The organism is Thermosynechococcus sp. FA-CM-4201, from assembly GCF_054689355.1.
In genome coordinates this window covers 1,947,270-2,062,612 of sequence record NZ_CP079920.1, presented here as the reverse complement: position 1 = coordinate 2,062,612, position 115,343 = coordinate 1,947,270, and the positions used below count along the sequence as shown (strand labels likewise).

The 115,343-nt window shown below is 53.5% G+C and carries 102 protein-coding genes and 1 tRNA gene (1 of these 103 only partly in view); 54 read left to right on the top strand and 49 right to left on the bottom strand.

The genetic code is table 11. The features are described from left to right. Positions 1-14 precede the first annotated feature (14 nt). The 3 genes from tig (at position 15) to clpX (ending at position 3,598) form a co-directional block, all read left to right on the top strand. Positions 15-1,469 carry a trigger factor gene (gene tig, locus KV190_RS10030; RefSeq protein ID WP_460195267.1) on the top strand — a complete coding sequence of 485 codons (1,455 nt, stop codon included), beginning with the start codon at positions 15-17 and terminating at the stop codon, positions 1,467-1,469. Positions 1,470-1,553: 84 nt separating this feature from the next. Beyond that, positions 1,554-2,243, top strand: coding sequence for an ATP-dependent Clp endopeptidase proteolytic subunit ClpP (gene clpP, locus KV190_RS10025; RefSeq protein WP_149819305.1), 690 nt, complete (start codon positions 1,554-1,556; stop codon positions 2,241-2,243). 32 nt (positions 2,244-2,275) lie between these two features. Further along, positions 2,276-3,598, top strand: coding sequence for an ATP-dependent protease ATP-binding subunit ClpX (clpX, locus tag KV190_RS10020; RefSeq protein ID WP_149819308.1), 1,323 nt, complete (start codon positions 2,276-2,278; stop codon positions 3,596-3,598). Positions 3,599-3,622: 24 nt separating this feature from the next. Here clpX and KV190_RS10015 read toward each other — a convergent pair whose 3' ends face one another. After that, positions 3,623-4,342, bottom strand: a complete 720-nt coding sequence (locus KV190_RS10015; RefSeq protein ID WP_460193175.1) for an SDR family oxidoreductase — start codon at positions 4,340-4,342, stop codon at positions 3,623-3,625. 163 nt (positions 4,343-4,505) lie between these two features. Between KV190_RS10015 and KV190_RS10010 the strand changes: the two genes are divergently transcribed. The 5 genes from KV190_RS10010 (at position 4,506) to KV190_RS09990 (ending at position 13,534) form a co-directional block, all read left to right on the top strand. Further along, complete coding sequence (locus KV190_RS10010; protein ID WP_460193174.1) at positions 4,506-9,215, top strand: translocation/assembly module TamB domain-containing protein; 4,710 nt, start codon at positions 4,506-4,508, stop codon at positions 9,213-9,215. Positions 9,216-9,381: 166 nt separating this feature from the next. Further along, entirely contained in the window at positions 9,382-11,586 is a 2,205-nt protein-coding gene (locus KV190_RS10005) for a cache domain-containing protein (RefSeq protein ID WP_460193173.1), read from the top strand. A 9-nt stretch (positions 11,587-11,595) separates the two neighbouring features. Then, complete coding sequence (ubiE, locus tag KV190_RS10000; protein WP_460193171.1) at positions 11,596-12,273, top strand: bifunctional demethylmenaquinone methyltransferase/2-methoxy-6-polyprenyl-1,4-benzoquinol methylase UbiE; 678 nt, start codon at positions 11,596-11,598, stop codon at positions 12,271-12,273. 180 nt (positions 12,274-12,453) lie between these two features. Then, positions 12,454-12,945, top strand: a complete 492-nt coding sequence (locus tag KV190_RS09995) for a universal stress protein (protein ID WP_181494652.1) — start codon at positions 12,454-12,456, stop codon at positions 12,943-12,945. After that, positions 12,902-13,534 (top strand): MiaE family protein, encoded by a 633-nt coding sequence (locus KV190_RS09990; RefSeq protein WP_460193169.1) that lies wholly within the window; start codon positions 12,902-12,904, stop codon positions 13,532-13,534. Before KV190_RS09995 ends, KV190_RS09990 begins: the two co-directional genes overlap by 44 nt. Before the next feature lie 2 nt (positions 13,535-13,536). On the opposite strand, the gene KV190_RS09985 is transcribed toward KV190_RS09990, so the two are convergent. Further along, the gene (locus tag KV190_RS09985) at positions 13,537-14,211 is read right to left on the bottom strand and encodes a hypothetical protein (RefSeq protein ID WP_460193167.1); all 675 of its coding nucleotides are present in this window, start codon (positions 14,209-14,211) and stop codon (positions 13,537-13,539) included. A 195-nt stretch (positions 14,212-14,406) separates the two neighbouring features. Between KV190_RS09985 and rpe the strand changes: the two genes are divergently transcribed. Then, positions 14,407-15,102, top strand: coding sequence for a ribulose-phosphate 3-epimerase (rpe, locus tag KV190_RS09980; protein ID WP_460193165.1), 696 nt, complete (start codon positions 14,407-14,409; stop codon positions 15,100-15,102). On the opposite strand, the gene thiO is transcribed toward rpe, so the two are convergent. Beyond that, positions 15,099-16,205 (bottom strand): glycine oxidase ThiO, encoded by a 1,107-nt coding sequence (gene thiO / locus KV190_RS09975; RefSeq protein WP_460193164.1) that lies wholly within the window; start codon positions 16,203-16,205, stop codon positions 15,099-15,101. The genes rpe and thiO overlap by 4 nt on opposite strands. Before the next feature lie 176 nt (positions 16,206-16,381). Between thiO and KV190_RS09970 the strand changes: the two genes are divergently transcribed. From KV190_RS09970 to hmpF, 7 genes are all read left to right on the top strand, one after another. Next, on the top strand, positions 16,382-16,891 hold the full coding sequence (locus KV190_RS09970; RefSeq protein WP_149819327.1) for a TIGR02652 family protein: 510 nt from the start codon (positions 16,382-16,384) through the stop codon (positions 16,889-16,891). 2 nt (positions 16,892-16,893) lie between these two features. After that, the gene (gene thiL, locus KV190_RS09965; protein WP_460195266.1) at positions 16,894-17,880 is read left to right on the top strand and encodes a thiamine-phosphate kinase; all 987 of its coding nucleotides are present in this window, start codon (positions 16,894-16,896) and stop codon (positions 17,878-17,880) included. A 209-nt stretch (positions 17,881-18,089) separates the two neighbouring features. Further along, positions 18,090-21,509: a phycobilisome rod-core linker polypeptide gene (locus KV190_RS09960; RefSeq protein WP_460193162.1), complete on the top strand. Its 3,420-nt coding sequence runs from the start codon at positions 18,090-18,092 to the stop codon at positions 21,507-21,509. A gap of 249 nt (positions 21,510-21,758) precedes the next feature. Beyond that, positions 21,759-22,502, top strand: a complete 744-nt coding sequence (rpaB, locus tag KV190_RS09955) for a response regulator transcription factor RpaB (protein WP_149821735.1) — start codon at positions 21,759-21,761, stop codon at positions 22,500-22,502. A gap of 18 nt (positions 22,503-22,520) precedes the next feature. Next, positions 22,521-23,321 (top strand): hypothetical protein, encoded by an 801-nt coding sequence (locus KV190_RS09950; RefSeq protein ID WP_460193161.1) that lies wholly within the window; start codon positions 22,521-22,523, stop codon positions 23,319-23,321. Positions 23,322-23,326: 5 nt separating this feature from the next. Beyond that, positions 23,327-24,523 carry a homocysteine biosynthesis protein gene (locus KV190_RS09945; protein WP_460193159.1) on the top strand — a complete coding sequence of 399 codons (1,197 nt, stop codon included), beginning with the start codon at positions 23,327-23,329 and terminating at the stop codon, positions 24,521-24,523. Positions 24,524-24,819: 296 nt separating this feature from the next. After that, the gene (gene hmpF / locus KV190_RS09940) at positions 24,820-26,487 is read left to right on the top strand and encodes a pilus motility taxis protein HmpF (protein WP_460193158.1); all 1,668 of its coding nucleotides are present in this window, start codon (positions 24,820-24,822) and stop codon (positions 26,485-26,487) included. Between the two features lie 3 nt (positions 26,488-26,490). Here the strand turns inward: hmpF and KV190_RS09935 are convergent, their stop codons facing one another. After that, positions 26,491-27,537: a tetratricopeptide repeat protein gene (locus KV190_RS09935; RefSeq protein WP_460193156.1), complete on the bottom strand. Its 1,047-nt coding sequence runs from the start codon at positions 27,535-27,537 to the stop codon at positions 26,491-26,493. A gap of 181 nt (positions 27,538-27,718) precedes the next feature. Between KV190_RS09935 and KV190_RS09930 the strand changes: the two genes are divergently transcribed. Continuing rightward, complete coding sequence (locus KV190_RS09930) at positions 27,719-29,713, top strand: elongation factor G (protein ID WP_460193155.1); 1,995 nt, start codon at positions 27,719-27,721, stop codon at positions 29,711-29,713. Here the strand turns inward: KV190_RS09930 and KV190_RS09925 are convergent. Continuing rightward, positions 29,710-30,558 carry a glycosyltransferase family 2 protein gene (locus KV190_RS09925; protein WP_460193154.1) on the bottom strand — a complete coding sequence of 283 codons (849 nt, stop codon included), beginning with the start codon at positions 30,556-30,558 and terminating at the stop codon, positions 29,710-29,712. The genes KV190_RS09930 and KV190_RS09925 overlap by 4 nt on opposite strands. Positions 30,559-30,658: 100 nt before the next feature. Here KV190_RS09925 and KV190_RS09920 point away from each other — a divergent pair. Next, positions 30,659-30,731, top strand: a tRNA-Glu gene (locus tag KV190_RS09920). A 96-nt stretch (positions 30,732-30,827) separates the two neighbouring features. After that, positions 30,828-31,991 (top strand): pyridoxal phosphate-dependent aminotransferase, encoded by a 1,164-nt coding sequence (locus KV190_RS09915; protein ID WP_460193153.1) that lies wholly within the window; start codon positions 30,828-30,830, stop codon positions 31,989-31,991. Here the strand turns inward: KV190_RS09915 and KV190_RS09910 are convergent. Genes KV190_RS09910 through KV190_RS09900 form a run of 3 tightly spaced genes read right to left on the bottom strand, consistent with a single transcriptional unit; the run spans position 31,988 to position 34,894 of the window. Next, the gene (locus KV190_RS09910) at positions 31,988-32,590 is read right to left on the bottom strand and encodes a Uma2 family endonuclease (RefSeq protein WP_460193152.1); all 603 of its coding nucleotides are present in this window, start codon (positions 32,588-32,590) and stop codon (positions 31,988-31,990) included. The two genes, KV190_RS09915 and KV190_RS09910, sit on opposite strands and share 4 nt — an antisense overlap. Positions 32,591-32,633: 43 nt before the next feature. Beyond that, on the bottom strand, positions 32,634-33,479 hold the full coding sequence (locus KV190_RS09905; protein ID WP_460195264.1) for an ROK family protein: 846 nt from the start codon (positions 33,477-33,479) through the stop codon (positions 32,634-32,636). Between the two features lie 47 nt (positions 33,480-33,526). Further along, on the bottom strand, positions 33,527-34,894 hold the full coding sequence (locus tag KV190_RS09900; RefSeq protein WP_460193150.1) for an LCP family protein: 1,368 nt from the start codon (positions 34,892-34,894) through the stop codon (positions 33,527-33,529). Positions 34,895-35,093: 199 nt separating this feature from the next. Here KV190_RS09900 and cgtA point away from each other — a divergent pair, with 199 nt between their 5' ends. The 3 genes from cgtA to KV190_RS09885 are packed head-to-tail and all read left to right on the top strand — an operon-like array spanning position 35,094 to position 39,942. Further along, positions 35,094-36,104, top strand: coding sequence for an Obg family GTPase CgtA (gene cgtA, locus KV190_RS09895; RefSeq protein WP_460193148.1), 1,011 nt, complete (start codon positions 35,094-35,096; stop codon positions 36,102-36,104). A 38-nt stretch (positions 36,105-36,142) separates the two neighbouring features. Further along, entirely contained in the window at positions 36,143-38,668 is a 2,526-nt protein-coding gene (locus tag KV190_RS09890; protein ID WP_460193146.1) for a CHAT domain-containing tetratricopeptide repeat protein, read from the top strand. Positions 38,669-38,670: 2 nt separating this feature from the next. Further along, positions 38,671-39,942, top strand: a complete 1,272-nt coding sequence (locus KV190_RS09885) for a sensor histidine kinase (RefSeq protein ID WP_460195263.1) — start codon at positions 38,671-38,673, stop codon at positions 39,940-39,942. Between the two features lie 2 nt (positions 39,943-39,944). Here the strand turns inward: KV190_RS09885 and KV190_RS09880 are convergent, their stop codons facing one another. Further along, complete coding sequence (locus KV190_RS09880) at positions 39,945-41,879, bottom strand: 3'-5' exonuclease (protein WP_460193145.1); 1,935 nt, start codon at positions 41,877-41,879, stop codon at positions 39,945-39,947. A 262-nt stretch (positions 41,880-42,141) separates the two neighbouring features. On the opposite strand from KV190_RS09880, the gene murJ reads away from it, so the two are divergent. Then, positions 42,142-43,707, top strand: a complete 1,566-nt coding sequence (gene murJ, locus KV190_RS09875) for a murein biosynthesis integral membrane protein MurJ (RefSeq protein WP_460193144.1) — start codon at positions 42,142-42,144, stop codon at positions 43,705-43,707. A gap of 100 nt (positions 43,708-43,807) precedes the next feature. Then, the gene (gene dnaN / locus KV190_RS09870) at positions 43,808-44,917 is read left to right on the top strand and encodes a DNA polymerase III subunit beta (RefSeq protein WP_460193143.1); all 1,110 of its coding nucleotides are present in this window, start codon (positions 43,808-43,810) and stop codon (positions 44,915-44,917) included. Here dnaN and KV190_RS09865 read toward each other — a convergent pair. After that, positions 44,914-45,546, bottom strand: coding sequence for a CPP1-like family protein (locus KV190_RS09865; RefSeq protein ID WP_149819363.1), 633 nt, complete (start codon positions 45,544-45,546; stop codon positions 44,914-44,916). The two genes, dnaN and KV190_RS09865, sit on opposite strands and share 4 nt — an antisense overlap. A gap of 620 nt (positions 45,547-46,166) precedes the next feature. On the opposite strand from KV190_RS09865, the gene bchL reads away from it, so the two are divergent. From bchL to KV190_RS09850, 3 genes are read left to right on the top strand one after another with little or no spacing between them, the layout of a single operon-like run. Then, positions 46,167-47,012 (top strand): ferredoxin:protochlorophyllide reductase (ATP-dependent) iron-sulfur ATP-binding protein, encoded by an 846-nt coding sequence (gene bchL / locus KV190_RS09860; protein WP_297051359.1) that lies wholly within the window; start codon positions 46,167-46,169, stop codon positions 47,010-47,012. Between the two features lie 44 nt (positions 47,013-47,056). Then, positions 47,057-47,437, top strand: a complete 381-nt coding sequence (locus tag KV190_RS09855) for a DUF5331 domain-containing protein (RefSeq protein ID WP_460193141.1) — start codon at positions 47,057-47,059, stop codon at positions 47,435-47,437. 33 nt (positions 47,438-47,470) lie between these two features. Then, entirely contained in the window at positions 47,471-48,853 is a 1,383-nt protein-coding gene (locus KV190_RS09850) for a ferredoxin:protochlorophyllide reductase (ATP-dependent) subunit N (protein WP_460193140.1), read from the top strand. 42 nt (positions 48,854-48,895) lie between these two features. On the opposite strand, the gene KV190_RS09845 is transcribed toward KV190_RS09850, so the two are convergent. The 7 genes from KV190_RS09845 to KV190_RS09815 form a co-directional block, all read right to left on the bottom strand. Then, positions 48,896-51,058 (bottom strand): AMIN domain-containing protein, encoded by a 2,163-nt coding sequence (locus KV190_RS09845; protein WP_460193138.1) that lies wholly within the window; start codon positions 51,056-51,058, stop codon positions 48,896-48,898. A gap of 94 nt (positions 51,059-51,152) precedes the next feature. Further along, positions 51,153-51,890: a type IV pilus inner membrane component PilO gene (locus KV190_RS09840; protein WP_460193136.1), complete on the bottom strand. Its 738-nt coding sequence runs from the start codon at positions 51,888-51,890 to the stop codon at positions 51,153-51,155. Next, a complete protein-coding gene (locus tag KV190_RS09835) occupies positions 51,887-52,588 on the bottom strand; it encodes a PilN domain-containing protein (protein WP_460193134.1) in 702 nt (233 codons plus the stop codon). The genes KV190_RS09840 and KV190_RS09835 overlap by 4 nt, the downstream gene beginning before the upstream one ends. An 11-nt stretch (positions 52,589-52,599) precedes the next feature. Next, positions 52,600-53,679 carry a type IV pilus biogenesis protein PilM gene (gene pilM / locus KV190_RS09830; RefSeq protein WP_225901572.1) on the bottom strand — a complete coding sequence of 360 codons (1,080 nt, stop codon included), beginning with the start codon at positions 53,677-53,679 and terminating at the stop codon, positions 52,600-52,602. A gap of 262 nt (positions 53,680-53,941) precedes the next feature. After that, the gene (locus tag KV190_RS09825) at positions 53,942-54,523 is read right to left on the bottom strand and encodes a L,D-transpeptidase (RefSeq protein WP_460193132.1); all 582 of its coding nucleotides are present in this window, start codon (positions 54,521-54,523) and stop codon (positions 53,942-53,944) included. Between the two features lie 29 nt (positions 54,524-54,552). Further along, positions 54,553-54,984: a hypothetical protein gene (locus KV190_RS09820; protein ID WP_460193130.1), complete on the bottom strand. Its 432-nt coding sequence runs from the start codon at positions 54,982-54,984 to the stop codon at positions 54,553-54,555. A 168-nt stretch (positions 54,985-55,152) separates the two neighbouring features. Continuing rightward, positions 55,153-56,382: an acetate/propionate family kinase gene (locus KV190_RS09815; RefSeq protein WP_460193128.1), complete on the bottom strand. Its 1,230-nt coding sequence runs from the start codon at positions 56,380-56,382 to the stop codon at positions 55,153-55,155. A 122-nt stretch (positions 56,383-56,504) separates the two neighbouring features. On the opposite strand from KV190_RS09815, the gene KV190_RS09810 reads away from it, so the two are divergent. Beyond that, the gene (locus KV190_RS09810) at positions 56,505-58,202 is read left to right on the top strand and encodes a DUF655 domain-containing protein (protein ID WP_460193126.1); all 1,698 of its coding nucleotides are present in this window, start codon (positions 56,505-56,507) and stop codon (positions 58,200-58,202) included. A 39-nt stretch (positions 58,203-58,241) separates the two neighbouring features. Here the strand turns inward: KV190_RS09810 and KV190_RS09805 are convergent, their stop codons facing one another. Together KV190_RS09805 and KV190_RS09800 are read right to left on the bottom strand one after the other, a co-directional pair. Then, positions 58,242-58,754 carry an adenine phosphoribosyltransferase gene (locus KV190_RS09805; RefSeq protein WP_460193124.1) on the bottom strand — a complete coding sequence of 171 codons (513 nt, stop codon included), beginning with the start codon at positions 58,752-58,754 and terminating at the stop codon, positions 58,242-58,244. 49 nt (positions 58,755-58,803) lie between these two features. After that, positions 58,804-60,108 (bottom strand): NCS2 family permease, encoded by a 1,305-nt coding sequence (locus tag KV190_RS09800; protein ID WP_460193123.1) that lies wholly within the window; start codon positions 60,106-60,108, stop codon positions 58,804-58,806. Between the two features lie 373 nt (positions 60,109-60,481). On the opposite strand from KV190_RS09800, the gene KV190_RS09795 reads away from it, so the two are divergent. From KV190_RS09795 to KV190_RS09780, 4 genes are read left to right on the top strand one after another with little or no spacing between them, the layout of a single operon-like run. After that, positions 60,482-62,203, top strand: coding sequence for a pilus assembly PilX family protein (locus KV190_RS09795; RefSeq protein ID WP_460193122.1), 1,722 nt, complete (start codon positions 60,482-60,484; stop codon positions 62,201-62,203). A gap of 17 nt (positions 62,204-62,220) precedes the next feature. Continuing rightward, positions 62,221-63,012 carry a type IV pilus modification PilV family protein gene (locus KV190_RS09790; protein WP_460193120.1) on the top strand — a complete coding sequence of 264 codons (792 nt, stop codon included), beginning with the start codon at positions 62,221-62,223 and terminating at the stop codon, positions 63,010-63,012. Continuing rightward, positions 62,990-63,496 (top strand): GspH/FimT family pseudopilin, encoded by a 507-nt coding sequence (locus KV190_RS09785; RefSeq protein WP_460193119.1) that lies wholly within the window; start codon positions 62,990-62,992, stop codon positions 63,494-63,496. Before KV190_RS09790 ends, KV190_RS09785 begins: the two co-directional genes overlap by 23 nt. A gap of 11 nt (positions 63,497-63,507) precedes the next feature. Then, a complete protein-coding gene (locus tag KV190_RS09780; protein WP_460193117.1) occupies positions 63,508-64,155 on the top strand; it encodes a PulJ/GspJ family protein in 648 nt (215 codons plus the stop codon). Here the strand turns inward: KV190_RS09780 and arsB are convergent. After that, a complete protein-coding gene (gene arsB / locus KV190_RS09775) occupies positions 64,152-65,264 on the bottom strand; it encodes an ACR3 family arsenite efflux transporter (RefSeq protein ID WP_460193114.1) in 1,113 nt (370 codons plus the stop codon). The two genes, KV190_RS09780 and arsB, sit on opposite strands and share 4 nt — an antisense overlap. A gap of 156 nt (positions 65,265-65,420) precedes the next feature. Between arsB and carB the strand changes: the two genes are divergently transcribed. Next, a complete protein-coding gene (gene carB / locus KV190_RS09770) occupies positions 65,421-68,723 on the top strand; it encodes a carbamoyl-phosphate synthase large subunit (protein WP_460193113.1) in 3,303 nt (1,100 codons plus the stop codon). Then, positions 68,717-68,950: a DUF370 domain-containing protein gene (locus KV190_RS09765; protein ID WP_149819402.1), complete on the top strand. Its 234-nt coding sequence runs from the start codon at positions 68,717-68,719 to the stop codon at positions 68,948-68,950. Before carB ends, KV190_RS09765 begins: the two co-directional genes overlap by 7 nt. A 6-nt stretch (positions 68,951-68,956) precedes the next feature. Here KV190_RS09765 and KV190_RS09760 read toward each other — a convergent pair whose 3' ends face one another. The 5 genes from KV190_RS09760 to KV190_RS09740 all read right to left on the bottom strand — a co-directional run bounded on the left by KV190_RS09760 (position 68,957) and on the right by KV190_RS09740 (position 73,771). Next, a complete protein-coding gene (locus KV190_RS09760; protein ID WP_460193111.1) occupies positions 68,957-69,448 on the bottom strand; it encodes a Csu type fimbrial protein in 492 nt (163 codons plus the stop codon). Continuing rightward, positions 69,421-71,685 carry a fimbria/pilus outer membrane usher protein gene (locus tag KV190_RS09755; protein ID WP_460193109.1) on the bottom strand — a complete coding sequence of 755 codons (2,265 nt, stop codon included), beginning with the start codon at positions 71,683-71,685 and terminating at the stop codon, positions 69,421-69,423. Before KV190_RS09755 ends, KV190_RS09760 begins: the two co-directional genes overlap by 28 nt. A gap of 10 nt (positions 71,686-71,695) precedes the next feature. After that, positions 71,696-72,454, bottom strand: coding sequence for a fimbrial biogenesis chaperone (locus tag KV190_RS09750; RefSeq protein WP_460193108.1), 759 nt, complete (start codon positions 72,452-72,454; stop codon positions 71,696-71,698). A 13-nt stretch (positions 72,455-72,467) separates the two neighbouring features. Continuing rightward, positions 72,468-73,043, bottom strand: coding sequence for a Csu type fimbrial protein (locus KV190_RS09745; protein WP_460193107.1), 576 nt, complete (start codon positions 73,041-73,043; stop codon positions 72,468-72,470). Positions 73,044-73,231: 188 nt separating this feature from the next. Further along, entirely contained in the window at positions 73,232-73,771 is a 540-nt protein-coding gene (locus KV190_RS09740; RefSeq protein ID WP_460193106.1) for a Csu type fimbrial protein, read from the bottom strand. A 437-nt stretch (positions 73,772-74,208) separates the two neighbouring features. Between KV190_RS09740 and KV190_RS09735 the strand changes: the two genes are divergently transcribed. Beyond that, on the top strand, positions 74,209-74,619 hold the full coding sequence (locus KV190_RS09735) for a hypothetical protein (protein ID WP_460193104.1): 411 nt from the start codon (positions 74,209-74,211) through the stop codon (positions 74,617-74,619). A gap of 23 nt (positions 74,620-74,642) precedes the next feature. On the opposite strand, the gene ileS is transcribed toward KV190_RS09735, so the two are convergent. Beyond that, positions 74,643-77,504 (bottom strand): isoleucine--tRNA ligase, encoded by a 2,862-nt coding sequence (gene ileS, locus KV190_RS09730; RefSeq protein ID WP_460193102.1) that lies wholly within the window; start codon positions 77,502-77,504, stop codon positions 74,643-74,645. 111 nt (positions 77,505-77,615) lie between these two features. Then, positions 77,616-78,860 (bottom strand): RNA-guided endonuclease InsQ/TnpB family protein, encoded by a 1,245-nt coding sequence (locus tag KV190_RS09725; protein WP_460193101.1) that lies wholly within the window; start codon positions 78,858-78,860, stop codon positions 77,616-77,618. A 102-nt stretch (positions 78,861-78,962) separates the two neighbouring features. On the opposite strand from KV190_RS09725, the gene ruvX reads away from it, so the two are divergent. Further along, a complete protein-coding gene (ruvX, locus tag KV190_RS09720) occupies positions 78,963-79,418 on the top strand; it encodes a Holliday junction resolvase RuvX (protein WP_149819291.1) in 456 nt (151 codons plus the stop codon). A gap of 41 nt (positions 79,419-79,459) precedes the next feature. Here ruvX and KV190_RS09715 read toward each other — a convergent pair whose 3' ends face one another. Continuing rightward, entirely contained in the window at positions 79,460-80,122 is a 663-nt protein-coding gene (locus KV190_RS09715; protein WP_460193100.1) for a hypothetical protein, read from the bottom strand. A gap of 84 nt (positions 80,123-80,206) precedes the next feature. Here KV190_RS09715 and KV190_RS09710 point away from each other — a divergent pair, with 84 nt between their 5' ends. Beyond that, positions 80,207-81,382: an aminotransferase class V-fold PLP-dependent enzyme gene (locus KV190_RS09710; RefSeq protein WP_460193098.1), complete on the top strand. Its 1,176-nt coding sequence runs from the start codon at positions 80,207-80,209 to the stop codon at positions 81,380-81,382. Positions 81,383-81,416: 34 nt separating this feature from the next. Here the strand turns inward: KV190_RS09710 and KV190_RS09705 are convergent, their stop codons facing one another. The 9 genes from KV190_RS09705 to KV190_RS09665 form a co-directional block, all read right to left on the bottom strand. Continuing rightward, positions 81,417-82,016, bottom strand: coding sequence for a hypothetical protein (locus KV190_RS09705; protein ID WP_460193097.1), 600 nt, complete (start codon positions 82,014-82,016; stop codon positions 81,417-81,419). 162 nt (positions 82,017-82,178) lie between these two features. Further along, on the bottom strand, positions 82,179-82,820 hold the full coding sequence (gene purN / locus KV190_RS09700; RefSeq protein ID WP_460193096.1) for a phosphoribosylglycinamide formyltransferase: 642 nt from the start codon (positions 82,818-82,820) through the stop codon (positions 82,179-82,181). Continuing rightward, on the bottom strand, positions 82,810-84,045 hold the full coding sequence (locus tag KV190_RS09695) for a S41 family peptidase (protein WP_460193094.1): 1,236 nt from the start codon (positions 84,043-84,045) through the stop codon (positions 82,810-82,812). The genes purN and KV190_RS09695 overlap by 11 nt, the downstream gene beginning before the upstream one ends. Before the next feature lie 89 nt (positions 84,046-84,134). After that, positions 84,135-85,976 (bottom strand): iron uptake porin, encoded by a 1,842-nt coding sequence (locus tag KV190_RS09690; protein ID WP_460193093.1) that lies wholly within the window; start codon positions 85,974-85,976, stop codon positions 84,135-84,137. Positions 85,977-86,250: 274 nt separating this feature from the next. Continuing rightward, on the bottom strand, positions 86,251-87,933 hold the full coding sequence (locus KV190_RS09685) for a DUF3685 domain-containing protein (protein WP_460193092.1): 1,683 nt from the start codon (positions 87,931-87,933) through the stop codon (positions 86,251-86,253). An 11-nt stretch (positions 87,934-87,944) separates the two neighbouring features. After that, positions 87,945-88,610, bottom strand: a complete 666-nt coding sequence (locus KV190_RS09680) for a potassium channel family protein (protein ID WP_460193091.1) — start codon at positions 88,608-88,610, stop codon at positions 87,945-87,947. Positions 88,611-88,621: 11 nt separating this feature from the next. Next, on the bottom strand, positions 88,622-88,963 hold the full coding sequence (locus tag KV190_RS09675) for a Uma2 family endonuclease (RefSeq protein ID WP_460193089.1): 342 nt from the start codon (positions 88,961-88,963) through the stop codon (positions 88,622-88,624). Between the two features lie 19 nt (positions 88,964-88,982). After that, positions 88,983-90,260: an RNA-guided endonuclease InsQ/TnpB family protein gene (locus KV190_RS09670; protein WP_460193088.1), complete on the bottom strand. Its 1,278-nt coding sequence runs from the start codon at positions 90,258-90,260 to the stop codon at positions 88,983-88,985. A gap of 171 nt (positions 90,261-90,431) precedes the next feature. Beyond that, positions 90,432-91,784 (bottom strand): ABC transporter ATP-binding protein, encoded by a 1,353-nt coding sequence (locus KV190_RS09665; protein WP_149817559.1) that lies wholly within the window; start codon positions 91,782-91,784, stop codon positions 90,432-90,434. Positions 91,785-92,057: 273 nt separating this feature from the next. Here KV190_RS09665 and KV190_RS09660 point away from each other — a divergent pair, with 273 nt between their 5' ends. The 5 genes from KV190_RS09660 to msrA all read left to right on the top strand — a co-directional run bounded on the left by KV190_RS09660 (position 92,058) and on the right by msrA (position 96,372). Then, a complete protein-coding gene (locus tag KV190_RS09660) occupies positions 92,058-92,411 on the top strand; it encodes a hypothetical protein (protein WP_250682057.1) in 354 nt (117 codons plus the stop codon). A 106-nt stretch (positions 92,412-92,517) separates the two neighbouring features. Then, positions 92,518-92,994: a DUF2214 family protein gene (locus KV190_RS09655; protein WP_460193086.1), complete on the top strand. Its 477-nt coding sequence runs from the start codon at positions 92,518-92,520 to the stop codon at positions 92,992-92,994. Positions 92,995-93,054: 60 nt separating this feature from the next. Next, positions 93,055-95,025 carry an acetate--CoA ligase gene (gene acs / locus KV190_RS09650; protein WP_460193085.1) on the top strand — a complete coding sequence of 657 codons (1,971 nt, stop codon included), beginning with the start codon at positions 93,055-93,057 and terminating at the stop codon, positions 95,023-95,025. Between the two features lie 37 nt (positions 95,026-95,062). Then, positions 95,063-95,632, top strand: coding sequence for a DUF4340 domain-containing protein (locus KV190_RS09645; RefSeq protein WP_460193084.1), 570 nt, complete (start codon positions 95,063-95,065; stop codon positions 95,630-95,632). Positions 95,633-95,712: 80 nt separating this feature from the next. After that, a complete protein-coding gene (gene msrA / locus KV190_RS09640; RefSeq protein WP_460193083.1) occupies positions 95,713-96,372 on the top strand; it encodes a peptide-methionine (S)-S-oxide reductase MsrA in 660 nt (219 codons plus the stop codon). Here msrA and KV190_RS09635 read toward each other — a convergent pair. The 3 genes from KV190_RS09635 to KV190_RS09625 are packed head-to-tail and all read right to left on the bottom strand — an operon-like array spanning position 96,369 to position 98,066. Next, on the bottom strand, positions 96,369-96,917 hold the full coding sequence (locus KV190_RS09635; RefSeq protein ID WP_460193082.1) for a pentapeptide repeat-containing protein: 549 nt from the start codon (positions 96,915-96,917) through the stop codon (positions 96,369-96,371). The genes msrA and KV190_RS09635 overlap by 4 nt on opposite strands. 43 nt (positions 96,918-96,960) lie before the next feature. Then, positions 96,961-97,518, bottom strand: coding sequence for a DUF4126 domain-containing protein (locus KV190_RS09630; RefSeq protein ID WP_460193080.1), 558 nt, complete (start codon positions 97,516-97,518; stop codon positions 96,961-96,963). Beyond that, entirely contained in the window at positions 97,512-98,066 is a 555-nt protein-coding gene (locus tag KV190_RS09625) for a shikimate kinase (protein ID WP_460193079.1), read from the bottom strand. The genes KV190_RS09630 and KV190_RS09625 overlap by 7 nt, the downstream gene beginning before the upstream one ends. 69 nt (positions 98,067-98,135) lie before the next feature. On the opposite strand from KV190_RS09625, the gene KV190_RS09620 reads away from it, so the two are divergent. From KV190_RS09620 to KV190_RS09610, 3 genes are read left to right on the top strand one after another with little or no spacing between them, the layout of a single operon-like run. Beyond that, a complete protein-coding gene (locus KV190_RS09620) occupies positions 98,136-98,780 on the top strand; it encodes a J domain-containing protein (RefSeq protein ID WP_460193077.1) in 645 nt (214 codons plus the stop codon). A 49-nt stretch (positions 98,781-98,829) separates the two neighbouring features. After that, complete coding sequence (ilvN, locus tag KV190_RS09615; RefSeq protein ID WP_149817577.1) at positions 98,830-99,348, top strand: acetolactate synthase small subunit; 519 nt, start codon at positions 98,830-98,832, stop codon at positions 99,346-99,348. Then, the gene (locus KV190_RS09610) at positions 99,349-100,554 is read left to right on the top strand and encodes an ABC transporter substrate-binding protein (RefSeq protein WP_460193075.1); all 1,206 of its coding nucleotides are present in this window, start codon (positions 99,349-99,351) and stop codon (positions 100,552-100,554) included. On the opposite strand, the gene der is transcribed toward KV190_RS09610, so the two are convergent. Together der and petG are read right to left on the bottom strand one after the other, a co-directional pair. Beyond that, positions 100,551-101,900 carry a ribosome biogenesis GTPase Der gene (der, locus tag KV190_RS09605; protein ID WP_460193074.1) on the bottom strand — a complete coding sequence of 450 codons (1,350 nt, stop codon included), beginning with the start codon at positions 101,898-101,900 and terminating at the stop codon, positions 100,551-100,553. The genes KV190_RS09610 and der overlap by 4 nt on opposite strands. Positions 101,901-101,939: 39 nt before the next feature. Then, entirely contained in the window at positions 101,940-102,053 is a 114-nt protein-coding gene (gene petG / locus KV190_RS09600) for a cytochrome b6-f complex subunit V (RefSeq protein WP_181496367.1), read from the bottom strand. A gap of 114 nt (positions 102,054-102,167) precedes the next feature. Between petG and KV190_RS09595 the strand changes: the two genes are divergently transcribed. From KV190_RS09595 to grxD, 3 genes are all read left to right on the top strand, one after another. Next, a complete protein-coding gene (locus tag KV190_RS09595) occupies positions 102,168-105,290 on the top strand; it encodes a PAS domain-containing hybrid sensor histidine kinase/response regulator (RefSeq protein WP_460193072.1) in 3,123 nt (1,040 codons plus the stop codon). 69 nt (positions 105,291-105,359) lie between these two features. Then, the gene (locus KV190_RS09590; RefSeq protein WP_460193071.1) at positions 105,360-105,611 is read left to right on the top strand and encodes a BolA family protein; all 252 of its coding nucleotides are present in this window, start codon (positions 105,360-105,362) and stop codon (positions 105,609-105,611) included. Positions 105,612-105,670: 59 nt separating this feature from the next. Further along, positions 105,671-105,994 carry a Grx4 family monothiol glutaredoxin gene (grxD, locus tag KV190_RS09585; RefSeq protein ID WP_181496364.1) on the top strand — a complete coding sequence of 108 codons (324 nt, stop codon included), beginning with the start codon at positions 105,671-105,673 and terminating at the stop codon, positions 105,992-105,994. 100 nt (positions 105,995-106,094) lie between these two features. Here the strand turns inward: grxD and KV190_RS09580 are convergent, their stop codons facing one another. Further along, positions 106,095-106,532, bottom strand: a complete 438-nt coding sequence (locus tag KV190_RS09580) for an Hsp20/alpha crystallin family protein (protein ID WP_460193070.1) — start codon at positions 106,530-106,532, stop codon at positions 106,095-106,097. A 231-nt stretch (positions 106,533-106,763) separates the two neighbouring features. Continuing rightward, on the bottom strand, positions 106,764-107,438 hold the full coding sequence (locus KV190_RS09575) for an MBL fold metallo-hydrolase (RefSeq protein WP_460193069.1): 675 nt from the start codon (positions 107,436-107,438) through the stop codon (positions 106,764-106,766). Here KV190_RS09575 and KV190_RS09570 point away from each other — a divergent pair. Next, a complete protein-coding gene (locus KV190_RS09570) occupies positions 107,437-108,894 on the top strand; it encodes a site-2 protease family protein (protein WP_460193068.1) in 1,458 nt (485 codons plus the stop codon). The two genes, KV190_RS09575 and KV190_RS09570, sit on opposite strands and share 2 nt — an antisense overlap. Here the strand turns inward: KV190_RS09570 and KV190_RS09565 are convergent. Beyond that, positions 108,868-109,272, bottom strand: coding sequence for a hypothetical protein (locus tag KV190_RS09565; protein ID WP_460193066.1), 405 nt, complete (start codon positions 109,270-109,272; stop codon positions 108,868-108,870). The two genes, KV190_RS09570 and KV190_RS09565, sit on opposite strands and share 27 nt — an antisense overlap. A 142-nt stretch (positions 109,273-109,414) precedes the next feature. Between KV190_RS09565 and KV190_RS09560 the strand changes: the two genes are divergently transcribed. Genes KV190_RS09560 through KV190_RS09540 form a run of 5 tightly spaced genes read left to right on the top strand, consistent with a single transcriptional unit; the run spans position 109,415 to position 112,988 of the window. Then, positions 109,415-110,377 (top strand): Npun_F2552 family protein, encoded by a 963-nt coding sequence (locus tag KV190_RS09560; RefSeq protein ID WP_460193065.1) that lies wholly within the window; start codon positions 109,415-109,417, stop codon positions 110,375-110,377. Between the two features lie 58 nt (positions 110,378-110,435). Then, entirely contained in the window at positions 110,436-111,872 is a 1,437-nt protein-coding gene (gene lpdA, locus KV190_RS09555) for a dihydrolipoyl dehydrogenase (protein ID WP_460193063.1), read from the top strand. 40 nt (positions 111,873-111,912) lie between these two features. Continuing rightward, on the top strand, positions 111,913-112,266 hold the full coding sequence (locus KV190_RS09550) for a HesB/IscA family protein (protein ID WP_206201439.1): 354 nt from the start codon (positions 111,913-111,915) through the stop codon (positions 112,264-112,266). A gap of 12 nt (positions 112,267-112,278) precedes the next feature. Next, entirely contained in the window at positions 112,279-112,716 is a 438-nt protein-coding gene (locus KV190_RS09545) for a tetratricopeptide repeat protein (protein WP_460193061.1), read from the top strand. 2 nt (positions 112,717-112,718) lie between these two features. Further along, positions 112,719-112,988, top strand: a complete 270-nt coding sequence (locus KV190_RS09540) for a hypothetical protein (protein WP_460193059.1) — start codon at positions 112,719-112,721, stop codon at positions 112,986-112,988. A 3-nt stretch (positions 112,989-112,991) separates the two neighbouring features. Here KV190_RS09540 and KV190_RS09535 read toward each other — a convergent pair whose 3' ends face one another. The 4 genes from KV190_RS09535 to aat form a co-directional block, all read right to left on the bottom strand. Continuing rightward, positions 112,992-113,252, bottom strand: coding sequence for a YkvA family protein (locus KV190_RS09535; protein WP_460193058.1), 261 nt, complete (start codon positions 113,250-113,252; stop codon positions 112,992-112,994). A 76-nt stretch (positions 113,253-113,328) separates the two neighbouring features. After that, on the bottom strand, positions 113,329-113,847 hold the full coding sequence (locus KV190_RS09530; protein WP_024125793.1) for a hypothetical protein: 519 nt from the start codon (positions 113,845-113,847) through the stop codon (positions 113,329-113,331). A 74-nt stretch (positions 113,848-113,921) separates the two neighbouring features. Beyond that, entirely contained in the window at positions 113,922-114,770 is an 849-nt protein-coding gene (locus KV190_RS09525) for a TPM domain-containing protein (RefSeq protein WP_460193057.1), read from the bottom strand. A 158-nt stretch (positions 114,771-114,928) separates the two neighbouring features. Continuing rightward, positions 114,929-115,343, bottom strand: partial view of a leucyl/phenylalanyl-tRNA--protein transferase gene (aat, locus tag KV190_RS09520; protein ID WP_460193056.1) — the 3' portion only. The gene runs 176 nt beyond the window's last position; the window shows 415 of its 591 coding nt (coding positions 177-591); the start codon falls outside the window, past its right edge — the gene reads right to left on this strand; it ends in the stop codon at positions 114,929-114,931.

The window sequence follows — 115,343 nt, the reverse complement described above, 5'->3', positions numbered from 1 at the left end:
TGACCTTGACTGACGTGACTGACATCATTTCCATGACGACTGAACCCCGTGCCAATAGCCAACTCCTCGCCACAATTGAGGTTTCGGGGGCACACTCTCAACAGGTGTATAACCAAGTGGTCAATGATCTCCTTCGCCATACACAGTTGCCCGGATTTCGCAAGGGCAAAGCCCCCCGGCAGCTTGTCTTGCAGCAAATTGGCAAAGAGCGGCTGCGCTATGTGGCCATGGAAAAACTGATTGAGGATACCGTTAAAGCCGCCGTCGAAAAGAACAACATCCCCTATCTAGGCAACCTCGAACTCCAAGGGGGCATTACAGAGCTACTGGATCAATTTCAGCCCGGCGACAACTTTTCTTTCAGCGTCACGTTTGATGTTGAACCAGAAGTGGCAGTCACAGCCTACAAAGGGCTAACCATTGAGTATAATCCTGTCACCTACAATCCCGAAACTGTCGAGAAGCTCTTGCAGCGGCACCAACGGGAGCATGCCACCCTTATTCCCGTCGAAGACCGGCCAGCTCAGTGGGGCGATGATGTCACCCTGAAACTGGTGACCAAAGATGAAAATGGGGAGGTGGTGAAGGAACTCTCAGCAGATGAACTGCCCCTGTCCCTCGATGAAGAGCAACCCTTTTTGCTCAAAGAAATTCCTGCTGCTGTTGTCGGCATGGGTGTTGGTGAAGCGAAAACGGTGACGGTGTCTGTTGCCGAGGAAGTCGAGGCAGGGAAAGCAGAAATCCCCAAACAGTTGACCGCTGAGATTGAACTTTTAGGGATTAAAGCACCGGAACTGCCCCCCCTAGACGATGCCTTTGCCGCTGAGCACAGTGAATTCAGCACGATGGCAGAATTGCGAGCCTATCTGGAGCAAAATCATCAGGAGCGAGCTGAAAATCAAGACAAGAAGGCCAAAGAAGCTGCCCTCATTGATACCCTCATTGCCCAAAATCCAGTTGAATTGCCAAAAACCCTGATCCGCAAAGAAGCGGATGTGAAGGTGCGGACGACGCTGATGCAAATTCAGTCGCAAGGCGTTGATCTCAACAAGATCATGACCGAGGAACTCTACGAAAAAATGCGTCAAGAGGCAGAGCCGGGGGCAGCGAAGGAGGTGCACTCCCGTTTATTGTTGAGGGCGATCGCTCGTCAAGAGGGCATTGAACCCAGCCCCGAAGCAGTTGAGGAACGGCTGAACCGCTACAAAGAGGTGTTGGGGAACCAAACGGCGAAGGATCTGGAACGCCTCCGCGAATTTGCCCACGATGAAGTGCAGCAGGAGGAAGCCCTCAACTGGCTCCTAGAGCAAAATACATTTCAGCCAACCAAGTCCGACCCCGCCACTGAGCAGCCCACAACGACTGCTGAAGTGCCAAAAGATACCGAGACGGCGGCTGTTGCTGAAAAACCATCTAAACCCCAAAAACGCTCTGGGAAAAAAGCAAGTTCTGCCCCATCCCAAGAATAGTTCGGCATAATGAAAGTGATGATCCCTACGGGATCAAACTGCTAGTTACAATTAATTACAAACGAACCGTCATTCTAGGCAACTATGCTGCAATCGCGTTACGACCATCCCCTCAGTGCCATTCTGCGCTCTCCAGCGCTCAACCTGCCACCTACCCATGCCAATATTGTGCCGATGGTGGTTGAGCAGTCGGGTCGGGGTGAACGAGCCTTTGACATCTACTCGCGACTCCTACGAGAGCGGATTATCTTCCTAGGTGGGGGTGCGGGCGATCGCCGCGGCATTGATGATGCGGTTGCTGACTCCATCGTGGCGCAGCTTCTATTCCTTGATGCCGAGGATCCGGAAAAAGACATTTACCTGTACATCAACTCACCGGGTGGCTCGGTGACAGCCGGCATGGCCATCTACGACACAATGAAGCACATTCGCCCTGATGTGTGTACTCTCTGCTTTGGCTTGGCGGCGAGTATGGGTGCCTTCTTACTGTCTGGCGGTACCCCCGGCAAACGGATGGCGCTGCCCCATGCTCGGATCATGATTCACCAGCCCCTTGGAGGTGCCCAAGGTCAGGCAGTGGATATTGAAATCCAAGCACGGGAAATTCTTTACCACAAGCGCAAGCTCAATGAACTCTTGTCACAGCACACGGGGCAACCCATCGAGCGCATTGAAGCTGATACGGAGCGGGATTTCTTTATGTCCGCTGAAGAGGCCAAGGCCTATGGTCTGATTGATCAGGTGGTGACGCGGCAGACCCTCCCTAGCCACTAAGTACACCCTACATGCAACCCTAGAGGTTCCCTATGGCCAAATATGATACCCACCTCAAGTGCTCCTTTTGTGGTAAGTCACAGGAACAGGTGCGTAAGCTCATCGCGGGCCCTGGGGTCTATATTTGTGATGAATGCGTAGAACTGTGTAATGAAATCCTCGATGAGGAATTGGCCACCGTTCCCAATGCGGCAGCTCCCCGTCGAGACTCCACACCGTCGCGATCGCCCCGCAGCACACCCCGTAGTCGCCCCCTCAGTCAAGTTCCCAAGCCTCGCCAAATCAAGGAATTTCTTGATAAGCACGTGGTCGGGCAGCACGAAGCGAAGAAAATCCTCTCGGTTGCGGTCTATAACCACTACAAACGCCTGAGTCTTTTGGATGGTGATCAGCGGGGCGATGACAACGTCGAACTGCAAAAGTCCAATATTCTCCTTATTGGCCCGACGGGTTCTGGCAAGACCCTCTTGGCTCAGACGTTAGCGAAGCTCCTCGATGTTCCCTTTGCGGTTGCTGATGCCACCACCCTCACCGAAGCCGGCTATGTGGGGGAAGATGTGGAAAATATCCTGCTGCGCTTGCTGCAAACCGCCAATATGGATGTGGAGGAAGCACAACGGGGGATTATCTATATTGACGAGATTGATAAGATTGCCCGCAAAAGTGAAAATCCCTCAATTACCCGTGATGTGTCCGGAGAAGGGGTACAGCAGGCGCTACTGAAGATGCTGGAGGGGACGATCGCCAATGTGCCGCCTCAGGGGGGGCGCAAGCATCCCTACCAAGACTGTATTCAAATTGACACGACAAATATCCTCTTTATCTGTGGGGGTGCCTTTGTTGGTTTAGAGAAAACCATTGAGCAGCGGGTGGGCAAAAAAGCAATGGGCTTTGTCCGCGATGGCGAACCCCTCCCCAAGGAAAAACGCTCTGCGGATATTCTCAAGCAACTGGAACCCCACGATCTGGTGAAGTACGGCATGATTCCAGAGTTCATTGGCCGTATTCCCGTGGTGGCCGTGCTAGAGCCGTTGGATGTGGCCGCCTTGGCAGAAATTCTCACCCAACCTCAAAACGCGCTCCTGAAGCAGTACCAAAAACTCATGCGGATGGACAGTGTGGAGTTACGCTTTGAACCGGCTGCCGTGGAGGCGATCGCCCAAGAAGCCTACCGTCGTAAAACTGGTGCCCGTGCCCTGCGCGCCATTGTCGAAGAGATTATGCTGGATGTGATGTACGAACTGCCCTCCCGCAAAGATCTGCGCGAATGTACTATCACCCCCGAAATGGTGGAAAAGCGCTCCACGGCTGAGCTACTCTTACATCCTTCTTCCTTGCCGACACTATCGGCATAAGGCTTGTCCAATAGCTATAAAAGGCTAGAAGAAAACGTGGCTATCGGGCATCAAGCTCAACTCAAGGGGAACCGCATGGGGATCCGTCTCTAGGGTAGCGCGAATCAGACGGGCAACGGTGGCCGGTCGCAGCAGTTTCTGGCGATCGATTTTGAGGCTGACAGCATCCCAAAAGGGGGTATCCACACCCCCAAAGTAGAACAGACTAAAGCGAATACCATAGCGCTTGAGTTCTTCGGCCATACACTTGCTGAAGCCCACAACTCCAAATTTCGCAGCACAGTAGGCTGACCCCATCGCCATTGAATGTTTACCGAGGATGCCGACAACGGTGCAGATATGTCCCTGCTGTTGCTCTTTCATGAGTTCGGCAGCCTGTTGGGTGGTGTAAAAGCAGCCCTTGAGGTTGAGATCCAACATCTGATCCAGTTCAGCCGCCGTAATTTTTTGATAGGGCTTGAGGAGGCCAGCCCCCGCCGCGTTGATCAATACATCGAGTCGTCCTTGCTCACTGCGGATCGCTTGCATTAATTCGCTCACTTGCGCCGGCTGGGTGATGTCACAGGGCTGAATTTGTACGGTTACGGAGGAGGGAAGCTGCTCTGCCAAAGCGTGCAGGCGATCGCTCGAGCGAGCCGCTAAGACCAATTTGGCGCCCGTTTCTTGGAGTTGCTCGACAACGGCTTGACCAATGCCACCCGTGGCACCCACCACTAACACCACACGATCTGCTAAGACACTCATTTTGTTACATTTCTTTACGTTCACCCTTTTATCCTAGCGTTTCTTGAATTTCCCAGAACCTACCAATCGCTTGGGCGATCAAATTTAGAAAGACGAGCCTTTGTTCTGCGTATTAGGATTGAGCCGTTAGGCTTCTCGCCTAGGTGTGACGGAGTTGGGATGAATGACGCAGCAACCACAACCCCCCTCTACCCTTTGGTTTCGTCAGTGGGGAGGGAGAATTATTGCCTTGGTGGCGTTCGGGGCGATCGCGGGTGGGACACGGGCGTGGTGGTTTGTGCGCTATGAATTGGCTCCTGAAATTGCCCAACAACTACAACAGCGTCTCAATCGGCCAGTGGAAATTGGCGGCGTCGAGCACGTCGGGCTGAATGTGGTTCGTTTTGGCTCCTCAGCGGTTCCCAGCTACACGCCAGAAGAGGGCACTCCCGAATTGGACAACGCCCTAATCAACGGCATTGAGGTCGCCTTTAATCCATGGCAGCTTCTGACGGGTCAAAAGCTCGATCTCGACGTGACTCTCCACCAACCCCAACTCACGGTGGTTCAGGATGCCCAAGGGCGGTGGTGGCGCACGGAAGTTAAGGTGCCAGAGGAGGAGCCGACCTTTTTTCAACTGAATCAAATTAGGGTGAAGGTGCGGGATGGCTCTGTGCTGGTTCAACCCTTTCAGCGTCCTGCCTATCTGCTGCGCCAAATTCATGGGGGGTTGACCCTGACGCCCGATCGCCAGAATTTTGCCCTCGAAGGTCAAGCGGAAGGACAACTGGCCGGGGGGGGTCAATGGCGATTGCAGGGGGACTGGAACCAACCCCAAGAATCAGGACAACTGGATTTGCGCTTCAGCAAGATTCCCCTTGCCCTGGGGAATGAGATTCTGCCCGAGACCATTCGTGTCCAAGGCGGCCAACTGGAGGGACAGGTGCGGGTTCGTCTGCCCTTACCAGCAACCCCCGAAGTCACGGGTCAAATTTGGTTGCGGGATGGTACTTTACGCACGGCCTTTGTGCCCCAAGACATCAAGGGATTACAAGCCCATGTGCAATTGCAGGGCAATCAGGCGAAGCTCCACTATTTGCGCGGGGCGATCGCCAATGTCCGCTGGCAGGCTCAAGGCACCGTCGGTCTCCAAAGCGGCTGGAACATTGAAGCGCAAGTGCCAAGGTTTGATCTCGCCCCCACCTTAACGGCCTTGCAGATTAGGCCACCGGTTCCCCTTCGCGGTCAAGTGGAAGTTCCCACTCTTCGTTTGCAGGGGGATCTGGAGACTCCCCAAGTCATGGGTGAACTGCGTAGCCAAACGCCGCTCCAAGTGGATCAACTACAACTGCAACAGGTACGGCTACCCTTTATGGCGTCCTTTAAGCAAGGGGTTAGGTTGATGGATGTCCGCGCCCAGTTGGTGGATGGCGGGGAGGTACAGGCAACGGTAGGGGTACAGCCCACAGGGGAGTTTCGCGGCCAAGCACAAGTGCAGCAAGTGAATCTTCAGGCGATCGCCCGCCGCTATGATGTGGCTCCGCCCGTGGCCCTAGGGGAGGGGTTTGCACAACTGGACTTTGCTGGCAATCTGCGTACCCCAGAGGCTTGGCAGGCCAATGCCGCCTTTCAACTGCCAACGGCTCAATATCCACTGCAGGGCACCGCCCGTCTGACACAAACCCAACTGTTCGTGCCTGAGTTTCAAATGCAGTTTCTAGGGGGGAGTCTGCGGGGGCAAGTGCAAGCCGCCGCCGGTCAGTGGGAGTTACAGGCTCAGGCTGAGAATATTCCCCTACGACAGTTGAATCAAGATTTACAAGGTCGCCTCAGTGGGCAGGCGATCGCCCAAGGACGGGTGGATCAACTGACGCTAGCAGCGATTCGAGCCAGTGCCAATCTTCAAGTGGATCAAACCCCCACGGCTGATCCGTTGGTTGCAGTTGTGAACTGGGATGGCCAGCAATTGCAAGTCCAAGAAGCCACCCTCGGTGCGATCCGCGCCCAAGGAACCATTGGCGTTGATTTAGCGGCTTTGCAACCCACTGACATTCAATTGGGCATCCAAGCCAGAAATCTCCCCCTGAGTCCCTTAAGCACCCTCTTGGAACCGAATCTCCCCGTTCCCCTCGCCCTTGCAGGTACCACGTCTTTTCAAGGCCAACTCACAGGCCGCCTCGATAGGCTCCAGTTTCAGGGGGCACTGCTCACCCAAGGATTGGCGGTGAATGATTTGCGTTTTGCCCCTGAACTCACGGGCACGGTCACCTTGAGCCAACAACAGGGGGCAACCCTCAATTTACAGGGGGGGGGCGATCGCTTGGCGTTTCGTTTGGATGCCGATGGCTTACCCCGCTCACTGCTGGTTCAACGGCAACAGGCGCAACTGATCGGCCAGCGCCAAGGGGAAAACTTTGATCTGCGTCTGCAGCAGTTTCCAGTGGAATCCCTGCGGTTACGGCCCCCGGAACTCCCTAAAGATGCCATTCTCGCAGGAGTCGCCTCGGGCAATCTACAGTTGCAAAATTGGACAAGGGGGCAGGGGAGTTTTACCGTAGAGCGACCGGGGTTAGGGGCATGGCGGGGCGATCGCCTGCAAGCGCAATTCCGTCTAAGTCGCGATCGCCTGACGATTCAATCCGGCCTTTTTGCAAAAGGCGAAAGTCGCTATCAATTCACTGCCGATCTCCAGCCTCAACAATTGGGGGCGCAGTTGACGATTGCCCAAGGCAATTTAGCGGATTTAACGGCACTTGCCACTGTCCTTGGGATTGGTCAACCCACTGCTCGGGGGACTGCCGCAGATTTAGGCACACCGACAGCAGGGGAAGGTCTGCAAGTCTCACTGCTAACGCAAATTCGCCGCCTTGCCGAAATTGAGATGCTGCAAGCTCAAGCGGCTTTGGTGCGGCGGCCGGAGCTGCTGCCCCCCTTGGATCAGCTTCAGGGCATGTTTAATGGCCAAATCAATCTGAGTCAAACCCCCCAGTCGGGTCTGGTGGCCAGCTTTGATCTCAAGGGCGCCAATTGGCAGTGGGGAAATTACCAAGTTGAGCAGTTTCTGAGTCGCGGTCGCTTTGCCCAAAATCAACTGGTGCTGACGACCCTCAATCTGATCGTGAACGGTGGCCAATTAAACGTCAATGGCATTCTTGGCGGTAACCAGCAAAATGCCCAACTGCGGCTTGAGCAACTCCCTGTGAGTCTTGTGGCGAGTCTTTTGCCGCCGGGGATAGATGTGGAAGGTAAGGTGAATGCCCAAGCGGTGTTGACTGGCTCATGGCAGCAGCCCATTCTCGCGGGTGAGGCTACCCTTGCGGAGGGTCGGTTAAATCAACGTCCCTTGGAGGCAGCGAATGCCACATTCCGCTATGCCCAAAATCGTCTAGCCCTGCAGGCGATCGCCCGCTTGGATACGCCAGAACCGCTCATGGTGACGGGTTCAGTTCCCTTGATCTATCCCCTTGACCCGCGACCCGTGGTGGATCCACAGTTAGCCCTAGATGTCAGCCTCAAGGATGAGGGATTGTCGTTAATCAACCTCTTGACCGATCAGGTGCAATGGCAACAAGGAAAGGGGCTTTTCCAAGCCCAACTGCGGGGCACATGGGAAGACCCCATTGTGAATGGCGTCCTCAGTGTGGATGATGCGGTTATTAAAACCCCTGCCTTTGAGGAGCCGGTGACCAATCTCAGTGCGCGCGTGCGCTTTGATCGCGATCGCCTGCGGGTGGATGGCATTCAAGGTCTCTTTAGCCAAGGGCAAATTACCATGGCAGGAGTGTTGCCAATTCACACTCCCTTGACCCCCGATGATCCCGATGCTGCCACCCCCCTCACCGCGTCCTTGCGCCGCTTGCAAGTGAATGCCGCCAATATCTATCGCGGCACAGTAGATGGCACACTCGTGATTACGGATACACTCCTGAGTCCTGATCTCGGGGGCAGTGTCCAACTCAGCCAAGGCCGGTTGGATTTAGGCGCCATCAATGGTTTTGCCAATGGCAATGGATTAGCCACGCCTGCTGACAGTCCCTTTGAACCCCTAGCTTTTGATAACTTGGCAATTCAGATCTCAGATTCCTTGCGCGTGACGCGATCGCCTGTTCTCAACCTAACGGCCACTGGCAGCTTAACCCTCAATGGCGGTCTCGATAGTCTCCAGCCTGACGGTAAAATTCGCCTCACGGGCGGGCAACTGAATCTGTTCACCACCGTCTTTTTGCTCCAGCGGCGAGCGGATAACTATGTGCTCTTTACCCCCGCCAATGGCTTGGATCCCGAGCTCAACCTCACCCTTGCTGCCACTGCCACCGAGGTTTATACTCCCGGCACCGTGACGCGACTCTCCGATGTGGGTTCCGTAACCGCCACCAGTTTAGGGACGCTGAATACCGTTCGCATTACTGCTCGCATTAATGGTCGTGCCAGTCAGTTTCAAACCAATTTGCCTGCGGTGCTTGAGTTATCCAGTACCCCTTCGCGCAGCACGACCGAACTCCTTGCCTTGATGGGCGGTGGCTCAATCGCGGATCTCAACCAAGTAGGGGGAGAAGCAGCGGTGGCCAGTCTTGCCGGATCGGCTCTTTTCAATAACCTACAGGCATTGATTGATCAGGCCACGGGTAACCGCACTTCCTTTCGGATTTTTCCAGCCGTGGTGCCCCCCGATCGCCAAGCCCAAAGCCAAGCCCCAACCCTTGCCGTGGGGGCTGAACTGGGTTTTCAAGTGAACAGTTTTACCTCAGTCTCCCTCTTGCAGTTGCTCACTGCCCCCAGTGATCCGACGCGGTTTAACCTTGGGTTTCAGGTGACAGAGCAGATTCGCCTTGGTGGACAGGTGAGCACCAGTGGTCAAGGCACAGGCTTTCTTGAATTCCGTTACCGTTTTTAATGTCGTCTAAGATCAGTGTACTGCCAGCAACGCTCAAGCTTGGAAGGTGACAATTGCGGCAGTTGCAGTAGCCTTGGTATCAACCTTAATGAAAAATTCCGCTAGAGCCTTATCTCAACGATTCTCGATCTCGTGGCAGCGGTTAAGTCTACGTTGGAAATTTACCTTGGCCTTGGCTCTTGCGGCGCTCTTTCCAGCCGTGATTATTACTGAAGCCCTGATTCAAGTCAGCCATCGCAGTTTTGAGCATCAGCTTGATCAGCAACTGCGCTCTAGTTTGGAGGATTTGCAGTGGGAAATCGACAATTTGGCCTATGAGTCTCGCATCCAAGCCCTCTTAATTGCCAGTGGGATGCATGCGCGGCATGTGGGTGAATCCCTCGTTGGTGTCTTGAAGCCTGCTGCTATCCAAGCCATTCTTGCGGAAGTGGATACCACGGAACGCCCCATGAACCTGATGCTGGTGAGCGATGCGAGGGGTAAGGTACTGGCACAGCAAACCATGGTCTTGGCCAAAACGGGAGAGGCGCTCCTTGACTTGACCCCCGAAACCCATTCCTACTATCGTCTCAGCCCGCATCAAGCCAGCAGTATTGCTCACTTACCGATGTTTCAAGTGGCTCGCGATCGCCAGCAGATGATTAGCGGTTTGGTGCTCCTCAATCGTGAACAGTTACAAGAACTGGGCTTAGCCCAGCAGGCCAAGATCACGTTGCGTCCTCAACCTATCGCAACTCTACCCCCCAAGCAGCGGCCAGCCCCTGCGGGCACCTACCCCATCGCGGATGGCAATATTGGCTTACTGGCCTTTGCCGCAAAGCCCCTCTATGAAAACAACCAATTTCAGGGGCTAATTCTGACGGGCATTTTACTCAACAATATGCCGGATCTTGTGGATGCCACCACAGAATGGTCTACGGTAGATACGGTGGCAACAATTTTTGCCCAAGATTTGCGCATTGCCACCAATGTGCCTTACACCGATGGTCAGACTCGTGCCCTTGGTACCCGCGTCGCTCGCGAAGTAGCCACTCAAGTGCTCAATCAGGGCAAAACATTTGTCGGCACAACTGACATTGTGGGTTCTCCCTATGTAACTATCTACAGTCCATTGCAGGACTTTCGCCAGCAGCTCGATCTGCCGCATCCACCGCCCATTGGTATCGCCTTTGTGGGGAAGTCCCAAGCGTGGATTGATACGATGGCCACCCAGAAACGGTTGGTGGCTTTCGCCATTACCCTTGGCGCCCTGTTTTTGGCCAGTATTTGGGCATATCTCACGGCCAATGCGATTGTCAAGCCGATTCAATCCTTGGCGACTTCAACCCGCCGCGTGCAGTCAGGAGATTTGACGACACTGGTGCAGGTGCACTCCCTTGATGAGGTGGGGGAACTGGCCAATTCCTTTAATGCTATGATGCGCCAGTTGCGCATTTCCTTTGAGGAGTTAGGCCAAAAAAACCGTTCCCTTGAGCAGATTCGTGATGAACTGATTGAGGCCAATGAACAGTTTGAGGCGGTACTCAATGCTGTACCGGGTACGATCTCGTGGATTAATGCCGAGGGCATCTATAAGGGGGTGAATCGCAAGTTGGCAGAAACCTTGAATCTGCCGCCAGAGGCCTTTATTGGGCGTCCCTTGGGTTTTCTGCGTGAGGATGAGGAGCTGGCAGCTTTTATGCAGGAGTTTGTGGATTCTCCCGATCAATTTGCCTCACGGGTGATTGCCGTTAAGCGCAATGGTCAAACGGTGTTTTACCTCGTGGCTTTGCAAAAGTATATGCAGGGTACCCATACGGTTGCGGTCGGCATTGATATTAGCGATCGCATTCGGGCCGAGGAAGCGCTGCGCATTGCGGAGGAAAACTACCGCAGTATTTTTGAGAATGCCCTTGAGGGGATTTTTCAGGCGTCAACGGACAATCGCTTTATTCGGGTCAATGCTGCCATGGCCAAGATTTTTGGCTTTGACTCTCCTGAGGAAATGGTGGAGACTGTCACCAGTATTCGCGACCAAATCTATGTGGAACCCAGCACCCGTGAGGAGATTCTGAATCATTTTGCGACTGGAGCAACAACAGGGCATTTTGAATTCAAGGCCTATCGGCGCGATCGCCAGATCATTTGGATTGAGTTGGATATGCGAGCGGTCTTGGATACCGACGGCAAGATTTCCTACTATGAAGGATTAGTGCAGGACATTACCGAGCGTAAACAGCGTGAGCAAGCAATGCAGCAGCAAATTGAAGAGCTAAGGGTGGAAATTGATCACGAAAAACGGCGGCAGCAGGTGGCCGAAATTACCGAAACGGAGTACTTTCAGCAATTGCGCCGTGAGGCGAACTATTTGCGTCAGCGTCGCCAGCGCTAAGGCTAAACCATGACCGATATCCAAGCCCTGTTTGAGCGCATTGCCCCCCTCTATGATCGCCTCAATGATCAACTCAGCTTTGGCCTTCACCATGTCTGGAAACAGATGGCGGTGGACTGGCTGGAACTGCCTACAGGGGCAACGGCTTTGGATCTTTGCTGTGGCACGGGCGATTTGAGTCGTGTGCTGGCGCGGCGGGTGGGGCGGCAGGGGCGGGTGGTGGGGTTGGACTTTGCTGCGGCACCGCTGGCGATCGCCCGTCAACGCAGTGACCATTACCCCCAAATTGAATGGCTCCAAGGAGATGCCTTAGCAGTACCCTTTGGCGATCAAACATTTCAGGGCATCACGATCGGCTACGGACTACGCAATGTGGCCGATATTCCCCAAGCCCTCAGGGAAATGTTTCGGCTGCTGGTTCCCGGTGGGCGAGCCGCCATTCTCGACTTTAGCCATCCCCAAACCCCCGCACTCCAGCAATTTCAGCAATGGTATTTGCAACAGTGGGTCGTGCCTACTGCCCGTCAGTATGGCTTGGCAGCAGAGTATGACTATTTGTGGCCAAGCATTCAGGCCTTTCCCACCCCCCCTACCCTCTGGGAACTGATTCAAGAAGCGGGCTTTGAAAGCGTGAAACACTACCCTCTGCTAGGGGGACTCATGGCGATTACGATTGCCCAAAAGTAATCTACGTTACAAATGTTAGGCTTCACTCCTTTGGCAATCCTCTAAGCTATAAGTACAGCCTTTTTCTATACGGTTGAGGAGACCTGATCCGCTTTTAGGAATGGGGGCAAGTAGCTCTCAGTTATACTCAATGGCTGTGAAAAAGACTGTAGGCGAACCGCAGGGCGTTTGGAGGGCAGTATGTATAAAAAAATTCTCGTGGCAGTTGACGACAGCGAACTGGGAGAACAAGTGTTTCAAACCGCGCTGGATTTGGCACAGCACTACCAAGCACGCATGATGCTGATTCATGTCCTCTCGCCTACCAATGAATCCTATCCTGACCCAATCTTTACCACCCCTTTGGCGTCCGGAGTCTATGTGGGACTCCACGAGGAAGTGATGCGTGCCTATGCGGAGCAGTGGGAAAACTTTGAGCAAAAAGGCTTGGATATGCTGCGCAACCTCACCCAAATTGCCACTGAAAAAGGGGTACCCACAGAATTTACCCAAGCCTTGGGGGATGCGGGTCGTGCCATTTGTGATCTGGCCAAAGATTGGGAAAGTGATTTGATTGTGCTGGGGCGGCGGGGTCTCAAGGGCTTGAGTGAATTTTTCCTCGGCAGTGTCAGCAACTATGTGCTCCACAATGCCCACTGTTCTGTGCTTACCGTCCAGCGCCGCCGTGATTGAGACGCCCGTTCGCATTAAGTTCCTTGTGCAACCTACCCGTCCTGAGTGGGTAGAGCAGGCGATCGCTCACTTGGATACGATTTTGCTCGATCACTCCCACTGTGAGCGCAAAGCGGCTGGCGTCGCCATCAATCTTATGTTTCGCTATCCTTCCCACAAGCGATTGGTGGATGCCCTCACCGATATTGCCCAAGAAGAACTCGACCACTTTCGCCAAGTCAATCAGCAACTGGAACGCCGCCACATTGCCCTTGCGCCCCTAAGTGCGCCCCCCTATGCCTCTCGCTTGAATGCCGCTGTCCGCCAGCAGGAACCCCAGCGCTTCTTGGATACCCTATTGGTTTGCGCGTTGATTGAAGCTCGCAGCCATGAGCGGTTGCAACTGCTGGCTCAGCACTGCCCGGATCGGGAGCTGGCGGAGTTCTTTGCTAGCTTAGTCACCTCTGAGGCACGCCACTATGGCACCTATTGGTACCTAGCCTATGAGTCCTTTGGTCAAGAGGTGGTGGCAGAGCGATTGCAGCAGTTGGCTGCCCTTGAAAGTGAGATTCTCAGCACACCCTACCCCTTGCCGCGGATTCACAGTTAGACCTAGATCGCTGGTGGTGTTGCCCCTTGAGCAGTAGTGGGCTGACCGACCGTGAGCCGCACCGTTTGGCCAAATTGCTCCAAAATCACTGCGGGTGTAGTGTCATAGGCATCAATCGCACGAACAAGCACAGTGCCGGCGATCGTATCCCCCACCTGCACAGTACGGGTGACATTCTCTTTGGGTGAGCGAATAATTGCTTGGAGACGACCATTCACCGCAGCCACACCAAAAACTTTCACAGCTTGGGCATCAACGGGTGGGGGCGGTGGCGGGGGGGGTGTCGGTCGGCTAGCAGTACCACCTGTACCTGCACCATTGCCCGCTGTTCCGGGAGTGCCATCAGCACCATTTCCCATGCCGCCAGTACCTCCAATTCCGCCGTTGATACCACCCATATTGGTATTTGGTAAGCGAACAGGCTCAAAAGGATTCGGGCGGCCAATATTCGAGAGTCCCTCAATGTAGGTTTTGGGGTTAGTGGGTGGGGTTAAGGCGGCAACCGCAGATCCAGCGGCACCGGGTTCAGTGGGTTCAGGGGTGGTGGGAGCGGCTGCGGGGGGAGCAACGGGTTGATCCGTAATTTCTGTTTCAGTGACCATGAAGCCACAGCTACTCATTGCTGAGGCCAGCAACCCGGCTGCAATGGTAATGATCTTGGTGCGCTGTTTGAACATTTGGTGTCTCACCCTTGGATGATGGTCTGGTGGTGCAGACGTGCTCTTTGTTGCCTACTATAAAATGTACCGTTGGCTCGGGGTGGCTATGCATAGGCAGTTGCCAAAGTGGTCTTTGCAGTGCAGAGTTGCTGTGGGGGCGATCGCTCGGTACACTGAGAACAACTGTAACGTTATTTACGGAATCAATCGGTCATGAGTGCTAAGCCCGTCGTGATTGCTCCCTCCATTCTCTCTGCGGACTTCAGTCGTTTGGGTGAAGAGATCCAAGCGGTGGATCGGGCGGGAGCCGACTGGATTCATGTGGACGTGATGGATGGTCGTTTTGTTCCCAATATCACGATTGGGCCATTGATTGTTGAGGCGATTCGCCCCTTGACCCAAAAGCTCCTCGATGTGCACTTAATGATCGTCGAGCCAGAAAAATACGTGGCCGATTTTGCCAAAGCGGGGGCGGATATTATCTCTGTCCATGCTGAACACAATGCCTCGCCTCACCTGCATCGCACCCTCTGTCAAATCCGCGAACTGGGCAAACAGGCGGGGGTGGTGCTCAATCCCTCTAGCCCGCTTGAACTCATTGAGTATGTCCTGGATGTCTGTGACCTTGTTTTGATTATGAGTGTCAACCCCGGCTTTGGTGGCCAGAAGTTTATTCCAGCAGTGCTACCAAAAATTCGGCGGTTACGGCAACTGTGCGAAGAGCGTGGCCTAGACCCATGGATTGAGGTGGATGGCGGTCTCAAGGTGGACAATACTTGGCAAGTTCTTGAAGCGGGCGCTAATGCCATTGTGGCGGGTTCAGCCGTCTTTAATGCCCCCGACTACGCGGCCGCGATCGCTGGTATCCGCAACAGCAAACGCCCTAGCCCTGAGTTGGTCACTGCCTAGGCACTGGTTGCTGAGGGAGCTTGAAATCGCTGCCACGAAAAGGCTTTCAGGTGGCGATCGCCCGTCTGGTGCAGGATCAAATTGGCCATCAGCTTGGCTGTAATCGGGGCAAGCAAAATGCCATTGCGGTAATGCCCGGTTGCGAGGTAAAGATTGGCCGCTGGCCCTTCTCCCAAAATCGGTAAATCATCGGGGGTGGCTGGACGATAGCCCCACCACGTATCAATCACCTCGTAGCTGGCCAATTCTGGAATAACGGCGGTGGCACGATTCAGCAGTGCTTGCAAGCCAGCAACCGTCGTTCCCTCTTGGAAACCGACATCTTCACTGGTGGCACCCACCACCACTTTGCCAGAGCGACGCGGCACGAGATAGAGCTGATCGCCAAAGATGACATGGTTTAGTAGGGGTTGCCCCGGCGGTTTTAGGGCGAGCATTTGCCCCTTGCGGGGGGTGACGGGTAGGGGAAGTAGGCTTTGTGCCCATGCCCCTGTGGCCAGAATGTAGATCCCCGCAGACCAACGTCCGCGATCGCTCTCTAACGCTGTAATCTCCCCTTGGGGCGTTTGCTGAAACCGCTGGACAGTAATGCCCTCAATCACTTCGATTCCTAGAATGCGAGCCGCACTCACCAAGACCTTGGCCAAGTTGCGGGTATTTACCTGCCCATCTTGGGGAAACCACCAAGCCCCTAGCACACTCTCCGCAAAACCCCGTTGATAGTTCACCAGTTCAGACGCATCGAGCCAGCGGCTGTCGGGTTCCATGGGGTGGGCGCGATCGCGCTGCCGCTCATCGGTCACGGGTGCCAAAATACCACAGGGCCAGTAGCCCGCATCCATGCCCGTCAGTTGCTCAAGCTTGTCAATCCAACTGGGATAGAGATTGCGGCTCGCTGTACACAAATTCCACATGGCGCCTGCTGGCAGGCCTTCTGCTTGGGGGGCTAACATTCCCGCTGCTGCATGGAGTGCTGCTTCCCGAAACTGGCGGCTGAGAACCGTGGGTCGTGCCCCCCGCAATGCCAATTCGATGGCGATCGCCAGCCCCATAGTGCCGCCACCAATAATCAAAATGTCCCGCTGTTCATCCCCAAGGATCATTCTTGACGCTTCAATCCCAATTTACACATTTCTTTATCTTGGCATCTGCCACCCCTTAAGGGTAGCCCAAACCACCCACTTGAGGGGGAACGGCGCCTTGTTTTCCCCTCCTGAAGTCAACTCGTTATAATAAGGGCGATCGCGGTGGATTTGCTGCCGCTGTGTGGTAACTGTCCATGATCTCATCCGGCTCTCACTACCCGATCTTTGGTCCTGAAATTCGTTGTCCCCACTGTCGGCAAGTCATTCCCGCCCTGACCCTCACCGATACGTACCTGTGCCCGCGCCACGGTCCTTTTGAAGCGGATGCCAAAACCGGAGAATTAATGCACCTGCAATCCGGCCGCATTTGGCGCCTCTGGGACGGCGAATGGTATCGCCAGCACACCCACCCCGACGGGATTCGCTTTGAAATTCACGATGCCCTCGATCGCCTCTACACCCAAGGCTACCGTGCCACCAAAGTCATTATTGCCGAACGCTATCGGGATCTCTTTTGTGCCTACCTCGAACGCAGTACCCCTTGGCGAGGCCCCACAGATCCCCAAATGCTACGCCTCTTTGGTTTGCCTGTTGAGTTTAGCCCCCCCGCTAGCCAAGAGGAGCGCTGGGATGTGATTAACTTTGATCTCGAAAAAGAACCCGGCGCCCCCATTCGCCCCCCCTATTTTCGGATGTTTGACTAGTGATGCTCACCCTCGCCGACTGTGGCGAACTGGAATTGATTGCCCGCCTGCGCCCCTATTGCCACAAGGAATTGATTGGCGATGATGCAGCGGTTCTGTCGCTACCGCCCGGTGAACAACTGATTGTGAGTACCGATGTGCTGGTTGAGGGGGTGCACTTTAGTTTAGGCATGACCGATACCCCCGTAACGATGACGCCAGTGGATGTGGGCTGGCGATCGCTGGCTGCCAATTTATCCGACCTTGCGGCTATGGGGGCATTGCCCTTGGGCTTAACAGTGGGTCTCGCGGCACCGCCCAACTGTCCTGTGGCAACGATTGAGGGCATTTACCAAGGGATGGCAGCCTGTGCTCAGGCCTACGGCACCAGTATTATCGGTGGCGATACCTGTCGTTCTAGCGTTCTCAGTCTCAGCATCACGGTCTTGGGCAGTGCGCCGCCAGAACGGATTATTTATCGCGATCGCGCCCAAGTGGGGGATGTCATTGTCGTAACGGGGGTTCATGGTGCCTCCCGCGCTGGTCTCGAGTGCCTTTTGTATCCGCAGTGGGCTAGTACCGTGCCCGAACAACTGCGGCAGGGGTGGATCCAGGCCCATCAACGCCCCCAACCGCGATTGGATATTGTCCAATGGCTGCGCCAACAGGTGCCCCCGCCGCGTCTTGCCGGTATGGATAGTAGTGATGGTCTAGCGGCTGCTGTTCTGCAACTCTGTCAAGCCAGTGGGGTGGGTGCAGTGCTTTGGGCAGAGCAGATTCCGATGGTGGGCTATAGCGATCGCCCGCAGGCCTTGAACTGGGCGCTCTATGGCGGTGAAGATTTTGAACTGGTGTTGTGCCTTGCCCCAGACTTGGCTCAGGATCTCTGTAGGGCAGCGGGTAAGCAGGCCGCCATTGTTGGGGAAATGATTCCTGAAAAGAGGGTGCAACTCAAGCTCAATGGTGAATTATTGCCTGTGCAGCCCGATCAACTCTTTCAGCACTTTTAGGCGATCGGTTGAGTGGCCTGAAGCAGCGATGGGTGTTGAGGTCGGGCGCAGCCGTCAAGGAATATTACAAAAATTCATAAAGTTTGGGGGCGATCGCCGACAAATCCCCATAAATTTATACATTTCTTAAAAAAATGCCGAGCTACCCCCGAATCGTTCTAATCTAAGTTAGCGCGTTAACTAAAAGTAAAGGGAGCCTCTTAGTAACCATGGTTGTCAAAGCAAGTGGTGGAAGCTCGGTTGCCCGCCCGCAACTTTATCAAACAGTCCCCGTTTCAACAATTATTCAAGCCGAACAGCAGGATCGCTTCCTGAATCGGGGTGAACTGGATGAACTCGCTGTTTATCTGCGCTCCGGGGCAAAACGCCTTGAAATTGCCACCACCCTCACCCGCAACGCCGACATCATTGTTTCCCGTGCTGCCAACCGCATCTTTGTCGGTGGTTCCCCCATGGCCTTCCTCTCCCGTCCCCAAACTGAAGAAGCCCCCCAATTCACCACTGGGGCAAGGGGCGAAGCCATTGACATGAAAGAAGCCATGAAGCTGGGAACCGCAACCTATGTGGACACCCGTGGTGGATTCTTAGAGGGCTTGCGCTCCGTCTTTAGTGCCTCTGGTGGTGGTGCGCCCGTGGGCTTCAAGCCGATCAACATTGCCCGCTATGGCCCGGCCCGCATGGAAAAATCCCTGCGCGACTTGGATTGGTTCCTGCGCTATACCACCTACGCCATTGTGGCTGGCGATCCCAACATTCTGGCGGTGAATACGCGCGGCTTGCGGGAAATCATTGAGGCGGCTTGCTCCACCGATGCCACCATTGCTGCCCTACAGGAAATGCGGCGGGCGGCTCTCAGCTACTTTGAAAAGGACGCCGAAGCCAAGGGCATTGTGGAAACCTACTTTGAAGTTCTGATCAACGAATTTATTGCCCCTGCCCCCTCCGATAAAGTGCGGCAGCGCAACTCCACGGATCTTCAAGGTTTGCAACTACCCCAGATTTACTTCAATGCCGCTGAACGCCGTCCCAAATTTGTGATGAAGCCGGGGCTATCCGCTGCCGAGAAAAACGAAGTGGTCAAAGCCGCCTATCGGCAAATTTTTGAGCGGGACATCTCCCGTGCTTACGGTTTGGGCATCTCTGACCTGGAATCCAAGGTGAAAAATGGCTCCATCTCCATGAAGGAGTTCATTCGCCAACTGGCCAAGTCGCCCCTCTACCGCAAAAACTTCTACGAACCCTATATCAACAGCCGTGCCCTCGAACTGGCCTTCCGCCATATTTTGGGTCGTGGGCCGTCGAGCCGCGAGGAAGTGCAAACCTACTTTGCCATTATTTCCAAAGGTGGTCTTCCAGCCTTAGTGGATGCCCTTGTGGATTCCAAGGAATACAGCGACTACTTTGGTGAAGAGACGGTGCCCTATCTGCGGGGTCTGGGTCAAGAGGCTCAAGAATGCCGCAACTGGGGTGCCCAACAGGATCTCTTCAAGTACAGTGCTCCCTTCCGCAAAGTCCCGCAATTTATCACCACCTTTGCCGCTCAGGATCAGCCGCTGCCGGATCAACACCCCTACGGTGCCGGCAACGATCCCTTGGAAATTCAGTTTGGTGCCATCTTCCCGAAAGAGAAGAAAAATCCCAGTGCTCGCCCCCAACCCTTCAACAAAGACACCCGCCGCATTCTCATTACGCGCGGGCCAGGGATCAACAATCAGGTGAGCAATCCCGCAGCGCGTGGGGTCGCCCCCGGCAGCCTAGGGCCAAAAGTCTTCAAACTGGATCAGCTTCCCAGCATCAATGCCCGCATTGGCAAGCGCTCGATCGCCACGGGCGGCGACAGTGTCAAATTTGCCGAAAGTTCGACCCAGCGAGTGATTCGTGCCGCATATCTACAAGTCTTTGGCCGCGATGTCTATGAGGGGCAGCGCCAAAAGGTGGCCGAGATCAAACTGGAAAATGGTGAAATCTCTGTCCGTGAGTTTGTGCGGATTTTGGCCAAATCGAACCTCTTCCGCAGCCTCTACTGGACACCGCTGTACGTCACGAAGGCGATTGAATATATTCACCGTCGCCTCTTGGGTCGTCCCACCTATGGTCGCCAAGAGATGAATGCCTACTTCGACATTGCCTCGAAGAAAGGTCTCTATGGCTTAGTGGATGCGATCATTGACAGCCAAGAGTACAGCGAAGCCTTTGGCGAAGATACGGTTCCCTACGAGCGCTACATTACGCCCCAAGGTCTGGCCCTGCGATCGCTGCGCACCGGCACGATTGGTGAAACTGGCGTACCCCCTGAAAAAGAAGAAACGCCTCGCTTTGTCGAACTGGGAGCCGTGACCGAACTGCGGACTGAGCCAGCGATTCAGTTCCGTGCCAATCAAGGGGTGAGCAAGCGCCGCGACCAAACCAAGGTCTTCAAGCTCACGGATCTCAATGACAAGCAAAATCTGCAACTGGTGATTCAGGCGGCCTATCGTCAGGTCTTTGAGCGGGATGTCGCGCCCTACATTGTCCGCGATGAATTTACCGCCCTTGAATCGAAGCTCAGCAACGGTGAGATCACCCTTAAGGAGTTCATCGAGGGCTTGGGTTGCTCGGAACTCTATCAGAAGGAGTTCTACACCCCCTATCCCAACACCAAGGTGATCGAACTGGGTACCAAGCACTTCTTGGGTCGGGCACCCCTTGATCAAGCGGAAATTCGCCGCTACAACCAAATTCTGGCCACCCAAGGCTTAAAGGCTTTTGTCCAAGCCCTCGTCAGTAGTGCTGAATACGCTGAAGCCTTTGGTGAGGATACGGTGCCCTATCGTCGCTTCCCCACCTTGCCAGCGGCCAACTTCCCCAACACCGAGAAATTGCACAATCAACTCACGAAGCAAAGTGATGCGATTGTCGTGCCCAGCTTCGCACCGGTGAAACCTCGCCTCGATAACACGAAGCTGCCGCTCCTCAGTCGGGCGATCGCCGAGCAAGAGGCCAAAGCGCGTCAAGCGGATCCCAGCAAACCCCGCTTCATCGAATTGGGACGCTCCTTCCGCAATGGCGATGGTCAATCGGTGGAAGTGGGGGTCGGTACCAGCCGGCGCCGTCCTGCTCGCATTTTCCGCATGACCGTGGGTGCCCCCAGTGCTGAAGTGGAACTGGTGATCAATGCCATCTACTGCCAAGTGATGGATGTCTTCAGTGGCCAAGTGCCCAGCCAGTTCCGGCGCCCTGATCTCGAGAGCCGCCTGCGCAACGGTGAAATTACCGTCCGCGAGTTTGTGCGTACCTTGGCCAGCTCGGAGATCTATCGCAACCGCTTCTACACCCCCTATCCCAACACCAAGGTGATTGAATTCCTCTTCCGTCACCTTCTTGGTCGCGCCCCGGCCACCCAAGCGGAAATTCGCCAATACAACAAAATCTTGGCGGATCAAGGCCTCAAGGCGGCTGTCGAAACGATGGTAAATAGCCCTGAGTACAGCCGCTACTTTGGCGAAGATGTCGTGCCCTACAAACGCTTCCCCACGCTGCCAGCGGGCAACTACATTGGCAGTGTCAAGGCCGATGCCGACTTGGTGAAGCAATCCTGGTCGAGTCTCTCGCCCTCCTTGGTGGGGATTCAGCCAAGCCACCGCGACTAGGGAACGCTGCCACTAACCACTGGTGAATCAATCGGCTAGCGGATGCTCTTGTAGGGGTGTCCGCTTTTTTGTTGGGCAAGACCACGTTAAAATATCTTAAAGATTTTCAATTCTGAAAAAGCCGCAAAATCCCGTCCTAGTGAGGGCTGGGAGTCTTTCTATAGCCAGTAAAAAAATGATAGAGTACAAAAAATTCACATTTTAATTTCTATCCATTACTGTCCTCATTGAGTAGGAGTGTCCGTTACTTTGGAGAGCCACAAAGAAAAGATACTCGTTGTTGATGATGAAGCGAGTATTCGCCGCATTTTAGAAACTCGGCTGTCAATGATTGGCTATACCGTCGTCACTGCCGCCGATGGCGAGGAAGCCCTGACCACATTTCGGCAGGAGCAGCCAGATTTAGTAGTGCTTGACGTGATGATGCCCAAACTAGATGGCTATGGCGTCTGTCAAGAACTGCGCAAGGAATCCGATGTCCCCATCATTATGCTCACTGCCCTTGGCGATGTCGCCGATCGCATTACGGGGCTGGAACTGGGCGCCGATGATTATGTGGTCAAACCCTTTTCCCCTAAGGAGTTGGAAGCTCGCATTCGTTCGGTGCTGCGACGCATTGAGAAAACCAGCACCTCTGGCATCCCTAGCTCCGGGGTGATTCAGGTGGGCAATATTCGCATTGATACCAACAAGCGCCAAGTCTATAAGGGGGATGAGCGCATTCGCCTCACGGGCATGGAATTTATGCTCTTGGAATTGCTGGTGGGTCGCTCCGGGGAACCCTTCTCACGGGGAGAAATTCTCGAGCAGGTGTGGGGCTACACCCCAGAACGCCATGTGGATACGCGGGTGGTGGATGTCCATATTTCCCGCTTGCGGGCTAAGCTAGAGGAAGACCCCAGTAATCCAGAGTTAATTTTGACAGCACGGGGAACAGGGTATCTCTTTCAGCGGATTACTGAACCGGGAGAAGCAAGCAACAAAAATTCCTAACTGGCTTGAGGGTGAGCCATGCATCAACAACGCTGGCGCTGGTCAGAAGCTGTGGGTCTAGGTCTGACGGCTGTGGCCTTGAGCATTATTGCCTTTATGCAGCAGGATGCCCTGCGTCAGTTACAGGCGCAAACGGCCGAACAATTCACCGATGCCGAATATGAGCGCCAGAATGCCCAAACGATTACGCAAATGCGGCTGTTAGCAAATCTCCCTTCCTTTGGTTTTGACAATTTAGTTGCCGATTGGGCGTTTTTGCAATTTCTCCAGTTTTTTGGTGATTCCGCTGCCCGCCAAGTCACGGGTTACGATGATGCACCTGCGTTCTTTGAGGTGATTATCGCCAAAGACCCCCGCTTTGCCCAAACCTATCCCTACCTCTCGACAGCAATTACGGTGTATGCAGGACAGCCGCAAACCTCTGTGGCCTTGATGGATCGGGGTCTGGCAGCGATGGATCCTGCCTATCAACCGACGGCCTACTTGGCATGGGTGTTTCGGGCGATGGATGAATTGCTCTTTTTGGGCAAGGGGCGAGCGGCAGCAGAGTCCTACGATCGCGCGGCGGCTTGGGCAGAAATGAATCCAGATCCACAGGTTCGCGCCGCAGCAGAGTATTATCGCTCGTTGGCACAAACCCTACGGCGGGATCCCGATAGTCGGATGGCACAGATCAATGCCTGGATTTGGGCACTGGTGAATGCGGTCAGCGATCGCTCGCGGCAAACGGCGATAGAGAATATTGAACGCCTTGGGGGCAAAGTCTCACGGCTCCCCGATGGCACTTGGCAAATTCGCCATCCTGAGGATCTGCGGTAACGCCTGTGGAACGCACGATTGCCGAAATTAATGACAAGATTACGGCGGGCAAGGCCACGGTTTGGACATTGGCAGAACTCAAAGCCCGCCTTGAAAGCCTGAGCATTGCTGAAGCAACCCGCCAAGTGGATGTGGTGACAACGGGTACCTTTGAACCCATGGAGTCCTCCGGGGCGATCCTTAACTTGGGACCGACGGATCCGCCGATTAAACTGCGGCAGTGCTGGCTCGATGGCATTCCCGCCTACAGTGGTTTTGGCGCTGTGGATCTGTACTTAGGGGCAGCCCAATCCCTTGACCCCAATTCCGAAGCGGGCGAAGCCGATAGTCTGCGGGAACGGGGGGGTGGCCATGTCATTGCCGATTTGATTGCGGGTAAAGCCATTCCTCTGCGGGCAGTGGGCTATGTCACCGATTGTTATCCCCGCGCCAGTTTAGAAACGGTAATTAGCAAAGAAACGATCAATCAGTTCTATCTCTACAACCCCCGCAATCTTTATCAAAATTTTATTGTCGGTGTCAATGGGGGCGATCGCCCGCTCTATACCTACCTTGGTCCTTTGCAACCGCAACTGGGGAATGCCGTCTATGCCTGTGGCGGCGCCCTCTCACCCCTGTTGAATGATCCCTACTTGCGACTGGTGGGGATTGGCACGCGCATTTTTCTCGGCGGCGGCATTGGTTATGTGGCCTGGGAAGGCACCCAACACTTCCCCTTGCAAAAACGTCTGGCCAACGACACCCCCATTGGTCCAGCGGCCACCCTTGCCCTGATTGGCGATGCCAAACAGATGGATCCCTTTTGGGTGCGCGGTTGCTATTTCAAGCACTATGGAGCGTCCCTGATGCTGGGGGTGGGGGTTCCGCTGCCGGTCTTGGATCAAGAGGTCATTGCCCGCTGTGCCATTCGTGATGAAGAAGTGGTGGCGCCGATTATTGACTTTTCCATTCCCCGCCGCGTGCGTCCCACCTTCGGCATGGTTAACTATGCCCAACTCAAGTCAGGCAAAATTAAAATTGAAGGCAAAACTGTGCGCACCGCTCCCCTGACGAGTCTTTACTTTAGTCAGCGCATTGCCGAAGTCCTCAAAGATTGGATCCGCAGTGGCCGTTTTACGCTGACAGAACCCATTGCCCCCCTGCCGCGCGATCGCGCCTTTTTGCCGCAACAACCTTGGATGCCCGCTGCCAGCGATGATTAATGACTTTTGGCGGGTGGCAACCCTGCTTTCGCTATAATGACCAATAGTTCAACCACCTTGGCCTTGGCAATTCTCCAGTCCCCGACCGAGTGATTCAGGCCACTGCTGAACGCTTGCCGATGGGTGTTTAATAAAAATATAGGGTTCTGGATTCTAGCGATCGCAAACAGACAAAAAGTTGCATCCTTCATTAGCTTAAATCCGTCATGCGTATTATTACGGTTGTTGTATGTTCTAGTTGTGTGTCAGTCTCAGCGTTAGGGTAGAGGTCAAGGGCTGTGCAGTATCTCGCCGAGGTGATTAAAAAAACGGGTTTCATGGGGACGAAATCCGAGTTGAAGTTGTTGATGCGTGAGCAGTCGGGCTACTGGCACCCTGTCCCCCAAAACGAAGAAACGATTCCCTTTGACAACAGTCGTGACTATGGCAATGGTGTGTTGGTCTTTGTAGAAATGGCCGCCAACCGCCAAATTCAAAACGTGGATGAAGCGACGCGCCGTCTCACCGGTATCTTGCACGGCTTCACACGGATGCGTGAGCGGTTCCAAAGTCAAGAGGAAGAAATTGAAGGCTGGAAGCAATCCCTCTCCTATCAGGCGGAAGCTCTCAATCAACGGGAACAGGAATTTGAGCAGCGCAAAGAAGAACTCCAAGAACTAGAGGCGCAACTGGCCGGCGCTGAAGAGCAATTGGTACAACTCAACAAACTACGGCAGGAATTAACCGCAGAGGAACAGCGGATTCAAGCAGAGCGCCAAGCCCTTGAAAATTTACGCCACCAAGTGCACCAAGAGCAGCAGCGCTGGGAACAACTCAAATCTAGCCACAGCGTTGGCCTATCCCCAGAACAAATCCGCCAAGTGGACTCGATTTTGCAGCAGTTGGCGGAGACCCTCAACAGTGGTGGGCGTCCCCAAATCGCCGAATGTTTTCAAATTTTAGACCAGCAACAGGCCTTGCTGAGTCAGTACTGGCAGCAACTGGAGCAACTGGAGCAGGAGGTGAGTCAACGGCAAGCTGCCTTGGAGGAGCAACTGCAAGCCTTCCATGCAAAGGAGGAGACGTGGCGCACCGCTCAAGAACAATTTTGGCAAGACAGTCGGGCGATCGCCCTGCAGGAGGAACTCTGCCGCTACAAACAGTCCGTTCTTGAAAAAGAACGTCACCTCCTTGCCCAACAGGAGGAAATGATCCAGCAAATGCGCCAAGCCATGGTTAGTGATCTCACAGAGGCAGTGGATGTGAATGCCCTGATGAAAATGCCCATGGAGGAACTCGAAAAAGAAGTGGCCAACCGCGGTAATGACCTCAAACGTGCCTCTGCCTTTGTCAACGATCAAGAAGAAGAGCTAAAAATGGCGCTGGAGTCCTTGGCAGAACTGGAGCAAAAAGTCAAAGAAGCCAGTGACTTCGATCGCCTGCAACTAGCAGGAGAACTGGAGGACGAACGCCAGCGCTGTAATCTGCTCAATCAGGCCCTTGAAGGACAGCGGCAAAATATCCGTGAAAAAGAAGCGATCTACAAAATTCACAAGCAAGTGCTAGAGGCACGCAAGGATCCAGCCTCCCAACAGGGCATTAGCCTCATTCCCATCCTCAGTGAACTGGAGCGTCAGTTTCAAGAGTACAGTGTGGCTGTCAATCAACTCGCGGAAGAATTGCAGCAGGCCTATACCGATCTCGAAAGTCTGCGCCACGACCTTGAAGAGCGCCGCAAACTGCAACAGCAGCAAAAAGATCAACTCAGTCAAGAAGAACAGGCACTGATTGAAGAGCAACGGTTACTCGCCGCTAAACGCGGCCAAGCGAATCTGCTGCGGGAAATCTTACAACCCGTTCAAGATCGCCTCAATCACCTGCGCCAAGGCCTAGAGGGACTGAACCAAAATATCCTCAATGGCCGTCCCGGTGCTCTCATTTCTGAATTGCAGCAGGTGGTCATGAATCTGGGGCAGGGGGCTTAGCTGCTAATTGCGCTGCCGCATCGCATCTCGGACTCTGGTTTCCCCTGCGCGGTTATTTTGCTCACGGTACAGCTTCAAAGCCACTTGATAGGCACTGCGAGCCTCCTGCCGCCGGCCTTGAGCTGCCAAGGCTTTGCCCAAGCGGTAAAATCCTTCGGGATCCTTAGGATTGATCTGCGTGGCTTGACGATAAATCGCCGCAGCTTCAAGGAGATTATTTTGCTGCATTAATAGCTCACCAAAACTGAAGTAGGTGGCTACCCGTTCAGGTTGCAGGGTGATCAGGCGGCGGTACGCTTGAATGGCTCGCTCGGTTTGATTTGCAGCAGCCGCCAGTTCAGCCACCTGTTGCAGTAGATCCGCATCCCGCTGACCCAAGTTAGTTGCGCGATCAATCGCTTGCCAGCCATTGCTAGGATCGCCAGCGGCCAGAAGTGCCATCCCCAAGTTGAGTTGAATCGAGGCATTGCCGGGGGCAAGGGCTGCCGCCTGTTGCAGACGACTGAGGGCTTCAGGAATATTGCGTTGTTGGAGCAGCAAAACGCCTAATCCCTTTTGAGCCGCCCAATTGCGGGGGTCAAGACTGAGGGCGGAGCGGTAAGCTTGGATAGCGCCTTGGGGATCCCCCATGCGGGCGAGAATCACCGCCAGTCCTTCGTAGGCTTGGGCATTACGGTTATTCAGGCGAATGGCTTGGCGGTAGGCGGCAGCAGCCCCGTGGTTTTCCCCCATCATCCCCAGACTGTAGCCGAGGGCATAGTAAAAATCAGCGTTTTGTTGATCCAGCTCAATAGCGCGTTGGTAGGCACGGGCGGCTTCAGCAAATTGTCCCTGCTGGGCGTAGATGTAACCAATGGCAGAATGCACGCGGGGATTACGGCTCTCGCTCTGGAGCAGTTGCTGATAAATGGCCAAGGCTTGGGCATAGTTTCCTGCTTCCACTAGCCGTCGCCCTTCTTGCATCAGCGTGCTGACTTGGGCGTGTACTGGCGCTGCCATCCAAAGGCCAAGACTGGCAATACTAGCCCACAAAAGGGAATTGAAGCGCATCGTGAGTGAGTCCTCCTCGCAAACGTTAACCCCAACTTAACGGTTGTTTACAGCTCCCTTAAGAGATACTGCAAATTCCGCCAAGGGCGATCGCCAAGGGTTAAGAGATCTAGTTAAGGCAAACTAAGGCTCTATTCTGGACAATTTTGACCCGAATGGCAAATCAAAAGGTAGGTGTGCGATGGCGAGACGATGCAACATTGCCCTTGTGGGCAGCTACAACAGCGGCAAAACAACCCTTGCAGAAAGCATTTTGCGCCTTACCCACGCCACGAGTAGTAAGGCCAGTAGTCTTCTGGATACCAGTCCTGAGGCTCGCGATCGCCAAATGGGGGTGGAACTGAATGTCGTTCATACCCAGTATGGGGACTTGGAGCTGACGCTTCTCGACTGTCCCGGCTCAGTGGAATTGCTCCAAGAAACCCTCAATGCCCTTGTGGGCGTGGATATGGCGATTGTTGTCTGTGAACCCCTCAGCGATCGCGCCTTTACCCTAACCCCCCTGTTCAAATTCCTCGATGACTGGCAGATTCCCCATATCCTTTTTGTCAACAAGATGGAGCGGGCCCACGATCCCTACATGGAGATCCTCGCCGCCTATCGCCAAGTTTCCAGTCGTCCCCTGGTCCCCCACCAGTACCCCATTTGGCAGGGGGATGATCTCTTGGGCTACATTGACTTGGTGACGGAGCAAGCCTATCACTACCATGCGGGGGCAGCGGCGGATTTAGTCCCCTTTCCTTCAGAATTACAAGCCGTTGAACAGGCCGCGCGGGCGGAGCTACTGGAGGCTCTAGCCAACTATGATGACCACCTCTTGGAGGAACTCCTTGAGGATATTGCGCCGCCGGAAAGTGAAATCATGGCGGATCTGCGCTGGGAGTTGGGAGCCGATTTAATTGTGCCCGTCTTTTTTGGCAGTGCGCAAACGGACTACGGGGTGCGTCCCCTATTGGCAGCCCTTGATCGCGAAGCACCTGATGCCACAGAAACTGCCGCCCATCGCCAGATCAACGGTGAAGAGCCTCTCGCCCAAGTGCTGAAGACCTTCTATCTCCCCCAAGGAGGCGGCAAGCTCTCCCTTGTACGGGTCTGGCAGGGCACCTTGACCGATGGTATGAGCTTGAATGGGGTGCGCGTGGGTGGCATCTACCGTGCCCAAGGCACGCAACTGGAATCCTTGGGTCAAGCAACGGCGGGGGACATTGTTCTCTTGGCACGGCTAGAGGGTATTCGTACCGGTGAGACCCTCAGTGTCAGTGGTCAGGTAGCACCTTTGCCCTGTGCCCCCCAACTAGAACCCGTCTATGCCTTGGCCATTACCCCCAGTAAACGCAGTGATGAGGTGAAGCTCACCAGCGCGTTGCAAAAACTCCTTGAGGAAGACCCGGCGCTGCGCTGGGAACAGCATGGCGATACCCATGAAATTATTCTCTGGGGACAGGGCGACATTCACTTGCAGATTGCCCTTGATCGCCTGCGCCGCAAATATAACCTACCGATGCAAACCCATCTCCCCCAAGTGCCCTATAAAGAAACGATTCGCCGCAGCACAAAAAACAGTCATGGCCGCTATAAACATCAAACCGGTGGCCACGGCCAGTTTGGCGATGTGTACCTCGATATTGCTCCCCTAGAACGCGGCAGCGGCTTCCAATTTAGTGAAACTATTGTCGGCGGCGTTGTGCCCAAGCAATATATCCCCGGTGTCGAGCAGGGGGTGCGGGAATTTCTCAACCAAGGACCGTTGGGATTTCCGATGGTGGATGTGGCGGTGACCCTCACCAATGGGTCTTACCACTCCGTGGATAGCTCTGAGCAGGCCTTTCGCCAAGCGGCTCGCCTCGCCATGCAAGCGGGAATTCCCCAGTGTGAACCGCAACTCCTAGAACCCATCATGGCAGTTCAAGTGTGGATGCCCCAAGCCTTTACGGCTAAAGTAATGCAGGCGTTGACGGGGCGGCGCGGTCAGGTTTTGGGCTACAGCAGTAAGGAGGGTTGGCCCGGCTGGGAACAGATTGAGGCTTATCTACCCCAAGCGGAAATGCATGACTTTGTGGTGGAGTTGCGATCGCTGACGATGGGCACCGGTGGCTTCCATTGGCAATTTGACCATCTTCAAGAAGTACCGGAGAAACTGGCCGCGACGATTGTCCAGCGCCACAAAAAAGCCTAGGCCACTAGTTGAGCCGCCTTAGCCTGCAATTCCTGAAGTCGTGTGGCCATAATCTGCTGAATCTGCGCCTCCTGCTGGCGATCCCTCGCATCCAGATCATCAGCCACGGTGCCGGGAGCGGCTTGGAATTTCTTGAGTTGACGGTCAAAGAAACTATTGGGAAAGCGGCGGTACTCAACGGTCTGCTGCTGGAGGCGGGCAGTGTGGCAAAACTGGTGCAGCCAATGGGCATAGGCCACATCCTCAGCCCCATAGCGAAATTGGCGAAACACCTCCTCTTCGGGAAAGCCGCCAATAAACTCATGGACTTCGCGGCGTACGGCGAGATTGAGCACCAGTGTTTGCTCGAGGCTCCTGTGCCAGTAGGGGTGCAGGCGATCGCGACAATAGACCCCCGTGCGCACCGCCCCAAAATACGCTGGGGCATAGGGTGCGGGTAAAGGCTGATTCAACACCGATAGGGCTAAAAACAGATGCTCAGGGCGGTAGAGATCATCGGCATCACAGAAAAAAATCACCTCCCCTTTGGCTAAGCGCACCCCCATGTTCCGCGCTGCCGCAATCCCAATATTCGTCGGCAAGCCCACCAATTGTAGGGGCACCGTATTCGGCCATCCTGCCGTCGCCACATCACAGGTGTGATCCGTTGAACCATCGCTAATCAGGATGAATTCCCCCGCAGTGGCGTAGGGGAAGTGCTGTTCGAGGTAGCGGCAACTGGCGGCAATGCTCTCAAGGGTTTCCCGAAAAACCGTTTCTCCCCGCTGGGTCACCACATTGTAGGCGGGCATCACAATTGAGAAGGAACGCAGGCCAGCAAGTTCCACGACAAGTTCCTCAGTCACTCGCCCTCATTTTCTCCCTAGGAGCGGCGGCGATGCAAAAATTTCCCAAGGTGTTGACAAACGCTCAGGGCATTCGCTACATTAACTAATGCTGAGTCTTGCCCCCATCGTCTAGAGGCCTAGGACACCTCCCTTTCACGGAGGCGACGGGGATTCGAATTCCCCTGGGGGTATCCTACACTGGCAACCTCAACGTGAACGGTCGATATTTGATTCGCCGATCCCCTGCCAAAGTGCCACAATACGGAAAGTAGTGCAGGAGACAAAGGATGGACTGGGCAACGCGGGTGATGCGGGTCACGCCGTCGGTAACGCTGGCGATTGATGCCAAAGCCAAGGCAATGCGCGCGGCTGGAGAGGATATCTGTAGCTTTAGTGCGGGCGAACCTGACTTTGACACCCCTGCCCACATTCGTGAGGCGGCGAAAACAGCGCTCGATCAAGGCAAAACCCGCTATGGTCCAGCGGCAGGGGAACCGGCTCTGCGGCAGGCGATCGCCACCAAGCTCAACAACGACAACCACCTGCCCTATCGTGCTGAAAATATCCTTGTCACCAATGGCGGCAAGCAGGCGCTCTTTAACCTGATGCTGGCTCTGATCAATCCCGGCGATGAGGTCATTATTCCTGCCCCCTACTGGGTGAGCTATCCAGAAATGGTGCACCTAGCCAGTGGCACGCCGGTGATTGTGGCAACGACGCCGGAAACGGGTTATCGGATTACTCCGGCGCAACTGGAGAATGCGATTACGCCAAAAACGCGGCTCTTTGTCCTCAACTCCCCCAGCAACCCCACGGGCATGGTCTATACCCCCGAGGAAATTCGTGAGCTGGCGGCAGTGATTGTGCGGCATCAACTGTGGGTGGTGTCTGATGAGATTTACGAGAAGATTCTCTACGATGGGGCGGAGCACCTGAGCATTGGGGCTGTGAGTGAGGCCGCCTTTGAGCGAACCATTGTCTGTAGTGGCTTTGCTAAGGCCTATGCCATGACGGGCTGGCGCGTCGGCTACATTGCGGGGTCAGCGGACTTCATTAAGGCAACCACCAAGATTCAAGGCCACAGCACCTCAAATGTCTGTACGTTTGCCCAATATGGCGCCCTTGCGGCTTTGGAGGGAAGTCAAGCCTGTGTGGCCGAAATGGTGGCCGCCTTCCGCGATCGCCGTGCCTGTATGTATGAACGCATTTCTGAGATGCCTCGGCTGCGCTGTCTCAAACCCCAAGGCGCCTTTTATCTCTTTGTGGATATTAGCGAAACGGGTTTAAGTTCCGTAGAGTTTTGCGATCGCCTGCTAGAGGAGGAAAAAGTGGCCACGATTCCCGGTAAAGCCTTTGGCATGGATGATCACATTCGCCTCTCCTATGCCACGGATTTAGCCACCATTGAAAAAGGCCTGACGCGACTGGCAAAATTTGTCGAGCGCCTCTAAATCCACAACCGCGCCATCGGCAGGAGAAACCCCGGCATCACCTCGCTACAATCAACGACCGCGGGGGCGTCCAAAACAACCACGTCCTCTTCGGAGCGGTAGAGTTCCACTTGGCGGTCTTGGGAATTGATCAGCAGCCCCAAGCGCACCCCCAGTCGCCGATATTCCTGCATTTTGGCGCGTAAGCGGTCAATCGCATCCGAGGGCGATCGCAACTCAGCAACGAAATCCGGCACGATGGGGATACAGCCCGTGAGATCAACGCCCTCTAGGCGGGGGTTGGCAATCCAAGAGACATCTGGGGAAAGCTTACCGCCCCCCAAAGCTGTAAAATCATAGCCCGTTGAGGAATCAAAGGCGCGCCCCAGTTGCGTTTGCCGATTCCAAAGCCCCACTTCCACAATCAGCTCGAAATTTTGGGCACCCGTTTGCCCCCCCGTTGGCGGCATGACAACCAATTCCCCAGCCTTGGTCAATTCTAGGCGCAGCTCAGGATTATCACAGCAGAGCTGATCAAACTGCTCTGGGGTCACCCGCACCGTTGTATTGCGGACATTGAGGAGCAGCGGCGAGCTGTCCAGGGGGGTTGTAGAAGTCATAGCCTTTGCCCAAATAGGGTAACTTGATCCTAGCGAAGGCGACTTAGAGATGGTCTTTCACGTATTTCCACGCTAGTTTGGCTGCACCGACAATGCCGGCGTGATTGCCAAGGGTCGCTCGCAAACAGTGGAGGTTATTGCGGGAGGTGGGCAGCACCCGCTCTTCCAATTCAGCAATCATCGAGGGAAAAAAGAGGTCACTAGCGGCACTAATGCCCCCACCAATAATCACTGCTTCGGGGGTGAGGACATACACAAGGCTAGCAATGCCAGCGGCTAATTCACGGCCATAGGTTTGCCAAAGGGCGATCGCCTCAGGGTCACCATTGTTGGCCCGCTCTGCCATCTCATGGGGTTCACAGCCCCACCGCCGCCGCAGGGCTTGGGCAGAAACGTGTTGCTCAAGGGAACCGCGATTGCCACTATTGCAGGGAGGCCCGTTGTAGTCGAGGGTAATCAGCCCCAACTCGCCGGCAGCGCCATCCCGACCGACAAAGAGATCGCCATTGAGGATAATCGCACCGCCAACCCCCGTCCCCAAGGTCAGCAAAATTAAATCCTTGAACTGACTTCCCGCCCCTAGCCATGCTTCCCCGAGGCCGGCACAGTTGGCATCGTTACCAATCACCGTGGGTTTGCCCGTCAGGTGTTCGAGGCTGTCACTAATGGGCACTTCGTACCAGTCAAGGTTAATGGCACGGCGAGCAATGCGACCAGTGGCATCCACAGGCCCCGGTATCCCCATACCAATGGCCAACGCCCGATCCTCACCATCCAGTTCTTTAATCCCCTGCACAATGGCTTTAATCACCCGTTCTGGAAAGGGGGGCTGAGGGGTCGGCAACGTCAGGGCATTGAGGCAATCCCCCTTGGGACTAAAGCGCCCCATTTTGATGGCAGTGCCACCAAGATCAACACCAATCACGTAGGGTTCATTCACAGAGATTTTGTCGGTCTCAATTGCAGGCGATCGCGGGCATCATCGCCCAGTTGAATCGTCACATCCGATGCTAGCACACCCGTACTCTCCACCCGCACTTCCCCAAATCCCAGCAATAACTGCACCCGACGCGCTGCCGCCAAATCTCCCTGCTGAGCAATGATGCGCGTAATCGGGATTGGCTGGGGCAATGGCTCTGCCACCAAAGGATAGGGGTAACCGGCGGTTTGCAGTTGCTGACTCAGACGCATGACCACTGATTCTGGCAGGGTGGTATTTTGAATCGCAATCCGCACTTGGGCAGGGGTCGTCAAACCCGTCTCGCGCGGATCAGCCGTAGGGGTGTCGCGGAAATAGTGATCCGTTAGCCAAGCAATCCGTTGGTAATTGGGCAACCAATAGCTTACTTCCACTTCATCGGTGCTGCCATTAAAGTTCCCCGGCAGCATCAGAAACTCCACCCGCGATCGCGGCAAGCTGGTGAGGAATTGCCCCAAGCTCATCAATTCTTCAACCGTTAAATTGGTATCCAAGTTTTCGCGAATAATACTAAGAAGCTGGGGGGTACGGGCAAGGGTTTCGGGGCGAGCCGTTTGCTCCATGAGTGCCCGCAAAAACATCTGTTGTCGCTGCACGCGGCCAATATCGCCAAGGGCATCGTAGCGAAAGCGCAGAAATTGTAGGGCTTGGTTGCCGTTCAGGTGTTGTCGTCCGGGCTGCAAATCAATGTAGAGGCGCTGACTGTCATCCCGGTAGCGCATGGCTGTGGGTACATCCACCGTCACCCCCCCAAGCGCATCAATGAGTTTCTCAATGCCTTGAACATTAATCCGCAAATAGCGATCGATGGGCACATCCCCTAGCAAATCACTTACTGTTTCCGCTGCCAGTGCGGGTCCACCGAGGGCATTGGCTTCATTGATTTTGGCGTCCCCTCGGCCGGGGATAAAGGTCAGCGTATCGCGGGGAATTGACAACACCACTAACCGTTGCTGCACTGGGTCAAAACGCACTAGTAGCAGTGAGTCCGATAGCCCCTCAACGGAATTCACTAGGGCATGGTAGGTAAGGTTGGGGTCGGGCGGTTCATCTAAGTCGGAGGTTAAGACCTTGGAGCCAATGAGCAGTAAATTCAAGGGTTGATGGAGCCTTGCCCCTGTCCAGCGATCGCCCCGTTGAAACACCTGCCACTCTCGACTGCTGAGCGATCGCTGCATGAGCGGTGTACTCTGACTCAATAGCCCCCACAGTGCCCCTAGGCTACCGGAGATTAAGGCAACCCCTAGCCACAACACTAGTCGCCAAAATAAAACCCCTTCTTCAGGCGGAGCGGGTCGTCGTCGGCGTTGCCATCGAATAAACACTATTGCCTCGCCACACTAAAATTCCCTTAAGCCTACCATATAGCCCTTATTCCCATAGGGAAAATACATCAAGCAAAGCGCTTTCGATGCAGAGCGTCACCCTTTGGAGCCTGTGTCATCCCTGTGAACAGAACGGTCAACAAGTTGGCGAGATACAATACTCAAATACCCAACTTATACGCAACCGATTGCGGCCAAAATGCAATTTATTGACCTCGCCGAAATTCATGTCAAAGCTGGAAAGGGGGGCGACGGCATTATTGCCTTTCGCCGTGAAAAGTATGTGCCTGCGGGGGGGCCATCGGGGGGTAATGGGGGCAATGGCGGCTCGGTGATTCTCAAGGCGGTCTCCAATTTACAAACACTGCTGGACTTTCGCTATGCCCATGTGTTCAAAGCAGAAAATGGCCAACGGGGTGGGCCGAATAACCGTACGGGTGCCTGTGGTGCGGATTTAGTGATTGAAGTGCCCTGCGGCACGATGGTTTGGGATGCAGAAACCGAGGAATTACTGGGCGACCTCACTACCCCCGGTCAAACCCTGCTGGTGGCCAAGGGGGGTAAAGGGGGGCTAGGGAATAAGCACTTCCTGAGCAATCATCAACGGGCACCAGACTATGCCCTACCGGGCTTGGAGGGGGAAGAGCGGCATCTGCGGTTAGAACTTAAGCTACTGGCGGAAGTGGGCATTATTGGCCTACCCAATGCGGGTAAGTCCACGCTGATCTCTGTGCTGTCAGCAGCGCGACCGAAAATTGCTGATTATCCCTTTACAACTTTAGTGCCCAATTTAGGTGTGGTGCGCCAACCCAATGGCGATGGAACCGTGTTTGCTGATATTCCCGGTCTGATTGCCGGTGCCCATGCGGGTCTGGGGTTGGGGCATGAGTTTCTCCGCCATATTGAGCGCACCCGTCTGCTGCTGCACTTGATTGATGCTACGGCTGAGGACGTGGTGGCTGCCTATCAAACGATTCGCGATGAACTAGTGGCCTATGGACACGGCTTGGGCGATCGCCCGCAAATCATTGCCCTGAATAAAATTGATGCCCTAGAGGCCTCGCAAATCACGGCTATTCAAGAGACCCTCGCTGCCTACGTGGGGCAACGGGTTTTTGCCATCTCTGCGGTGGCGCGTCAGGGGTTAGAGCCTCTCTTAGATGCCATTTGGCAGGAACTGGGGGTGAGCGTTTCCCATCAGTATGCTTGATTGCGACGGGTGCTGTTGAGGAACCACCGAGGAAAAAAATGAACACCAGAGGATGCCTTGTCTGGGGCGCGATCGCCCTTGGAAGTAGTCTGATTCTTGGTTTGTGTTCGCCAACTCTAGCCCAGCCATCCCCCCAGCAATTTCAGGAACTCGCCAACCAAATTGATCAACTGCGACAGGAAGGCAATATGCAGGCTGCCATCCCCCTAGCAGAGCGCTTTGTGACCCTAGTGGAAAAGACACTGGGCAGCAACCATCCCCTTTTGGCCGCCAGTCTCAATGAATTGGCAAAGCTCCATGTTGAGCAAGGAAATTATGCAGCCGCACTTCCCCTCTATCAGCGGGCATTGGCCATCTATGAGCGTGCTGGGGGGTCAGATCAACCAGAGGTGTCTGCGACACTCAATAACTTGGCCAATCTCTACCGTGCCCAAGGAAACGATGATGCTGCGTTGCCGGTGTTTCAGCGGGCATTGGCGATCGCCGAAAAGACCCTAGGGTTCAATCATCCCGAAGTGGCGGTCATTCTCAATAACATGGGTCTCCTCTACACTGAGCAAAAAAAGAGTGCAGCCGCCCTGCCCCTGTATCAACGCGCCCTCAGGATTTTTGAGCAAACCCTTGGGGAGAAGAGTCCCTATGTGGCAACAACGCTGAACAACCTCGCAGCCCTGTATCGGGAACAAAAGAATTACGCCGCCGCCTTACCCTTATACCAACGTGCCCTGCAGATTCGCGAACAAACCTTGCCCACCGGTCACCCCGATATTGCCGCCAGTCTGAACAATTTAGCCACGCTCTATTTTGATCAGCGCAACTACGCAGCGGCACTGCCCCTCTATCAACGCACGCTGGCGATCGCCCAATCCCGCCTTGGGGAAAGCCATCCCCATACCGCTGCTGCCCTAGGAAATCTTGCTGCGGTCTATTGGCAACAGGGAAATCTTACCCAAGCCCTTGCCCTACTGCAAAACGTACAGGAGATTGAGGAACGTAATCTTAGTGAAAACTTAATCGTTGGCTCAGAGGACTACAAGCGCAACTACCTGGGAACCTTTCAAAAGAGTACCGATGCCATTCTCACGTTGCATCTCCAGAGTCTTGCCCAAAATCCTGAGGCCACAGCCCTTGCCTTAACAACGATTTTGCGCCGCAAAGGGCGATTACTGGATTTTCTCAGCCAAAACCAAGCACGACTGCGACGGCAACTAGCGACGCCAGATCAAGCAAAGCTCCAGCAACTCACCACCCTGCGCACAACCATCGCCAAACTCGTTTTTGCTTCAGCAGAGCCAGCAGCTTTCTCCCAAATGCAACAACTGCAAGCCCAGGCCAATCAACTGGAAGCCGAACTGAGTCTGCGCAGTGCTAGCTTTCGCGAACTCACTCAACCCGTAACCATCGCTGCGGTTCAACGGGCACTTCCGGCGAATGCCGCTTTGATCGAGTTTATTCGCTATCGCCCCTACGACTTGGGCACACAGAGCTTTGGTGAGCCGCGCTATGGCGTCTATGTATTGCGTGCCACGGGTCAGCCCCTAGGGAGGGATCTTGGCACCGCTGCTGAAATTGATGCCCAAGTACGCCAGACTCGTTTCCGTTTGGCTGACCCTCGCTTACCCAAGGTTGAAGTTCAACGGGCAGCTCAGGCCCTTGCCGAGCGGGTGATGACGCCGATTCGTCCGTGGATTGGCAATGCGACTCATTTGCTCATTGCTCCGGATGGGGAGTTGAATACTATTCCCTTTCAGGCGCTTGTGGATGCCCAAGGACGCTATTTAGTCGAATCCTACATGATCACATTGCTGACCTCTGGGCGCGAACTCCTGCGCATTCAATCCCGATCTGTAACTGCTAATACCCCTTTGATTATTGCTGACCCTACTTTCGATCGCTCCTTCGGCAATGCCCCTTCATCAACGGTGCGCTCCCTTGATTTGCGGAGTTTGACTTTTGCTCCCCTACCGGGTACGGCTGAGGAAGCGCAAGCACTGAGGGCACTCCTTCCCCAAGCCCAACTGTTACTCCAAGCGGCGGCCACAGAAGCAGCGGTTAAGGCGGCAAATTCCCCTAAAATTCTCCACTTGGCCACTCACGGCTTCTTTTTAGCTAATTCAGAAAACAAGGGCATCCTTGAAAACCCCCTCTTGCGATCGGGCTTGGCCTTAGCGGGATTTAACCAACGCCAGAGTGGTTCAGACCTTGATGATGGTGTCCTTACTGCTTTGGAAGTGACTAGTATGAACCTCAGCGGCACAGAATTAGTGGTGTTATCCGCCTGTGATACGGGGCGAGGAGATGTGGTGAATGGGGAGGGGGTCTATGGGTTGCGGCGAGCGTTTACATTGGCTGGGGCGCGATCGCAGGTGAGTACCCTCTGGAAAGTGGATGATCAAGTGACCCGCGATATGATGGTGGCCTTTTACCAAAATCTGCGCCGAGGCATGGGGCGCACAGAAGCCCTGCGGCAAGTCCAGCTTCAGCGACTCAAGGATGAATCCCCCTACTATTGGGCGGCGTTTGTCTCCAGTGGTGATTGGTCTTCCTTAGCATTGCCCCAATGACGATGGTTCGCGCGATTCAATACCGCCTTGCACTGTGGTATGTGGGAGTGACGGCACTCCTGCTCCTCATCTTTGCCACGGGGTTCTTTTTCTATGTGCGGGGAACGCTGATTGAGCGCATTGATGACACCCTCAGCCATGTTGTAGAGGTGGTGAGTCGTTCCCTGATTATTGACACGGGCACGGCGGAAGCGATTGATTGGCAAACCAGTTTGGGCAGTAGTCCCCTAGCGGCGCTGGAGGAGGATCACATTGACCTTGAGGGGTTTACCCCAGATCAGCAGTTGGCTTGGAGCACGTTTTCAGACCCCCTTGATCTGCCCTTGCATCTCAGTCGGACGGCAGAAACGGTACAGGTGGGGGAGGATCGCTGGCTACGGCAGATGACGGTGGCCCTAGTGGTGGGCGATCGCCTACTGGGCTATTTGCGGGTCAGCCATCCTTGGTTCGAGGTGACCCAACCGAGTCAAGCCCTACTCTGGGATCTCTTGGTTGGTATGACCATCACGCTGACCCTAGTGAGTATTAGTGGCTGGTTCCTGTCGCGGTTGGCGATCGCCCCCTTGCAGCAGTCCTATGCTTATTTGAAGCAATTTACCGCCGATGCTTCCCATGAATTGCGCAACCCCGTGGCTCTCATTCAAACCAATGTTCAAGTTGCCTTAGCCACTGCAGATCCGGAAACCCAACGCCAACAACTCCTCGTCATTGAACGCCTCAGCCGCCGCCTCAGCCGCTTGGTGGATGATTTACTCTTTCTGACTCGCCAAGATAGCGGCATGATTCCCCTGCACGCCCAGCCCTGTCACCTTGATGCCCTGCTCTTGGGGGTGATTGAAGAGCAGACGCCCTTGATTGAGCAAAAGCACCTACAACTGGAGTTGGAGCTTGCGGATCCCCAGACCTCGGAAGCGGCAGCCTATCGCCTGTGGGGCAACCCCGATCATCTCAGCCGCTTGTTAACCAATATCCTCAGTAATGCCGTGCAATATACCCCTGCGGGGGGTCAGATTCAAGTGAGGTTGGATCAGCAGGGCAAATTCTATCGCGTGGTCATTGCCGATAATGGACCGGGAATTCCCGCCAGTGAACTGCCCCGCCTGTTTGATCGCTTTTATCGCCTTCAAGGCACAAAGTCCGAGGGGACGGGTTTAGGGCTGGCGATCGCCCAATCCATTGTTCAAGCCCATCGAGGTCAGATTCAGGTTACGAGCGAAGTCGGTCAAGGTACCTGCTTTACGATTTTGTTACCCCTCGATCTTCGCGAAGGCTGAAATTATTTGCCCACTTTAACCAACCCTGTTCGCTGAAGCTCCCCAGCGACCTTAGATTGATCTGAGGCCACCAAAAATAGCTGCTTACGGGCACGGGTCATCGCAACATACAGTTCACGCCGCGAAAGCAATGCTTGTTCTTGCTTATCTGCGTAACAATCATCAAACTGATCTAACCACAGAAGAATCACCACCTCAAACTCCATCCCCAAAGCAGTACGGGTGGTAATTAACTTGACCCCCGGCAAACTGAGTGAATAATTTTCCAGTGCTTCGTCGTCACGATTCACCCAATAGCATCCTGCGCCACTAGCCTCTAATTCTTGAACAAGCTTATAAAGGTCAGCTTCACGCCGAGATCGATAGAGGATAGCAATATTGCTGCTGATGACTCCTTTTTGGCGAACATGAGCAACGATATCCAGTGCTTTCCTCACTTGATCGGCGTAGAGACGTTGTTCCCGATTGCGATTGAGCAAGTCGAAAGGAGTACGTATCATCCATAGCGTAGGTACGTCTCCCGTAAATTGACTAGTCGGTGTCTCACTTGGAATAATAAAGCCACCCAAGTCATCTTCATTTTCAGCTAAGTTTCCCTGCTGATTTTTAATCATATGCCAAGCTAAATTAAGAATCTCTTGGGTATTGCGAAAGTTCGTCCGAAGATAGCGCGATCGCCCCCGTGCCCGAATTCCCAGTTGAGACCAACTATTGATGTTCAAAGTTTTGTACATATTGATTTGCTCTTTATCTAAAGATTGAGCAGTATCACGAGCAATCACGAATGTTCCATTGACACCCCCCTTGGTTACTAATAAAGCACTCAAAAACCAGTGGGGTTCAAAAATATGCGCTTCATCAATTAGAACTGCATCGTATTGGGTAACAGTTCCGTCACCATCAATAAGATACTTGAGCAAACACCAGCCATTGTTTTGTGTTCGGCGCTGATAGCGATCGAGCAAGTCTTCAACTTTCTGAATCACAGAGATCGCATTGTTGTAGAGCTTTGAACCCTCTTCGCGATTACCTTCAACTTGAAAGAAATTTTCAACATTACCAAAATGTTCAATTTTTCTCTCGAAAAAACTCCGTGGCACAGAGCCAATGATTTGACTGACCCAATGATTGAAAGTATCAATCTCAAGATTATCGCGCTGACCCTGTGGAAAACCACTATCTTCCTTGAGAATAGACCTTAAGAATTGAGCTGGTCCACGGTTAAAGCATAAACATAGAATATTTTTGGTTGCATCTTGGATCAGCATATCGCGAACAAGAGCAGCTAGAATGAGTGTTTTACCTGAGCCAGCGACCCCTGAAATAATTTGATGGCCACGGGTATTATTAATTTGGCGTAAAACAGTAGCTTGCTGATCACTTAGAATTGTATAATCGCCAATCCATGTAGCCGGATCAAACGCTGCCCGAATGACCGTCTTTTGCCGATCATTGAGACCTGTAAATTTGGCAGGCTGATTGTAATTAATCCTAAAGTACTCCAATAACGTATCAATGGGTTCATTCTCGCGGGTAATTTTCCTAAACTCCTGCATGGGAATGATGTTTGTTTGCTTCAATGGTGCTGGCATTTCGTTCAGGGTCTCATAAGCGGTTGCAATATGGAGTGTTGTCACAGGGACATTAAAATTATTCTCATCATCCAGCAAGGAAGGCTCACGGCTTAGGTAGCTAAATTGTTGCTCGATTAACTGTTGGTTAATCAATGGAATATGGTTATTGAGTGGTTTATCGAAAATATTGATAAATATGAGACCTAGAGCATTGTCGATCAGAATGAAATTAGGATAGTGAGGGTAGCGTGACTTAAGACAAAGAACCAAAAATGAATCCGGCAGTTCCCTAAGCTTATTGAATAAGATGTGTTCAACAGCTAGAGCATCTTTTGGCAGTTCGCTAGGAATAAACTGTGCCATGACTATTCCTCGATTTTTAAGCACAGTATAGTCGTCGCAACTTTTGCAGTGGGTGCAAGAAATGATTTGAAACAATTTGATGCAGACTCAGGAGCGTTCACCGCGCATGTTAAGACAGTCCTGATCAAAGGAATTGAACACGCTGAAAACAGTGAAACCTCATCTGAGACAGGCTGCATATTTTTAGAAAAGAGCTGTAACTGGTACGATCATTGCCAGAGTTACCCCGCAATGAGCCAGTTTCATTAGGATTGCCACCACTGTGGAAAAGAAATCGCGTTCGCTTGCCCACATTGCCACTATTGTTGCCGTTGCTACGCTGTTGAGTAAAGTCGCGGGACTGGTTCGCCAGCAGGCGATCGCCGCCGAATTTGGTGTTGGCGCCGCAGTGGACGCCTACAGTTATGCCTATGTGATTCCGGGGTTTCTCTTTGTGCTCTTGGGGGGGATCAATGGCCCGTTCCACAGTTCCATCATCAGCGTTGTTCTCAAGCAACCGCCGGAAAAAGCTGCGCCCCTAGTGGAAACCATTACCACCGTTGTGGGTGCCCTATTACTGGTGCTGACCGCAATTTTGATGGTGCTGGCTGACCCCTTGATTCAACTCATTGCCCCCGGTGCCAGTCCAGAGATTCAAGCCTTAGCCGCAGAGCAGTTTCGGATTATGGCGCCCTTGGCTGTGCTCTCGGGCTTGATTGGCATTGGCTTTGGCACGCTCAATGCTGCGGATCAGTACTGGTTGCCTTCCATCAGTCCCTTGTTGTCCAGCTTGGCGGTGATTATTGGTATTTGGTTCTTTGCCGATCAATTTGGCCCAGCAGTGCTCGCTTGGGGAACCCTAGCGGGAGGGGTACTGCAATGGCTCGTACAAATTCCTGCCCAATGGCAAGCCGGCATGGGTACCTTGCGATTACGTTTTGATCTCAATCGTCCCGAGGTGCGGGAGTTAATTCAACTCATGGGACCTGCTACCCTATCTTCGGGAATGCTCTTGATCAGCGTCTATATCAGTCTCTTCTTTGCCTCTCAGTTGCCTGTGGGTGCTGCCTCGGCCTTGAGTTACTCCCAACTCCTATTTCTGACGCCCTTAGGGATTCTCTCCAATGTGATCCTTGTACCCTATATGCCCATTTTTTCAAAGTTGGCACAGCCAGAACATTGGCCGGATCTCAAGGAACGCATTCGCCAGAGCTTGGTACTCACTGCCTTGAGTATGATGCCCCTCGGTGGCATAATGGCGGCTTTGGCATTGCCGGCAGTGCGGGTGGTCTATGAGCGGCGTGCCTTTGACTTTCAGGCCTCCCAACTGGTGGCGGCGTTGCTGCTGGTCTATGCCATTGGTATGTTTTTCTACCTTGCCCGCGATGTCATTGTCCGCGTCTTTTATGCCCTAGAGGATGGCCGCACACCCCTCTACATCACCCTCTGGGGATTGGGATTTAATGCCCTGTTTTGCTTTTTCTTTACCCAAGCCTTTGGCGCTGTCGGTTTGGCAATGGCCACTGTTGGGGTGAATACCGTATCGTTTATTGCCCTGACTTGGATTTTGCACCATCGTTTGGGGGGGCTACCTTGGGGAGAGCTAATTGTGCCGTTGGTGGGAATTGCCCTAGCCAGTGTTCTTAGTGGCGGGGCAGGTTGGGGTGCCCTCAAAGGACTGGAATTGCTCTGGGGGCGGGAAGGCTTGGGGGTGCAACTGTTGCAGTTGGCGATCGCCGGCAGTGTCAGCCTGATGGTTTTTGCAGCAGCCATCTCGCCCCTAAATCTACCGGAGCTAGAGTTTTTCCTCAGCAAAGTACGGCGGTTTTTGCCCAAGCGATACCAATAATGGATTGCCATAGTATGCTAGTAAACCGGCCAATAACGAGCCGCGTTTTTACTTCTCTCCGTTGCCTCTTATCCCATCTGCCTCTGCCGTGGAGTACACTATGAAAGTTGTTTGTTCACAATCGGTTCTCAGTAGTAAGCTCGCCCCCCTGAGTCGCGTTGCCCCGAGCAATCCATCACACCCGATTTTGGCGAATATTCTCCTGCAAGCTGAGGGTGGCCGCCTCGGACTCTCCGTCTTTGATCTCAGTTTGGGGATGCAAATCTGGCTCGATGCAGAGGTGAAGGTGCCGGGGGCAATTACTGTTTCTGCCAAGCTCTTTAGTGAGATGGTGTCGCGGATGCCCAATCGCGATATTGAGATTACGGCAGAAGATACGCGGGTGATCCTCGACTATGGCAGTGGCTTCTTTGAGATTCAGGGGATGAGTGCCGAGGAATTTCCTGCCCTGCCCACGTTAGAGGATGTGACACCTGTCACCTTGACCGCAGAGGCATTGCGGCGGGGACTTCAGGGGAGTTTATTTGCGGCGAGCACCGATGAAACCAAGCAAATTCTCACCGGGTTGCACGTGACCTTTGAGGTCGATCGCCTTGAGTTTGCGGCGACTGATGGCCACCGCCTCGCCGTGACGGTAACTGAACAGCCGGTTCCTGAAGCCCTCTCGCCGATTACGATTCCCGCAAAATCCCTCAAAGACCTAGAGCGGCTGATGGCGAAACAAGACGGGGATGTAGCGCTGCGCTGTGACCCCACCCAAGTGGTGTTTGATATTGGCAATGATGCTCGCATTACGAGCCGTCTGTTGGAGGGGCAGTACCCCAATTACCGCCAACTCATTCCCAAAACCTTTGCGCGTCAAGTCACGGTGGAGCGATCGGCCCTAGCGGATGCCCTAGAACGGGTGGCGATTCTTGCCGCTCAAAAGAATAACGTCGTCAAAATCAACATTGATGCGGAGGCTCAAGAACTCAAACTCTCTGCTGAGGCGCCGCAATTGGGAAGTGGTGAAGAAAATGTGCCGGCTCAAATTTCTGGGGAGTCGATGGAGGTGGCCTTCAATGTCAAATATCTCCTCGAAGGGCTGAAGGTGATGAATAGTTCTGATGTGCAACTGCAACTCAACGGCGAAACCCAGCCCGCGATCCTCCTCCCCCTTGGGGAAGCCCAGATGAAATACTTGGTGATGCCGATTCAAATTCGCAGTTAGCGCAGGAAATTGCTGGTGAGCCAAAAGGTGACGAAAACGCCAATGCCCACCAGTTGATCCACATTGAGGAAGACCCCCGGTAGACCAAGCTGGTAAATGCCCACGGCAATCACTGCGCCCAATATCAAGGCAAGGAGGGTGATCAAAAAGGCGCGGCCAAGGCGTTGTTCTTTGCGTTGCAGCCACACGAGGTTAAAGCCAACCCCCAGTGATAGCACCAATGCCAAGGTATCCGGATTGGCCTGAGACAGCCCGATCGCCATCAGAACGGCATAGACCGTTGAGGTAATGGCGATGCCCCGCAGGTTGGGGGTGTCCAACTGTTGCTGCCACCACTGAAGGGCAGGATGATTTGCAATGCGATTTGGCTTAGCTGGCGCCGGTTCATTGAGTTGCTCAGCATAGCGAATGCGCTCGGGCACTTTGATTTTGCCCTCTTGGCGTTGCCGCAGCCGATCCATCAAAATTGCATCGTAGGCTGCTTCAATTTCGGTACGCTGCCGTTCATCCCCCGGATGAGCCGCTAATAGCGCATCCCGTGCTTCTTTAATCTGCTCGAAAGAAGCGTCTTCCGGCACTTGCAGCTTTTCGTAGGGGTTGTCACTCATGGCAAACTGATCTTTGTTCATTGGCCATTCTTTAGGGGCAGTATCAACAGCGGAGTGAAGGCTACCCTACAGCTTAACGATGCCGTACCTTTCCAAGGAGCCAATGTTGCTCGTTCAGGGAGATGGCAGAGAAAAACGCTGTAGCACAATCACCTTCCCTCAAATTCTAACCACTTCCTAGGGAAAACGAGAGAAAGTAGTGCTCAAAGGGATGCAACCGCCTAAATTGTAACAAATCATTTACTTTCGAGATTTTTAATTATTCTTTACAACGATGCGGGCGATCGCCCCCTAGGAGAAACGTTTCTTTTTTCAGATGTCTTTTGGCGCGATCGCTGGGCAGACAAACTTTAGCTTTGGGTTCAATCGGTGAGGGGATGACTGAGTGAGGGGGAATTTTTGTATTTTTGTTTAATTTAACTACAAACCTAGCAGCAAAAGCATTAAAACTAATTTTTCAAACAACCACTAGTTTTCTGAAAGACTTCGAAAACTTGAAAAACGGTTTGCTTATCCTCAAATAAGCTGAGATTTTATTACACAAAAATAGTTTTCTTAACCACTGCGACTTCTAGCGATCGCTGGCCGAGAATAGCAGTTAGGTCATCGTGTCGCTCCATTCCTTAGGAGGCAAAGTTAACGTGAAACTCGCAGTGTACGGTAAAGGCGGAATTGGCAAATCCACCACCAGTTGCAACATCTCGGTGGCGCTAGCGCGGCGGGGCAAAAAAGTCCTGCAAATTGGCTGTGACCCCAAACACGACAGCACATTTACCCTGACCGGCTTTTTGATTCCTACCATCATTGACACGCTCCAAGCCAAGGACTACCACTACGAGGATGTCTGGCCAGAGGATGTCATCTACAAAGGCTATGGTGGTGTGGATTGTGTCGAAGCGGGTGGCCCCCCGGCCGGGGCAGGTTGTGGTGGCTATGTCGTCGGTGAAACCGTCAAGCTCCTCAAGGAACTCAATGCCTTTGATGAATACGATGTCATTCTCTTTGACGTTCTGGGGGATGTGGTCTGTGGTGGCTTTGCTGCTCCCCTTAACTATGCCGATTATTGCCTGATTGTCACGGATAATGGCTTTGATGCTCTCTTTGCAGCGAATCGCATTGCCGCCTCCGTCCGTGAAAAAGCGCGCACGCACCCCCTGCGCCTCGCGGGTCTCATTGGCAATCGCACCAGTAAGCGGGATCTCATTGAAAAATATGTGGAAGCCGTTCCCATGCCCATCCTTGAGGTGCTGCCGCTGATTGAGGATATTCGCGTGTCGCGGGTTAAGGGCAAAACCCTCTTTGAGATGGCCGAAAGCGATCCCAGTCTCAACTATGTGTGTGACTACTACTTGAACATTGCCGATCAAATTTTGGCGCGGCCTGAGGGTGTGGTACCCAAGGATGCCCCCGATCGCGACCTTTTTGCCCTGCTCTCCGACTTCTACTTAAACCCACAGGGGTTAGAACGGCCACTCGCAGCGGTCTGAAACTCCCCTAGAATACTCCACGGAACCCCTTCGCTGGAGTGAGTATGAACCCTGAGCAATTACGGCAAAGCGCACGCAGTAAGTGGCTGGCCTACTACCAAGAAAACCGCCATTGGATTGTCCGCTTGGCGATTTGGAGTACCTATCGCGGTCAACGGCGCCCCTCCTCAAGTTTTATTTTGGGGGTGCTGACGGCTTTGGAACCGCGCCTACTGGATGCTCTACCCGTCATTGTCGAACTCAGCAACGATCCCGATCGCATTATTTCTGCCCTTGGTTTGAACTTCAACCCTGACGAAGAACTGGCCCATCGTGATAACCCTGCTCAACTGCCCCCCGAACCTCGCTTACTACCCCCCAAGCCCTTTGTCAGTAATCGGGCTGAAGAACACGGTGAGGAGGCCGCTCAAAGTCATCAAACCTAGTTCCAATCGTTTCTAAATTTGGAGGCTCTCCTTATGACTGCGACTGCTCCCAATGCCCTCAACTTTGAGTGTGAAACAGGTAATTACCATACGTTTTGCCCCATAAGCTGTGTGGCGTGGCTCTACCAAAAGATTGAAGATAGTTTCTTTTTGGTGATTGGTACCAAGACCTGTGGCTACTTTTTGCAGAATGCGATGGGGGTGATGATTTTTGCTGAACCCCGTTATGCCATGGCAGAGCTAGAAGAGGGAGATATTTCGGCGCAACTCAATGATTATGAAGAGCTAAAGCGCCTCTGCCTCCAAATTAAGCGCGATCGCAACCCCAGTGTCATTGTCTGGATTGGCACCTGCACCACAGAAATTATCAAAATGGACTTGGAGGGACTGGCGCCCAAACTAGAAGCCGAAATTGGCATTCCCATTGTTGTTGCTCGCGCCAATGGTCTCGACTACGCCTTTACCCAAGGGGAAGATACGGTGCTCGCAGCCATGGCCGCCCGTTGCCCCACGCCCACAGCGGTGAGTGATCCCGAGGAACGCAACCCCATCCAACGCCTTCTCAACTTTGGCAAGAAAAAAGAAGATGTCCAAGCTGAATCCCACCAGTACCACGACCACCCACCCCTTATTCTCTTTGGCTCCCTGCCCGATCCCGTGGTCACCCAACTCACCTTGGAATTGAAAAAGCAGGGCATCAAGGTATCAGGCTGGCTGCCTGCCAAACGCTATACAGAATTGCCCGTGATTGATGAGGGTTACTACGTTGCTGGTGTGAATCCTTTCCTCAGCCGTACCGCCACTACCTTGATTCGCCGCCGCAAATGTCAACTCATTACGGCACCCTTTCCCATTGGTCCTGATGGCAGCCGCGCGTGGATCGAACAGATTTGTGCCACCTTTGGGATTCAGCCCCAAGGCCTCGCGGAGCGTGAAGCCGAAACTTGGGAAAAACTGAGTGACTACCTTGAATTGGTGCGGGGCAAATCGGTCTTTTTCATGGGGGATAATCTCCTAGAGATCTCCCTAGCGCGGTTTTTGATTCGCTGTGGTATGCGGGTGCATGAAATTGGCATCCCCTATATGGACAAACGCTACCAAGCAGCCGAGCTAGAACTGTTGACAAAAACCTGTGCCGAGATGGGGCATCCCCTACCCACCATTGTTGAAAAACCCGATAACTATAACCAACTCCAGCGGATTAAGGCACTCCAGCCCGACCTTGTGATTACGGGTATGGCTCATGCCAATCCCCTCGAAGCCCGTGGCATCAGCACCAAGTGGTCTGTGGAATTCACCTTTGCTCAAATTCACGGCTTTGGCAATGCCCGCGACATCTTGGAACTGGTGACTCGTCCCCTACGCCGCAATCAAGCCCTTGCGGGATTAGGCTGGCAGAAACTGGTTGCCAACTAAAAAATACCCCCTCTGAGTGGATTCAGGGGGGTCAAGCCAGACTTAGAAGCGTTGTTGGGGCGGCTGCAAAATCCGATTTTGGATATTCGGCGGCATACTACCCGGCGTTGGCGAGTACTGATAGCCAAACCCGGCATTCTGGGTATCATCAATGATTTTCGGTGTCACCATCACCACCAGTTCATTGCGTTGACGCTGGTTAGCTTCCCGTCGGAACAACCGACCCAGAAGGGGAATGTCTCCTAGGATTGGAATCTTAGTCACCAGTGAACGATCCTGATCTTGGATAATGCCGGCCAGCATCAACGTTTGGCCATCGCGCAAGCGAATTCGCCCCGACTCCATCCGCCGCTGCGAGAGAAGTGTCCCCGTCGAGGGGTTTGCTACCCCCGGAAACACGACCGAATAGGTGCCACTGGGAGCACTCACTTCAGGCGAGAGTTGCAGTGTGATGAAACCATTATCATCAATTTGATCTACGGTAACATTAAAGATCACACCCGCAGGTCGAATAATTGGCGTGACAGTTGTTGCTGCCACTGCTGCGCCACCACCTGTTCCTGTTGTGGTTGCGGTGGACTCAATCCCAGAGAAAATCTCTTGGGTCAAATTGACTTGAGCAGCGCTACCTTCCTGAATGACAAGAGTTGGATTGGTAAGAATTGTAGCATTGCCAGTTTCAATAGAAAGTTGAAGCTGTGCAAAAAAGTTGCTGAGCAGATTACCCACTGGTGCACCGGGAACGGGTGGTAAAGGCTCAGGTGTCAGACCACCAACGTTGGGTGTTGTACCACGGACGACAGTTAATCCATCAGCGTTAAAAATTGCTCCCCAAAGACTACTTCCAAAGTTCGTGATCAAATCTGCATTAGCATTGCGACCACGCAACAGGTTCACATCAATAAACTTGACATTCACCATCACCTGTCGCTTACGGATATCAAATTGCTGAATTAGCTGGGTGGCAATTTCCACTTTACGGGGGGTACCAATCAATGTCACTGTGTTGGTGCGTGGGTCACCGACGACCTCTAGCCCCCGCAGGAGTGAACTGCGACAAATTTGACCGACAACCCCGCCCGCTGCTGCTGGCACTTGAAGCTGCTCACAGCCCGTTGGCGCCTCTGGCCGACCCGTATCTGGCAAGTTGGCGCCATACATTTCTAAAAGCTGTACAGCACCCAACTGCAAGTCACCCTCACGGGTACGGGTTTCACGGTTGAGAGCAGTTTGAGCTGTTGTCTGAGCTTGCCCACTCGTTGTATCCCCAGAGCCAATGGTGCCACCTGTTTGAGCTAGAGAGCTGATTTCCCGTGTGGTTGAGCCAGCGCCAAAAACGCGCATTTGGTTGAGGCGGATTGTGCGGACAATCCGGTTTTGGGCATCGGGGGGTAAAAATTGACCGACAAAGATGGTGCGACCCTGACGATTGGCTTTGAGGTTGGTGACCCGCAGTACGTAGTTGAATACGTCTTGAACGGATTCATTCTCGATATCGAGGGAGATGGTGACACCACCCGCTTCTCCATTCCCTTCAGGAAAGACAACGTTCATATTGGCGGCACGAGCCAGTAGGGAAAGAACCTCCCGCACTGGAGCCTCCCGCAGCAGTAGGCGGGGAATCCGTTCATTGGTGCCCAGTTGAATCACATCGGGGTCAGCATTGAGAGGGCTAATGAGCATATCGCCAACGGGTGGTGGTACTGGGCGCGGCAGAAAAGGCGGCACCGCACTAGGGCCGGGGGGCATGGCCATGGGTTGACCACTGGGGGACTCTTGAGGACCAGCGGGCGTTTGAGCCGTAATGAAGTTAATTTGCAGGCCATCGCGTCCTTCGCGGATGACTTCACCAATGGGGGCAGCACTAATGCCATTCACAGTGACGCGAATGGTTTTGGCATCCAGTTGCACCACCTCAACAGAGGAGATACCAGGAGCGGGGTTATCTTGGCGGAAGGCACCCCCTTGGGGTAGGCGTAATTGACTATTGGTAATATCTGCAATGGAGGCATTGCCGCGATTGACCGTGAAAACCGCTGGCCTTAGATTCCCCTGCACGTTGAAGAGGAGTTGAATGCCGTTGGGCGCTGTCACAAGGCGAATGCCCGTAATTTCAGTTGCTGTTGCCCAAGTAGGGGTTTGACTTGCAGCAATGAGGGCCGTTGTGGCCACCCCTAAGCCGAGACGATGTAAAAGCTGACTCACGATGCTTGACTCCTCACAAATGCCACCAAACGTACGAAAAGAGAATGCAACTCAGTCCCAAAACAATCTACGCTGCTTTTTTGATTGCCATGCGCTATTGCTGTTGTGGTTGCTGCGGTTGTCCTTGCTGCTCACCTCCTTGGGGCTGCCCCTCTTGGGGTGGTGGTGCCAAAGCGGCAATTTCCTCAGGGGTTAGGGGTACATAGGCCATGAGCTTAAATGTGGTAATCACTTCGCCGGGCTTATCAGCAACGAGTTCCATGGTTAGGTTGTTAATAACGAGGAAGTTCTGCTGCTGGTCAATTTTTTGCATGATCTGCAAAATGCTGGGAAATGACCCTTGAATCGTAACGTTGGTTACCTGTTGTTTTAGTTTGGCATTTAATTCGGGGCCAAGGGAACCATCTTGGACAATTCCTGAAGCTGCACTATCGGGTTCAAAGGTATTCAGTTGGGCGCCGCTGGTCAGGATTAGACGGTTAATGTCAAGGAGAAGGGTGTCTAGGGCTTCCTGTGTGGCAAAGAGCGATCGCACGTCACGATTTTCTTGCTTGGCGCGCTCTAACCCCGCGACTACATCATTGAGCTGCTTCAGGATCACTTCTCGCTGGGAGAGGTCATTTTCCTGTTGGGTAATTTCTTCCTGTAGCTTGGCGGCTTCCTCGAGCTTGGGGGCAATGAGAAGACTCCCTAGATAGACGGCTGCTCCCAAACCGACGAGGGCAATCAATACCCCACTAACCACAGGGGTCAGGGTAATGCCAAAGACCGTCGGATAATTTGGTGCCGGTTCCTCAATCGGGGGGCCGCCAAAATCGCCAGTTAGGGTCATTCCTGTACCACTCCTTTTTCTTTGAGAAATTGAATGCGCGCCACCAGTCCTTCAACGCCATTGGCGGCGAGTTCTTCAAGGAGTTCCGATGCCGGCACGCTGGCGATCGCCGTCTTGATATTGAAGGAAACCCTTGCGGTTGTCTCTTCTTCACCCTGTTGATTTGCCCGTTCCGCCTTCACCAACTGAGTGGCCTTGCCATCAAAGAAGGGAGAGCGATTTTGCAAGAGCAAGAGAAAGTCACTAACTGCATCAAAGGATATGGCTGTGCCTTCAATCGTTAGCTCTTGGCCTGTTTGTCCGCCTTGGGTAATCCGTCGAATTTGTACCCCTGCTGGGGTTTGAGTTGCCATATTGCGCATCACCGCCGACCAAGGTTTGACCTGATTGAACACCGTGGCTAAGGCTTTGGTTTCGGCGGCAACCTGCTCCTGCTCTTTTTTAATTTCATCCATGCGTTGCAGGTCTGGGGAAATGGCTGCGAGGCGATCCTGAATGCTTTTTTGCTTATTCGTCAGTTGTTGTAGCCAAAGGTTCGCACCTACCGAGCCGAGGAGAGCTAGCCCCACAAAGAAGAGGGCAGCGACACCGCCAATAATAATCGGCACATTGTTCATTCCGGCCGCTGCGGTTGTGGTAGCAGCCATGCCCCCCACTTCGGGACGTTCTTTAAGGAGGTTAATCTCAATTGAGTACATCGGGGATGCTCCTAAGCGCCACGCAGACCAAGACCAATCACCGTGCCGAGGGCAGGGCGTTTTTCAAGGGGAATTTCTTCGGGGGTTTGTAGTCCCAGTAAACTAATGGGGTCAACCAAAGTGGTGGCATAGTTGAGCCGCTGACTAAAAAACTCATCGACTTGACCAATACTGGCACCGGGACCTGCAAGCAGCAACTGCGACACCTCTAGACTCTCCCCCTGGTTGAGGTAAAAGTCAATGGAGCGGCGGATTTCATCTGCGAGATCGGAGAGCACTCGCAAAATAGCAGCACCACTGGGGTTGAGTGCTCCGGTCACATCCATCGGCTCGAGGGGAACCGTCAGATTCTCAATCAGGTCAACGCCCATCGAAGGCGGCAAGTTCATAGCGCGGCTAATGGCTTCTTGCATCCGTTCTTTGCCAATGGGCACTTTGCGGTTGAACTGGGGAATGCCATCCTTGACGATGCTAATTTCTGTGCCCTCATCGCCGATATCAATAATCGCTGCTGCTTCCCCGACAAATTGCTGTAGTGAATCTCGCAGGGTACGCATGAGAGCAAAATTGGTCACTTCAAGAGCGGTCAGTTGTAAACCCGCTTGGGTAAAGGCATTGATATAGGCATCGGTGACTTCGCGGGGTGTGCCCACGAGCAAAATTTCTACCCGCTCAATGCCATCTTCATCAAGGGAGGTTCCCAGTTTTTGATAGTCAACATCCGCCTCTTCACGGGGAAAAGGAAGGTACAGCGGGGCTTCCTGCATGAGAACCACTTCCCGCAATTCATAGTCCGGTAATTCCGCAGGCAGGCGAATCAGGCGAATCACAGCTTCATTCATGGGAATAGCACTGATCACCTCTTTTTGTTTGATGCGCTTATCCTCAATCCCTTGACGGATGGCATCGGCAACGGCGGTGGTGTCAATGATGCGGCCTTCTTCAATGGCGCCTTCACTCAGGGGCACTGAGGCCATAGCGGTCATTTTCAGACCCTGCTTTTGCCGCTGAAGCTGCACGATATTGACCCGCTCTGGGGTGAGTTCAATCCCCAAGCCCTGCTTTGGTTTTGCAAATAGGTTTCCCAGCACGATATCACCCACCAGTGAACGGTCAAGTTTGCATTAGCGAGATGGCGTGAAGAGTGAATTGCAGAACAAGGCCACACTGTACCCAACAGGGTTATGGAAACACCTGTGTTGCTAAGGCGATCATAACCAATGTGCATCGGCTCTTTCCAATGCATTGGTATGGTTTGCAAAGTGGCTTTATGCAAAACTTGAGCGATCGCTCTTGGGGAAAGTCAGCGGCGATCGCCAGAAGATGGTATCGGTTTTTCTTAATTAAAATCAGTTAGGGCTGAACAATCACCCGTGTGCCCACCTCAATTTTTTCAAAGAGGGCGCGAATATCGTTGTTGCGCATCCGCACACAGCCATGGGAAACCGCTTGGCCAATCAAAGATTCATTCGTTGTCCCGTGGAAGCCAGCATAGTTGTTATTTCCCATGGGGGCAAAGACAATCAGGCGATCGCCCAAAGGATTGCGACCACCCGGCGGAACCAGAACCCCTGTAAAGGGATTACGCCATTGGGGATTAACGACTTTGTGCAGCACTCTGAAATTACCTTGGGGCGTTTCCCAGCCCGGCTTGCCCACAGCCACGGGATAGCTGGCTAATACTTGATCCCCTTCATAGAGAAAGACACGGCGCTCCCGCAAGCGCAGGACAATTTTGCGTTCTAAAGCGGGTAGAAACGGAGTTGCCTCACCAAGGGGGGGAAGTGCCAAGGGCGCTAAGGTGGTCGGCAAGTACGGCTCTGACTCAGAGGCACGGCTCACCTTCAGTTCTTCAGCACCCACAGCAGCCATAGGCAGGGTGGCGATCGCCCCCAGTGCTAAACCCAAGGTTTTTCCTCTGACCCAGCCCAACATGAGAACAACTCCGATCTCTCTCAGAATGCTTAGAACAGAATTTGCGTTGGCGGTGCCGGCGGTGGTGCTGCGGGAGGAATGGCAGCCGGACGCGGAGCTGGTGCTGAGCCACCCACTTGAGGCACTTGAATAGGAGTCACGGCCACAAACTCAGGGGCAGGCACAATGGCAGCACAGATAATTTTGGCGGTCGGTACACTGGCATCTGGATCCAAAATCACTGCCACATCCAGACCTTCAACAATTTCCTTGCGGAAGGGGCGCTGACGGTGCTTGCGATCAAACACCACCACAATCTCTTCACCCCAAGGTTGCCGCAGGGTGACATTATCCCCATCAATGTTGGTGACAACTCCCCGCACAGCCTTCACCTGCTTGGCTTCGGCAGGAGAAAGTAAAACAGTGGTACAGGTTGCCATTGCGGCCAAGGCAACAAGAGCGGTACGACGCAGATTCAACACAGTTCAACTCCTGATGTTTTTTATCTTTGGACGATCTAAAGATTGAATACTGAAAACTGAATACGGAGGAGTGAATAATTACCCGCATTCTACGTAGGGCGCCCTTGAGGCGTCAAGGCTAGGGCATAAATCTTGATGTTTTCTTATGTTTTCTTCAGCAAATTCAGCTTATAGAAGCTGTATGCAGGCCCGAGCGATCGCCCAATCCTCTTGGGTCTGAACCACGAGAACTCGCACGGCGGCAGTCGGCAGCGCAATGTCGCGATCGCCTTTACCCTTTTCATTAGCTGCGCTATCTAACTCAATTCCCAGCCAACCCAGCCCCTGACAGACATCGCGGCGGACACCGGCGGCATTTTCACCAATTCCTGCTGTGAATACCAACGCATCAAGGCCCCCCAGAGCCGGCAGGAGGCTGGCAATGCCCCGTTGCAGGGAATAGATAAAACAGTCATAGGCCAACTGGGCTTGGGCATTTCCCTGATCAATGGCTGCCAAAATCTGTCGCAAATCATTACTCACCCCAGAGACCCCCAATAGTCCCGATTGGCGATTTACTAGTCGATCCAGTTCTTCAACTGTCCTGCCCCGCCGCAGCAGATAGAGCAAAATTCCCGGATCAATGTCGCCACAGCGCGTCCCCATCATCACTCCCGCCGTGGGTGTAAAGCCCATCGTCGTCTCCACCGAGACTCCCCCCTTAACCGCAGTGAGGGAACAGCCATTGCCGAGGTGGCAGGTAATCAGGCGCAACGCTGCTAGGGGACACTGCAACAGGGTGGCTGCCCGTTCACTCACGTATTGATGGCTAATGCCGTGGAAGCCGTAGCGTTGAATACCGGCGGTGGTCAGTGCATAGGGAATGGCATAGGTGCGCGCCACTGCTGGCAGTTGGGCATGGAACGCGGTATCGAATACGGCCACTTGGGGCGTTTGCGGACAAATGTCGGCCATTAATTCCATCCCCAGCAGGTTGGCTGGATTATGGAGCGGCGCATATTCACTAAATTCGGTAATCGCTACTTTCACCTGCGCATCCACGCGCACCGGTGCTTGGTAACGGCTACCGCCATGAACCACGCGATGACCAATGATCGTAATTTCTGCAAGGCTTTCTAGGAGCGTTGTCGAGCCGCTGGTGAGGGTGTCTAAGAGGGTTTTGAGCCAGTCGCGTAGGCCTGCAATTCCCCCCTCTGGGTGCGTTAGGCTGGCTTCGTAGCGCTGGTCGGCAGTTGTGACCTTGAGCCGCGCCACCGTCGGGTTTTGTCCCCAATCAAGGAGGCCTTGCCACAGGGGAGCGGGGGGTGTGGCAGCCGTTGCCGCCATTTCAGGCGCTAACCGATACAAACAGGCTTTAAGGCTACTAGAGCCAGCATTTAACACCAGCACCGTGATCATGGCAGGCCCGCAAGAGCATCGCCTCTATCCTACCCAAGCGCCTTTGGCAACTGATGCAGCGCAGAACACCTTGACCTGAAAAAGATAGTCCTAGAATTGGGACAGGCATTGGGGAAGTCAGCGTGTTTTGGCAAAAGCTTAAATGGCGACGACACGGTGTGTATCTGCTGTTGTTTCTATTGGGGCTGTTGATTGCGGCTGTGGTGCTCACCCAATTGCGATCGCACCCGATTATCCGTCCCTCGCTAGACCCGCTGCCTCAACATCCGCAAATCGCGGTACACATGAATCACTCCCAAGCCCACAGTTACCAAGAACCCTATCGCCCCTATACCCGTGAAGGGGAAGACCTTGAGGCAATCATGATTGAGCAGATTGCCAAGGCTCAAAAGACGATTGATGTGGCGGTGCAGGAGTTTCGCCTACCCAATCTGGCCAAGGCTCTAGCAGCACGGCAGCAGGCAGGGGTACGGGTACGGGTGGTTATGGAGAATACCTACACTGCCCCTTGGGCAACCTACAGTGCTGCGCAGGTGAGTGCCATGGATCCTAGGATGCGGGAGCGCTATAACGACTGGAAAGCGCTGGTGGATACCAATGGCGATGGCCAACTTAGTGCTGCTGAACTCAGCGATCGCGATGTGCAGACGATTCTCAACGAGGCAAAGATTCCTTGGATTGATGACACTGCCGATGGCTCCAAAGGCAGTATGCTCATGCACCACAAGTTTATTGTGATTGACGATCGCCAAGTGATTGCGACTACGGCGAACTTTACCCTCAGTGATATCCACGGTGACTTGGGACGACCCGACACCCGTGGCAATGCCAACTCCCTCTTGGTGATTGATAGCCCCGCCGTGGCACGCCTATTTACTGAGGAATTTAACATTATGTGGGGCGATGGTCCTGGTGGTCAGACCAACAGTCGCTTTGGAGTCAAAAAGCCAGTGCGTCCCCCTCAACGGGTGGCTGTGGGTGATGCCATGGTCACGGTGCGCTTCTCGCCGACCCCGCGATCGCAACCTTGGGCGGTCTCTACCAACGGCCTCATTGGTCAGACCCTGAATCGCAGTCGCCAAAAAATTGATATGGCGCTCTTTGTTTTCTCCGATCAGGAGTTGTCCTACGTGCTTGAGGAACGCCATAACCAAGGGGTTAGCATCCGCGCCCTCATTGACTCAGGATTTATCTACCGTGACTTTAGCGAAGCCCTCGATATGATGGGGGTGGCGATGGCCAATACTGCCCAAGCCCGTCAAGGCAACTGTTACTACGAAGCCGGCAACCGCCCATGGCAAAACCCCATTCAAACAGTGGGTACCCCCCTACTACCAGAGGGCGATAAGCTGCACCACAAGTATGGTGTGGTTGACGATCGCACGGTGATTGTAGGTTCCCACAACTGGTCAGAGGCGGCCAACCGCGGTAACGATGAATTTTTGCTGGTGATTGAGCATCCCACTGTAGCGGCTCACTACGAACGGGAGTTTGAGCGGCTCTATAGCAATAGTCGTCTCGGTCTGCCGCAGCATATTCGCGATCGCATTCAGCAGCAGTTGACCGCCTGCGGCGGTAATATTGCCACCCGACCTGCCCCCTCTTCAGGCAATCGTGCCAGTACGCCTACCGCACGGGTAAATTTGAACACAGCCACTGCTGCCGAACTGGAGACCCTACCGGGCGTCGGCCCAAAACTAGCGGCTGAAATTATCCGTGCCCGCGAGCAGAAGCCCTTTCAATCCTTGGCGGATTTAGATGCCGTCCCCGGGGTTGGGCCGAAGCTCCTCGAACGTTTGCGCGATCGCGTGACGTGGTAATGCCCTACATTACATCACACTGAATCAACTTAAATAAACTTAATAAGTCACAAGGGTGGTAATGGGCACATCGGGAAGCTTTTGCCGTCCCCCCAAGTCCGTCAGCTCGACGATAAAGGCAAAGCCATGGAGTTCGGCTTGTGCTTTTTGGATGAGACCCGCCGCCGCTGCCGCTGTGCCCCCTGTGGCAATCAAGTCATCGACAATTAACACCCGCCGCCCCGGTTCGATGGCATCTTGGTGCATCTCGAGGCGATCGCGCCCATACTCTAGCTCATACTCCACCGCATAGACTGGCGCACAGAGTTTACCCGGTTTGCGCAAAGGGATAAAGCCAGCCCCTAAGTGATAGGCCAAGGGAGCGCCAAAAATAAATCCCCGTGACTCGATGCCGGCCACATAGTGAATGCCATCGTTGGCGTGTTTTTCCACCAATTGGTCAATGACGTAGCGCAGCCCCGCTTGGTTTTGCAGCAGTGTTGTTAAATCCCGAAACAAAATGCCCGGCTTAGGGAAGTCTGGGACATCGCGAATCAGGGATTTGAGATCCATAGGTAGTGTGTTTCCAATCAGTTCAGAAGCATCCTATCTTAGATCCTGTCTAACGCCAAAAGTAGTGGGCAATAAAGATCACCGCCAATCCCCAGAGGGCAGGATGCACTTCTCTCCCTTTGCCTGCCGCCCATTTCACGATTGGATAGCTAATAAATCCCACCGCTAGCCCCTCACTGATGGAGTAGCTCAAGGGCATCACCAACACGACCAAAAAAGCGGGAATCGCTTCCGTGAGATCAGACCAAGGAATGTCTGGGAGCGATCGCGCCATAAAGACACCGACCAGCACCAAGGCCGGCGCTGTCGCAAAACTGGGAATGGCGGTCGTAATCGGCAAAAACAGTAGTGAGAGCAAAAACAAGCCCCCCACCATCAGCGCCGTTAGCCCGGTTCGTCCCCCCACAGCAATGCCCGCTGCCGATTCAATATAGGTGGTCACCGTGGAAGTGCCAAAGAGGGCGCCAACAATTGTCCCCACCGCATCCGCCATAAAAGCTCCCAAGGCGCGGGGGAAATGTCCCTGCTGATTGAGAAACCCCGCCTGTACCCCCACCGCCGAAAGGGTGCCTACGGTGTCAAACATATCGGTAAAAAGCAGTACCAAGGTGACCAAGAGAAAAGACCCCAACTGCTGCGGTTGTAATTGTCCAAAACCCACCAAGGCTTGACCAAAGAGATGGGACGGCCATTGCGGCCATTGGATTAAACCCGTCGGCCAAGGGGCAGCCCCCACCAGCCATGCAGCCAAGGCAGTGATCATTACCCCCCAAAAAATTGCCCCCCGCACCCCCCTAGTACAGAGAAACGCCGTCCAAAGAATCCCAAGGGCAGCGAGGATGGGTGGCCATGTGTGAAAGGTGGTGAGTTTTGTTTTCGTGGCGGCATCAGCGATGATAATTCCGGCATTGCCAAGGCCAATGTAGGCGATAAATAGCCCCACCCCAGCAGCGATCGCCACCTTCAAGGACATGGGAATCATATTCACAATCAGCGATCGCACCCCCGTTAGGGTCAGCAGCACAAACACAATGCCCTCGAGGAGTACGGCACTCAACGCTAATGGCCAAGGCAACCCCATTTGCCCCACCACCGCAAAAGCAAAAAAGGCATTGATGCCCATGCCGGGAGCCAACGCAATCGGATAATTCGCCCAAATCCCCATCAGGATACTAGCCACCGCCGCCGATACTGCCGTTGCAATCACCAACTCCCCCTGCAAATCCTGTGGTTGCTCGCGAAAAATGGCATTGGAGAGAATTTGCGCATTGACGGGCAAGATGTAGGCCATCGTTAGAAATGTCGTCAGTGCCGCCAGTGCCTCGGTAGAGAGTGAGGTGTGGGCTTGCTGCAAATTGAACCAATCCCTAAAGCGTGAGTACCCATGTCTCCTCAAGAGGTTGCTCCTTTGTGCGAGAGTTATTCAAGTTTATTTACACTGAAGGCAAGTATGAGTGAATTTGATAAGGCTTGCACTTGTCCCTAACAGAGAGATTCGCCACTTCTATGCTGGAGTACTCTTGAAATGGAGCCTTTTGGGGAAAGGTATAATAGGGAGTGGGACATTGATGTGAGCGAGATTACATCACCTCTCTCGAGTTTGCGGTTAAATTATATCAACTGTGTATAAAAGCCAAGAATTGAGGGCATATTCAAGTTAGGGGGATGCTAGCTCTAAGAATTAGGCATTTTATAGAGCAAAGGTTGGGGCAATAGAGGACAAGCCAATGATGAAGAAACTAGTGCGATCACTGAAACGTCGCTATCCCCGTTCGGGGTATCGGCAACGGCAGCGGGGGTTTACTCTGCCTTTGGTCTTGGGGATGGGGCTGATCATGATCGTGGTTGCCCTGACCCTGCTCTCGCGATCGCAACTGGATGTGAGCACTGCCAGCTTGCAAAAACAAACTCAGCAGGCCTTTGCGGTGGCTGAAGGGGGTATGGCTCGTACCCTTGGCCTGCTCAATGGCAACTACCAGATTCTGCTGCGCCGCACCTATAACCCCGCCACGAATACAAACTTTAATCCTGCCCGCCCCTACCTGATCAGTCGCGCAGCGGATGCAACAAAAGTGGGTCAGCCCAACACCACGGGTCTGAATGTGCCCGCTGTGAATGAGTGGACAGCGGAGAGCCTTGGTTCTGATGCGCCCCCCTGCTTTACCCTCGACAACCTGAATACGATTGTTCTCAACGGCACAATTGGCACCCCTGTGCAGGGCAATTACCGTATTCTCTCCTATCTATATGATCCGCCAACGCAAACAGGACACCTGTTGATTGAAGGCCGCTTGCCTAATAACTCGCCGGCGAATGCCTTCATCTTGCAAAAGATGGTGATTACGGATCGCAGTGTCCCTGCTAACTTTCCTGGACTGCTGGCGCAAAGCATTAACCTCGGCAACAATGATGTCTTTGGCGCCGTTAATGGCAATGTGATCTGCACCAATCCTAGAAACTGTGTTGTCCCCCAAGCGGAGTGTCAAAATGGCCAACCGACCCAACAGGGACTGCGCAATGCCGTGCGAGCACTCAATAACTCAATTATTGAGGGAACGATCGCCATCAATAAGATTAACTTACCGCCCTTTCCTGAAGCGCCCAATCCGGTGGGCGGCTCTGTACTTGGTAATCTTCCCTTGACTACGCTGCCCAATTGGCTGCCCGCAGATCAGATTCAAGACTTTCAGGAAGCGCTTCAACTTGCTGGGGGCTATAGCCAAGGTGCTTATGCAAACTTTCCTGTAAGGGGTCAAGGTAACAATCCTCCCCAAAACAGTCAGAATATTACGGGTGATACCCTCAACCTCACTTTTCCACGACCGGACGATCGCCCCTACGTTGACCCTGACCCCAACATTCCCTTCTTTATCCCTGATCCCCTACGCCCCGGGCAGCGAATTGTCAACCCAGAGAAAGTCTATTACGCCTATCGGATTAACAACATTAACCTCAGTGGTAACGAGAGGGTGACATTTAATACGACGAACTATGCCATTCGCCTCTACGTCAGTGGCAATATCTCCCTCAGTGGTAATGCAGGGATTGACAACACCTGTAGCCCCAATAGTTCTACCTGCGGTACCGACGCTAATATGGGACTTCCCAGTGGTGTCGGCACGCCAGATCGCCTACGGATTTATGGTAATCCCCCCGATCCAGATAACATGAGGACTGATCAATCCTTTACCCTCAGCGGTGGTTCCACAGTAGGAAGCGTCTTTGTCTATGCACCTGATGCACAGGTAGGCATCAATGGGGGGAGCAGGACACCTGATATTTTTGGGGCGGTTTGGGCAAAAACGTGGAATGGTTCCAGCTCCAACAATGCTGAAATCAGGGTGCCCGATCGCCTACCGGAAGCCTTGGGAGGCAACTATGCCAATGCTTCAATTGTTGTGGCACGCACCACCGAAGCAAGCAACTGGAACCGCCTAGCCCAGTACTAAATTCGGAGGCAATGTTGATGACTCGTAGTAAGTTCTACTTCCACTGGCTGGTGCAGCAACGTTCCCAAGGCTTTACCCTTGCGGAGGTCTTGGCTTCCATTCTGGTGATTAGCCTCTTTACCCTAGCGGCGATGCAGGCGATTGTTGTCGCTGCCTTTTTCCAAGCGGATGCCCGTAAATTTGCCGAGGCCAGTAACTGGATTCAAGACGATCTGGAAAATATTAAAATTGTTGCCTACGACCTCTGCCAAACCAAGTTTGCCCATCGCAAGCTGGCAGCACCCGCCCAAGGCAATGACACCACCTTAACACTGGCACTCATTCAATCGGGTGAAAGTGACTACGATCAAGCCATGCCCCCAGAGTATCGCGCCGGGGGTGCCTGTCCAGTAACTTCACCCACGGATGGCTTTCGAGTGGGCGATCGCGTTCTCATTGGTTCGGACTCGGGCACACGCCGTATTGTCTCTATGTCAGCCAACACGATTACCTTGGACTCGCCAGTAGGGGGCTATCGGGGGGCGGGTACTCGTGTCTATGCCCGCTGTCGGATTCAAGCCAATGAAACCAATGGCATTGATGGTGGCTTTGGTGCCTATCTGCAAACCTTGATTCCGCCGATGAACAGCAGCAACAATAGTCGCCCCATTGTCAATGACACGTTTACGATGACGCGCACACCCACCACCCGTGCTGAGGCACCTTTCCAAACCCTAGAACTGGCCTATTCTGTGCGCAATAGTAACAACCGCGTCGTTGCTCAACTATCCACCGAGGTGGTGCCCAATGCGTTTTTCCGCTGTCCGTGAGCAGGGCATGACCCTGATTGAAATCTTGATTGTGCTAACGGTGGCAGCTATTTTAGCGGTGGCTGTCACTCCAAGCTTTCTCTATTGGCTAGAAACGCAGCGGGTCAACCAAGCCCTCGAAAGCCTAGAGGGGGCACTACGGGAAGCGCAGCGGGAGGCAATGCGCCGCAACCAAGCCTGTCGAGTGACGATTAACACAGGCACCAATCCCACCATCGTGGGCGATCCACCCCAATGTCTGCCCAATGGCTCCCGCCAACTGGAAAATGTAACCCTGCGTCGAGGAACGGGTGCTGCGTCTATACGGTTTGGCTTTCAGGGGCGCACTAGTAATACCGGTACCATTGTGATTGCTTCTACCAACAATCCAAGTCTTCAGCGCTGTTTGGTGGTTTCCTTGGGGTTGGGCATTATGCGTACGGGCAATTACTTGGCAACGGACACCACGGGTGCAACTGCCGATAACTGTCAAGCGCGCAATTAAGGAGCAGAGAGATGCAGGACTGGCGCAGAGGCAATCGCGGCTTTACATTGACGGAGTTACTAGTGGCGGCTGCCGTTGGCAGTATTGTTGTGGCCATGAGTGGTTGGGCAATGGTGGCCATTCTGCAAAACAATCGCCGTGTTGAAGAGCAGGCAATTACCCGCATGAACCTGAGCCGCGCCCTCGACTTTATCTCCGATGACATTCGCTCAGCAATTCGTATTTCAACAACGGCACCCTCAGATTGGACAATTCCCAGTGGTGGTTACCAATTGGTGATGTTTGTTGAAAAACCAGCGGATAACCTCGAGGAGCAGGACAACGGCACTTTGGCCAGTACAACCCGTGTGGCCTATTACACCCGCCCCAAGACGAGTAGTGTGGTCTGGCGAGGCCCGATGATTCTCTATCGCCAAAAAATTGGTGACTCTACCCCCAATGCCTTGATTGATGGTATTGCCAACACCAGTCCCAACTGTACCAATAACTTGCCCGGCGCGACGGATAGTGGCACCAACAAGGGTGGATTTCGGGTTTTTGTGCAGCATAACCGCAACGTCAAGCTGTGCATTGCCGGTTTGGTGGAATCAACAGGTGTCGTTTACCAAGCGGAAACCCTCGCAGCGGTGCGTTCTGGATCGGCTACACCCACGCCCTAGAGACAGCGCGGATCCTTGAGACTGGCTTTTTGGGGCGATCGCGGGAACCAAAAGGCGGTGCGCTGGCAAATATTAACGAGCATGAGCATCACAGGCACCTCGATGAGAACACCCACGACCGTTGCTAAGGCTGCACCCGAATTGAGACCAAAGAGGGTAATTGCTGTGGCGATCGCCACCTCAAAGTGATTACTAGCACCAATCATTGCCGCTGGTGCTGCATCTTCATAGTCCAAGCCCAGTTGCCGTGCCGCCACATAGCCTAGCCAAAAGATGACATTGGTTTGCACAAATAGGGGAATCGCAATCAGTAGGATATGAAAGGGAGACTCGATAATCAGGTCACCCTTAAAGGCAAATAGCAGAATCAGCGTTACCAGCAGTGCTGTGATCGCAATGGGGTCAAGGAATTGCAGAAATCGCTTTTCAAACCACTCCTGCCCGCGATGGCGCAAAATCCAATGGCGACTATACACCCCAGCCCCTAAGGGCAGCCCCACATACACCAGTACCGAGAGAAGGATAGTTAGCCAAGGCACGGTCAAATCACTAGCGGCAAGCAAAAAGCGACCCAACGGCGCATAGAGAAAGAGCATTGTTAAAGAGTTAATCGCCACCATCACCAACGTCAGTCCCTGATTGCCATAGGCCAAGTACCCCCACATCAGCACCATCGCTGTACAGGGGGCAATGCCCAGCAAAATCGTGCCGGCAATATAGGAATCTGCTAAGGGAATCACTTGGCCACGAATGACCTCTGTCCCGCTTAACCATGGCCGAAAGAGATAGCCCAAAAAAAACTGGGCAATCCAGAGCATGGTGAAGGGCTTAATCCCCCAGTTAATGATTAATGTCAGTAACACGGGTTTAGGGGTGCGGAACGCCCGATCAATCTGGCTGAAGTCAATTTTGACCATGATCGGGTACATCATGAAAAATAAACAGAGGGCGATCGGGATAGATACTTGGTAAAGACTCAACCGATCCAACGTTGTCGCAACCTCTCGAAACAGTCGCCCCATTAAGATACCTGCCATAATGCAGAGAATCACCCACAAGGTCAGGTAGCGTTGAAAGACATTTAGACGTACGTAAGTTTTTTCTGACATTAAAACTCCACCCATTGCAATGTGAGTAAACCCTAACACTGATTGTCCCAAAGGCTTCTCAGTTAGTCATTCTTGACAGAGGAGAACCGGCGCGATCGCAAGCGGGAGTGTAGGATAGGGAAGGCGTCATTCAAACTATTTGGCTGCGTTGTCCCTATGCCTCGTCGTACCGATATTTCAAAGATTCTCATTATTGGTTCGGGTCCCATTGTTATTGGTCAGGCCTGTGAATTTGACTATTCGGGAACCCAAGCCTGTAAGGCCTTGCGCGAGGAAGGGTACGAGGTGATCCTGATTAACTCCAACCCCGCCACAATCATGACGGATCCCGAGACCGCCGATCGCACCTACATTGAACCCCTCACCCCGGAAATGGTGGAAAAGGTGATTGCTGCCGAACGCCCCGATGCCCTACTGCCCACAATGGGGGGACAAACCGCCCTGAACTTAGCCGTGGCGCTCTCAAAATCGGGGGTTCTCGATCGCTATGGGGTGGAACTGATTGGGGCTAAGTTGCCAGCCATTGAAATGGCCGAGGATCGCAAACTCTTCAAGGAGGCAATGCAGCGCATTGGTGTGGGGGTCTGTCCCTCTGGCTTGGCTAATACCCTCGAAGAGGCGCGGGCGATCGCCCAAGAGATTGGGGTTTATCCCCTGATTATTCGCCCCGCCTTTACCCTAGGGGGCACTGGTGGCGGCATTGCCTACAACCAAGAGGAATTTGAAGAGATTGCCGCTGCGGGTCTCGATGCCAGTCCCGTCTCGCAAATCCTTATTGAACAGTCCCTGATTGGCTGGAAAGAATACGAACTGGAAGTGATGCGGGACATGGCCGATAACGTGGTCATCATCTGCTCCATTGAGAACCTCGACCCCATGGGCATCCACACTGGCGACTCGATCACCGTTGCCCCCGCCCAAACCCTGACGGACAAAGAATATCAGCGGCTGCGGGATGCCTCAATCAAAATCATTCGGGAAATTGGTGTGGAAACCGGCGGCTCGAACATTCAGTTTGCCGTTAACCCAGAAACGGGGGAAGTGATCGTCATTGAAATGAATCCCCGCGTCTCGCGCTCCTCAGCACTCGCTTCTAAGGCAACTGGCTTTCCCATTGCCAAAATGGCGGCGAAATTGGCCGTTGGCTACACGCTGCCGGAAATCCCCAATGACATTACCAAGAAAACACCCGCCAGCTTTGAACCCACCATTGACTATGTGGTGACCAAAATTCCCCGCTTTGCCTTTGAGAAATTCCCCGGCTCGCAGCCAGTCCTGACCACGCAAATGAAGTCCGTGGGTGAAGCAATGGCCATTGGCCGCACCTTCCAAGAGTCACTGCAAAAAGCCCTGCGATCGCTGGAGACAGGACGCGCCGGCTGGGGGTGCGATCGCCCCGAAAAACTCCCTAGCCTTGAACAACTGCGGGGGAAACTGCGCACACCCAATCCCGATCGCATCTTTGCCATTCGCCACGCCTTCCTTTTGGGGATGACCGTTGAGGAGGTTTACGAACTGACGGCCATTGATCCGTGGTTCCTGCGGCAAATGCAGGGACTCCTAGAAACGGAAAAATTCCTCAAGCGCAGCAAACTAGAGCAACTCACTGCCGATGATCTCTGGCGGGTGAAACAACAGGGCTTTAGTGATGCCCAAATCGCCTACGCCACCAAAACCACCGATGATCAGGTGCGTGCCTATCGGCAATCCCTGGGTGTTGTTCCCGTTTATAAAACCGTGGACACCTGTGCCGCCGAGTTTGAGGCCTACACCCCCTACTACTACTCCGCCTATGAGCGGCCAGTGGAGCAAATTAACCCCGATACCGGTGATGTTGAATTGCTGCCCCCGCAATCGGAGGTATTGCCCCCCCGCAAGCCTCGGGTCATGATTCTTGGCTCAGGGCCGAACCGCATTGGCCAAGGGATTGAATTTGATTACTGCTGCTGCCATGCTTCCTACGCGCTGCGGGCTGATGACTATGAAACAATCATGGTCAACTCCAACCCTGAAACGGTTTCCACTGACTACGACACCAGCGATCGCCTCTACTTTGAACCCCTGACCAAGGAGGATGTCCTCAACATTATTGAGGCGGAGCGCCCCGTTGGCATCATTATTCAGTTTGGCGGTCAAACGCCGCTGAAACTCGCCTTGCCACTCCAGCAGTACCTCGAAACCCATGGCGATCGCCTCGGAACGCAAATCTGGGGCACCTCGCCCGACTCCATTGATATTGCCGAAGACCGCGAACGCTTCGAGAAAATTTTGCGGGAGCTGAATATTCCCCAACCCCCCAATGGCACCGCTCGCAGTTATGCCGAAGCCCTGAGTATTGCCCAGCGCATTAGCTACCCCGTGGTGGTGCGCCCCAGTTATGTGCTCGGTGGTCGCGCCATGGAAATTGTCTATTCCGATGCCGAACTGGAACGCTATATGAACGAAGCAGTGCAGGTGGAGCCAGAGCGACCGATTCTCATTGATAAGTATCTGGAAAACGCGATTGAAGTGGATGTGGATGCCATTGCCGATGCCAGCGGTACCGTGGTGATTGGCGGGATTATGGAACACATCGAACAAGCAGGGATTCACTCTGGGGATTCTGCCTGTAGCCTGCCCACTCAATCTCTTTCTCCCACCGTCTTGGAGACGATTCGCAGGTGGAGTATTGCCCTCGCCAAGGCGCTCAAAGTGGTGGGGCTGATGAACCTACAACTGGCCGTCCAAGGGGAGCAGGTCTATATTTTGGAGGCCAACCCGCGAGCATCCCGTACGGTGCCCTTTGTCTCCAAGGCGATCGGCATTCCCCTTGCTAAAATTGCGGCCCGCCTGATGTCAGGCAAAACCCTTGCCGAACTCAATTTCCTCGAGGAGAAAATTCCCAACCATGTCGCCGTCAAGGAAGCGGTTCTGCCCTTTGAAAAATTTGCCGGTACCGATACGGTGCTGGGGCCCGAGATGCGCTCCACGGGTGAAGCGATGGGGATTGACATGACCTTTGGTGCTGCCTATGCCAAGTCTCAACTGGCGGCCAATCAAAGGTTACCTTTGCAAGGAACGGTTTTTGTGTCGATGAGCGATCGCGACAAGGCAGCGATTGTGCCCGTGGTGCAGGAGTTGCAGTCCCTCGGCTTTCGGATTATTGCCACCGAAGGAACCCGCAATGCTTTGCTCGAGGCGGGGCTGAGCAATATTGAACTCATCCTCAAGCTCCATGAAGGGCGTCCCCATGTCCTCGATGCCATTAAAAATGAGCAGATTCACCTGATTCTAAATACGCCTTCAGGTCAGGAAGCCCGTACCGATGCCCAATTGATTCGTCGCACTGCCCTTGCCTACAAGATTCCGATTGTGACGACGATCGCCGGTGCTAAGGCGACGGCTGCCGCCATTAAAACCCTGCAAACCTCAACCCTCGGGGTACGGGCACTTCAGGACTACCATCGGGCGGAATGCTAAACATTGGTTTTGGCAACTATGTCTCACCACAGCGACTGCTGGCGATCGTCAGCCCCGACTCTGCCCCGATTAAACGCCTGATTCTGGAAGCACGGCAGCACCATCATCTCATTGATGCCACCCACGGGCGGCGGACTCGTGCCGTACTGGTCTTGGATGGGGAGATTGTCGTTCTCTCGGCGCTGCATCCTGAAACGTTGGTGGCGCGACTCAACCCACCCCCCTAGACGCCTCTAAAAAATAATCGTCACCTGCAGTGAATCGGTGTACAGGCCGGGGGCAACCCACTGCTGGGCAGGAATACGACCGTAGATCGTCAGCGTATTGAGGACATTGTTGCCGGGAATAAAAGGCCCCCGTTGTTGTGTGCCCCCTGTGCCATCGCCCCAAATAATGCTGCGGTTGGCATCGAGGTAGAGGTTATAGTTCAGGCGATCGCTCCCACTGCTCATTTGTCGCGGTGTAAAACTATTGCTGCCCCCTTGGCTGAGTTGAACCGTCACCGGGCGGTTATTAAAGCTACCAGCCCCACCCCCCACACAGATAAACTGGATTTGACCAGTGGTATCTAAGGGAATGGGCGAAAAAGGATCATAGCTCCCAAAGTTTAACCCGGTCACACTTTGAAACTGACAACCGCCCCCCTGAGCCTGTGCGGCTGCCCAACACCCAAGGCAACTGAGGCCAGTGAGGCATCCTATTGTGGCGAGTCGGGCAAGGAACATGAGACTTCCCCTACATCAGTAAAGAGATCGTCACTCGGTGGTAGTGTCAGTTGGAACGTACAGCGCAGTTGTTCGTAGGCCACCTCAGCAGTGTAGGTTCCTGCTTCTAGGGTATCAAAGTAAAATTCTCCCCTTGGCGAGAGGGGCGATAGGATTTTTTCCTTGTCGCGCTCTAGGGTGAGTTGTCCCAAATTGGGGATGATCCGCTCACTGCCCCGCAAAATCACCACCCGACCGACATAGTTGCGACTGGGGCGGACATCAAAGCGGGCGATCGCTCCCCCACGAAAGGGCGGTGCAATCAACAACTCCGTGCGGCCAATGGCAAAATCAATGGGAATATCCTGATCCTCAATCCGCAAGGCATTACCGTAGTAGGGCAGCAAGTCTGGAATCAAAATTTTACCGCGACGATTTGTGCGACCAATTTCCTGATTGCTTAAGTAGGTGCGCACACCCCCGACATTGGGCACATCCACCAGGACAAAACTCCCCTGCACCGGTCGCGTGGCAAAGACCTCACCGCCAATGGTGACGAATCCCCCTTCCACCACCACTTGCGCCTGTCCCGTATCCCCTGCCTGCGCGTAGCCAATTTGGTAGCGGCTCCAAGGGGCATTGTAAGAAAATGTGCCACTGACAAAGGCCTGCTCATTGGCCTGAAGTATCTGTCCCTGATAGCCATAGCCGACGCCCGCTGGGAGCGATCGCGAGACGGTGAGGAAAGGAACCCCCTGATTTCCCTGTTGCAGCCAGCCGCTGTTAATTGTTACGGCATTGTTCAGGAAGTAGTTAAACGTAACACTGACTTGGTTCACTGGCTGATCACTGCCAGAAAGGAAACGCGAACCTTGCAGGTATAGACTGAGATTGCGGCGGAGTTGCACTTGAGCGAGAATCGTTGCCTGTTGCCGCACTACCTGATCGCGGGGATTGGTAAAAAAGTACTGACCACTGATGGTTACCCGTGGCCCCAGACTCAGGGTGGCATTGGCAAAGCCCTCTAGCTGCGGGCGATCGTCCCCCAAAGCCAAGCCAGTATTGACATAGTTGCCACTGAGCAGCCGCACCCCACCGCCAAAGGCCAGCCGCCGCCCCGGATAGTTGTAGCCAACAGCAACCCCACTCCCCAATTTTCCCGCAGTGGTACTCACCGCTGCCGCCACATCCAGCGTGCCAATGGGAATCGCCGTACTCAGGTTCAAGCCCGCATTCAAAAGATCGCCATTGCCTTCCAGACGTGCCCCCAAGGTCAAGTGATTCAAAATGCCCTGCCGATAGGCCGCCAAAAATTGCACCTGATCCCCGTAGGTAAAATTCTCCGTGCCCAAATTTTCCCGCTCGGCACCGGCAGCCACAATAAACTCCGATAGTCCGGGGCGCAATAACGTAAACGACTGGACAAAATTGCGGCTAAAGACCTGTTGATTGCCCTCAGCATCGGTTACCACAATCCGCAAGCGATTAAAGCCCCCAAAGGCGGGCAAATTTTTGAGAATAAAAGGCCCCGGTGGTAGGGTCACCTGCCGAATCAGCAGATTATTCAAGTAAATTTCTGCGGTACTGGGGGTGGTTACCTCACCCCGAAAGTCAAAGGCGGGTTGGCGAATCAGGTAAGGGCTAAGGCCAAAGTTGCGCTCCCAAACAATGCCCCCCCAAAGGCCACCGCCGCCCAACAGGTCACTACTGATAAACGCATCCCCCAAGGTCAAAGTGGTGAGGTGGCGCCGATTATCCAATGTAAAAGCGGTGAGTCCCCGTTGCAGGTTGCCATCGGCAGTCAACCCCAGTGTTGAGGTGAGGGCATTGCCACCAAAGCTAATCGCCACTTCACTGGCAGCCGTCAATCGTTCAAAGTTATCCCAGAAAACGCCATAGTTGAGGTAGGCACTCAAGGGTTGGCTGTAGCGAATCCCCGGCGGTTCATTACTTGGGTTAAAGTCAATGACCGTTTGTGGCAGTTGGGCTGCCCCCACCTGTAACCGTAGCACCAAGTTGGCATCATCCTGCTGGAAGGTAATCTCGGGTGCCAACGACTGCAAGGAGACGTGCTCAATGCCTTGGATGATTTCGCGGCGACCGCCAATCTCCCTCAGACCGGCATTCACTAGATCCTGCAAGGGGATGAGCACATCGTCGCCACGCACCAAAACAATTACATCCCCCTTGGTAACGCGATTCACCTCAAGGGTATAAATGGCAGAGACTTCTGCTTGGGCAGAGACCGCAGCAGCCATCAGGAGGCTACTAAGTGCAAACGCCGTTGGGAGTAGAAATTTCAGTCGTAAGGGAGGGGTTGGTGCCCACAGACTGTAACTTGACTTGGCGCACTTGGGCACAGTTGGTTTGGGGTAGAGGAATATTCCTAAAGGGGCGATCGCGATCGGCCAAAACATACACAGAATCTAGCGTCCGCTCGAAAACAATCGTCCCCCGCTCATTCAGCCCCTGTACGGTCATGCCAAGGGTTTGAATGTGAACATTGCCACGATTGCGCAGTACAAAACTTAATTTGCCCCCTTCAACCCGACCATTCACAATCTCGCCTTGCCGCTGAATATCGGCGGGTTGGACAAAAACGGGCAGGCTAAAGGTCTTGATAATGCGAATGGCAGCCCCTTGGGTTTCTGGCACATTGGCCGGGGGCAATTCTGTCACCAAGAGGCGATAGGTTTGCTCTTCAGTGGTTGCCGGTTGCCGTACCCCAACCCGTAAAGTCCGCTGTTCTCCCGGCGGTACCGACAGCAAGACAGGGAAAGCCACGACATTGCCATCGCTTTCCGTTAGCTCCTCTTGGCCATCGGCGGTTTGCTGCCAGCGGCGGACACTAATCTCAAAGTTAATCGGCACCTGCCCCGTATTGGTCAGGGTCAACAATGCCGTGCGCTGACGCGGTGAGAGAAATACCTGCACCGCATTAAGATAAAACTCCGAGGATTGTGCCCCCACCCTTGAAGCCATGCCAAGGGCAATGACTGTGGCCAGCAGGGCAAACCGCCACCCCAATCGAAAGCGCACCCTAGAACGAGACAGTGATTTGAACGGTATCAAGATAGCTGCCGGGTTCTAGCAGATCTAGAATACCAGCCGGTAAGTCATTTGCGGCGGGAATCCGACCATAGATGGGAAAGTCTTTGGGGCTAGCATTGGTTGCTGTGTACTCGACATCATTAGTGGGATCACAGCCCCAAACTTGACTTCTCGCAGGGTCTTTGTATAACCCATAGGGAAGACGACCATCCGCATTGGCCATCTGGCGCAGAGGAGCAGTACAAGAAGAGCTCGATGGAGCGTTGCTCCCTTCCCCGAGCTTAATAGTCGCTTGAGTCTTAGGTAAGCACTTGACACTCACTTCACCTTGGGCATCTAGAGCTGTCGTTGCATGGGCACCGAATGGATCATAGGTACCAAAGTTGATGTCTTGGGTACTCGTAATTTTGCAGGCTGGATTGACGTTTGCTTGAATTTGGATATTTGTTGTTTGGGGCGAAGTTTGGGCTTTGGCAGCCTGTGCCATTAACAGAGGCAGTACGCCCCCCGCCGCAGTCAGAAATAGACCGAGAAGAATCCGTTTGAGAACGAAAGAAAAGGTCATGACCAAATCTCCCTACGAGAACAACAGAAAGCTAATACATCAATTTCTAATGTTAACTGAATATCGAACCTAGCAGACCTTTGGGGACGACTCACTTACAATATGAGCTTGCAGTGCACTTTAGCAACAACACTACTATAGTATGTCTGCCTTGCCTACCGTGATTTCACGGAGGTTTTATCTTTCCTTTAGAAAGAAACAATAATCTGAACCGTATCGGTATAGGTACCCGGTGTCAGTTGATTCAGAGTCCCTAAAAGTGCAAGAGCTTGCCCCGATGGGATGCGACCATACACGATAAAGTCTTTGACGCTAGCATTGGTCGCACTGTAGTCCACATCATTCAGGAAGTTACAGCCCCAAATGTCAAGAGGGGAGTAAGAACTATCCCGATACAAAAAATAAGGAAGGCGAGCGGAGCCAGAGGCCATACGCCGCAGCGGTACAAGACAACTGGACAAAGGAGCAGGATAACTCCCCTGATTCAGCCGAATGGTTGCTTGGGTGCCGGGTAAGCATTGCACGCTCACCTGACCTTGGGCATCCAGCGCTTGGGTGTAGTGGGTACCGAGGGGATCATAGGTGCCAAAGTTAATATCCTGAACGCCCTTAATCACACAAGCCGCCTTCACGGTTGCCTGAATGTTGATATTACTGGTTTGAGGTGAAGTTTGGGCATGGGCACGCTGAGCCGTTAGGAGTGGCAATAGACCACTGGCAGCAGTCAAAAATAAGCTTATTGGGTAGAGCTTTAGCCTCAGAAAACAGGGGCAATACATCAGTCTCTTCTCCCAACAGTTTGTCAGTGTTTTAATGGCTAGTGTGAAGCCTACAGATTGCTAATTATGAATTTGGAGAACACTCAGTCATGACTCGTAGGCCGAGCTTACGCAAGCCAAAGTGAAGGTGTGCGGGGAATTCACAATTGCAGCCGTTAGAGGGATGTCGCCCATCCTACACCACTTACAGGACTTATGAACAGAAATTTTAACTGCGCAACAAAAGTTAATCTAAAGATTGGCATCCCCAAGCGTCAGGATCATCGTTGATGGCATGCGATCGCCATCGAAGGCAGTCTCAAAAATATTTTTGTAATGTTGATTGACCCCATTATATTTGAGTGTATTCTAGTGCCTAGGAAAATTTTGTAGCCCTTTGATTTGGAGTGATTGCTGTGTTGCCAGACTTGCCAAGTTTTGATGCTTTGCTTCAGAGTTTGCGTAATATCGACACCCTAACCGAGTGGGAAATGGCGGTTCTGGGCATTATTGTCATCGTGGTTGGCATTTCTCTGGGGAACTGGGTCTGGCCAAGGATTTTGCAGGGGCTATTTATTCTTCTGTATCTTGGTGTAACTGCTATTCCCCTATTTTTGGTGGCGAATGGTATTCTACACCAGTGGCAAGATGTGGTCTTTAGCTGCCTAGTCATCGGCTTTCTAGGTTCAATCCCGTTACTCCCCTTTTTTGCTGTTTCCAGTATTCAGCGAAAAATAGATGGCCTCAAGCAACAGGTGAACACACCACCTGCATCAGCTCCTGTAAATGTTAATCCAAGCAACACGCCCAGCGAGTGAATGCGGTTTGGGTGGCAGTGGATTCAATACATTTCTTGGAGGGCGGCTTGACAGCGATCGCACAACTGGGGATGCAAGGCGGATTGTCCAACAGTTTCAGAATAATTCCAGCAGCGGACGCATTTCTCACCCTTGGCATGACCGACACCAATCCATAGCCCTTCGGCTTCAAGGACATAGGGTACGTCCACCCCTGCCTGTTGCGGCATCAGCTCCACCTGAGACACCAAGAAGAGATAGCGCAGTTCATCCACCCCATTGCCACTGAGGGCATCACTGGGATTCATGTCCGCAAGGCGATCGCGCCACTCTGGATCGGCAACATAGAGCCACACTTTGGCTTCCAAAGACGAGCCAATCAGTTTTTCGGCACGGGCCTGTTCGAGCACCTTATTCACCTCTAGGCGCAGTTGCCGCAGCCGTTGCCACTCACTGGCTAGCCCTAGATCGTGCCACTGGGCGGGAAGCTGTACCCAGCCACTTTGAAAAACCGAAAGATGGGGGGTTTTGAAGGGCAAATGCTGCCAAATATCTTCGGCTAAATGGGGAAGCACTGGGGCAATGGCACGGGCGAGGTTTTGAACCGCAATGGCAAGCACGGTTTGACAACTACGGCGGCGATCGCTCCCGGGAGCACTGATGTACAGCCGATCCTTGGCAATATCGAGATAAAAGTTCGACAGATCAACGACACAAAGATTTTGAATGGTTTGGAAAAAGCGATAGAACTGAAAGCTATCAAAGGCCGCCGTCACTTCACTGAAGACTTCGTGCAGCCGATGCAGCATATAGCGATCCAACGCGGGCAGTTGGGCATAGGGAATCGCATCCTGATCGGGGTCAAAGTCGTGGAGATTCCCCAGAAGAAAGCGCGCCGTATTGCGAATCTTGCGATAGACATCCGCCAACTGCTTGAGGATATTTTTACCAATGGGCACATCATTGGCATAGTCCACGGAGGACACCCACAGACGCAATACATCGGCACCATAGGCAGGGTCTTGCTTTTGGTTTTTGCCCCCCTCAATCACTTCGCGGGGATCCGTGACATTGCCGAGGGATTTGCTCATTTTCCGTCCCTGCTCATCGAGGACAAAGCCGTGGGTGAGGACGGCCTTGTAGGGGGCTTGGCCTTTAACGGCAACCCGTGTGAGCAATGAGGATTGAAACCAGCCCCGGTGTTGATCGGAGCCTTCGAGGTAGAGATCCGCCTGCTGATCGCCGAGAACCGCCGCCCAAGAGGAACCCGAATCAAACCAAACATCCATCGTGTCGGTGCCCTTTTCGTAGCGATCGGCGTGATCGCGCAGGGATTCGGGGAGCAATTCCGCAACCGAGAGTTCCCACCAAGCATCAGAGCCGCGATCGCGAATAATGGCTTGCACATGGGCAATGGTTTCTGCTGTCAGTAGGGGTTCCCCGGTTGCTTTGTCATAAAAGACGGGAATCGGCACGCCCCAACTGCGCTGCCGCGAAATACACCAATCGGAACGCTCCGCCACCATTGCCGTAATGCGGTTTTCCCCTTGGGCAGGAATCCACTTCACCTCGGCGATCGCCTTTAGTGCCGCATCGCGGAAGCCTTCAACGGAAGCAAACCACTGCTCTGTGGCGCGGAAGATGGTGGGTTTTTTTGTGCGCCAGTCGTAGGGATACTTGTGGACATAGGGTTCTTCCTTGAGGAGGGCACCACACGCTTGCAGTGCAGCAATCACCGCCTCATTCCCTTCCTTGAGGACATTGAGACCCGCAAATGACCCCGCTTCCGCCGTAAAGCAGCCATTCTCATCCACAGGCGACAGGATCGGCAGGCCATAGCGTTGACCTACGGCATAGTCCTCTAAGCCATGACCAGGGGCCGTGTGCACCAGTCCCGTTCCTGATTCCGTGGTCACATAGTCGCCACCAATGACAATTTTGCTTTCGCGCTCAAAGAGGGGATGGCGATAGCGGCTATGTTCTAAGTCAGCCCCTTTGGCCGTAGCCACCACCTTCAGCGTGCAACCAAGGGTGTCACTGAGCCGCTCGACAAGATCCTTGGCAACAATCAAATACTTGTAGCGGCCACTGGGCTTAACCTCGACAAGGGCATAGGTGAGATCGGGATTGACACTGACGGCTAAGTTGGCGGGAATGGTCCAAGGGGTCGTTGTCCAGATGGCAACCCCCAATTTCCCTAGGGCTTTGTACCAAGACTTGGCTAAGCCTGCGGGCAACTCAATGACTTCAAAGGCGGCATAGAGACTACGGGAGGTGTGACCTTCGGGATATTCCAGCTCTGCCTCAGCGAGGGCGGTTTTGGAGCTAGGACTCCAGTGGACGGGCTTGAGACCCCGATAGATATAGCCCCGCAGCACCATTTCACCAAAGACACCGATTTGGGCGGCCTCATAGTCGGGGGTAAGTGTCAGATAGGGGTGCGCCCAGTCGCCCCAGACGCCATAGCGTTGGAAACTCTGCTTTTGCTCCGCCACGGTTTTGAGGGCAAATTCCTTGGCCTGTTGGCGGAGGGTAAGGGGGGTAAGCTGGGCCCGCTGTTCGGGTTTCAGGTTTTGCAGCACCTTGAGTTCAATGGGCAGGCCATGGCAGTCCCACCCTGGGCGGTAGTGAACTTTGCGTCCCCGCAGGAGTTGGTACTTATTGATAATATCCTTGAGAATTTTGTTGAGGGCATGGCCAATGTGGAGAGCGCCATTGGCGTAGGGGGGGCCATCGTGGAGAATAAAGACCTCACCCGGATTGGTTTGCTGAAGCGTTTCATAAATTTGGTGCTGTGCCCAAAAAGCCTGCAATTGGGGTTCCCGTGTGGCTGCATTTGCCCGCATTTCAAACGTGGTTTGGGGCAGGTTGACAGTGTCTTTGTAGTCGGGGGTCGCGTCAGTCATGGGTGGGTACAGCGGGGTATGATCGTTGGAGGGCAAGAAAAAGTTGGGAATGGATTCAATTGTAGGGGAACTGTTCTTACCGACTCAAGGTTGACGACTCCCCGAGGGGATTCAGGAGATAAAGATTCTCCTTGGGGCCGCCAAAACCCCTCTAGACACTCTGGCAAAGCCTTCGTGCTTACTTTTCCTGCCAATGTTCCAAGCCCCGTTGCAGTCTGCGTTCACCAGTTGATTCTCAGCCGACCGATACAAGCCACGCTTCACCCGTTGGCCTGAGAATTGGTATTCTCTCGGGTTATCCGCATCGTAAATCGGCAGCTCGTCACCATCTAGCGCCGATGCCTTGCTCGTGTAGGACTCCTCCTGCTCGATGTACCGGATACCGTAGCGTTCACACAGGGACTTCAATTTCACTCTGAGCGAGTGAAACGGAATTTGCACAAAGTTCTGGTTGTTGCGACTGCCGAGGTTGATGCCCTGTTTCCAACCCGCATTGACCCCCACAATCAAGGTGCCAATCTGAAATTGCAGGCAGTGCTCAATCAGCGTTCGAGCCACTTTGTTCAGGTAATCCCTGACCCTGTTATTGCGCTTCTGCAAGAGTCGCCCCTGCCGACGGGTCAGGCCTTTGATGCCTTGCTGATCCTTGAGGGATTGATACTTGGCGTTCTGCTTGTTGTACCACTGGTTGATGCTTTTCAGTTTCTTGCCGTCCATCAAAAAGGACGCCCCAGTCGTCGTCACGCAAGCCGCAAGGTTATCTAGCCCCAAATCCACGGCCATCGCCCTCGATGGGTCAACTGTAGCGGTTTCTGGCTCCTGCTCAACCACAAATTCCACCTCAAACCATTGGGCATTGCAGCGCGGGATGATCCTCACCTCTTTCAGGGGCTTGCCCTGCAATCTTTCAGGGAAGGGGATACGAACAGCACCAAACGCCTTCTTAAACTGCCTCGACATCGGAATCTGGAAGTAGCCATCCTTGACTTTAATGCGCGGCATGATCAGTGGGAAGTAGCCATCTTTCATCAGATAGCGGGGCAACCTCACCTGTTCAAAGCTGTACAGCCCTTGCTGAGCCTTGTTGAGCAAGCCGAAAAACGACCTGAAGGCTCTGTCCACGGCTTTGAGGGTTTGCTGAGCGATGTCGGTATTCAGTAGCGCATAGTTTTCGTTCTCCTTGCAGGCGTGGTAGTTGGCTTCATAACGGAGGTGCTGATGTGTCTCAAAGAAAAACTGCCTGACGGAATAAAGCCCTACGTTGTAGAGATTTTTGGTCAGTCTGCACAAGGCGCGTAAGGCCGCAAATTCCTGCCGACTCAAACCCCGTAGTTGGTTCTTCTGAGTGACATACATTTTGCGCTCTCCGCAACACGATTATTATAGGGAACAGGGAAGACTTCTTATTGACGGCTATCTCTCTCTGCCCTAAAGTGCAGGGTTTCTCGGAGGTCTTTGATGATTTCCGTTCTAGGTTTAGATCTGGGGCGCAAGCGCATTGGTGTGGCAGGGTGCGATCGCTTGGGGCAGTTGGCTACGGGCATTACAACCATCCAGCGGCGGAATTTTGCCAGTGATGTGGCACAGCTTCGCCAGATTTGCCAAGAGCGAGGGGTGGAAAAATTAATTGTAGGCTTGCCCTACACCCTCGATGGTCAACTGGGTTCCCAAGCCCGGCAAGTGCAACATCTAGCGGAAAAAATTGGCGCGGCCTTAAACTTGCCCGTGGAATATATGGATGAGCGACTCACCTCATTTCAGGCGGAAGAAATTCTCAAACAGCGGCGGCGATCGCCCCGGCACCACAAGGACTTAGTGGATCAAATTGCTGCTGCCCTAATTTTGCAACAATGGCTCGATGCCCGTTCTCAAGCGGCAAAAGCAACACTCGCACCCGCTGATCCGCAGCTATAACGGAGGCTCAAAATTTGTGTTCTCAAATTCTTGGGCACGGGCTACCATGTGCGGGGCTGAAACTGCGCATCATTGAGAATCGCCACCCCGTCTCCTGACTGCGCCAACACAAACAAGCCCTGCCGATAGGCATAGCGAGCCACTTCAGGGGGCACGATCATCCCTGCTACGGCGCCCAAGAGCTGGGTGTCCCGGTACTGGTGCGCCAAACGACGAAATTTGGCAATGCGCTCTAAATGCTCATCCACATCCCCTTGGCTGAGTTTCGTTTTCACCTCGACGAGAACCGCTTGATTGGTATTGACGACCAGCAGATCAATTTCTAAACTCTCGTTGCCATCTTGGAGAATGACATCGCTGTAAAGTTGAGAGACGGCAATGCCCCGACTCTGAAATAGGCGCAACACGGCGGGGCGCACCTGCCATTCCACAAATTCCCCAAGGCGATTGCCCAGTTTCCCCAGTTGCTGATTGAGTTGGCGCGCTTCTTCCCGCAGCAAGCGTTCCGTTTCTTGGAAACGTCGATCCGTCTCCTGAAATCGCCGATCCGTTTCTTGAAATCGCCGTTCTGTTTCTTGGAAGCGTCGCTCCGTTTCTTGAAAGAGGCGTTCGGTTTCTTGGAAGCGGCGTTCGGTTTCCTTTTGAGCCTCTAACAGCTCCCCTAATAATCGCCAAACATCGTCAGGGGTGTATGCTTTTGTCATTGCTTGATTGATTGCCCCGCACAATCATGGGGGTACTCCCCTATGCTAACGCAAAGTATTGAAATACCTAATCTAATGAACCGAATGAATCTAAAGACACTGCGCGCCTACCACGACACCTATCCTGCCCTGCTGAATAAGACCTACCTCAACTATGGGGGGCAAGGGCCGCTGCACCAAGACACGTGGCAGGCCATCATCCAGAGCGATCGCCACATTCAAGAGGAAGGTCCTTTTGCCAATCGCGTCTTTCCGTGGCTGAGCCAACAACTGCAAACCCTGCGGCAAGAACTGGCACAGCTTTTGGGAACCACGGCAGATACCCTTGCCCTCACGGATTCAGTCACGACGGGCTGCAACATTGTTCTTTGGGGTATCAACTGGCAAGCGGGCGATCGCCTGCTAATTTCCAACTGTGAGCATCCGGGGGTCGTGGCGATTACGGAGCAATTGGCGCGGCGGTTGGGGGTGGTCGTGGATCGGGTGGCCTTTTGGCCCTGGTGTGAGGATGAGGTAGCCGCCATTGAAGCCCAACTCCATCCCCGCACCCGCTTGGTGGTTCTCAGTCATTTGCTGTGGAATACTGGGAAGCTTTTGCCCTTAGAGAAGATTGTTGACCTTTGCCATCGTCGCGGCATCCAAGTCTTGGCAGATGGTGCCCAAAGTGTCGGCATGGTGCCCCTCAATTTACCCGCCTTGGGGGTCGATTACTATGCCTTTACGGGACACAAGTGGTGCTGTGGACCTGCGGGTCTAGGCGGGCTGTACATTCGGCGCGATCGCCTAGCCACATTGGAACCCACTTTTATTGGCTGGCGCGGCATTCATCAAACCCGTGATGCCCAACCGGCGGGCTGGAAGGAGGATGCCAGTCGCTTTGAGGTGGCCACAACCGCCTTTTCCTTGGTACCGGGGCTAACCACTGCCCTGCGGGTGCATGATCAATGGGGGACTGCCCAAGCGCGATACGAACGCATTTGTGAGTTGAGTCATTACCTTTGGCAACAGTTACAGGGTATGGCGAGTTTGACCTGTCTGAGTCCCGTGCCGCCGCCGTCGGGCTTGGTGGCCTTTCAGTTGGCCAATGGTCAGCATCGCCAATTGGTGCAAGACCTTGAGGCAGAGAATATCTTGGTGCGGGAATTGCTCTATCCTGCCTCGGTGCGAGCCTGTGTGCATTACTTTACGCTACCGCAGGAGTGCGATCGCTTTGTTGCTGCCCTCAAACAGTGGCTACAGGATCATCCTCAGGAAGCTTGAGAATTGAATTAGAGCGATTCTCCAAGAGAGTCACCTACCATGTGCGGGGCTGGAACTGGGCATCATTGAGAATTGTCACCCCATCTCCTGACTGCGCCAACACAAACAAACCTTGCCGATAGGCGTAGCGAGCCACCTCAGGGGGCACAATCATCCCTGCCACGGCGCCCAAGAGCTGGGTGTCACGATACTGGTGTGCCAAACGGCGAAATTTCGCGATCCGCTCTAAATGCTCATCCACATCCCCTTGGCTGAGTTTCGTTTTTACCTCGACGAGGACGGCTTCATTGGTATTGACGACCAGCAGATCAATTTCTAAACTCTCGTTGCCATCTTGGAGAATGACATCGCTGTAAAGTTGAGAGACGGCAATTCCGCGACTCTGAAATAAGCGCAACACGGCGGGACGCACCTGCCATTCCACAAATTCTCCAAGGCGATTGCCCAGTTTCCCCAGTTGCTGATTGAGTTGGCGCGCTTCTTCCCGCAGCAAGCGTTCCGTTTCTTGAAATCGCCGATCTGTCTCCTGAAATTGGCGCTCTGTTTCTTGGAAACGGCGTTCTGTTTCCTTTTGAGCCTCTAATAGCTCCCCCAATAACCGCCACACATCTTCAGGGGTGTATGCCTGCGTCATTACTGGATTGACAACCACTCACGGATACATACTCTGATCCTAACCCGAATCAATGCTCCCCACTGCGCAAAGGATGCCGACGCAGTCCCCAAGCCAATCAGAAAAGAGGGTGGAAGTTTGCCACTGCCCTCGCCCCGAGTGATCTTTGCTATGGGCCATGGATCAGCAGGAAGCTTGTGATTGCCGCGCGGCAATGTCGGCGATCGCCTGCTTGAGAATACGATGCTCTTGGACTTGAATGCGGGCATGGAGGGTTGCGGGCGTATCATCGGGGAGAACGGGTACCGCCGCTTGGACTAAAATTGGGCCACTATCCACTTCCTCTTCCACGAGATGGACGGTACACCCCGTAATTTTCACACCCGCCGCCAAGGCCTGCTCAACGGCATGCAAGCCCCGAAAACTGGGGAGCAAACTGGGGTGGAGGTTAATTACCCGCTGCGGGTAGGCATTGAGGAGCACAGGGGTGACAATGCGCATCCAGCCCGCCATCACTACCCACTCGACCCCATAGGCTTTGAGGGTTTCGACAATGGCGGCATCGAGGCTTTCACGGCTAGGGTAGTGGCGATGGTTGAGGAGGACACTGGGAATCTGCCACAGTTTTGCCCGCTCTGCGACAAAGGCATCGGGATTGTTGTAGATCAGAACTTGAATCTGGGCGGCCAATTCCCCTTGGGCGATCGCTTCGGCGAGAGCAGCAAAATTGGAGCCACTGCCAGAGGCCAACACCCCCAATCGTAGGGGACCAGGAGCCGGGGCGATCTCTGGAGCAGCAGGGACAACAAGAGCCTCACTGGACATGACGGGCATTACTGATTTTAGTGCTCAATAATTCTAAGGCCTTGGCCACCATTGGATCCGTGGGGCGTGCCACCAAGTTGGGATTGAGGCGCAATTCCAGATCGCTACTGGGATCGACCGTCACCAGCACATCGGGCGTGATGCCCCCCGCGGCAATATCGCGACCCTTTGGCGTCAGATAACGAGCCACCGTCACCACGAGGGCAGAGCCATCCCCCAGTTCATGAACCGCCTGAACCCGCACCTTACCAAAAGTGGGTGTCCCCACCACTGTTGCCCGCCCCTGATCCTGCAAGGCACCGGCTAAAATTTCACTGGCACTGGCGGAGGCCTGATTCACCAAGACCACAAGGGGCAACTGACTCAAGGCGCGTTGGCGGGCACGAATCGTCTCTTCCCGTTGGTTTTGTTGAATGCGCACGATCACCCCAGAATCGAGCCATTGGCGGCTAATTTCAATACCAGCTTCTAAAAGTCCCCCCGGATTGTGGCGCAAATCCAGAATAAAGCCTTGCACCTTCTCTCGTTGCAGGATTTCGATCGCCTCTTGCATCTGTTGTTGAGAGCGGCTATTAAAACCACTGAGGCGAATGTAGCCTACCCGAGGATGATTCAGGACTTGAAAATTCACTGTACGCGGAATTTCACCGGCGCGGGTGAGTTCGACACTAAAGGGTTGGGGTTTGCCCTCACGGCGCACCAGTAGGCGCAATTTACTTCCCGCTGGTCCCCGTAACGCTAGGTTGGCTCGCTCCAAGGTTAGGCGATCGCTCCCCCGACCATTGATGGCTAGAATTTCATCTCCCACTTTCAAATCCGCCTTGGCAGCCACTGACCCCGCTTGGATGGCCTGAATGCGAAACAGTTCCCCCGACTCCACGAGGGTGAGACCCACATCCACCTGCTGGCCTTGGGTTTGCAGGAGCAGTTGACGGTACTCTTGGGGTGGCAGAAAGCGGGTATAAGGGTCATTGAGGCGGACAAGGGTTTGCTGAATCACCCGATAGGCGGCCTCGCGATCGCGATAGGGTTGGGAGAGCAACTCCTGACGAATAGCCTGCCAATCGAGACGATTGAAGCTGCGATCCAGATAGCTTCTATAGATAATTTGCCACGCCTCATCCACCAAGGCCTTGGGAGCATCCTTGAGCGTACTGGTGCCCCCCAGTGCTGGCGGCATTCCCAATAGTGCAACACCGACTCCAAGAATTGCCCAGTGTTTCACCTGACAAATCCATGTACAACGCCTCGCCCCTATTCTATCGCCCCCACCTAAAAAAATCCCCCTCAAGGGGAGGGGGAAAGGGGAGGGCACTAGAAGCTAAACGTTGTCCGCACAGCCCCGACTACGATGGGGTCGTTGCTGGAGTTGCTATTGGGATTAAAGATCGCAATCACACCGGGTGTAATCGAGATGTTGCGATTCACCGCAAAGCGGTAGAAGCCCTCTAGGTGATAAGAGTTGAACGCAGTTCGAGAAGAAGCACCAGGATCAACTGGCGGTAAAGGCCCCGGAGCACCACCATCAAATGTGTTACTCAATCCAATGACTTGAGGGGGTTGCCCAAAAATCAAGCCCAGCACATCACCTTTACGCCACAAATCTGGTGAAGCAAAGGTAACTGCCCAGTTCAGCACTTCTGCTTTTTCAGCCCTAGTCGGAAAGTTGACATTATTTTGAACAGAGTTAACACTAGCATAGCCAACCCAGCCAGCAACATTGAACTTCTGGATAGGGCGATAGGTAAACTGAAAACCGACAGAATCAGCAGTCGTATTCCGAAAGTTGGTTCGAGTAGGATTTGCAGCAGAAAAGTTGCCAGTACTGCCTGTGCTACCGAAGGGATCAAGGCCAAAGGAGCGGACATAAGTGACCCCTAAAGCGAGGTTTTTGGTAGGGCGGACATCTACTTGTGCTAGGGCTGCAAAGGCACCATTGAAGAAGCCATTTGTGTTGCCCAGCGTGGGAGTCGCGTTGCTAGTAGGATCATTCGCATTGGGTGCTAAATAACCGACGTTGAGGGTGACGCCAGTGCCGCGCTCTTTGTTTTGGAGAATGTCGTATTTGAAGCTCACACCCGCAGCGTTTGCAGCATTCCCTGCACGATAGATGGGGTTGAAGCGACCAAAGCGGGAGAGGGCACCCGTGTCACTGGACTGGAAGAAGGGGTTGAAGTTGTTAAAGTTGTCATTAAACTCACCCCCCCTGAAGTCAAGGATCATTTGACCACGACTAGTGACAGGGAAGCTGTAGAACGCTTTTTGTAGTTCAAACTGGTTGTCGCTAGAGCCATCATAGCCAAGACGCCCCATATTGGTATTCATCAATGCGGCATAGCTAGTAATATTAGCTGCCTGTAACCGCAACCGTAACCGATCTTTGCCGTAGAAGCTAGTATCAAAGTTTAGGCGCACCCGACTGTTTACAACAGTATTGTCGTCAATTGTGGGTGGATTAGGAACTGGTGGCAACAGAGTTGGGTCATAGCGTAAACCCGGAGGAGCCGCCCGTTCGTTCGTCAGAATATCAGAAACGTTGAAGATGACAGTGGCGTTGAGTTTGGTGAGGGTGGCGAATTGGGTGGCTTCGAGGTTGGCAACGCGGCCTTCAAGGTTGGTGACGCGGCCTTTGATGACGGCGAGTTCATTGGCAAATTCCTGCATTAGGCGGCGCAGGGTTTCAAGGTCTTCCTTGGTGGCAAAGCGATCGCTAATCACATCGAGGCAGGCATTCAAAGCGGCTGCCATTTCATAACGAGTAGCAGCACGATTGCCACGGAAGGTGCCATCGGGATAACCCGCGATACAGCCGTATTTCTCAACGAGAGAGGCCAAAGCTTGATAGGCCCAGTCCGTGGGGCGTACGTCTGACAGTTGGCTAACCGAGGTCACTTGACCCATGCTTGATGTCGTGGCAACACCCCCCGCTTCCAGTTCGGCCACTGAGGGGACAGATAGGTTGCTGCGGCGATTTTGGGCAACAAGGGTCGTGCTGGTGGGCAGTGTGGTGAGGGATTCAGCCCCAGTAGTAGGGGTTTGGAACTGAGTGGCACTGAAATTGGTCAAAGAGGTATCGGCTGCTGTCGCTGCACCTGCCAGCACACCTAACAATAAAACAGGCGAGGTCAAAACCAAGCCTGGAAAAATGCGGGACATAACGTCTTACTCCTTCACTCCTCAATGAACTTGTCCTAAAGAACGAGTCCCTAAGACAGAATTCTCCTTCAATTATTGATCCTACTGAGATGATTGCTAAAGTTATTCATCTGCCAGCAAGCTGAACCATCAGACTTTCTTACAGAGGCTTTAGCACATCTCATAGAAACTATCCCCCAAAGGACAGAGATAGTCGCTTACCAGTCAGATTCTAACACCGTGTTCGTTGGCTTAAGGTTATCTCAAGGTTAGGAGCCGTTTAAGAATAGCTGGCTCAAGGTTTGGATGAGGTTTTTTGGGCTTCAGAGCGACTCCAGCCACTGCCAACAGACTGCCCAATCCCCTGCAAAATGCCGCGGCCAATCAGTCCCAAACCGCGACCAATCACCTGCGTCAGCAGATACACCACTCCCTTGCCGACCCAAGCCACCACTGCACGTACTGGGGGGGCTAAAGCATCGCGAGCCTCAAGAGCCAAGGTCAGAGCGTAGGGAATCCCCTCGAGTTGCATCAGTTCCTTTTGACGGGGGACGGTCAGCGCCAGTTCCTGAATCCCTCGCTCCGTGAGCCGCAGTAAAACCAAACGACTTTCAAAGATGTTTTGCGGTTCCTTGACCCAACGTTGCCAGCGGTAATGCCAAGAGAGGGCGTTGCGAAAGCGTTCCATCTCCCGCGTCGAGGTGTATTGCGGCTGAAAAAATGTCTGTTGAATCACTTCGCTATAGCAACACCGATTCAGCAGCGGATAGACAATGCCATTGGCGACAGTGAGTAACCAGTGATCAAGGAGAGCATCGAGGATCTCCAAGGCGGCAGCTGTGCCGTAGCGATAGGTCTGTTGATGGAGAGTAAGGGGCTGTTGCACCAGTAAATGAGCCAGCATCTCCGCCACGAAGGGGATTGGCTTCAGATAGACGCTGGCCACGGTTTCCCTGTCTGTGAGCAATTGCTCAATGAGGTCGGTGTCACTGCCGAGGGCAAAGCGATAGGGACGAAAAAACTCCCGCAGGCTCTGTTCCCACAGGTCTTGCAGTAGGGAGCTACCCCGCTGGTGCAGAAATTCAATACTGGGCGGTGTCACTTGTAAGGTGCGCACGAGGAGATCCCACTGCCGCAGGATAGTATAAAGCAGTTCCCGCCGCTGCTGTAGGGTGAGCACCTCTAACTCCAAAGGCCTCGCAGTGAGGTTCAAGAGATCCGACTGCATCCGTTGCAAGCAGCGATCCACCAGTTGCGAAATGATTTCAATCTGCGGACGCACGGGAGCCACCACCGGCGTAGGAGGGGCTTGAGTTGGCTGTGGCAAGAAACGGGAGACCAACCAGCGGGCGGCGCGAATTTCCCGATGGCGACCTTCACACACGAGCCGTTCGAGGGCAGAGAGGCGCGATCGCCCCAAGTACTGATCCAAGGCCTGCAACCACGCATCCATTTCCCCCAATCCCTGCTGCAGAACCTGATACCGCCAACGATCCCACCGATTGGGAAACAGCACACTCAAGGGGGGCTTTGGGGGTGTAACGGTGTGAACAATTTCCCCTTGGGCAATGGCTAGAATTCCTGCCAAAAGATCACTCAGCGCCGTATTGCGATGGTAAATGCCTTCGACACCCGCCTGTTGGGCTAGGGAGACTAATTCAAGGGCAGCGGGTCGGACAGTGAGAATTATCCGCAGGGCTGGATAGTGCTGCTTCAACCACTGCCACAGCCAAGGGGTGGTGGCATCATTCACCGTGAGTTGGGCATCACAGAGAACAATCCAAGGCGTGCGTTCCTGATCGAGGGGCGTGTTTTCCAGATAGGTGATCAGACCGTGGCCATCGTGAAAGACTAGCGGCTCAATCCCCAACTGCTGCTGAATTCCTGTCCAAAGGCCAAGGCGCACCACATCCTCTCCCTCGACAATGATGAGACCAAAGTTGGGGGAGGCATCAGCAGTGATAGGGGACATCGACATTTGCGCAAGACTTAGTTGGGGTTGGGACTATTCAGATATTGACTGACAAGCCGCGCCATGACAATTGCTGAATACATTTGACCAAAAATGGCCTCAAGATTGGCGATCGCCATTGCGAGCGGACTGGTGGGCGTAATATCGCCATAGCCAACACTGGTGAGGGTTGTAAAGCTAAAATACAGCAGACTGAATAAATTATCGAGGTGCTCTGGTCGCGAAAAGCTGTCCGGAATATAGCTTGAGATAATTCTGTAAACAAAGAAAAAAGAATACCCCACCAAAAAGTACACACAAATTCCGCCACGAATGGAGTCGCCCGTAATCATATTGCTACTAAAGATGCGCCCCAAAATCAAAACAACAGCGATGACGCTAATAATTAGATGAAAGCCATTAATGAATAGCGAAAGCCGTTGGTAGTCAATCTCAAAGAGCACAAGGATAAATTCCAAAAAACCCACAAGAAACGTTGCAATAATAAACCAGCCCACGTGATGCAGTTGAACGTCAAACGTGCGCAGTGTCAGGGCAACCACCACTGAAACCAGAATAATAAAGGTTAGGATTGCAGGTACGGCATCATGAACCATTGTGGGAACTAGCAGCAGCAAAATTTGTGCCACTAGCAATTGGGTGTACTTGTTTTCCAGCAAAATGCGGTGCGGTGGGTAAGGCATGGCACAAGGGGTCAAGGGATTCTGTTTTGAGACTCACCTAACTCAACGTCCGCATAGAGATCACTGAGTTTTACGGAAGTCTGTAACGAGGGCAGCGTTAGTTCCTGCGTAATATCTTGCCAAATCGTGAGCAGCCATTGATATTCAGCCTGCCGCAAATATTGTTCAACACAGGGGCGATCTTGGCTAATCAGGAGATATTCTTGCAGGGTCGGAATCTGGCGATAGTCGAAAAATTTGGTTCCGCGATCGCGAGCCTCTGTCGAAGGCGATAAAACCTCAGCAATGAAGATCGGCTGCATCACCACATCGTTGCGTCCCTCTACCAAGGGCACCGGCTTCGGCGTCACCATGACATCAGGATATTGACGCTCATCCCGCTAACGCTATGCCTGACGGCAGGCTTACGCCAACGCGTATAGCAGGAGATTCCCCGTTCACAGAGTCTTGACTAGATGACCCGAAAGTCATCCCCGCCAGAACCTCTCCAGGGGCGTTTTCAAGACGGTGCGCCCCACCGCCAATGAATCGATTCCGCAACACGAATGCAGCAGCAATATCCCTAGGCATTGAACACCCGCAGGGACACTCATGCCAACGGGTGACCAAGGCTTTGCGGACTGCTTCGCCACAGTTGGGACACTCTTGAGAGGTGCCCGCTGCTTTCTCCTTGACAACCGCCTTGCCACGCTTCAAGGCCACCCAAGGCAACACCGCGTTCAGGAATTGCCCATGACCCGCATCCAGCATGTGCTTGCCCAGAGTCCCACGACTGAGGCCAATCAGATTCAAATCCTCAACCACAATCACGTCAGCGGAATCGCAAAGCTGGTGGGCAACCTTGAAGTGAAAGTCCCTGCAAGTGCGGGCAATCTGTTCATGCAGCTTCGCCACCTTCCGTTGAATCTTCTTCCAGTTGGCTGACCCAACTTTTTTTCGCTTGAGTCTGCGTTGCAGCAATTGAAGCTTGCGTTGCATCTCTACGAAAAACTTGGGTCGTGCGAGTTGAAGCCCATCCGAGGTGGAGAGAAAGTATTCCAAGCCAACATCGACGCCAACCACGTGACCCCCCAATGGCGGCTCTGGGATGGCAATATCAGCCTGAAACGTCAGCAGCAGGTAATAACCAGAGGCGCGTTTGAGCACCCTCGCTTGCTTAGCGGTAAACCCCTCTGGGTAAGGCCGAGACTGACGAATAGCCACCCAGCCCAGACTCGGTAACTTGACTCGTCCGGGTGCCAATGGTTGCTTGCCGAGCTGGGGGAAAACGTATGACCGCATCTGACCCGGCTTTTTGAACCGTGGGAACCCGGCTCCCAACTTCTGCCGCCGCTCAAACGCTTGATCTAGTCGCTTCAAGACTTGCTGCAATGCTTGGGCGTTAACCGACACTAAATCAGGGTTGGTCTGCCTTGCTTGAGTCAATCGTTGGCACTGCACGTTGAAGCTGGGATAGGGGGCATCCGCTGAGATGATGTACTCGCTATGCACAGAGCAGGCATTGACTGGACACTTGCGCGAAGCAATCCAGTCTTTGCGTTCCCTCAGCGCGTAATTCCAGACCCTGCGGCACACTTCTAGATCGTGGTCGATCTGCTTGGCCTGCTGCTGGGTTAGTTTGAGTTTGTACTCGTACGTCAGGGTGATCATGAGTGGATGATAGCTATTAATCGCGCCCGATTTTCGGTGCTAGCTCAATCTATCCAGCAACAATCTGAGATTGAGTGACTGCCGCCGCTTCGCACGGCCTACGGCCTACACCACCACCTAACCGCTTTGCGGTATAGGCAGAGCACTGCGGCGAATTTTGGTAGAAGACTCTCAAACGGCAGTTGTTTCAAGGGGCAGTGGCTCTTCCGGTTCACTGACTTCAAGGAAAATTTCCTTGGCTGGTTCATCATAGCTAAAGAGTTCGGCATAGCGTCCCCAGTCAATGGCGGTATTGAGCTGGCGATCGGCCTCCTGCGGCGTAAAGTGCCGCTCTAAAATATCCAGCACCAAACTTTCGGGAATGCGGTGGTTTTGCTTGGCCATCAGGAAAGTGTGGATTTGCTGCACAAGGCGGATATGCTTGAGGAGTTGTTGACGAATAATCAGCTTACGCTGGTCAATGTCCCCCTGAATAAAGGCATTGCCAATGGGGGTCACGCTGATGTCTCCCTCCTTGAGTTCCACCAGTTCCATCATCTGGGCGGCTTCGACAATGGGCAGAATATCATCTAGCTCCAGTTGCAGCTCTTGGGCAATGCGGTAGAGGTCTTCTTTGCGGTGTTCTAGGAGTTCCAATAGACCGGCGATCGAGCCAATGCGCACATGGGGTAGCAGCGGATAACGCGGTTCTTGACTCGTGGGCAGGGTAGCTGGCTTGGGTTCCAGTTGCTCCAATTCATCCACATGGGGATTGGTGAGAATTTTATAAATGCGATCCACGGTGGCTTGAAATTCAGGGTTCTTGCGATCGCGATAGTGGGGCAACGTCACTGGAAAATCAGCACGGACGCGACCGGGGTTGCTCCCTAAAACAATAATGCGATCGGCGAGAATGACCGCCTCTTCAATGTGGTGGGTGACAATCAAAATACTCTGGGTGGGGATTTTGTGCTCAAGCCACAGATCGAGAAGTTCAAAGCGCAGGTTCTCTGCTGTCAGCACATCCAAGGCGGAAAATGGTTCATCCATACACAGGAGTTCCGGTTCCACCGCCAAGGCACGGGCAAATCCCACCCGCTGCCGCATCCCCCCCGACAATTCCTTGGGGTAGGCGTTTTCAAAGCCATCTAAGCCAATAATGTCAATCATCCGCAGTGCTTTGCGGCGGCGCGATCGCGGGCCTTCTCCTAGAGCCTTTAGCCCCAATTCCACATTTTCCAAAACTGTTAGCCACGGATAGAGCGCCGAACTTTGAAAGACAATCGCAGCCCCCGGATTCAAGCCCTGCATTGGTTGCTCACGGTACAAGACCTGCCCAGACGTAGGCGCAACCAAACCCGTAATAATGCGCATCAGGGTTGACTTACCGGATCCCGATGGCCCTAGGAGCGCAACAATTTCCCCGGTGCGCAATTCAAGGTTAATATTTTCCATAATGCTGATGACCTGACCGTTGGGCTGACGGTAGGCCTTACCCACATCCAGTAAGCGGACGAGCGATTCCCCTTTGGTTTTGGCGTGCATGGTCCTGCATCCTGTGGCATTTCCACCGTTAACCTACCATGAGGATTCAGGTCTTGGGGAGCCTAGGGGACGAAAATTGACCAAGGCCATGTTTCCTGCCCTTTAGGTGGTGAGCAGGTTTACAGCCCTTTTCTTGCAATATCTAGATAAGTGGAACAGCTTGTGCCACTAAACTGGGCGATCGCCACTCATTTGCGGAATTTTGGATAGCCCCCCTTGAGATTTTATTGTAAACTGATCAGCGGTTTCTTCACAAAAGGTAACAATTCCGCTATGGGACTCTTTGATGGCCTTTTCCGTCGGGGCAAGCAAGCTGACGCCCAACCCAGCAAAGACTTTTTTCTCGATCCCGATGAAGCCAAGACCTACGGCAACATTGAGTACATGCGTACCGCCAAGGTCGTGAAAAAAACGTTCCCTGCGACCGGCGGTGCCAAAGAAGAAGTCGAAGTGGTGGAGTTGGTTTCCTCCATCGAAAAGGTGAATCCAGAGGCAGAAAACAAAGGTAAACCCGAACCCAGTGTCAGTGATGTGGTGACACCTCCAGTAGAAGAACAGGAACGTCGCCGCAGTGATCCCAGCTTAGACCTCTTTCGCTCCATGGCCAAAGATCTACGCCGTGGCTAAAGCCTAAAGACCTGTGGGGGTTGGCACTTGCACATCCCAAGGCTGCCCCCTAGGATCAATACAGCCCTTTTTGCAAAGTCTCTCACTCGCCAAGGAACACTATCGGATGAACGCCCTTTGGAGCAGTGCCGCGATCGCCTATCTGCATTACCTCAGCTTTATGGTGGCTTTTGCTGCCCTTGTGGTGGAGCACCTCACCCTACGCAAGGACTTAGACCTTAAACAGGCTTGGCGATTGGTGATTACCGATGCCCTCTATGGCATTGCGGCGGTGACCGTTCTTGTCACGGGCATTTTGCGGGTTCTCTATTTTGGCAAAGGCACTGAATATTATTTGGCCAACCCCGTCTTTCACCTCAAGGTGGGCTTGTTTATTTTGGTGGGGCTATTGTCGCTGTATCCAACGATCTCTTTTCTACTGTGGATTAAACCGCTGCGGGAAGAGAAAGCGCCCACCCTCGAGTTACCGACCGTGCAGCGTTTGACTTGGGTGATTCGGGCTGAATTAGCCTTTCTCAGCGCCATTCCCTTTTTGGCAGCGATGATGGCGCGGGGGATTGGTTTGGATTGGATTCAACGGTAACACTCTTCAGCAGGGGAGCGATCGCCCCTATGATAGATCTTGCTGCCACGGATAAAACGGATGAGTCATCCCACGATTGAATCCATTCTTCAGGAAAACCGCCTTTTTTATCCCCCCGCTGATTTTGTGGCCAAGGCGCGGATCAATTCCCTTGAGGCCTACAATGCCCTCTACGAAAAGGCCAAAGCCGATCCCGCTGCCTTTTGGGGCGAATTGGCACAACAGGAATTAGAGTGGTTTCAACCTTGGGATCAGGTGCTGGATTGGCAGCCCCCCAATGCTAAGTGGTTTGTCAATGGCAAAATCAACATCACTTACAACTGCTTGGATCGCCACCTCAAGACTTGGCGCAAGAATAAAGCGGCCTTGATCTGGGAAGGAGAACCCGGTGATAGCCGCACGCTTACCTATGCCCAACTGCACCGCGAAGTCTGCCAATTTGCCAATGTCCTCAAACAACTGGGGGTGAAAAAGGGCGATCGCGTCGGTATCTATATGCCGATGATTCCCGAGGCAGCCATTGCCATGTTGGCCTGTGCGCGGATTGGCGCCCCCCACTCAGTGGTCTTTGGGGGGTTTAGTGCCGAAGCCCTGCGCGATCGCCTCATTGATGCCCAAGCCAAGCTGGTGGTTACGGCGGATGGTGGCTGGCGCAAAGATGCCATTGTGCCCCTCAAGGATCAAGTAGATAAAGCCCTAGCCAATCAGGCAGTTCCCAGCGTTGAAAATGTCTTGGTGGTGCAGCGCACGCAGCAGCCAGTAACCATGGTGCCCGGTCGCGATCACTGGTGGCATGATCTGCAAAAGGGGGTCAGCGCTGACTGTCCTGCCGAACCCATGGACAGCGAAGATTTACTCTTTATTCTCTACACCTCTGGCTCCACCGGCAAACCCAAGGGCGTTGTCCACACCACAGCGGGTTACAACCTCTATACCCACATCACCACTCAATGGGTCTTTGACCTCCAAGATACCGATGTCTATTGGTGTACCGCTGATGTTGGCTGGATTACCGGTCACAGCTACATTGTCTATGGGCCGCTGTCCAATGGGGCAACCACCCTCATGTATGAAGGAGCACCCCGCGCCTCCAATCCCGGTTGCTTCTGGGATGTGATTGAGAAGTATGGGGTCACCATTTTCTACACAGCTCCCACGGCTATTCGTGCCTTCATTAAAATGGGCGAACACTTGCCCCGCGCACGGAACCTCTCTTCTTTGCGCCTCTTGGGAACCGTGGGTGAACCCATTAACCCCGAAGCATGGATGTGGTACTACCGTGTCATTGGCGGTGAGCGCTGTCCGATTGTGGATACGTGGTGGCAAACGGAAACAGGGGGGCACATGATCACCTCACTGCCGGGGGCGATTCCGATGAAACCCGGCTCTGCCACCAAGCCCTTTCCGGGGATTCTGGCTGATGTCGTGGATCTCGAGGGTAACCCTGTCGGCGTCAATGAGGGTGGCTATCTGGTGATTCGTCACCCTTGGCCGGGGATGATGCGCACGGTGTATGGCGATCCCGATCGCTTCCGCCGCACCTATTGGGAACACATTCCGCCTCGTGATGGCCAATACGTTTACTTTGCTGGTGATGGTGCCCGCAAGGACGAAGATGGCTACTTTTGGGTGATGGGACGGGTTGACGATGTGATCAATGTCTCCGGTCACCGCTTGGGCACAATGGAAATTGAATCGGCATTGGTCTCTCACCCTGCTGTTGCTGAAGCCGCCGTTGTTGGTAAACCCGACGAGGTTAAAGGGGAAGAAATCGTTGCCTTTGTGATTCTTGAAGGGTCGGCTACCCCCAGCGATGCCCTCCAACAGGAATTGAAGCAACACGTTGTCAATGAAATTGGTGCCTTGGCACGGCCGGCGGAGATTCGCTTTACCGATGCCCTGCCCAAAACGCGATCGGGCAAAATCATGCGGCGGCTCCTGCGTTCCCTTGCTGCCGGCCAAGAGGTATCTGGGGATACTTCAACATTGGAAGATCGCTCAGTGCTGGATAAGTTGCGCCAAGGGGCTTGAGAGTCTCCCCTATCAATACGCTTATAATTGATAGGTAATGGCAAGTGGCATCCGCACAAAAACGCTAGTTCTTTTAACAACGGCGGCCATTTTAGGGGGCGGTCTCTTTCTATTTGAGCAACAACTCCCCACGCCCAACAGCAGTGATACACAAACGAAGAAACCCCTCTTTAACTTTCAAGAGGCGGATGTTGTGGCCTTGAAAATTATTGCCCCTGATTACAGCCTAAACCTGAAAAAGTTGGCTACAGGCAACTGGGTGATTGATCGCGAAAAGCAAACCCCCGCAGAAGAGGGCACGGTTGTTTTCTTATTAAACTTATTGGCCACCGGTCAGCGCGATCGCTCTCTCGATGTACCGACTGAACGTGCCGGGGATTATGGCCTTGCTCCCCCCATGGCCACTGTGGATATCACCCTTAGAGATGGCCAGCAGCACCGTTTACACTTGGGGGACACTACCTTTGACGGCCTCAAGCTCTACGCGGAAATTGACCCGCCAGCGGAACCCCGCGAAAAAATGACCGTGACCCTCGTGCCCCTTGATCTTAAAAATGCCCTCCAGCGCCCCCTACAGGAATGGGAGCGTCAGCAAGCAGCAAACTAGAACGCTGTGACTTCTGGCACGACTCCCCAAAAGCTCGTCAGAATAGAGAAGCGTAGTGAACTCTCGAGTGGACATCAGCCATGGGATTCTTCGGATTCAAAAAGTTGACAATGCCTAGCCCCAGTGCCGCTTTACCCGGCCGAGCAGAACCCATGCCCGTGCCAAAGGCTCACTTGGCTAATGGTCATCCCCTCACCCCTCCCTATCCCGAAGGCATGGAATTAGCCATGTTTGGTATGGGCTGTTTTTGGGGGGCTGAGCGCAAGTTTTGGCAGGTGCCGGGCGTCTATGTCACCGCTGTGGGCTACGCTGGCGGCTATACCCCCAATCCCACCTATGAAGAGGTGTGCACGGGCATGACCGGTCATAACGAGGTGGTGCGGGTGGTCTTTGACCCCCAGAAGGTGACCTATGAAGAATTGCTGAAGGTCTTTTGGGAAAATCATGACCCCACTCAAGGCATGCGCCAAGGCAATGATGTGGGGACGCAGTATCGCTCCGGTATTTACTACTATTCCCCTGAGCAAAAAGCCCTTGCCGAGGCCAGTCGCGATCGCTACCAAGCAGCTCTAAAAGCCGCAGGTTACGGCACGATTACCACTGAAATTCTGCCAGCGCCTGAATTTTACTTTGCCGAACCCTACCACCAGCAATATCTCCACCGCAATGTCAATGGCTACTGTGGCCTTGGGGGCACAAAGGTTCCCTACGAACTGATGAGCGCCACCCCCAGCGCTTAGTAGAGATTGAGGCGATAGGGCATACGGGGACGGTAAGCATCGCTAAAGTTGGTCTGACTGACAGTGGCATTGTTTAACCGTGCCCACTGCATATTGGCTTGCTCAAAAGTGGCACCGTTGAGATTGGCGCGGCGAAAATCCCCATAGCGGACATCGGCTCCCGTTAAGTTGCTGTTGTTGAAATTGGCACGGCGGGCACGACTATGGCGCAAAATTGCACGGCTAAGGTTAGCACCACTGAGATTGGCCTGTTCTAGGTTAGTTCGTTCTAAATAAGCAGCGGTGAGGTTGGCATTACTCAGATTTGCCCCGACCAAATTAGCCACCATCAGGTTGGTATCTTGGAGGTTGGCGCCCTGAAGATTGGCACCGCGCAAATTTGCCCCCGCCAAGTTATAGCCCCGTAAATCAACATTCCGCAGATCACAGCCGGGACAAGCATTGGTTTGTACCAGTTGCTGCATAGGGGAAGGCATGGCAAAGGCAGCACCGCTGGTGAGAGCCGCACTAATCATTGCTGTTGCGATGAATGCCTGCTGGTTCACATCCACATCCTCCTGCCACGCTAGAGAGACTTTAGCACAAGTCCTAAGAATTTAGACGTTGGCGGCGGGAGCGCTGATGTCGCTGTTGCCAATCCTTTGCACTGCGAACGGCCAACCACAACAGGAGTAAGGCAATCAACCCGCCCTGCTTGGGTGCCCTCAGAGCAAATAAAATTAACAACATACACAGGATATCCTGCCCGACAATCACCCAGCGGGGTAACTTCCCCAGCCGATAAAACCAACCCACCTGCACCAATTGCAACACAAAGGCAAAAAGACCACTCAGGGTACCAATGAGCCACTGGGGTGTATCTGTTGCTGTTGCCACGGTCATGCCAAGGAGGGCACCCACAAGGGGGCTAAAGCACAGTTGCACAAGGATAATCAAGCGGTAGCCCCAGACATTGCCCGCCAAGAAAATCTCAAGAAACGACCAAGCGGCTAAAACACCAACCACTCCATAGGGGGAGAAATGGCGCAGTAAAGGCACCTGTGACCAGAGTTGTTCTCCTTGTAATAGACCAATCAACAGGAGGGGAAGTGCCAGTCGTAGCCCGCCGGCCGCTGCTGCTGAAAGAATCGCTAGAACTTCTAGCATGATGGCTCTATGGGTTTCAAGATATTGGGGAGGGTTTCCCACAGGCGATCGCACACCGTCTCCGGGGTATCGTCCGCCGTAATTCTTAGCTCTAAATCTGCCTGAGCATAGAGGTATTGACGCGCTTGCAGCAGTTCACTCAAGCGTTCCTCAAGGGGCTGATCCTGCAACAGGGGACGTTCTTGATCTTGGCGCAGGCGTTGACAGAGCACCGCAAGGGGGACATGAAGCCAGACCACAATGCCATGACGCAAATAACTCCAGTTCATCGGGTTGAGGACAATACCGCCACCAGTGGCCACGACCAAATGATGGTAACTAGAGACTTGTGCTAACACCTGTTGTTCCAACTCCCGAAAGGCAGGCTCCCCCTCTTGGGCAAAGATCTCGCGAATCGGTCGTTGGCGAAACTCCGTAATCACTGCATCTGTATCCACAAACCCGTAGCCCAAGCGTTGAGCCAGTATCCGACCCGTGGTGGTTTTACCGGCACCCATCATGCCCACAAGATAGATATTGACTCCCCCAAGGCGTTCTTGCAGTTCCATAGATAACCATTTCTCGACACCGCCAAATCAGCACTTTAACCTAAATATGGAGGTCTTCTCACCATTCCCATGTCCCAGCCCAACCCCTACGTGACACTACAGGTGGCAGTAACGGCCACCCAAGCCGAGATTAAGGCCGCCTATCGGCGCTTAGTCAAGCAATATCACCCCGACTACCATCCTAGCGATCGCTCCAGCCATGAGCGAATGGCCGCCATTAACGCCGCCTATGAAATCTTGGGGGATGAGCAGTGTCGGCAGGCCTATGATGCCCAGCACCGTGTCCACCCAAAAACCGCTAAGCCTGATGTGCAGCGTTCCCAAGCGGCCGATCGCGAGCTAGAGCAATGGCTGGCCTTCACCTATAACCCCGTGAGTCGGATTATTGAGGCGGTCTTGCGATCGCTCCCCCGCCAGATTGACGCCCTTGCGGCTGATCCCTTTGATGATGACCTCATGGATCACTTCCTCACCTATTTGCAGGACTGTCGTCGCGCTCTCACCCGTGCCCGCTATACGTTCCAAGCCCAACCCAACCCCGCTGCCGTGGCCAAGGTGGCAGCCCACCTCTATTACTGTTTGAATCAACTGGTGGATGGTCTCGATGAGCTAGAGCAATTTAGCCACAGTTACGACGATCGCTATCTGCATACGGGGCAAGAACTCTTTCGCATTGCCCATCGCCTCTTCGCAGAGTGTCGGCTTGTCCGCTAAACTGGAAAGAATCAGCATCCCAGCATGGCAGCAAAATTCAGCATCAGTTATGAAACATACCCTATCGGTTTTGGTGGAAGATGAGGCGGGTGTGCTCACTCGCATTGCCGGTTTATTTGCGCGGCGTGGCTTTAATATCGAAAGCTTAGCGGTAGGCCCTGCGGAGCAAATTGGCATCTCCCGCATTACGATGGTGGTGCCCGGCGACGATGCCATCATCGAGCAATTAACCAAACAACTCTACAAGCTGATCAATGTCCTCAAGGTGCAGGATATTACCACGATTCCCTGTGTGGAACGGGAACTGATGCTCCTGAAGGTGAATGCCACCGCCAGCACCCGCTCTGAAATCTTGGAACTGGTACAAATCTTCCGCGCCAAGGTGGTGGATGTGTCCGATGATTCCCTGACTATTGAGGTGTCGGGTGACCCCGGCAAGATGGTGGCCATTGTCCAAATGCTGAATAAATTTGGCATTCGCGAAATTGCCCGCACCGGAAAAATAGCCCTTGTGCGCGAGTCCGGGGTGAATACGGAATACCTGAAGTCCTTGGAGGCACGGGTCTAATTGGCGGGGAAGTATCGCTGGTTCTTGCTGGCACTAGGGGCGATCGCCCTCAGTAGCTGTACCGCAACGGAGTCCCCTTCGACAAACAATCATTCGTTGCCCCTTGGGGTTGCCCTCGCTCAAACCGGTAATGCCGCTCTCTACGGCCAAGAGGCCCTACAGGGGGTGCAAGTCGCCGGGGAATTGTTCAACCAAGCCGGCCAGATCAAGGGGCAGACCCTACGGCTGGTGATTCAGGATACGGGCAGTGATGAAGCAGGGGCAGTGAATGTTTTTCAAACCTTGATCAATCGCGATCGCGTGATTGGCATTGTCGGGCCTACCCTCTCGCAGCAGGCTTTTAGTGCCGATCCCATTGCCGAGCAAGCCGGCGTCCCCGTAGTGGCTCCTTCCAACACCGCCCGTGGCATCCCCGAAATCGGTGCCTTCATTAGTCGCGTCTCCGCAGGGGTGGATGTGGTGGCGCCCACGGCGATTCAAGCAGCCCTTGAGATTAATCCCAACATTCGCCGAGTGGCGGTCTTTTTTGCCCAAGATGACGCCTTTAGTCGCTCAGAAACTGAGATTTTTCAAAAAGCCATTCGCGAGAATCCCAAGCTTGAACTAGTGACCGTTCAACAAACCCAAACCACGGATACCAACTTCCAAGCCCAAATCAATGCCACCCTGAATCTCAAACCTGATCTAATCGTCATTTCTGGTTTGGCGGCAGATGGCGGTAATCTCATTCGTCAACTGCGGGAATTGGGCTACCAAGGCCTAATTTTGGGCGGGAATGGCGTCAATACCGTCAACCTCTTTCCCGTTTGTCGTCGCTTCTGCAATGGCGTGCTGGTGGCGCAGGCCTACAATCCGGAAAACCCCGATCCCATGAATGTCAAGTTTCGCGACGCCTTTGAGGCCAAATATCGTCAAGCCCCCTCTCAGTTCAGTGCTCAAGCGTTTACAGCAGTTCAAGTCTTTGCGGACTCCTTGGCACGACTGTCTCAAGAAAAGAACTTGTCGGAATTGCCCCTTGCCGATTTGCGTCAGGCCTTGAACCAAGAGATTCTCAAGGGAGTTTATGAAACCCCCCTTGGGGAAATTCGCTTTACCCCTGAGGGCGAAGTGCTGCAACGCTTCTTTTACGTTGGCCAGATTGAGATGAGTGACGATGGCCAAAGTGGGAAGTTTAGCTTGGTGAAAAAAGTTGAACGACAACCCTAACGGGCAACCAACTCAGCAGCTTCACGGGGTTTCTTACTGCGCCAAAGGAGACGAATTGGGGTGCCTCGAAATCCCAGTTGTTGGCGAATTTGCCCTTCAATGTAGCGGCGATAGTTGTCCTTGAAGAGTTTGGCATCGTTGACAAAAATGGCAAATGTTGGCGGCTGGGTGGCGACTTGGGTGGCGTAGTAGATTTTGCCTTGGCGGCCTTGGCGAGTCGCGGGGGGCGTATGCCAGCGTAGGGCTTCTTGAATCACTTCATTCACCACGGCTGTACTGACCCGCCGCCGATGTTGTTCAACCGCCGCATCCACTGCCGCAAAAATTTTGTCGAGGCGTTGACCGGTATGGGCACTGACAAAAAGGGCATCTGCCCAGTCAAGGAAATTCAGCCGCTGATACAGGCGATCCCGATAGGTATTAATCGTATAGGTATCCTTTTCGGGAACGGCATCCCACTTGTTCACAATGAGGACACAGGCACGCCCCTGATCGGCAATGTGCCCCGCCAAGCGCTGATCCTGTTCGGTAATTTCTTCGAGGGCATCCAACACCAACAGCACGACATCGGAGCGGTGAATCGCCTTAAAGGCACGATGGACGCTAAACATCTCAGGCCCATAGGCCACATGACCCCGTTTGCGAATGCCAGCGGTATCAATGAAGCGGTACTGGGTGCCATCGTGTTCAATCACGGTATCAATGGCATCGCGGGTGGTTCCGGAAATCGGACTGACAATGGCGCGATCGCTCCCAATCAAGGCATTGAGCAAACTCGATTTACCGACATTGGGACGCCCGGCAATGGCCACCTGAATCTCCGGTGCCTCAGGCAACGTTTCCCCTGCCGGCAAATAGGTAATCAACTGATCCAGCAACTCCCCCGTACCGCTGCCGTGGATACTGGAAATTGGGTAGGGTTCTCCTAAGCCCAGTGACCAAAACTCCGCCGCCTGTACCTGACCCATTTGGCGGGACTCGCATTTATTCACCGCCACTAAAACCGGTACGGGAAGCTGGCGCAACCACGCAGCAATGTCATAGTCGAGCGCTGTCGGCCCTGCTTGACCATCCACCACAAAGATCGCTGCCGTTGCTTCTTGAAGGGCAAGTTCTGCCTGCTGGCGAATTAAGGGCAAGAAGTCACTGTCATCATCAAAGACCAAGCCCCCGGTATCCACGACCAGAAACTCCCGATCTTGCCAAAAGGCCGGTCGGTAGGTGCGATCGCGAGTGACACCGGGTTCATCGTGGACAATGGCATCCCGTTCCCCGGCAAGACGATTCACCAGTGTTGACTTGCCCACATTGGGGCGACCCACAACAGCAACAATGGGTAAGGCCATATGGAGTGACGTTCGCAAAAATAAAGTTCTGGTCAAGAACTAGAGTTCAAATTGGCTGCCCCGCTTGTACTGCTGGTAAGCCGCAAAGAAAAGACCCGCCAAGGTGACCGGAATCAAGCCAAGAACAATGCCACACAACAAAGGTTCAATCATGGTCTAACTCTACACATGAACTCCATTCCTCACGATACACTATTTGTTAAGGCCTGTATTGGCTTCGACCCCTGTTGAATTTCCCTCTCTCCCCCGCAGATAGCCCACCCCGCTATGGCCAAGTCACCGTTGCAGTACTTTTTGAAACTCTTTGTTCCAGCAACGGCAGTTCTAGTTGCAATTCTTGCTCCCATTTACCTCGCCCAGCGCCAAGATATTCTCAGCGATCTCCAACTGCGGGAAGAAAGTAAAGTCGAGCGGGGCAGCCTCATCCTCACCACTTACCTAGACACGTTAATTAGCGATGTGCTCAGCATCGCCACCATCCATGGCTTCGATGACCTTGGGGTCAACTCATCAAATACAGCACAATTACAGGAAGTGGAGCAGGATGTCCAAGATTGGTTGCTCTCAAAGCGCATCTACGACCGCCTGTATTTTTTGACCCCCAACGGTGACGTCAGACTAAGCCTTGCTTTGGGTCATAACTTGGGCATTAGGGTAGATCACCCAGCCCCAGACCCAGAGCTGTTGCAGAACTATTGGCCGGTGATGCGCCAACTGCGCCGCAATGAAGTGTTTGTCTCTCCCTTTGACATTGAAGTTCGACAAAATGAGGCACCTTCCCTAGCGGCAAACCCGATTCTCTATGTCGGCACACCCGTTTATACCCGCCAGCAACAACTGGTGGGTTTTTTAGTTGTCCGTTATCGGGCAGCAAATCTACTGAATACATTGATTAATGGGTGTCGTGGCGTTTATGGCAGTTGCCTTTTGGCCAATAGTCAAGGCTACTGGATTTTAGCAGAGCGCACCAGTCATGAATGGGGATTCCGCTACCCCGAGCGGCAGCATCTCACCGTAGAGCATCTCTACCCTGAGTTGTGGCAACAGATGCAATCCCAACCCACGGGCAGCCTCATTGGTCAATATGGCCTCTTTGCCTATCGCTTGGTGCTGCCTCTGAAAGCACATCATATTTCTGCTGATCCCGTCAGCCGCACGCCCCTCTATCAGAACGAATATCGCTTGTGGGTGATTTCCCACATTCTGCCCAATGTGATTGAGCGGCAGTTGCGCCCCTTGAATTTACAGTTTCTTTTTTTATTCCTCATTCTCTGGGCAGCCAGTGGTGTGGGCTTAGCCATTATTACCGTGGATCATCGCCGCAAGCTTAAGCTGCATCAACTCCTTGAGGCCAGTGAAGTGCGGTTTCGCAGTGTCAGTGAAATGGCACCCGTCGGCATTTTTACGGCTGACCTCAATGGCAAGAGTACCTTCATGAATCAGGCACTGTTGGATCTCCTAGAGGTTAAAACCCCGGCCGAAGCCCAAGAACAATGGATTGAACGACTGCATCCCGAGGATCGCGATCGCCTGCTTGCCGCTTGGGCGCGCTGCCAAAAAGAACACCAGCCCCTCAATGAGCGATTTCGTCTGTCCTACGCCGACGGTAGAGTGCGTTGGGTGAATGCCCGTGTCATTCCCATCATCGAAGATGGCAAGGTCATGAATTTCGTCGGTACATGGGAAGACATCTCGCAAATGATGCAGCAGCAGGAACTCCTAGAGGAAGCCCGTAAAGCGGCCGAAGATGCCAGCCGTGCCAAGAGTGAGTTTTTGGCAACGATGAGCCACGAAATTCGCACCCCCATGAACGCCATCATTGGCTTGACAGGATTACTGCTGGATACCCCTCTGAATCCGCAGCAGCAGGAGTTTCTCAACACGATTCGCCTCAGTGGCGATGCGCTACTGACAATCATCAACGACATTCTTGACTTCTCTAAGATTGAGTCCGGCAAGCTGGAGCTAGAGGCCTATCCCTTTAATTTGCGCAACTGCGTCGAAGATGTTCTTGACCTCATGGCCAGTCGTGCCGTTGAGCGACACATTGAGCTACTTGCTCATGTTGATCCTGATATTCCGGCTCATGTCATCGGCGATATGGGACGGCTGCGGCAAGTATTGGTGAATCTGATTGGCAATAGCATCAAATTTACCCAAAGTGGCGAAGTGATTCTCCATCTCAAGGGGCAGCCCAGCCATCAGTACGAGTTTTTGCCCAACTACTATGAATTTCTCTTTGCCATTCAGGATACGGGGGTGGGGATCACGCCAGAGGGAATGCAGCGACTCTTCAAGCCCTTTAGCCAAGTGGATGCTTCGATTACCCGCCACTACGGGGGAACCGGTCTGGGATTGGCGATTTGCCAGCGCCTTGTGGAGCGCATGAATGGCCGCATTTGGTTAGAGAGCAAAACTCAGAACACGCCCTTGATTGTGGGCGGCAATCCACCCCCCCACTACGACTCCATTCCCATCAAGGAGACGGGGTCAGTGTTTTATTTCACGGTGCGGCTGCTCCTGAATCCTAATGCTGAGGCGCACGGCACAGATCAAGAATCCTTCTTGAAAGATCGCTCGGTGCTGATTGTGGATGACAATGCCACCAATCGCCAAATTCTGGCGTTGCAAACCAAGGGATGGCAGATGAAATCCCTGATTGCCGAGAATGGCCAGCAGGCACTGACACTGCTGAAAACGCAATCGCCTCCAGATGTGGCCATTTTAGATCTGCAAATGCCAGAAATGGATGGCTTGACCCTAGCCAAGGAAATTCACAAGACGTATCCAGAACTTCCGCTGATTTTGCTCACCTCCCTCGGCAATTCCCTAGGGGCAGAGCAATCGCCATTGTTTCATGCCCTCATTAGTAAACCAGTCAAGCAATCCACCCTCTACAATGTCCTCAATGATCTCTTTAGCCATACGCCGAAGCCCGTTGAAGCCAAGACCAACAAGAGCAAAACCGTGTCCATTGACAGTCTGAAGCAGGATTTGCCGCCCCTGCGCATTCTTGTTGCCGAGGATAATAAGGTGAATCAGATGGTGGCATTACGGATTTTGGAGAAATTGGGCTATCGCGGTGATATTGCGGCGAATGGCTTGGAAGTGCTCGATGCTGTGCAGCGGCAACCCTATGATGTGATTTTGATGGATATGCAAATGCCGGAGATGGATGGGGTCACGGCCACGCGAGAGGTGATTGACCTATTTCAACGGCTGAACCAACCGCGCCCGCGGATTATTGCGATGACAGCCAATGCCATGGAGAGCGATCGCCAGCTTTGTCTCGATGCCGGTATGGATGACTATGTGAGCAAGCCCATTAACCTTGAAGAGTTGGTGCGTGCCCTCCGTCAGTGTCAGCCCCTCCAGACCTCAACAACTTAACATTTAGCGATAGACTAAAGGAGATAGATTCACTGGTTCTTGATTCCAGTCAGGAATAAATAATTATCTATGGTTACCCCTGAACAACTGACCACCTTAATTCAATCCAGCTTGCCCGATGCCTTTGTGCAAGTGCAGGATTTGACTGGGGGGGGCGATCATTACGAAGCTGTAGTGGTCTCTGCCGCCTTTGAGGGTAAGCGACTGGTGCAGCAGCACCAATTGGTCTATAGCAGCCTCAAGGATCTCATGGCCAGCAATGAACTCCACGCCCTTGCCCTCAAGACCTATACCCCCGAGCAATGGGCACAACGCCAGTGATTTAGAATGCAATCTATTGCTGTTCTTTTGTATTGTGAACTTAAGAGGGAAAGCCAACGATGACACCCGAACTCCACGCCAAAATTGATCACCTCGTCAAAAGCAACAAAATCATTGTCTTTATGAAGGGCAGCAAGCTGATGCCCCAATGCGGGTTTTCCAACAATGCAGTGCAAATTTTGAATGCTCTCGGCGTCCCCTATGAAACGGTGGATGTGCTTGAGGATTTTGAGATTCGCCAAGGGATTAAGGAGTATTCCAACTGGCCCACGATTCCCCAAGTGTTTATCAATGGGGAGTTCATTGGTGGCTCGGACATTCTCATTGAGCTATATCAAAGTGGCGAGTTGCAACAACTGGTTGAGGTGGCCTTAGCTTCATAGTTTTTGCTCACCTTCACTGACGCTAAAAAAAAAATCCCCCATTGCTGGGGGAACTTCATCTGTTCAACAACCTTGACCGTTCGGCCTAGAGCGTGGCGGATTAGCCAAGGTTCACTTTGACGACGCGGTTTTTCTCTTCTTCCGCTTTCGGTAGGGTCAGGTGCAGGATGCCATCTTTGTATTCGGCTTTGACATCGGTGTTTTGAATCCGCACTGGCAGAGGAATGACCCGTTGGAATTTACCGTAGCGGAATTCGGTGCGTTTGATACCGTTGCTTTCGCTTTGGCTTTCAGATTTGCGTTCGCCACTGACAGAGACCGCATCCGCCGTGACTTGAATATCGAGGTCTTTGGCATCCATGCCGGGCAGTTCAATTTTTAGAAGCAAAGCATCAGGGGTTTCTTCGAGTTCGGCTGCCGGCAGGAAGCTAAGATCGTTGCGGCGTTCGGTCAAGGGAATCAATTCATCAAATAGACGGTTCATTTGGCGTTGTAGCGCATCGATTTCGCGGAACGGTTCCCAACGAACGAGTGCCATACGCTTATCCTCCTGTATTCCTTAAGGTTTCAGATTGCCCACGGGATAGTTACAGAGAGAACAGCACCAACAATTAACTTTGTTTTCGTTTGCCTTGGTATTGCTTGGGCTTATTCCCTCTGCCTACCTTCACTATAGAGGATGCAAGTCTTGATACAAGTGGGGTTTAACGATCTCTCCAAGTTCCTTTTCCCGAACCTGTATTATCCTGATGGGGAAATTAAGGAAACATTAAACCTTGTTAGTCAAAAGGTGATCAACGGCGAGTTCTTGCAGGACGGCTTGGGCGTTGGCGATCGCCAGTGTCCCCCGCAAAAAACCAATATTCGCCCCCGGACAGAGATAATTCAAGGACTTCTGCCGACAGAAGGCTTTTAATGCCTCAACGCTGCGCAGTTGGCGAGGCCAGTGGAAGGTGGTCGCCGTTTTCATCGGTGCCAGTTCTCCCGTAGGCGTAGGCAGTAGGTGACGACCGCTAAAGAGAACGCCCCCTTGGCCCGACCAATAGACACAGGCGCTGCCGGGGGAGTGACCGGGTGTCCAGAGAATTTCGAGGGTTTCACTAATGGCTAGATGGTGGTTAAACGGGGTTACCGTCACTTGGGGCAGCAGATAGGCCTCCTGAGCATGGATGATCACGTCACAGTTAAAGGTGCGCTGCATCTCACGAACGCGGGCGATCGCCCCCCGATGGGTCAGGATGAGACGCTGAACGCCACCCTGCTCCCTGAGCCAATTTTGGCTGCTCTCTGTCCAAGGGGGGGAATCAATAAGGGTATTGCCATCATTTTCTACAATGAGATAAGCAGTGCCTCCTAGCGTCTCGCGGTTTGGTGGAAACCCGTAAACCATGGGCAATACAAGGCGGGGCGGTTTCTGTTGTTGAGCCACAGGTATCGAAATCATGACATGGATTTCCCTTATTGTATTGGGTTTGATCTTGGTCTTTATTGTCCGCCAGAGTGCTGCCCGTGTCAGTCAAACCCCTTGGTGGCTCCTATGGCTGGTGCTGATGTTGCCAGCATTTTTTATTGGGGGCTGGATGCTGCTGTTAGGGAATACCCCTGTGCCGTCGGGATGGTTGATCCTTGTTTTTGTCACCAGTTCGGTGCTCTATCTTGTGCTTTTGCGCCGAGGCCAGCCCTCCTTACCGGCGGCACCACCCACCCCCCCACCGCCCACACCGACGGAAAATGGCAAGCTCCTCAATCAGGACGAAGAAACGCAATTGCAGAGCTGTTTCCCTTGGGGCATGTACTATCTGCAACAAATTGAGTATCGGCCGCAGGCGGTGATCTGCCGCGGGCAAATGCGCGGGGATGCCAACCAAGTCTATGAAACCGTGGAGCGCAATATTGCCCAACGCTTTGGCGATCGCTTTCTGGTCATGTTTCAAATGGGTTTGAGTAATAAGCCCTTTTTTGCCTTGATTCCCCGCGATCGCCTGCCCCAGCCCCAACAGCTTTTTCGTCCCGGTCTCAGCCTTGGGCTACTTGCCTTAACCTTTCTCACCACTACCGTTGCGGGTTTGGCACTCGTGGCGCCTGATTTGACGGCGGCGGAACTGCGACTCAACCCCAGTTTGCTTTGGCAGGGGTTACCCTACAGCGTCAGTCTGCTGTTGATTTTGGGCATCCATGAACTGGGACACTTTGCCACTGCCTGGTATTACGGCGTCAAAGCAACGCTGCCCTACTTTATTCCCCTCCCCTTTGCTATGGGCACATTGGGAGCCTTTATCCAGATGCGATCGCCCGTTCCCCATCGCCGTGCCCTCTTTGACATCAGTATTGCCGGCCCCCTAGCGGGGTTGCTCGTGACGCTACCGATTCTGGTTTGGGGATTACAGCAGTCCGAGGTGGTGCAATTGCCCGCCAATGCTTCCGAGCAGCCCCTCAATCCTCAGGTGTTTAGTCCCCGCATTTCGATTCTCTTTGCCCTGATTGCCAAAGCCATTTTTGGCGCTGCCCTCAAGAGTGATAGTGCCCTACACCTGCATCCAATGGCAGTGGCGGGGGTGCTGGGCTTGGTGGTGACGGCTTTGAACTTGATGCCGGTGGGTCAATTGGATGGGGGGCACATTGTCCATGCGATGTATGGCCATCGGGCGGGGGCCGTCATTGGCCAAATCAGCCGTTTACTGGTGCTGATTCTCTCCTTTATTCAACCGTGGCTCTTTGTCTGGGCCTTGATCCTGTTCTTTATGCCCGCCTTTGATGAACCGGCCCTCAATGATGTTAGTGAATTGGATAACTGGCGCGATGCCCTTGGCTTGATGGCACTGGTGTTGCTATTGCTGATTATTTTCCCGGTGCCGGCACCCCTTGCGGATCTGCTACTGCCGACACACCCAATGCCATAGGGGATGACGTTGCCCCTGCTGACGAATGCGCAGGACTTGTTTTTCTAGGCGTTGCTGCCAGCGGGGGGATCTGCCCCAGAAAATGTTGCGGGTCTGCCAGTAGAGAACGCTCAGGGTCATGCCAATACACAGCGCCAAACCGATCGCCGGCAGCCGATTGAAGAGAATGCCATAGCGCAACGCTGCCCACGTAAAATGCTCGCGCATCAGGCTAATTTCATAACGGAAGCCCCAGAGACTCAATGTGCCAACCGTTAGCCAAAGAAAGAGCACCACACTCCAGCGCATGAGGACGGTAAAGCGATGCAGGCGATCCACCTGCTGCCGAAATTCAGATTCAAGGCCTTGGGGCATTCGCGATCGCTCGTTAGCAGACATTTCTCTTCTCTATCGTATCTTTTTGCAGCTTTTTCATCATCTAATGTTGGTTTGAGGGGGTCATTGGGCAGGGGTTGCAAAGCCTCAATTTTATCTTTGTGGCACACTGTTGAGAAACAATGCCAGTGAGAAGGAGCCTCCGATGCCAAGCGTGAGTTTGCTGCGGGCAACATCCTATGACCTTGACCGTCTCAGTGCCTCCCTTGAGGAACTCCTAGCACCCTTGGGGGGAATGGCAGCGATCGTAAAACCGGGCGATCGCGTGCTGCTCAAGCCGAATTTACTCACCGGCGCACGGCCAAAACACGAATGCGTTACCCGTCCAGAACTGGTCTATTGCGTGGCCAAAATGGTACAGGCGGTGGGGGGACAACCCTTCCTAGGGGATGGGCCTGCCTTTGGTTCGGCATTGGGGGTCGCCCGCAACAATGGCTATTTGCCCTTTATTCAGGAATTGAATTTGCCCGTCATTGAATTCCATGGCGATCGCTATGCTACAGACAATCCTGAATTTGCCCACCTGCGCCTGAGCAAAGAAGCAATGGCCGCCGATGTCGTCATTAACCTACCCAAGGTCAAATCCCATGTGCAACTCACCCTCACCCTTGGGGTCAAGAATCTCTTTGGCTGTGTCCCCGGCAAAATGAAGGCATGGTGGCACATGGAAGCGGGTAAGGATGCCGATCGCTTTGGCCGCATGCTTGTCGAAACTGCACGGGCGATCGCCCCCGACCTCACGATTGTGGATGGCATTATCGGCCATGAAGGCAATGGCCCCAGTGGGGGAACGCCACGACCCCTGAATGTTTTGGGTGCCAGTCGTGATGTTTTTGCCCTCGATCGCGCCCTTGTGGCTATCCTCAACGTGGATCCTGAGCGCATTCCTACCCAACGCGCCGCCACCGCCCTCGGCTACAACTATGACCTCAGTGAGATTGCGTTTCCCTTGGCACAGCCCCATGAATTGGCGATTTACGATTGGCAACTGCCGCAGCAGATGATGCCCATTGACTTTGGCGCGCCGCGCGTCCTCAAATCCACCTTCAAACATCTCTATATTCGCTGGATCAAAGAACCGCTCACTGCCTATAGCCAAAAAGCCTAAGTTCTCACAAGGAACAGCCTTTGATAAGCTAAGGAAATGCAGTTGGGGAGAACCGTCCTTGAGCTTTGACTACGATCTCGTCATTATCGGTGCTGGTGTGGGGGGACATGGGGCTGCCCTGCATGCCGTCAGTGTCGGTCTGAAAACGGCCATTGTCGAAGCCGCAGAAATGGGGGGCACCTGCGTCAATCGCGGCTGTATTCCCTCAAAGGCTCTCCTTGCAGCAGCCGGACGGGTACGGGAACTGCGCCAAGCCAGTCATTGGCAAGCCCTTGGCATTCAACTGGGGCAAGTGAGCGTGGATCGCGCTGGGGTTGCTGCCCATGCCACCAATCTAGTGCAAAAAATTCGCAGTGATCTCACCAACAGTCTCAAGCGTCTCGGTGTGGATACGCTCATTGGCCGAGGGAAAGTGGCGGGTTCCCAAAAAGTGAGCATCAGCACCCCCACAGGGGAAAAAGTTGTTACCGCCAAGGACATTATCATTGCCACGGGGTCAGTGCCTTGGGTGCCCCCCGGTATTGAAGTGGATGGCAAAACCGTCTATACCAGTGACGATGCCATTAAGCTGGATTGGTTGCCGCAGTGGGTGGCGATTATTGGCAGTGGCTACATTGGCCTAGAATTTGCCGATATTTACACCGCCCTCGGCAGTGAAGTAACCATGATTGAGGCGCTGGATCAACTGATGCCCACCTTTGATCCAGATATTGCCAAACAGGCACAGCGGGTCTTGATTGCCCCTCGCGACATTGAAACCTACAGCGGTACGCTAGCCAAGCGGGTGATTCCCGGTAGCCCAGTCGTCATTGAATTGGCGGATGCCAAAACCAAAGAAGTGGTGGATGTCCTAGAGGTGGATGCCTGCCTTGTGGCCACGGGTCGTATTCCCGCCACCCAAGATATTGGCCTAGAGAGTGTGGGCGTCAGCACCGATAAGCGTGGCTTTATCCCCGTTAATGAGTATCTGGCGGTAACGAAAAAAGGGAAACCCGTTCCCCACCTGTGGGCGATCGGTGACGCCACGGGGAAAATGATGCTTGCCCATGCCGCTTCGGCGCAGGGGATTGCCGTTGTCGAAACAATTGTCGGACGGCCGCGCCAAGTGGATTATCGCAGTATTCCTGCGGCGGCCTTTACCCACCCGGAAATGAGCTTTGTCGGCTTGACCGAACCCCAAGCCCGTGAGCTAGGGGAAAAAGAAGGCTTTGAGGTGCAGGTGGCACGCACCTACTTTAAGGGCAACTCCAAGGCACTGGCGGAAACGGAAACCGATGGCCTAGCGAAGGTGATTTTCCGTGCGGATACGGGGGAGCTACTGGGGGCACATATCTTTGGTCTCCATGCTTCGGATTTAATTCAAGAGGCCGCCAATGCCATTCGCGATCGCCAGACCGTGAGCCACTTGGCCTTTAATGTCCACACCCATCCCACCCTCTCTGAAGTTCTTGACGAGGCCTTCAAGCGTGCCCACGAGATGGTGAGCCACCGCTGAACTTGCTACGATAAAGTTTGGAGTCTTTCAGGAGTGGGTGATGACACAGGCCACACAACCCGCCAAGGGAATCATGATGACCGAAGCTGCCCTCAAGCACGTGCTCGAACTGCGCGATAAGCACGGCAAAGACCTGTGTTTGCGCGTCGGTGTCAAAGGGGGTGGCTGCTCAGGGATGTCCTACACGATGGACTTTGAAGACCCCGCCAATATCCGTCCTGATGATGAAGTCTTTGACTACGATGGCTTCAAGGTGGTCTCCGATCCCAAGAGTATGCTCTACATCTATGGCTTGGTGCTCGACTACAGCAACGCCCTCATTGGTGGCGGCTTTAAGTTTACCAATCCCAATGCCACCCAAACCTGTGGCTGTGGTACCTCATTTTCTGCCTAAGGAGTTCTGCCCTTGACCACCTCTCAGCCGGTGAGTGACGTTGAACGTCAATTTGAGGCGGCGATCGCCCGCTACAAAGAAGGGGCACCGCCTGCGGAACTGATTCCCACCTTCAAGGAGATTTGCCAGCGTGCGCAAAAAAGTAGCTCCGCTTGGACTTGCTTGGCGTGGCTCTATCTCCTCGATGACAAGCCCCAGTCTGCCCTGAAGGCTGCCCAAAAAGCCGTCAAGCTGAATCCTGAAGACCCCCAAGCTCGCATTAACCTTGCGGTGGCGATGCTAGAAACAGGCCAAAAGGGCGTTCGTCCCCACATTGAATTGGCGCAAACCGTTGTTGCCGCTGTCGCTGAGCTGCGCCAAGAGGTCATCGATAACTTTGCCGACGGCCTGAAGCGCAAACCCGATTGGCAGAGCCTTGCCCGCGTCAAACAGTGGGTACTGGGGGGATAGCTATGGCACGGCTGCGGGAAGTGATCAATTGGCTCTTGGTGGCGGATACCTTCTTTGTCCTTGCTAGTTTTGGCTGGTTTGTGGTTGCCCTTGTGGGGCGCTCTTTGGAGCTACCCCTTGGCTTTGACCTCTGGATCCGCCTCTGGGAACCCCTCTTTATGCCCGCGATTGGCGTCTTGATGGCCGCCGCACTGATTAATGGTGCCCTCAGCTATGTGCAAAACCGCTGGCTGCTGCGCTCTGTGGGCAGTGACTTGCGATCGCGAGACTAATTCCTAAACTTGCTCGGCTTCCACATCTACCGTTGTAGAGATGTTGGGCGATCGCCAGCTTTTAATCCGCTCCACCAGCAACTGCGTTAGCTCACTGGCAAGGATGACCATGACCGTGACATCATCCAACTGGCCAACAATTGGCACCAAGTCTGGCGAAATATCCAGAGGACTGAGCAAATAGATCAAACTAGCGGCAATGATAAACCAGCGATATTTAGGATGCCGCAACACATTCCGATACCAGTTGTAGAAGCCGCTCATGGCGTATCAACCTTGAACCCTGCTCCTATTCTGGCATAGGGACTCAATGGCCCTAGGTGGGGAAAACCGTCCCCGGCTAATCAAAGTAAAAGAGCGTCACCACCTTATGCTGCTCTTCCGCCAGTTCACAGGTTTGCAGGAGCGTGTGGCTATCGTGGAAAGCAAAACAAATCAGTTGCTGGCAGCGGGAAATAATTTCCTGATTGCAGAGGGAACTGGCTTCTGCGAGGGGCAGGTGATCATTTTCGGGCTTCTCCACTAAGTGCATCACCTTATCCAGTTGTTGGCGGGACTCACGAGGCTGGCGCTCAAGACTCTGGGGCAAGATGACCGTTAGCAAATTGGGGTCTGCCCGCATCGCTCCGCGAATTGCAGCCGCATTGGTTCCAACGGCACCTGAGGTCATCAAGCGGTTACCCGCCAGCACAAGGGCATAGCTCATCATTTCAATGAGGTGCTGATGCGTAATCGGGACGTGACGCGAGCCAAGGAGCGCAATCCGCTTCGGACCAGAGTCTTGGATTGTCGCTAATTCTTGCAAAAACTCATCAATTTGGGGGGAATCAATGCCCGGAAGATTAGTCGCCTGCGTCAAGAGAGTGTCTCATGTGCTACGGAACGACGCTATTTTAGCATTTTGGCCTTCAATTCTAGTAGGGGTAAAGCCAGTTACCAACTGCCCGAAGCCCCCCCACCCGAGGAGTGCCCACCCTCATCATCACTGCGGCTCGAGTAACTGTCGTCATAGCTGGAGTAACTGCGGTAGCGATCGTCATCATCGTAGTAGGAGGGGCGAGAGCGATACTGAGGCTGCGGCCGGTTGCCAGAAAAGAAATTGAAAATAAACTTGACGATCGCAAAAATGATGATGAAAGGAAGGAGAATGATCAGACCAACAATGATAATGACGATAAAGATGCCCGTGATAATATTGCCGCCGGCAGTGCTGGTATAAGTGGAGGGGACAGGGCTACTGGAGGTGGTCAACTGATTTGTCCCCAGTTCATTGAGCAGAGCACGCACCCCATTCATAATGCCCTGCGCCATCTGACCCCGGCGAAAGTCCGGCAGCATATAGCGATCAATCACGGTTTGCATGCGTGGGTTCCAACCACTGCCATAGGCGCTGCCCAATTCAATCCGCACCTTGCGATCGCCAGGGGCAACCAACATCATCACGCCATCATTGCGCCAACGGCTACCCACGCCCCGATGGTTAAATAAATCCGTGGCAAAGGCTTCAAAACTTGGGTGTTGGTTACTGTAATCGCGATAGGAAGGAATCGTTACCAGCAGGACTTGCTGATTCGTGCGTTGATGAAACGCTTGCAGTTCGGAGCGAACCTGTTCTCGCTGGGGATAATCTAACACCTTCGCTAGATCGTTGACGTAGGTATCGGGTAAATCAGGGAAACGTACATAGGCTTGAATGGGCGACGGCGCCAGCGTCAACATCAAACCGGCCACCACAGAAAGGATCAGCAACAAAGGGCGGTTTCGCCAGCGCAAAGTAATCATTTTTCTGAAAGGAGTGCATCTTGGCTCACAGTATAGCTTTTCTGCTCAAAAACATTCACAAAATGAGGGTATTGATGACTAATTTATGACTAACTTTCGTTTAAGAATAGATTAATTGTTTCTGATAGATAATTAACGCAGGCACTTGTCTTTGAGCATTAGAGAAATTGACAGGGTTGACGAATTGCCTGTGCCAATAACTGCCGATACTCGCGATCGCTGACAACATATGCCCCAAAGCGCTCAAGATGGGGATTTTGCAGTTGGGCATCAAAGAGCAGAAAACCGCGACGCCGCAGATGCTCCACCAATTTCACCATCGCCACTTTCGAGCCGTCGGGGATGCGATAGAACATGGACTCGCCAATAAATGCACCACCAATCACAATACCGAGAATCCCCCCTGCCAGTTCATCGCCCTGCCACGTTTCAAAACTGACTGCCCAACCCGTGGCGTAAAGCAGATGGTACACCTCTTTAAGACGGGGCGTGATCCATGTACTCGGGCGATCAGCACACCCCTCAACCACAGCAGCAAAGTCTCGGTTAATGGCTACTTGAAAGCGATTTTGA

Bases quoted from the DNA above. Each gene is read 5' to 3' on its own strand.
- clpP (WP_149819305.1), top strand. From the start codon at position 1,554: ATGCTGCAATCGCGTTACGACCATCCCCTCAGTGCCATTCTGCGCTCT.
- clpX (WP_149819308.1), top strand. From the start codon at position 2,276: ATGGCCAAATATGATACCCACCTCAAGTGCTCCTTTTGTGGTAAGTCA.
- KV190_RS10015 (WP_460193175.1), bottom strand. From the start codon at position 4,342: ATGAGTGTCTTAGCAGATCGTGTGGTGTTAGTGGTGGGTGCCACGGGT.
- KV190_RS10010 (WP_460193174.1), top strand. From the start codon at position 4,506: ATGACGCAGCAACCACAACCCCCCTCTACCCTTTGGTTTCGTCAGTGG.
- ubiE (WP_460193171.1), top strand. From the start codon at position 11,596: ATGACCGATATCCAAGCCCTGTTTGAGCGCATTGCCCCCCTCTATGAT.
- KV190_RS09995 (WP_181494652.1), top strand. From the start codon at position 12,454: ATGTATAAAAAAATTCTCGTGGCAGTTGACGACAGCGAACTGGGAGAA.
- KV190_RS09990 (WP_460193169.1), top strand. From the start codon at position 12,902: ATGCCCACTGTTCTGTGCTTACCGTCCAGCGCCGCCGTGATTGAGACG.
- KV190_RS09985 (WP_460193167.1), bottom strand. From the start codon at position 14,211: ATGTTCAAACAGCGCACCAAGATCATTACCATTGCAGCCGGGTTGCTG.
- rpe (WP_460193165.1), top strand. From the start codon at position 14,407: ATGAGTGCTAAGCCCGTCGTGATTGCTCCCTCCATTCTCTCTGCGGAC.
- thiO (WP_460193164.1), bottom strand. From the start codon at position 16,205: ATGATCCTTGGGGATGAACAGCGGGACATTTTGATTATTGGTGGCGGC.
- KV190_RS09970 (WP_149819327.1), top strand. From the start codon at position 16,382: ATGATCTCATCCGGCTCTCACTACCCGATCTTTGGTCCTGAAATTCGT.
- thiL (WP_460195266.1), top strand. From the start codon at position 16,894: ATGCTCACCCTCGCCGACTGTGGCGAACTGGAATTGATTGCCCGCCTG.
- KV190_RS09960 (WP_460193162.1), top strand. From the start codon at position 18,090: ATGGTTGTCAAAGCAAGTGGTGGAAGCTCGGTTGCCCGCCCGCAACTT.
- KV190_RS09950 (WP_460193161.1), top strand. From the start codon at position 22,521: ATGCATCAACAACGCTGGCGCTGGTCAGAAGCTGTGGGTCTAGGTCTG.
- KV190_RS09935 (WP_460193156.1), bottom strand. From the start codon at position 27,537: ATGCGCTTCAATTCCCTTTTGTGGGCTAGTATTGCCAGTCTTGGCCTT.
- KV190_RS09930 (WP_460193155.1), top strand. From the start codon at position 27,719: ATGGCGAGACGATGCAACATTGCCCTTGTGGGCAGCTACAACAGCGGC.
- KV190_RS09915 (WP_460193153.1), top strand. From the start codon at position 30,828: ATGGACTGGGCAACGCGGGTGATGCGGGTCACGCCGTCGGTAACGCTG.
- KV190_RS09910 (WP_460193152.1), bottom strand. From the start codon at position 32,590: ATGACTTCTACAACCCCCCTGGACAGCTCGCCGCTGCTCCTCAATGTC.
- KV190_RS09905 (WP_460195264.1), bottom strand. From the start codon at position 33,479: ATGGGGCGCTTTAGTCCCAAGGGGGATTGCCTCAATGCCCTGACGTTG.
- cgtA (WP_460193148.1), top strand. From the start codon at position 35,094: ATGCAATTTATTGACCTCGCCGAAATTCATGTCAAAGCTGGAAAGGGG.
- KV190_RS09890 (WP_460193146.1), top strand. From the start codon at position 36,143: ATGAACACCAGAGGATGCCTTGTCTGGGGCGCGATCGCCCTTGGAAGT.
- KV190_RS09885 (WP_460195263.1), top strand. From the start codon at position 38,671: ATGGTTCGCGCGATTCAATACCGCCTTGCACTGTGGTATGTGGGAGTG.
- KV190_RS09880 (WP_460193145.1), bottom strand. From the start codon at position 41,879: ATGGCACAGTTTATTCCTAGCGAACTGCCAAAAGATGCTCTAGCTGTT.
- dnaN (WP_460193143.1), top strand. From the start codon at position 43,808: ATGAAAGTTGTTTGTTCACAATCGGTTCTCAGTAGTAAGCTCGCCCCC.
- KV190_RS09865 (WP_149819363.1), bottom strand. From the start codon at position 45,546: ATGAACAAAGATCAGTTTGCCATGAGTGACAACCCCTACGAAAAGCTG.
- KV190_RS09855 (WP_460193141.1), top strand. From the start codon at position 47,057: ATGAACCCTGAGCAATTACGGCAAAGCGCACGCAGTAAGTGGCTGGCC.
- KV190_RS09850 (WP_460193140.1), top strand. From the start codon at position 47,471: ATGACTGCGACTGCTCCCAATGCCCTCAACTTTGAGTGTGAAACAGGT.
- KV190_RS09840 (WP_460193136.1), bottom strand. From the start codon at position 51,890: ATGACCCTAACTGGCGATTTTGGCGGCCCCCCGATTGAGGAACCGGCA.
- KV190_RS09835 (WP_460193134.1), bottom strand. From the start codon at position 52,588: ATGTACTCAATTGAGATTAACCTCCTTAAAGAACGTCCCGAAGTGGGG.
- KV190_RS09825 (WP_460193132.1), bottom strand. From the start codon at position 54,523: ATGTTGGGCTGGGTCAGAGGAAAAACCTTGGGTTTAGCACTGGGGGCG.
- KV190_RS09815 (WP_460193128.1), bottom strand. From the start codon at position 56,382: ATGATCACGGTGCTGGTGTTAAATGCTGGCTCTAGTAGCCTTAAAGCC.
- KV190_RS09805 (WP_460193124.1), bottom strand. From the start codon at position 58,754: ATGGATCTCAAATCCCTGATTCGCGATGTCCCAGACTTCCCTAAGCCG.
- KV190_RS09795 (WP_460193122.1), top strand. From the start codon at position 60,482: ATGATGAAGAAACTAGTGCGATCACTGAAACGTCGCTATCCCCGTTCG.
- KV190_RS09790 (WP_460193120.1), top strand. From the start codon at position 62,221: ATGACTCGTAGTAAGTTCTACTTCCACTGGCTGGTGCAGCAACGTTCC.
- KV190_RS09785 (WP_460193119.1), top strand. From the start codon at position 62,990: ATGCGTTTTTCCGCTGTCCGTGAGCAGGGCATGACCCTGATTGAAATC.
- KV190_RS09780 (WP_460193117.1), top strand. From the start codon at position 63,508: ATGCAGGACTGGCGCAGAGGCAATCGCGGCTTTACATTGACGGAGTTA.
- arsB (WP_460193114.1), bottom strand. From the start codon at position 65,264: ATGTCAGAAAAAACTTACGTACGTCTAAATGTCTTTCAACGCTACCTG.
- carB (WP_460193113.1), top strand. From the start codon at position 65,421: ATGCCTCGTCGTACCGATATTTCAAAGATTCTCATTATTGGTTCGGGT.
- KV190_RS09765 (WP_149819402.1), top strand. From the start codon at position 68,717: ATGCTAAACATTGGTTTTGGCAACTATGTCTCACCACAGCGACTGCTG.
- KV190_RS09760 (WP_460193111.1), bottom strand. From the start codon at position 69,448: ATGTTCCTTGCCCGACTCGCCACAATAGGATGCCTCACTGGCCTCAGT.
- KV190_RS09755 (WP_460193109.1), bottom strand. From the start codon at position 71,685: ATGGCTGCTGCGGTCTCTGCCCAAGCAGAAGTCTCTGCCATTTATACC.
- KV190_RS09745 (WP_460193107.1), bottom strand. From the start codon at position 73,043: ATGACCTTTTCTTTCGTTCTCAAACGGATTCTTCTCGGTCTATTTCTG.
- ileS (WP_460193102.1), bottom strand. From the start codon at position 77,504: ATGACTGACGCGACCCCCGACTACAAAGACACTGTCAACCTGCCCCAA.
- KV190_RS09725 (WP_460193101.1), bottom strand. From the start codon at position 78,860: ATGTATGTCACTCAGAAGAACCAACTACGGGGTTTGAGTCGGCAGGAA.
- ruvX (WP_149819291.1), top strand. From the start codon at position 78,963: ATGATTTCCGTTCTAGGTTTAGATCTGGGGCGCAAGCGCATTGGTGTG.
- KV190_RS09715 (WP_460193100.1), bottom strand. From the start codon at position 80,122: ATGACAAAAGCATACACCCCTGACGATGTTTGGCGATTATTAGGGGAG.
- KV190_RS09710 (WP_460193098.1), top strand. From the start codon at position 80,207: ATGAATCTAAAGACACTGCGCGCCTACCACGACACCTATCCTGCCCTG.
- KV190_RS09705 (WP_460193097.1), bottom strand. From the start codon at position 82,016: ATGACGCAGGCATACACCCCTGAAGATGTGTGGCGGTTATTGGGGGAG.
- purN (WP_460193096.1), bottom strand. From the start codon at position 82,820: ATGTCCAGTGAGGCTCTTGTTGTCCCTGCTGCTCCAGAGATCGCCCCG.
- KV190_RS09690 (WP_460193093.1), bottom strand. From the start codon at position 85,976: ATGTCCCGCATTTTTCCAGGCTTGGTTTTGACCTCGCCTGTTTTATTG.
- KV190_RS09685 (WP_460193092.1), bottom strand. From the start codon at position 87,933: ATGTCGATGTCCCCTATCACTGCTGATGCCTCCCCCAACTTTGGTCTC.
- KV190_RS09680 (WP_460193091.1), bottom strand. From the start codon at position 88,610: ATGCCTTACCCACCGCACCGCATTTTGCTGGAAAACAAGTACACCCAA.
- KV190_RS09675 (WP_460193089.1), bottom strand. From the start codon at position 88,963: ATGGTGACGCCGAAGCCGGTGCCCTTGGTAGAGGGACGCAACGATGTG.
- KV190_RS09670 (WP_460193088.1), bottom strand. From the start codon at position 90,260: ATGATCACCCTGACGTACGAGTACAAACTCAAACTAACCCAGCAGCAG.
- KV190_RS09665 (WP_149817559.1), bottom strand. From the start codon at position 91,784: ATGCACGCCAAAACCAAAGGGGAATCGCTCGTCCGCTTACTGGATGTG.
- KV190_RS09660 (WP_250682057.1), top strand. From the start codon at position 92,058: ATGGGACTCTTTGATGGCCTTTTCCGTCGGGGCAAGCAAGCTGACGCC.
- KV190_RS09655 (WP_460193086.1), top strand. From the start codon at position 92,518: ATGAACGCCCTTTGGAGCAGTGCCGCGATCGCCTATCTGCATTACCTC.
- acs (WP_460193085.1), top strand. From the start codon at position 93,055: ATGAGTCATCCCACGATTGAATCCATTCTTCAGGAAAACCGCCTTTTT.
- KV190_RS09645 (WP_460193084.1), top strand. From the start codon at position 95,063: ATGGCAAGTGGCATCCGCACAAAAACGCTAGTTCTTTTAACAACGGCG.
- msrA (WP_460193083.1), top strand. From the start codon at position 95,713: ATGGGATTCTTCGGATTCAAAAAGTTGACAATGCCTAGCCCCAGTGCC.
- KV190_RS09630 (WP_460193080.1), bottom strand. From the start codon at position 97,518: ATGCTAGAAGTTCTAGCGATTCTTTCAGCAGCAGCGGCCGGCGGGCTA.
- KV190_RS09625 (WP_460193079.1), bottom strand. From the start codon at position 98,066: ATGGAACTGCAAGAACGCCTTGGGGGAGTCAATATCTATCTTGTGGGC.
- KV190_RS09620 (WP_460193077.1), top strand. From the start codon at position 98,136: ATGTCCCAGCCCAACCCCTACGTGACACTACAGGTGGCAGTAACGGCC.
- ilvN (WP_149817577.1), top strand. From the start codon at position 98,830: ATGAAACATACCCTATCGGTTTTGGTGGAAGATGAGGCGGGTGTGCTC.
- der (WP_460193074.1), bottom strand. From the start codon at position 101,900: ATGGCCTTACCCATTGTTGCTGTTGTGGGTCGCCCCAATGTGGGCAAG.
- petG (WP_181496367.1), bottom strand. From the start codon at position 102,053: ATGATTGAACCTTTGTTGTGTGGCATTGTTCTTGGCTTGATTCCGGTC.
- KV190_RS09595 (WP_460193072.1), top strand. From the start codon at position 102,168: ATGGCCAAGTCACCGTTGCAGTACTTTTTGAAACTCTTTGTTCCAGCA.
- KV190_RS09590 (WP_460193071.1), top strand. From the start codon at position 105,360: ATGGTTACCCCTGAACAACTGACCACCTTAATTCAATCCAGCTTGCCC.
- grxD (WP_181496364.1), top strand. From the start codon at position 105,671: ATGACACCCGAACTCCACGCCAAAATTGATCACCTCGTCAAAAGCAAC.
- KV190_RS09580 (WP_460193070.1), bottom strand. From the start codon at position 106,532: ATGGCACTCGTTCGTTGGGAACCGTTCCGCGAAATCGATGCGCTACAA.
- KV190_RS09570 (WP_460193068.1), top strand. From the start codon at position 107,437: ATGACATGGATTTCCCTTATTGTATTGGGTTTGATCTTGGTCTTTATT.
- KV190_RS09575 (WP_460193069.1), bottom strand. From the start codon at position 107,438: ATGATTTCGATACCTGTGGCTCAACAACAGAAACCGCCCCGCCTTGTA.
- KV190_RS09565 (WP_460193066.1), bottom strand. From the start codon at position 109,272: ATGTCTGCTAACGAGCGATCGCGAATGCCCCAAGGCCTTGAATCTGAA.
- KV190_RS09560 (WP_460193065.1), top strand. From the start codon at position 109,415: ATGCCAAGCGTGAGTTTGCTGCGGGCAACATCCTATGACCTTGACCGT.
- KV190_RS09550 (WP_206201439.1), top strand. From the start codon at position 111,913: ATGACACAGGCCACACAACCCGCCAAGGGAATCATGATGACCGAAGCT.
- KV190_RS09540 (WP_460193059.1), top strand. From the start codon at position 112,719: ATGGCACGGCTGCGGGAAGTGATCAATTGGCTCTTGGTGGCGGATACC.
- KV190_RS09535 (WP_460193058.1), bottom strand. From the start codon at position 113,252: ATGAGCGGCTTCTACAACTGGTATCGGAATGTGTTGCGGCATCCTAAA.
- KV190_RS09525 (WP_460193057.1), bottom strand. From the start codon at position 114,770: ATGATTACTTTGCGCTGGCGAAACCGCCCTTTGTTGCTGATCCTTTCT.